This window comes from Bradyrhizobium sp. 187, from assembly GCF_023101005.1.
GTDB classification, from domain to species: Bacteria; Pseudomonadota; Alphaproteobacteria; order Rhizobiales; family Xanthobacteraceae; genus Bradyrhizobium; species Bradyrhizobium canariense_D.
The window spans coordinates 1,142,426-1,255,539 of sequence record NZ_CP064693.1; the positions used below are offsets into that span (position 1 = coordinate 1,142,426).

Here is a 113,114-nt window from a genome sequence, read left to right on the forward strand (position 1 = left end):
CCGCGATCACGGGGATCGCCCTGGCCGTCCTGATCCAGCCGGGTGAAGGCTTTGCCTACTCCCAGGAGGAGCAGCAGGCCTGCACGCCGGATGCGATGCGGCTGTGCGGCGAGTTCGTTCCGAACGTCGACGCCATCACCGCCTGCATGATCCAGAAGAAGTCGCAGCTCTCGCCGCAGTGCCGCGCGTTCTTCCGGCCTGGACCGGAGCCGGGCATGGCGGCCGCGCCCCGCGCCGGCAAGCCGACCAGCATCGCGCCCAGGAGCTCGGGCCGGACGGCGAAGAAGAGCACCAAGCCGGCCAAGAAGAAGAAAGCCAGCGAAGGCTGAACGCGGGCGCCGCGTTCCCTTTTTGAAACTCGATCATGCCCGGGCCACAGCGCGCAGTGCGTTTGATGTCCCGGGCATTTGCGTGTCCAGCCCTCGTTCGCTCGCCCCTTGAGTCAAACTGACCCAGGCATCAGCCCCACACCAGCCACCGGACTCCTTTTGTTCGCCTCGGCGTGCGGAAGCTTGCGATAAGGCAGGACGGAAACGGCTAGCGAAACGGATTGCGCGGCGAGGTTGCATTCCGCTTCGTCCTGCCAAGGCTGCTCAAAAAACGCACGATTGCTGGCGTGAAGGTGTTGCGATGCAGCTCGCACCCGTCGTCGCACGCAGTAGTGTGACTCAAAAGCCAACGCGCTTTGTTATTTCATGGCGCCAGCATAACTTATGATAAATTTTTCTTTCCCGAATCACCGCGGTGATTCATTTTCGCCGCCTGGGGTCAATCTGGAGGCAGAGGTATGAACGTTATTGTTTTTGCATCGCGTAAAGGTGGCTCAGGCAAGAGTACGCTGGCCGCACATCTCGCCGCGCAGATCAAGGCGACCAAGCCGATCCTGCTCGTCGATGCGGATCCGCAAGGCTCGCTCACGCTGTGGCACAAGCTGCGTGGCACCAACGAACCGCCGATCAAGTCCGCGGTGAACTCGGTCAGCGGCATCGTCTCCGCGGCCAAGCGCGACGGTTATGAATGGGTGTTGATCGACACGCCGCCGAACCTGTCGGCCGTCGTCGACGACGCCATCCGCAACGCCACCATGGTGGTGATTCCCGCCCGTCCCGGCGTGTTCGACGTCAACGCGGTGCAGGAAACCATCCAGATGTGCCGTGCGGCACGCAAGCCCTACGCGGTCGTGCTCAACGGTGCGCCGGCGCGCCGCGACGAGTCCGAAAGCCCGATCGTCACCATCGCCCGCGAGGCGTTGGCGAAGTTCCGTGCTCCGGTGTGGGGCGGCCAGATCACCAACCGTTCGGATCTGCTGATGGCGCTGAGCCACGGCGAGGGCGCGCGGGAATATCAGGCCGAGAGCCGTGCGGCGCAGGAAATCGCAAGGCTGTGGGCGGCGATCGAACGTTCGGTAAAGGCTATTCGCGGCACGGCGTCGGCGTCCGGCGCAATGCACAAGCAGGCGGCGTAATTTTCATAAATCATTCCCCGGACGAAAAACGCGCGGACATCCGCGCGTTTTGCGTTTTTGGGCGAGCACGATCCGGAAAAGTGTGAAGCGGTTTTCCGATAAGATCGTGCTCAAGAAAGTGGATGGAAGTTACGCCACCATCAGCATGTAGAACACGATCACCGGCGACAGAGTGAGGATCACCGACCAGATGCCGGCGGCCCACAGAATGTCCTCGGTGGTAAAGCCCTGCTGTCCAGCGTCGTAATGCGACGCCATCTCGTTATGACTATTCACAAACGCCCCCGCGATTTCTTCGCTTATGGGCATGAACGCTACACGGGATATTTTAAAATTCCGGGTCGCAGTTTCGCGCGCTTTTGAACACAGCTGCTACCACGAGTTAACCATCGCGGCGCGCTGGCATCACGCCAGCCAGACTCGAAACACCAGCACCGGCATCAGGCCGAGCATCACCGCCCAGAAGCCGAACGACGACACCACCACAATTCCCCGCAAGAAATCAGCCGACGCGAACATGTCTGCCGCCGTCGGGCGGATGCGTTGCCCCATGATCATTCCCCCATTTGAAAAGACTTTGAATGAAGACGATAGGCGCGTTTGCGTAAACGAGCCGTGGATGCGCCATGCGGCAGCAGCGAAGGCCGTTGGGGCGGGGTTAACCACGGTGCGTCTTCCCTTCTCCCGCAAGAGAGAAGGGAAGCCTGCCGGGAGAGGTGAAGCATCTAAGCCGCGACTTGCATCCGCCGTTCGATCTCGCAATCGAGCTGCACGGCGAGTTCGCTGCCGATCTCGACCATCGGCAGGCGCACTTCGGGGCTGTCGATCAGGCCCGCGCGCCACAGCCAGTATTTTGCCGGGGCGGGACTGGGCTCGGTGAACAACAGGCGCGTCAGGTCCGCGACCTCCTGCCAGCGCGCCAGCGCTGCATCGTGATTGCCGCGCTTCAGCTCGGCATGGACAGCCGCGAACGTCGCGGTCTCGAGATGGGCTGACAGCACGATGCCGCCATCGGCGCCGTCGCTGAGCGCCTCGAAATAATTCGCATCCTCGCCGGTCAGCACGCGAAAGTCCGCAGGGCGGTCGCGCAGCAGCGCGATGGATTGCTCGCGGCTCGCGCCGCAATCCTTCAGGCCGATGATGCTCGGATGCCCGGCGAGCCGCAGCAGCGTCTGGTTGGTGATGTTGACCGAGGTGCGATAGGGAATGTTGTAGAGCGCGAACGGCCAGGCGGCGTGATCGGCGAGCGCCTCGAAATGCGCCAGCAGCCCCCGCTGCGACGGCCGCACATAATACGGGCTCGCGATCAGATAACCGTCGATCGGCCAGTCCGCGGTCTCGTCGAGACGCTCCTTCAGCCGCGAGGTGTCCGCGCCTGAAAGTCCGAGGCAGATCGGAAGCTTGCTGTGGGCGGTGGTCAGCTCGTCGCGCACGATGGCGACGAGGCGTTCGAGTTCGGCTTCGCGCAGCGTCATGCCTTCACCGGAGGTCGCCCCCAGGATGAAGCCGTCGACGGCCTGCCCGCTGTAATGCCGTGTCAGCCGGCGCAGCGACCTCTCGTCGAGAGCGCCGTCGCGAAACGGCGTTATCAGCGGCAGCCAGAGCCCGTGCAATTGTTCCTGTAGTCCGGTCATGTTCCATCTCCTTCTCGGGAAAAATCCTGAGACGGGGCACATGAAAAAACCCCGTCCAGGCGGCGGGGTTTTCGAAGTTTCGGCTCGCGATGACGAAGGCTGTTAGCGCGCGCAAAAATCCGAGGTCCCCAGATGGGGGCCTTTTTTCGAGGCGACTGCCTGCGAGGAGATTGCGCACGACTTCGTGATCATTCGCAAATGATGCGGGGTAAGCATGGAACTGTCAATACACGCGGAGGGCGATGGCCGGATTTGCCAAAAAAAAGCCGGGCTCGATCGAGCCCGGCTTAAGGTATTGGCCACGTGAGGCCGACACAATCACCTTCCAAGAGGGATTACTGAACTCCCGCGCCACTGGAGGAGGGGGACAAATGCGCAACGCGAAGGCTCAGCGTAGAAACATTATGGGCTAGCCTCGCGCCATGCATCAAGCGTCCAAGCCGCATGTCAGACATGCGGAAATCAGGACGGCCAGCGCTGCGCTTTGCTCACCACGAAGTCGCGGAACACTTGCACGCGCGCGACCGTCTTCAGCTCTTCCGGATAAACAAAATACGTATCGAGCTGGATCGAATCCGATTCGCCGAACAGCTGCACGAGGCGGCTCTGTTCTTCGATCAGATAGTCCGGCAGCGCCGCGATGCCGAGGCCCTGCTGACAGGCGCGGACGAGGCCGAGAATGTTGTTGACCCTGAAATAGGCTTCGCGCGGACCCGAGCCGTTGCGCCCCGCTTCGACCAGCCAGTTGCGGTTCTGAAGATGCGGGGCGAAGTTGCCGTCAGAGAGCGTGATGATGCGGTGGGAGTCGAGCTCCTCCAGCGTGCGCGGCGTGCCGAAGCGCTTGATGTAATCAGGCGAGCAATAGGCGTGGAAGCCCATCGCGAACAGCTTGCGCTGAATGAGATCCGGCTGCGTCGGCTTGCGGGTGCGGATCGCGACGTCGGCCTCCCGCATCGACAGGTCGAGCTCCTCGTCGGTGACGATCAGCGAGATCCGGATTTCCGGATAGAGCGCGGTGAATTCGCCGAGCCTGGGGATCAGCCAGTTGATGCCGACGCCGGGCGTGGTGGTGATCTTGAGATCGCCGCTCGGCCGCTCGCGGCTGTCGGTCAGTTTCGCGCGCGCCGCCTGCAGCTGCATGAAGACGTCATGGGCGGTGCGGAACAGGAGGTCGCCCTGTTCGGTGAGGATCAGGCCGCGGGCGTGGCGGTGGAACAGCGAGACCGAGAGCTCCTGCTCCAGTGCCGAGACCTGGCGTGACACCGCCGATTGCGACAGGCCGAGCTGCTCGCCCGCGTGCGTGAAGCTGCCCGCTTCCGCCGCGGCGTGAAACACCTTCAGCTTGTCCCAGTCCATATCCGTAAATCCGTCGCGTGTTCTTGCCATGATGTCTATTCCGCTGCCGCGCGCTCGCTGGCGCGCAGGGCCAAAAATCGTTCCGCCTCGAGCGCCGCCATGCAGCCGAGGCCGGCCGCCGTGACCGCTTGACGATAGGTCTCGTCGGCGACGTCGCCGGCGGCGAACAGGCCGGGGACCGAGGTCGCGGTCGAGTTCGGGGCGACCTCGACATAGCCCGACGGTTTCAGCTTGACCTGCCCAGCCACGAGCTCGGTCGCCGGGGCATGCCCGATGGCGATGAAGACGCCGTCGGTCGGCACATCGGTCAACGCGCCGGACTTGACGTTCTTGAGTCGCACATGGGTGACCTTGTTCGGGTTCTCGGTGCCGCAGATCTCGTCGACGGCTGAGTCCCAGACCACCTTGATCTTCGGGTGCTTGAACAGACGCTCCTGCAGGATGCGTTCGGCGCGGAAGTGATCGCGACGATGCACGATGGTGACCTGCGAGGCATGGTTGGTGAGATACAGGGCTTCTTCGACCGCGGTATTGCCGCCGCCGACCACCACGACTTGCTTGTTGCGGTAGAAGAAGCCGTCACAGGTGGCACAGGCCGACACGCCGCCGCCCTGGAATTTCGCTTCGGACGGCAGCCCGAGCCAGCGCGCCTGGGCGCCGGTGGCGAGGATCACGGTGTCGGCGAGATAGACGTCACCGCTATCGCAGGTGAGGCGAAAGGGTCGCTGCGAGGTGTCGAGCTTCGTCACCAGATCGGTCTTGATCTGGGTGCCCACATGCAGCGCCTGCTTCTCCATCTGCTCCATCAGCCAGGGGCCCTGGATCACGTCGGCGAAGCCGGGATAGTTCTCGACCTCGGTGGTGATGGTGAGCTGGCCGCCTGCCTGGATGCCCTGGATCAGGATCGGCTCGAGCATCGCGCGCGCGGCGTAGATCGCCGCCGTGTAGCCTGCGGGGCCGGAGCCGATGATGACGACCTTTGCATGGACAGCGGCGGACATTTCGACAGATGCCTTTCACGGGGGACTGCAGCGCGGGCGCGGAACGTGCCGGGAGGCCTCGCGGAGGCGCTGAAATATCAGAGGTAATCTAAGCCTTCTGGTGAGCTATGCAAGAATTGCATTCCCTATCGGCGGATTTTTCCAACAGGGAACAAAAGTCGATTGCGCTGCACGCGCAATAAAATTGCGCCGGTCGTGCGGTCTGGGCTATGAGGATTGCGACAAAGCCACCGATACCGCCGCAAGACCAGGAGTTCCAATCACGTGTCGCGGAACCTAGACGAGATCGACCTGAAGATTCTCACCGAGATTCAGGCCGACGGTCGAATCACGAATGTCGAGCTGGCCAAGCGCGTCGGCATTTCGCCCCCGCCCTGCCTGCGCCGCGTGCGGGCGCTGGAGGAGGAGGGGTATATCCACGGCTATCGCGGGCTTCTGGATGCACGCAAGCTCGGCTTCGACGTCACGGTGTTTGCCGCAGTGCACCTCTCCAGCCAGGCGGAGGCCGATTTGCGCGCCTTCGAGGAGTTCGTCCGCGCCGAGCCGCTGGTGCGCGAGTGCTGGATGCTGTCGGGCGAAGTCGATTTCATCCTGAAATGCGTCGCACCCGACATGGCCACCTTCCAGGATTTCGTCACCCACCTGACCGCCGCCCCGCACGTCCGCAACGTGCGGACCTCGCTGGTGCTGCACAATTCGAAATACGAGGCGGCCGTGCCGCTCGACGTGAGAGGAAGAAGGTAGTTCGTCCTCTCCCCGCAGGCGGAGCCAGGTGGAGTAAGCCGCACCCCCTCGGCAACACTAGATATAAAAAGGCCGCGCATCGCGCGGCCTTTTCAAATCACGCGCGACGGCAAATCGTTACCGCCACTCCACCTTGGTGATCTCATAAGCCTTGGCGCCGCCGGGTGCGTTGACCTCGACGGTTGAGCCCTTCTTCTTGCCGATCAGCGCGCGCGCGAGCGGCGAGGTGATGGAGATGCGGCCCTTCTTGGCGTCGGCCTCGACCTCGCCGACGATCTGCCACACCGTCTTCTTTTCGGTGTCCTCGTCGACCAGTGTCACGGTCGCGCCGAACTTGATGGTGTCGCCGGACAGCTTCGAGATGTCGATGATGTCGGCGCGCGCCAGCTTGTCCTCGAGCTCGGCGATGCGGCCTTCATTGTGGGACTGCTCTTCCTTCGCGGCGTGGTATTCCGCGTTCTCCGAAAGGTCTCCGTGCGAGCGCGCCTCGGCGATATGCTCGATGATCCGCGGACGGTCCTCCGACTGGCGCTTCTTCAGTTCTTCCCCGAGCGCGGCAAAGCCGCCCGCTGTCATCGGTACCTTTTCCATCTCTTCTCTCGTCCTTCGGTCGCGCGCGCCCTGAAAAGTCAGCGCGCACGCAACTTGATTCGTCAGTCTGTCCGGGGGCTCAACGCGCGTGCCGCCGAACGTTCATATGGGCTTGGCACCGGAACAGAACAACCATATGGCCGGACAGTTCCTCCGGCCATAGTGGCTTCACCGCCAATCACTAACAGAAGGTTGGGCCTTCCGCTCGCGATCAGGTTTCCGAAAAGTAGCTCTGCAGGGTCCGAACCTCAAGGTCCCCGCCCAGATAGGCGCGGATGCCCTGCGCGGCCGCCACGGCCCCGGAAAGAGTGGTGTAATACGGCACTTTATGCAAGAGGGCCGCGCGCCGCAGAGAACGGCTGTCGGCGAGCGCCTGCGGGCCTTCGGTGGTGTTGAAGACGAGCTGGACGTCGCCATTGGTGATGGCATCGACGATGTGCGGCCGGCCCTCCAGCACCTTGTTCACCTTCTCGGTCGGGATCCCCTGGTCGGTCAGGAAGCGGGCCGTGCCCGACGTCGCCAGCACCTTGAAGCCGAGCGAATGCAGCTCGCGAACGGCCTCGGTGATGCGCGTCTTGTCGCTCTCGCGAACCGAAACGAACACCGTGCCCTTGCGCGGCACCCGCGTGCCGCCGCCGAGCTGGCTCTTGGCGAACGCCACCGCAAAGGAGCGGTCGATGCCCATGACCTCGCCGGTCGAGCGCATCTCGGGGCCGAGCACGGTATCGACCCCGGGGAAGCGGGCGAACGGAAACACCGATTCCTTCACGCCGACATGATCGAGGTTCGCCTTCTTCAGGTTGAAATCGGCGAGCTTCTCGCCGGCCATGATGCGCGCCGCGATCTTCGCCACCGGCGTACCGACCACCTTGGCGACAAAGGGCACCGTGCGCGAGGCCCGCGGATTGACTTCGAGCACGTAGATCTCGCCGTCCTTGATGGCGTATTGCACATTCATCAGGCCGACGACGTCGAGGCCGAGGGCCAGCTCGCGGGTCTGCCGCTCCAGCTCCTCGATCATCTTGTCGTCCAGCGAGTGCGGCGGCAGCGAGCAGGCGCTGTCGCCGGAATGGATGCCGGCTTCCTCGATGTGCTCCATGATGCCGACGATGAAGGTGTCCTTGCCGTCGCAGAGGCAGTCGACGTCGATCTCGGTCGCATCGGACAGATAGCGGTCGAACAGCAGTGGGTTCTTGCCGAGCACGGTGTTGATCTGGCCGGTCTTGTCGTTCGGGTAGCGCGCCTTGACGTCGCCCGGCACCAGCTCCGGCAGCGTGCCGAGCAGGTAATCACTGAGCTGGTTTTCCTCGCGGATGATTTGCATCGCGCGGCCGCCGAGCACGTAGGACGGGCGCACCACCAGGGGCAGCCCGAGATCGGTTGCGACCAGGCGCGCTTGCTCGACCGAATAGGCGATGCCGTTCTTGGGCTGCTTCAGCCGCAGCTTGTCGAGCACCCGCTTGAAGCGGTCGCGGTCTTCCGCAAGGTCGATGGCGTCGGGCGAGGTGCCGAGGATCGGCACTTCGGCGGCTTCCAGCGCGCGCGCGAGCTTGAGCGGGGTCTGGCCGCCGAACTGCACGATCACGCCGTGCAGCGTGCCGTTCGTGCGTTCCTTCGCGATGATCTCCAGCACGTCCTCGGCGGTGAGCGGCTCGAAATAGAGCCGGTCGGCGGTGTCGTAGTCGGTCGACACCGTCTCCGGGTTGCAGTTCACCATGATGGATTCGTAGCCGGCGTCGTGCAGCGCGAAGCAGGCGTGACAGCAGCAATAGTCGAACTCGATGCCCTGGCCGATGCGGTTCGGTCCGCCGCCGAGGATGATGACCTTCTTCTTGTCGGACGGCGAGCTCTCGTCCGCAGGCGCGCCCGCGAACGGCGCCTCATAGGTCGAGTACATGTAGGCGGTGGGCGAAGCGAACTCGGCCGCGCAGGTGTCGATGCGCTTGTAGACCGGGCGAACGCCGAGCGCGTGTCGCTTCGCCGTGACCTCGGCCTCCGTCGTCTCTGCGATCACCGCGAGCCGGGCATCGGAGAAGCCCATGGCCTTGAGCGTGCGCATGCCGAAGGCGTTGCCCGGCAGGCCGTTCTTGCGGACCTTCGCTTCCATCTCGACGATGCCGCGCATCTCGCTGAGGAACCACGGATCGATCTTGCAGGAATTGAAGATCTCCTCGTCCGACCAGCCGAGCCGCATCGCCTGCCCGACCTGGAGCAGCCGGTTCGGTGTCGGCGTGCCCAGCGCAGCGCGGATCGCATTCTTATCGTCGTCGCGACCGAGACCTTCGATCTCGATCTCGTCGAGGCCGGTGAGGCCGGTCTCGAGCCCGCGCAATGCTTTCTGAAGGCTTTCCTGGAAGGTGCGGCCGATCGCCATGACTTCGCCGACCGACTTCATCGACGTAGTCAGCGTGGTGGAGGCACCGGGGAATTTCTCGAAAGCGAAACGCGGCACCTTGGTGACGACATAGTCGATCGTCGGCTCGAACGAGGCCGGCGTGGCGCCGCCGGTGATGTCGTTGGCGATTTCGTCGAGCGTGTAGCCGACCGCAAGCTTGGCGGCGACCTTTGCGATCGGAAAGCCGGTGGCTTTCGAAGCCAGGGCGGAGGAACGCGACACGCGCGGGTTCATCTCGATGACGACCATGCGGCCGTCTTCGGGATTGACGCCGAACTGCACGTTGGAGCCGCCGGTCTCGACGCCGATCTCGCGCAGCACCGCCAGCGAGGCGTCGCGCATGATCTGGTATTCCTTGTCGGTCAGCGTCAGCGCCGGCGCCACCGTGATGGAATCGCCGGTGTGAACGCCCATCGGATCGAGGTTCTCGATCGAGCAGACGATGATGCAATTGTCGTTCTTGTCGCGCACCACCTCCATCTCGTACTCTTTCCAGCCGAGCACGGATTCTTCGATCAGCACTTCGTTGGTGGGAGACGCATCCAGGCCGCGCTCGATGATGTCGAGGAACTCTTCCTTGTTGTAGGCAATGCCACCGCCGGTGCCGCCCATGGTGAAGGAGGGGCGGATGATCGCGGGCAGGCCGATCTCGGACAGCGCCATCAGCGCCTGGCCAAGCGCATATTCCTGGTAGCGCTTGCGGCGGTCGCTTTCGCCGAGTGTCCATTGCCGCTCGAGTTCTTCGAGTGCAGCGCCCGATGCCTTGGCGCGTTCGGCCTGGTACTTGTCGCGGAACGACTTCTTCAGGGCGGAGGCGTTGGCGAGCCGCGACTTAGGCGTCTCGAGCCCGATCTTGGTCATGGCCTCGCGGAACAGCTGGCGGTCCTCGGCCTTGTCGATCGCGTCCGCGGTGGCCCCGATCATCTCGACGTCGAACTTGTCGAGCGTGCCTTGCTGGCGCAGCGACAGCGCGCAGTTCAGCGCGGTCTGTCCGCCCATGGTCGGCAGCAGCGCGAAGCCGCCGGGAATGACGTGACGTTCCTTCTCGATGATTTTCGCGACGATCTCTGGCGTGATCGGCTCGATATAGGTCGCATCAGCCAATTCCGGATCGGTCATGATGGTGGCCGGATTGGAATTGACGAGGACGATGCGATAGCCCTCTTCCTTCAGCGTCTTCACCGCCTGGGTGCCCGAATAGTCGAACTCGCAGGCCTGGCCGATCACGATGGGACCGGCGCCGATGATCAGGATGGTGGTGATGTCTGTACGTTTGGGCATCAACTCTCGCCGAAGTGGAATTTGGGCACAAAAAAAGGGCGCGCCTGCTGCGCGTCCCTTTGGCCGAGAGCGCGGTGGTCCCCCCTCGCGCGCGGGGTGGGTCTTAGACCAGTTTTCCGGGCGGCGAAACCCCGAAAAACGCCCATCAACCGGCAATTTTGACCGGTTTTGGCCGGGCCTGCCAACCGCGGGCGAGATGGACCAGAAGAGCCGCCGAAACGCTTAATCCGCCGACCCAGCCGAGATCGGCGGGGCTCCACGCCGCAAGCACGGCGCCGCCCAAGGCACCGCCGATCGCAAAGCCGAGATACATGGCCGAGGCGTTGAGCGAGAGCGCGATCATCGAGGCCTGTGGCTCGATCCGGATGATGCTGGCGACCTGGGCCGGGTAGAACGCCCATCCCGAGATGCCCCAGAGGAAGATCGCACCTAGCACCGCGTAATGCGCCTGTTCCGGCATCAGCTTCAGGACCAGCGAATGCAGGATCAGCGCGCTGGCCATGCCGGCAAGTCCGAGACCTGCTGTGGCGAGCGTGCCGAGCCGGTCGGCCAGGACGCCACCGAACATGTTCCCGATCGCGGCGGCGCCGCCGAACACCAGCAGCGCGAGGCTGATCTGCGACGCATCGAATCCAAGGCCGCGCAGCGGGACCGCGAAATAGGTGAAGACGGTGAAGCCACCGAGCGCCCATAAAATCGTGATCAGAAGCGCCGTCAGGACATTGCGGTGACGCGCCACTGCCAGCCGATCGCTGAGCGAGGCCGTGTTGCGTGGCAGGCCGCGGGGCAGACCGAGCAGGAGGCCGGCGAGCGCAACGGCACCGATCAGGGCGACCATGGCAAAGGTCGCGCGCCAGCCGAGCAGGCTGCCGACGAGATTGCCGAGGGGAACGCCGATGACGGTCGCAACCGTGAGGCCCGAGGTAACCAGCGCCACCGCGCGGCCGCGTCGCTCCGGCGCGGCGACGGCCACGGATACGGCCAGCGCGGTCGGCATGCACAGCCCGGAGCCCAGCGCCATCAGCATGCGCGAGGCCAGCAGCAGGGCGTAATTCGACGCCACCATCGCCGCGAGGTTTCCGGCGATGAAGGTCGATAGCGCCAAGGCCAGCACGGTGCGGCGGTCGATATTGTTCAGTGTCACCGCCAAGATCGGCGAGCCGACCGCATAGGTGAGGGCGTAGGCTGTGACCAACTGCCCGGCGGCGGGGACGGAAATCGCCAGGTCCGTGGCGATCGACGGCAAAAGCCCAGCAATGACAAAGCCTTCCGTGCCGATCGCAAAGGCTCCCAAGGCCAACCAGAATACGCTCATCGGAGAAATCCCTATGTTCAACGTTTATTGAACTATTGATGGGACCGGGTCAGGAGTCAATTGGTTCAAGAACTATTGAACATCCAGGTCATTTCGCTATGCTCTTCGGACGATGAGCCGCACCCCACCCCACCCCACCCGCGAGCAGATCGAACTGCCGATGGTTCTGGATTGCCTGAGCGATCCGATCAGATTGGCGATCGTGTACCAGCTCGCGCAGCAGGAACGTGTCAGCGGCGAGCTGTGCTGTGGCGATTTCAACGGGCTCAGCGGCAAGTCGAATCTTGCCTATCACTTCGCCAAGCTGCGCGAATGCGGCCTGATGCAGACCCGCGTCGCCGGCACCAACCGCTTCGTGCGCCTGCGCCGCGACGATCTGGACGCACGCTTTCCGGGCCTGCTCGATGCTGTCATCACCTCCGCGGCAAAAGATGCCGACCGGCTGCGGCTTGTGTCGGAATGTGAAGTGGTTGAGGCTGATTGAGGATTGGGCGGCCAGTCCCTCTACGCTTGCCCTTCGCTCCAGCTACGCCGGACACGCTTAGCCCCCTTCGGGCCTCGCGTGGCTGCGCCACGCGTAGCCCCGTGAGGGGCGAAGCGTGGAGACCCGGCCTGGATTTGAACCAGGATAAAGAGCGATGCATCGCCCTCGCGTAGACACTTCCGCCACCGGGCCGCGGCGATCATTACCGATCGGGGTGCGACAAGCCACCTCAGGCAGACGTTATGCTTAACGGATCCACCAAGCTCAACGGACCAGCGGCGGCCGCGCGACGAACGTCATGCGCCAGCTATTGTGGCCGATATTGCGGTGAGCACGCTGGACCGCGAAGCCGACTCCCTTGAGCGTGGCGGTGATCTCCTCCTCACTGTAGCGCTGTAACCCGATGCGCGTTCGCAGCTGACGGTAATCCGACAGTGCGGTGCTGATCAGCCCGATCAGTGCATCTTTCAAAAAGCCGTGACGCAGGCCGAAGCTGAGCAGCGCCGTAACGTCCCTGAACATGCCGACATTGGGCTGGAGGATATCGCCCAGCACGAGCTTGCCCGAGGGCTTCAGGATACGGGAGAAGTTGAGGAGCGCGGCGTCGAGCTCGTCCGGCGTCATGTATTGCGCGACCGAGTTCATCACGACGAGATCGATCGACTGCTCCTGCATCTTGCGGACGTCGTCGAGCGAGCGGACGCGGATTTTCGTGTTCGGGGCAAACCGCGCGATCAACCGGCCGCGTACGCCGGGCGCAGGCTCGGCGAGGATCAGCTTGCCGCAGGCCGCCGCGACCTGGCTCGCCGACAGCGCCTCGCCGCAGGCATAGTCGAGCACGGTCGCCTCGGGCGAAGAGATGTAGCCGATGATGTCCCGCGCGATGATCTGGAAGTGCAAGTCGCGATGCAGCTTGCTGACATAGATCGTGTGCGTCGAGTCGTAATAATCGATCCAATCGTCCATGGTCGTCGAGGGCCCCGGCCAAACGGTTCCGTTGCAGGAACCGGCGCTGCCCGCCTGCGTTAGGGGTGCGGCGGCGCGCCGTCAATGTCTGCGTCCTAACAGGAAGGTTTCCCGTGAGCAAAGCTCCACAAAAGGTCTCGCCCGACCTCGACACGCCCACCGATCTGTCGTCCCAGGCGGTCAACAAGGTTTCGGAGGCACTCAACGTGCTTCTGGCCGACGCGTTCGCGCTGTATCTGAAGACCAAGAATTTCCACTGGCACATCAGCGGCCGGCATTTCCGCGACTATCATCTGCTGCTCGACGAGCAGTCCGACCAGATCTTCGCCACCACCGACCAGCTCGCCGAGCGCGTCCGCAAGATCGGCGGCACCACGCTGAAATCGATCGGGCAGATCGCCAAGCTCCAGACCATCAAGGACAACAACGAAGACTATGTCCCGCCGCGCGAGATGCTGCGCGAGCTGATGCAGGACAACAAGCATGTCGCCGCCGCAATGCGCAAGGCGCACGAGGTCTGCGACGACGCCGGCGACGTCGCCAGCGCCAGCATCCTCGAGAACTTCATCGACGAGACCGAGCGCCGCACCTGGTTCCTGTTCGAAGCCACAAGACAGGAAGGCGCGAACGAGGCGTAGGGGCACACTGTCGTAGGGTGGCCAAAGGCGCGCTCTTCGCGCGCCGTGCCCACTATCTCTCCGCAGTTCAAACTGTTTGGTGGGCAGGCTTCGCTTTGCCCACCCTACTGCACCGTCTTTGTAGCTACCGCCACAACCGCATCAACGCCCCGTTCTTGCCCGTCACCGGATCGGCCGGCGGCCGCGCGACGTTTGGAATCGTCTTCAGCGCCTTGGCGTGGTTCTCCGGTGTTGCGCGGGTGACCTCCATCTTCGCGCCCGGCGGATAGGCGCCGATCACGCAGAAATCCGCGCTGGCCTTGTTGCGTTGGTGACCTGTGCCGGCGGGCAGGATCGCGACGTCGCCGGCCTTGATCTCCAGCTCCTGGCCGTGGTCGCCGCCGAAGCGGACGCGCGCGCTGCCACGCGCAACGCCGAGCACCTCGTGCACCGTTGCGTGATAATGCAGATAATCGAACACGCCATTGCGCCACGTGCCGCCCCAGCCGTTCGCTTCGAACAAGCGTTCGATCGTCTCTTCCGGCTGTCTGGAATCGAGCTTCACCGCGGCCTGGTAGACCAGGAAGGGGAGGATATTGTTGGGCACGAGCCCGTCATCCTCAAATACGATGGCGAGCGGCTCGGCATTGTCGCGGACGACAGACATAAGAGGCTCCTGCGTGAGCGTAGCAGTGATCAACGAAGGGAGTTAAGCGGCGTTCCTCGTTCCGCTGTCATTCCGGATTCGCGCTGCGCTGCGCCCGGAACGACAAGAGCCCGGGCGAAGGCCCGGGCTCGATGTCGTCAAAGCAGTTGCAGGAGAGCGCGCGCCCTACACGCTCTTGTTCTGCCGCATCAGATCGGCAAAGCGCTGGAACAGATAGTGCGAGTCGCGCGGACCCGGTGAGGCCTCGGGGTGGTACTGCACCGAGAACACCGGCTTGCCGTCGAGCTGGATGCCGCAATTGGAGCCGTCGAACAGCGAGATGTGGGTCTGCGTCGCGCCCGTCGGCAGGGTGCTCTCGTCGACGGCAAAGCCGTGGTTCATCGAGGTGATCTCGACCTTGCCGGTGGTCTCGTCCTTCACGGGATGATTGGCGCCGTGATGGCCCTGGTGCATCTTCTTGGTCTTGGCGCCGACGGCGAGGCCGAGCATCTGATGGCCAAGGCAAATTCCGAATGTCGGCGTGCCCGACTTGATCACGTCCTGGATCACGGGCACGGCATATTTGCCGGTCGCGGCCGGATCGCCGGGACCGTTCGACAGGAACACGCCATCCGGCTTCATCGCCAGGATATCCTCGGACGACGTCGTTGCCGGCACCACCGTTACCTTGCAGCCGACGCCGGCGAGCAGGCGCAGAATGTTGCGCTTGATGCCGTAATCGATGGCGACCACGTTGAACTCAGGCTTGTCCTGGCGGCCAAAGCCCTTGTCCCAGAGCCAGGGCGTCTCGTCCCAGGTGAAGCGCTGGCCTGAGGTGACCATTGGCACCAGGTCCATGCCCTCGAGGCCGGGCCATTCGCGCGCTTCTTCCTTCAAGCCGTGCAGGTCGAACTCGCCGTCCCTGGCGTGCGCGATTACGGCGTTGGGCATGCCCTTGTTGCGGATCAGCGCGGTCAGCGCGCGGGTGTCGATGCCGGAGAGGCCGATGATGCCGCGCGCCTTCAGCCACTGGTCGAGGTGCTTGGTGGCGCGATAGTTCGAGGGATCGGTGATCGCGGTGCGCAGGATCACGCCGCGCGCGCCGGGCGTCGCGGCCATGTTCACCGTCTCGATGTCGTCGTCGTTAGTGCCGACATTGCCGATATGCGGGAAGGTGAAGGTGATGAGCTGGCCGGCATAAGAGGGATCGGTGAGGATCTCCTCATAGCCGGTCATCGCGGTGTTGAAGCAGACCTCGCCGACGGCTTGGCCTTCGGCGCCGAGGCCAAAGCCTTCGAGCACCGTGCCGTCGGCAAGCACCAACAGCGCGGTCGGTTTGTGGTCCGGCCAAGCGTGATCGTTATCATGTTGTGTCATGAGCCCGGTTCATAGTCCCCGCGGGCGCTGCCGTCAAAGCGGAGATGCGCCGATTCACATGCGTTTTTGCATATTTGACAGGTCGGCTTGGGCCCCTAAGCTCCGCAGCATAATTTCCGGCAAATTCCGGGGCTCGGGAGGCAATAATGGACCAGACGACGCCGATTCTGCTGGTTCCGGGATTAGCCTCCTCGGCCCGGATCTATGCACCGGTGATCCCGTCGCTGTGGCAGTTCGGCCCGGTGATGGTCGCCAACCATATTCGCGATGACAGCATGGCGGCGATCGCCCGGCGGGTGCTGAGCGAGGCGCCGCCGCGCTTCGCGCTCGCCGGCCATTCCATGGGCGGCTACATCGCCCTCGAGATCATGCGCCAGGCGCCCGAGCGGGTGGCCAGGCTCGCGCTGATCAACACTCAGGCGCGGCCCGACACGGAGGAGGCGACCGCACGCCGCCGCGGCCTGATGGAGCTGGCCCGGCGCGGGGAGCTGCGTGCCGCGCGCGAGGAGATGTTTCCCGAACTGGTGCATCCGTCGCGCCGCGACGATGCAGGCATTCGCCAGCTCGTACACGAGCAGGGCGATGACGTCGGCGTCGAAGGCTATCTGCGGCAGCAGACCGCGATCATCGCGCGGGTGGATTCACGGCCGACGCTTGCGACGATCAAATGCCCGACATTGGTGCTGACGGGCGATCAGGACAACACGATTCCCAACGCATTCTCGAAGGAGATGGCGGAGGGCATTGCCGGCGCAAGGCTCGTCGTTCTGGAGAATTGCGGACACCTGCCGCAACCGGAGCAGCCTGCGGCGACGGTGCGGGCGCTGGTCGAATGGCTGGGAACCCCGGTTGTCTCCGGGCTGCGAACGGCCTAGATCAGGCGTCGGATAGTCTAGGGGATCACGATCATGCTGCGCGACGACATCAACAATGCGGTCAAGGAGGCCATGAAGGCCAAGGAAGAGCGCAAGCTGTCCACGCTGCGCATGGTCAACTCGACCATCAAGAACGCCGACATCGAGGCGCGCGGCAACGGCAAGCCGCCGCTCTCGGACGCGGACTTGCTCGGCGTGTTTCAGAAGATGATCAAGCAGCGCCAGGAATCGGTTGAGCTCTACGAGAAGGGCGGCCGTGCCGAACTCGCCGCGCAGGAGCGCGACGAGATCGCGGTGATCTCCGCGTACTTGCCGAAGCAGATGTCGGATGACGACGTCAAGAAGGTGATCTCGGACGCGATCGCCGAGACCGGCGCCGCCGGCATGAAGGACATGGGCAAGGTGATCGCCGTGTTGAAGACCAAGTACGCCGGCCAGATGGATTTCGGCAAGGCCTCTGGTTTGGTGAAGGCTGCTCTGACGGGCTAGGCGGCCGCGCCGAAGGTTTGCCAGGAGCTGACAGACTATCATCCTGGTCACGCCCGGCCTTGTGCCGGGCATCCACGTTCTTCAAAATGGAGAGAAAGAACGTGGATGGCCGGGACGAGCCCGGCCATGACGAGAACCTCCGATGAGCAGGGCCTCTCCCATGACCGCCATCAAGCCGTTCCGCATCGCCATCAGCGACGACGTCCTCACCGACCTCAAGTCGCGCCTCGCCCGCACGCGCTGGCCGGAGGCGGAGCTGGTCGATGATTGGAGCCAGGGCGCGCCGCTGGCATGGATCCAGGAAATCTGCACCTATTGGGCTGATGGCTACGACTGGCGCGCGCGCGAAGCGAAACTCAACTGCTTCGAGCAGTTCACCACCGAGATCGACGGGCTCGACATCCACTTCCTGCATGCGCGCTCGAAGGAGCCGTCGGCACTGCCGCTGATCATCACCCATGGCTGGCCCGGCTCGATCGTCGAATTCCAGAAGGTGATCGCGCCCTTGGTCGATCCTGTCGCGCATGGCGGCAATCCTGCCGATGCCTTCCACGTTGTCTGCCCGTCGCTGCCGGGCTTTGGCTTTTCCGGCAAACCCAAGACCACCGGCTGGGGCGTCGATCGTATCGCCGCGACCTGGGCCCAGCTGATGGACCGGCTCGGCTATATCAGGTACGGCGCGCAGGGCGGCGACTGGGGCTCGGCAGTGACGACCTCGCTTGGCATGCAGGACGCCGAGCATTGCGCCGGCATCCACATCACGCTCGCCTTCAACGCCGCGCCGAAAGTCGAGGGCGAACCGACGCCGGAAGAGAAGCGCGCGCTCGCCGGCCTCCAGCATTACGTCGACCTCGACTCCGGCTATTCGAAGCAGCAATCGACGCGGCCGCAGACACTCGGCTACGGCTTGACGGATTCGGCGAGCGGGCAGGCGGCCTGGATTCTGGAAAAATTCTGGGCCTGGACCGATTGCAACGGTCATCCCGAGAACATCTTCACCAAGGACGAGCTGCTCGACAACGTCATGCTCTACTGGGCGACGGAGACCGCGACCTCGTCGGCGCGGCTCTATTGGGAAAGCTTTGGCAAGCGCCGGACCACGCCGGTCGTCAAGGTGCCGACGGGCGTGGCTGTCTTTCCCAGGGAGATCATCACGCCGGTGCGGCGCTGGATGGAGCCGAACTTCCGCAACATCACGCATTGGAGCGAGATGGAGAAGGGCGGCCATTTCGCCGCATTCGAGCAGCCGGAGCTGTATGTCGGCGAGGTCAGAAAGTTCTTCCGGACGGTGCGCTGAGACGCATTCTCCGTCAGGCCCGGACTTGTCCCGGGCATCCGCGCCCTTAAACTCAGGTCAAACAAGAACGTGGATGGCCGGGACAAGTCCGGTCAGACGACGCTGCCGGGAAACGACCATGCTCACCGAAGCCAGCACCTATGACGAACTCTACGGCAATTTCCGCTGGGAGATCCCGGCGCGCTTCAACCTGGCGGAGGCCTGCTGCGATCGCCACGCCGACGGCACCGGCCGGCTGGCGCTGGTCTATCTCGATGAGAACGGCGCCATCACGCGCACATCCTTCGACGATGTCGCGGAGATGTCGCGCCGCTTCGCCAATGTGCTGAGGGCGGATGGCCTTGTCCGCGGCGACCGCGTCGCGGTGTTCCTGTCGCAGTCGCTGGAGCTGCCGATCGCGCACATGGCCGCGTTCCGTTCGGCGATGATCTCCATTCCGCTGTTCGCATTGTTCGGCGAAGACGCGCTGGAATTCCGCCTGTCGAACTCGCAAGCGAGGGCGATCGTCACCGACGAGGGTGGCTGGCAGAAGCTTTCGAAGATTCGCGACCGTCTGCCGGAGCTGAAGAAGGTCTACATCGTTGGCGAACGAACGCCGGCGGGTACGACATCGTTCTGGAATTCGGTCAAGGCTGCATCGCCCGACTTCAGGCTGGTGGACACGTCTGCTGACGATCCCGCGCTGATCATCTACACCTCGGGCACGACGGGCAATCCGAAGGGCGCGCTGCACGCCCACCGCGTCGTGCTCGGACATCTCCCCAATGTCGAGATGTGCCACAACTTCCTGCCGCGCCCCGGCGATCTGATGTGGACGCCGGCGGACTGGGCCTGGATCGGCGGCCTCATCAACGGCCTGTTCGCGTTCTGGTACCACGGCATTCCCCTGGTCGGTCACCGCGCGCGAAAGTTCGAGCCGCAAGCGGCGATGCAGATGATGGCCGATCTCGGCGTGCGTAATGTGTTCCTGCCGCCGACCGCGCTGAAGCTGATGCGGCAGGCCGGCGTGACGCATTCCGGCATCAAGCTGCGCAGCATCTTTACCGGCGGCGAGTCCCTCGGCGGCGAGCTGCTCGGCTGGGTGCGCGAGACCTTCGGCGTCGACGCGCACGAGGTGTTTGGCCAGACCGAATGCAATCTCGTGATCGGCAGCAACGCGAATCTGTTTCCGATCCGCCCCGGTTCGATGGGCAAGGCGACGCCGGGTTTCGACGTCCGCATCGTCAATGACAGAGGCGAGGAGCAGCCACGTGGCCAGCGCGGCATCATCGGGGTGCGCCAACCCTGTCCTTGCACGATGCTCGAATACTGGCGCAATCCGGAGGCAACGTCGAAGAAATATGCCGGCGAGTTCCTGCTCACCGGCGATCTCGGGGTGCAGGACGAGGACGGTTACTTCTGGTACGTCAGCCGCGAGGACGACGTCATCACCACCGCCGGCTATCGTGTCGGCCCGTCCGAAATCGAGCACACGCTGATGAAGCACCCGGCGGTGGCGATGGCGGCGGTGGTCGGCATTCCCGATCCGATCCGCACTGAATCGATCAAGGCCTGGATCGTGCTGCGCCCGGGCTTTGCCGCCAGCGACGCACTCGCGCGCGAGATCCAGGAGTTCGTCAAGGTGCAACTCGCCGCCCACGAATACCCACGGTTCGTGGAGTTCGCGGAGACACTTCCAATGACCGCCACCGGAAAGGTGCTGCGGCGCGAGCTGCGGACGAGGGGTTAGCTTCCTGCAATGGCAAAGACGTCTCAAGCCGCGGGGCTTCACCGCGCTTCACTTGCGAAGCTGAGCGAACTCGATGCGGCGCTGGAGCTCATGTATTACGGCTGGCGCGGCATGACACTCGAAGCCGACGCATATCTCGCCAAGCAAGGACTGTCGCGCCCGCACCATCGCATCCTCTACGTGGTGGCGCGCCGGCCCGATATCGCGATCGGCTCGCTGATCGAGATCCTCGGCATTTCCAAGCAGGCCCTGAACCGGCCGCTCAATTTGTTGCTTGAGCGCAAGCTCCTGACCTCAAAACGCTCGCCCGAGCAGCATCGCTCGAAGCTGCTGCGCCTGACGGCCGCGGGGCAGCGCATCGAGCAGCGCGCATCGGACCACGAGCGCAAGGTGCTGCGCGAGGCGTTCGATCGCGTCGGAGCGACAGGTGCGGCTGCGTGGATGGGCGTGATGGAGGCGATCGCCGACACCAACTGACGATTCCTGAAGTCAACATGGTTGACATGAGGAGCGGGCTTTGCCACTTTCCTGGCCAACGAGCCGTGGGAGGGCTCCGCCATGCGTCTTTCGGATATCGTGCTGCTCCTCAACGCGCTCTGGTTCGGCGGCGCCTTCATCCAGTTCAGCATTGCGCAAGCCAATACACTGAAGATTCTCCTGCCGCGGGAAGAGCGCACCAATCCGATCGCGCCGACATTGTCGGCCAGCGTGGCATTCCTTGGCGGCATCAATCTGCCGATCGGCCTTCTGTCGCTCTACCTTCTGGCAGCCCGTCCGGTCTTCTTCCAGCCGGTCGAAGCGCAGCTGGTGCTGTTCCTGTTCTTTGCCGCCTGCCATTTCAGCCAGTTCGCCTACAACCTTCCGGTCCTGCTGCGCGGAGGACGCGTCGGGGTCGCTTATTGGCCCGTGTTGAAAGGCCCGATGCTCAGGATCTTCGTCATCGACGCGGCCTTGTTCGTGGCCAATCTGGGTGCGGCGCTTCTCCTCGCGTCGCGCTCCTGACTACCGCGACGGCGTCGACAGCGCAGATCGCAGCATGGCGGCGAGGTCTCGCCGCCGGAACGGCTTGGTCAGGATGCGGGCATCGCCGATTGCGTCGGGCGCCGAGACCGGATTTTGGCTGTAGCCGGAGGTGAAGAGCACCTTGAGCCCGGGTCGCAGCTGGATTGCTTGCCGGGCAAGCTCCGGCCCGAACATGCCGCCGGGCATCACGACGTCGGTGAACAGCAGGTCGATATCCCCGGACTGGCGCAACAAGTCGAGCGCCGCCGGGCCGCTCGCGGCCGTGATGACGCGATAGCCGAGCGTCTTCAGCTCGCTTTCGACATAAGTCCGAACCATGTCGTTGTCTTCGACGACGAGAATGGTCTCGCTTCCTTCGCGCGTGACGATCCCTTCGGCGGGTGAGGCGTCCTCGTTTGGCGGTGTTGCCAGGCGGGGAAAGAACAGCCTGACGGTGCTGCCTTGTCTCGGTGCGGACTGCATCTGCACCAGCCCGCCGGACTGCCGCACAAAACCGTAGACCATGCTCAGGCCGAGCCCGGTCCCCTTGCCGACCTCCTTGGTGGTGAAGAACGGCTCGAACGCCCGGCTCGCCACCTCGGCGGTCATGCCGCTGCCGGTGTCGATCACGGCCACCATGACATAGTCGCCTGGTCGCGGTTCGCCATTGATGTCCAAGTCGGATTCACCGAGCGAGACGTTGCGCGCCTCGATGGTCAGCCTGCCGCCCAACTGCATGACATCGCGCGCGTTGAGCACGAGATTGAGCAGCGCAGTCGTGAGCTGGCCGGGATCGACGCTGATCAACCACAGGTCCGGTGCGAGCGCGAAGGTGCATTCGATGTGCTCGCCCAAGGGGCGGCGCAACAAGTGCTCCACCTCCTTAATCTTTTCGCCGATGTCGATGTCTCGCGGCCTCAGGGGCTGCTTGCGCGCGAAGGCGAGCAGGCTCCGCGTCAGGTCGGAGCCGCGTTCGGCAGCTGTCGCGATGTCGCCGGCGATCCGGTGCAACTCCTTGTTCCCCGCCAGCCTGTCGGCAAGGTGCTCCGAATTGCCGAGAATGACGGTGAGGAGATTGTTGAAGTCATGCGCCACACCGCCGGTGAGCTGACCCATGGCCTCCATCTTCTGGGATTGGCTGAGCTTCTGGTTGAGGTCCGCGATGGCCGCCCGTTGCTGCTCAAGCGATTCGGCAGTGTCGTTGAGCAGGGTCATCAATCCGCCCAGCTCGCCGCGCGGATGGGGAGGAGGAATTCGCGCGTTGAGATCGCCGAGCCCGAGTCTCTTCGCCATGTTGGCGAGCCGCCCGACCTGGCGCCCGACGCTCACGGTCGCGAGGATCCATACGCCGGCCAGCAGCAGCAGCAAGGCCACCGCGAGGATCGCCATATCCTCATAGAGCCGGCGATTCGCCGCCGCGACCAATCCGTCCTTGGACCGTCCGACCAGGATGTAGAGGCCGGCATCACGGATCGAAGGTGAGTGGGCGACGGCCCAGACCTGCGTGCGGCCGTCGCGATCGGTCACTTCCTGAAATGCCTTTTGATCGGGAGCCGTCGCGAAGCCGAGCAGGTCGGATCCCGCGATCGACGCGCCCACGGGCGCGGTCCAGCCGGCTCCCAAGGGAGCGACGAGAACGGTGCCCTTGCCGTCGATGAGCAGAATATCCTTCTCGGCGAGCAGCCGCTTGTGGTGATACTCGGCGAATTTGCGCAGGTTGAACGAGGCAAGCAGCACCAGCTTCAGCGCGCCCGCCTCCGATCGCACCGGATATGCGATCTGGAGCACCGATATTCCGGTCAGCCGGCCGAATACCGGCTCAACCACGACGTTGCGCGAGACCAGGGCCTGCTTGAAATAGGCGCGATCCCTCAGATCGAGGGTGCGGTTGGTCCGCAGCGAGTCGCAGAACAGGCTGCCGTCCGGATCGATGGTCAGGATTCCCGTGAACTGAGGGTATTCCTCGCGCACGTCCGACAGAAACGCCGAGCACGCCGCCTTGTCGCGCGTGTCGAGGTCGCGCGCGCGGGCCAGACCATAGTGAAGCTGAGCGGTGCCCTGAATCTTCCCACCCAGATCGCTCGCAATGTCGTCGGCCGAGGCCGACAGATTGGCCAGGGCGGCGTTGACTTCACTGCTCCGGTTCTGCACGAAACGCAGCCCGACGAGGCTCGCCGGCACCAGCATGGCCGCGATGACGAGTATCAGTAGTCGGGTACGCAAGCTCATCGGTCGGACGGTCCATTCGAGTCATCGCGCTCGTTCAAAGACTCAATTTGCGGCACCACCCGCCGCTCAGTCCATAGGCATCGGGTCGAAAAAGTCCCCGACGGGGAAAGATTTCGAGCCGCGGGCAGGACGGATGAGCTTCCCGAAGGACGCGCGCCGTCGGCGCGGTGGTTTTCCCGGGTCTGCGCCGGCGGCTTCGGGATACTGTCGTCCAGCCAACAACTCGCGCGTGCGCACCTGCCGCGGGGACGCTAAGATCGAGTCAATCCGCGTGCGACGGAGATCGCGCCGGCGAACGAGGAGGAAGCTGATGTCCATTTCGGGCAAGGTCGACCCGGTGGTGCGTCCCGTCGCGGCGACCGACATCGCCGAGGCGCTGGTCGAAGGCCTGCGGGATTTCCAGGCGCTGCCGCTTTACGGCCTCTGCTTCGGTACGCTCTACGCCGCCGGCGGCATCGCCATCATGCTGTGCTTCACTGCGTTCGGCATGGTCTATCTGGTCTATCCGCTGGCCGCCGGCTTCGCGCTGCTCGGGCCATTCGTGGCGATCGGGCTCTATGAAGTCAGCCGCCGTCGCGAGCGCGGCGAGCCCGTCTCGCTCGGCGCGATCTGGTCGGCTGTGCGCGCGCGCAGCGAGATCGGCTGGATGGCCTTCGTCACGCTGTTCGTGTTCGTGGTCTGGATGTATCAGGTGCGGCTTCTGATCGCGCTGCTGCTTGGCCTGCATGCCTCGTTCTCGAGCCTGCAGGAGTTCATGACGGTGGTGCTGACCACGAACGAGGGCCTGCTGTTCCTCGGCATCGGCAACGCGGTCGGCGCGGTGCTGTCGCTGATCCTGTTTTCGCTGACGGTCGTGTCGTTTCCGCTGCTGCTCGACCGCGAGGTCGATTTCGTCACGGCGATGGTGACAAGCGTGCGCGCGGTCGTGGCCAGCCCGCTGCCGATGATTGGCTGGGCCGCGGTGATCGTGATGGTCCTGATCGTCTCGGCGCTGCCGTATTTTCTGGGGCTGGTGGTGACGCTGCCCGTGCTCGGGCACGCGACCTGGCATCTTTATCGGCGGATCGTGGTGCCGGTGGCGTAGCGGGAAGCCGGACGCAACGGCAGCGAGCTATTCGCCGGTTGCCAGCCGGCGTTCGCCGGATGAGGTCAGTTCGAGTTCGCCGAGGCGCCTGATTGCATAACCGAGGTTGGTCAGGCGCTCGCCGTGCGCTTGCGGGATTTCGCCTTGCGCCTTGCCCTTGCCGATCTCGGCCAAGGACGCAAATTCATCGGCGCTGAGTGCAACGCTGCTGTCTGTCATCAGGCAACCTCGTCGGTCCATACCTTGAAATTGACAAGGGTATTCGGACCGAAGGTTTGGGTGATCGGGACGTCCGCGGCATCGCGTCCTTGTGCGATCAACACGCGACCGATCCGCGGCGTGTTGTTGCGCGGATCGAACATGTGCCAGCTTCCGCCGAGATAAGCCTCAAACCAGCCGGCGAAATCTCCCACGGCCCAGGGCTTCGGCGTGCCGATGTCGCTGAGATAACCGGTGCAGTAACGCGCCGGGATGTTCATGCAGCGGCAGAACGCGATGGCAAGATGAGCATAGTCGCGGCACACGCCCTTGCCTTCGTCGTAGGCTTCCCGCGCCGTCTTGGTCGCGCGCGCGTGCTCATAGCCGAAGGCGATGTGACGATGAACGAAATCGCAGATGGCCTGGACCCGCGCCCAGCCGGGCGGCGTGTGCTCGAACAACTTCCATGCGATATCCGACAGGCGATCGGTCTCGCAGTAGCGACTGCCGAGCAGATAGACGAGCGTGTCGGTCGGCAGCGCCTCGACGGCGTGCTGAGCCGCGTTCGGGAACACTGGATCGGGCAGGCCGCTGTCGCTCACGACGCCGTCGCCGGCAAGGCGAAAGGCGCCAGCCGGCGCCACGATGCGGCTGCACCAATTGCCGAAGAGGTCGCGATAGGGAGTGATCGGCACCGAGGGTCTGGTGGTCAGCAGGTCGGGCACGATGACATCGGAGGCGCGGGTGAAGTGCGTGCCCAGCACCATGATCATAGGCGTGGGCTGCGGGAATTCGTACAGCATCTCAAACCCGACGCGGAGCTTCATACGATTTTCCCTTGGCTAAGCTCGTAACATGGCTACGAAGCGGCCGATCACAAGGCTTTGACGGCTTATTCGGTCGCGGGCGGCAATTGGCGCCTCAAAAGTGCGGCACGGGCGAGAAAATGATAGCTAATTGCGGCGATTGCGCGCACGGTGCGGGAATGTCGAAAGATCTGTCGTTTCTGCGCCTATGCAGCGCCACGACTATTCGCGCGACGTGAAGCGCCTCATTCCCTCGCAGCGGCGGAGCCGACTCGTAGCGACGTCGTAACAGCGGTCGTCGCGCATATTGCCCACTCCAGCGGTGAGTTGGACGCGGCAGGCGCGTGCCGCGGACACCTGAAGGTTTCACCGCGATCGATCATGAGATCGAACGCCAACCGAAAGCACCCGATGCAAACTCAACCGATGCAAGCTCTCTCGCCACGGCACGTCAAGACAGAAGAAGCGCTCCGGCTCGGCGTCGAGTCGGGCTGGTACGCGATCAAGGTCAGTGGGACCTTTGTCTCGGGCCCGCACGACTCGGAAGCGGATTGCAGTCGCAAGATCGACGAAATCAATCCGCCTCCGGTGAAGAAGAAGCGATGACGACACGGAGTTCGCCCGCTACGGCGTCTTGATACCCATCGCCTTCAACGCTTCCAGCATCTGCGCCATCTTGATCTGCGGCGCCTTGCCCGTTTCCAGCAGGCTCTTCAGCCCCGACAGGATTGCGGGCCAGCCGGTGCGGCCGCCGGAAAGGATGTCGTCGCTGAGCGGGCGGTCGTGGCGTTCGCTCACGGTGAGGCGGACGGCCTCGCCGGCTTGTTCAATCTCGTAAGTGACAAGCGTCGCGCCGAGCTTTGCGACGAGGTCGGGCCAGTTGACGTTCCACGTCACCGTCAGCTTGTTCGGCGGATCGTATTCGAACACATCGCCCGAAATGTGTTCCGAGCCATCAGGCGCGCGCACGACGAATTTGCCGCCGAGTCTTGGCTCCATCTCGACCGCAAAGCCGGAAAAATATTGGCGGCTGAACTCGGCGGAGGTCAGCGCCTCCCACACCTGGTCCGGCGTCGCGGCGATGTAAATCGTGTAGACGGTGAGCGGCTTGAACCGATCGAGGTTCATCTTGCATCGAATCCCTTGTTGAGGGCTGCGTGCGGAATGGCCAGCACCTTGCCGCTTTCCAGCAGGCTCTTGAGCCCGGACAGGATCGCCGGCCACCCGTTGGAAACGGCGCCGAAATATTTGCCGCCTTCGACGAAGCCGTCATGCAGCACCGTCAAACGCACGAGCGAGCCGAACGGTTCGATGGTAAAGACCACCCGCGAGATCGGCTCACCGCGCAGCTCCTCGTATTTTTGGTGCTTGAAGCTGTAAGACAGCCGCCGCGGCGGATCGGCTTCGAGGATCTCGCCGGAATCGGTGGTCTCGCCGTCCAGCAGCAGCGCGAAAGGGGAGCCGATTTTCCAGTCGGACCTGACCTCGGCGCCGAACCAGTATTGCTTGGTGAACTCGCTCGATGTCAGCGCCTCCCACAGCCTCGTTGGCGTTGTCTCGATGTAGGTGACATAGACGAATTGCGGCTTACTCATCACGCTTCTCCAACTGGCGTTTCAACTCGCCGAGTGCGGCGAGCTTGCCGCGCTCGAATTTCTTGATCCAGCGTTCGCCGATCTGATGGATCGGAACCGGATTGAGATAGTGCAGCTTCTCGCGGCCGTGCCTGATGGTCGTGACCAGATTGGCCTCTTCCAGAATGGCAAGGTGCTTGGTCACGGCCTGGCGCGTCATCGCGAGGCCTTCACAGAGTTCGTTCAGCGTCTGGCCGTTCCTGGCGTGAAGTCTGTCGAGCAGCGACCGTCGTGACGCATCGGCGAGCGCTTTGAAGACCTCATCCATGGCGGCGATAATAGGCAACCAAATGATTGCATGTCAAGCGCAAGGTCGTGACTTCCGTTCCCGCCCTCGCCATGCATTAATGCCGCAAACCGCTCCCAGCGAGTCCTCCCCATGATGTCTCTGCAAGCCTATCTCGCCTTCCTTGCCGCCTGCATCGCGCTCGCGCTGTTGCCGGGGCCGATCGTCACCCTCGTTATCGCCAACGGGCTGCGCCACGGCACGCGCGCGGCGCTGACCAATGTGGCCGGTGCGCAGGCCGGCCTCGCCATCGTCATCGGCATCGTCGCGGTCGGACTGACCTCGCTGATGGCGACCATGGGGTATTGGTTCGACTGGGTGCGCTTTGCCGGCGCCGCCTATCTGGTCTGGCTCGGCATCAAGCTGATCTGGGCGCCGGTCGAGGGCGTCAATGTGGATGAGCCGCCGGCGCCGCCGCGCGGCGGATTCTTCCTGCAAGGTTTCCTGGTGCTGCTGTCGAACCCGAAGGTGCTGGTGTTCTTCGGCGCCTTCATCCCGCAGTTCATGGACATGAACCGCGACCACTTCCCGCAGGTCGCGCTGCTGGGAGCCACCTTCATGGTCACTGCGGTGATGACGGACGCGCTCTACGCCATCGCCGCGGGGCGGGCCCGGAAGTTCTTCTCGGCTCGCCGCACCCGCATGATGTCGCGCATCTCCGGCGGCTTCATGATCGGCGGCGGCATCTGGCTGGCGCTGACCAGGGCGAAATAACCGCCGTCGGGCTAATCGACCAGCCTTTCCGCCCGCAGTTCAACCTCGATCTCTGCAAAAATCCGCGCCAGCCGCTCGGCCCATTGTTGCTGGCCAGACTGGTCGGCGATCAGATCCTGGCGGATCTCAATGCCGGTATTGACGAGGCCGCGAGCTTCGCCGTGCACGGGGATGGTGTAGTCGGTGAGGTCGTTCACCGCATAGGGCTCGTTGTCGCCCACGACGAGATCGCTCTCGCTGCGGAGATGCCTGAGCAGCAGCTGCGGCAGCACGGTGTCGCGATTGTAGAGCGCGCCGATGTGCCAGGGACGCGCGACGCCGGCGTAAACGGGCGTGAAGCTGTGCAGCGACACCAGCACCGTCGGCCGCTTGTCGTGCACGCGGCGGTCGATCGCGGCATGGATATGCCGGTGATAGGGCTCGAAAATCTCGCGGCGGCGCGCTTTGCGCTCCTGCTCCGAAATTCCCTCGTTGCGCGGGATCGCGGTTGCTTCGGAAATCAGGGGAATCGAGCTCACGGCGGCGGGCGGGCGGTTGCAGTCGATCACCAGCCGCGAATAGCGCTGGGCGATCAGATGTGCGCCCAGCATCTCTGCCAGCCGGTCGGCGACGCCCCCAATGCCGATGTCCCAGGCGATATGCCGCGTCAGCTCGTTCTCGGCGACGCCAAGATCGCCAAGCGCAGCCGGCAGGACCCTTCCGTAGTGGTCCGAGGTGAGCAAAAAAGGCGATGTCCCTTGCGCATTCACCTCGTGCACCGGGGGGACGTCACCCTCGCTGAGGAGTTGATTGGTCGCCCCGATTGTGTCTAAAGCCATCCTGATTGCCTAATGAAACAGCAGTCACCCCGAAGAATCGGGCGGGATTGCTATAGATTGGTCCGCCCGACATCACCATGATTGCCTGACGATGCCGTTGCTGACGATTCATCACAAGACCGAATATCGCTACACCCGCCCCGTGGCGTTCGGCGAACACAGGATCATGCTGCGGCCGCGCGACGGGCATGATCTGCGCGTGCTCGACTCCAGGCTCGAGATATCGCCCGAGCCGATGTCGCTGCACTGGATCCACGACGTGTTCGGCAATTCCGTCGCGATCGCGAATTTCGACGAGCGCGCGGACGCGCTGATCTTCGACTGGCACGTCACCGTCGAGCACAATCCGGTCGAGGAGTTCGCGCTGACGCCGGACGACTCGGCCTATTTCTATCCTTTCGCGTATGACGATGAGGAGTTTCCCGACCTCGTCCACTACATCACGCCGCAATATACCGATCCCGATGGCGAGATCGCGGAATGGGCGCGCGGCTTTCTCGACGAGGACGCGCCGACGCCGACCTTCAAGATCCTGAGCGGCATGACCCACGGTATCCGCGAGCGGTTCAAGTACCGCAAGCGCCACGAGCTGGGCACGCAGCATCCGCTCGACACCTTGCAGTCCGGTAGCGGAACCTGCCGCGACTACGCTCTGTTCATGATCGAGGCGCTGCGTCATCTCGGAATCGCCGCACGATTCGTCTCCGGCTACATCTTCCTGCCGGAGGATATCGAGCAGCGCCATGTCGGCGGCGGTTCGACGCATGCCTGGGTCCAGGTCTACCTGCCCAGCGCGGGCTGGATCGAGTTCGATCCGACCAACGGCATCGTCGGCACCCGCGACCTCATCCGCGTCGCGGTCGCCCGCGATCCGCGCCAGGCAATCCCGCTGCACGGCGTCTATATCGGCCCTGCCGGCGCGTTCGACGCCATGGACGTGACCATCAGGGTGGTGTCGGACGAGCAATGCAGCGGCGAGACACTCGAGGCGGAGGTTTTGTAGATCCGCGATTTGCACGCTGCCGATTGATGGTTATAGAAGGCCATGACCTCCAATCGTCTCTTCGTCTACGGCACGCTGATGCGCGGCTTCGACCATCCGATGGCGCGGTTGCTTGCGGGCCACGCGGATTTTCTGGGTGAAGCGACCTGCCGCGGCCGGCTCGTTCTGGTGACGCATTATCCGGGGCTGCTGCTCTCCGATGTGCCGTCCGACCGCGCCCACGGCGAACTCTTTCACCTGCGCGTGCCCGACGAACTCTTGCGCGAGCTCGACATGTACGAGGCCTGCGGCGAGGGCTTTCCGGAGCCGACCGAATATCTGCGCCAGCTGGTCGACGTGACAGGTGCAGACGGGGTGACGGCACCGGCCTGGACTTACATCTACAACTGGCCCGTCACCGATCTGCCGCGCATCGAATCCGGCCGCTTTCTTGGGCTCTAGCCCGACAGCACTTCCTTCACTGCGCGCACGTCGACCTCGCGCTCGACATAACTCCACTCCTCGGTTCGCCTGAGCATCGCGACCAGCTCCTCGAACAGCGAGGCGTGCGCAGGCGCGAATTCGAACCAGGTCAGGAAGTCGAAGGGCCCGCCGAGGTCGCGGCAATGATAGAGCTGCCGCGCAATCGCAGGCAGGAAGCGCAGGCTGTTCGCGATGTGATGCGACTTGTCCTCGAAGATCCTGCGGCGCTCTTCCTGGGTCAGATCCCACCAGGCCTGCGACTTGCGGATCGGGATCAGCGCCCCACTGGTTGCTTCCAGCCGGCCGAGGCCGGCCTGCACGGCAGTGAGCTGCTGCTTCTCCGGGCGCTCGGTGTAGCGCAAGCTGCTCGCGACACCGACCAGGCGCCAAGCATTGCGCGAGGGCACCAGCGGCAACGCGATGGCCTCGCTGTCGGTGACCGACAGCGTTGGCATGAAGGCGAGGGGCTCGCCCGTCACCGGCGAAATCAAGGTGATGCGCCAACCCCCGCTCTGGCCGCCTCGGAAGGTCCTGAACATGGCCCCCATGGAAGCGTGGAACCGGGCCGGGTTCAAGCTTTCCGTCGAATCTTCGACCTGTGAATAGCCGGGAGAAGCCCTAAGTGCATCGTATTTCCCGGGGGCATCCTTATATGCCTATTCGTTGGCAAAACGCCCGACTCACCCCAGAAATCAACCTGATGCGCTTCACGCCCCAATTCCTCGACGAGCTTCGGGCCCGGCTTTCGGTCTCCGAAGTCGTGGGCAAGCGCGTCAAACTGAAGAAGGCGGGGCGAGAGTGGAAGGGGCTGTCGCCGTTCCAGCAGGAAAAGACGCCGTCCTTCTACGTCAACGACCAGAAGGGCTTTTACCACGACTTCTCCTCCGGCAAGCACGGCGACATCATCAGCTTCATGATGGAGACCGACGGCCTGCCGTTCGCGGAGGCCGTGGAGCGGCTCGCCAATATGGCGGGCCTGCCGCTGCCAGCGGTGACGCCGGATGCAGCGCGTCAGGAGCAGCGGCGCCGCTCGCTGCATGACGTCATGGATCTCGCCGCCAAGTTCTTTGCCGAGACGCTGGCCTCGCGCGTCGGCGCCAAGGCGCGCGGCTATCTCGCCGACCGCGCGATCTCGCCGGCGACGCAATTGCAGTTTCGGCTGGGCTATGCGCCACCTGATCGCTTTGCGCTGAAAGAGCATCTCGGCAAGCTCGGCGTCTCCGTCGACGACATGGTCGAAACCGGCATGCTGGTGGCCGGCAACGACATCCCGGTGCCCTATGATCGCTTCCGCGATCGCGTGATGTTTCCGATCATGGATCTGCGCGGCCGCGTCATCGCCTTCGGCGGGCGCGCGCTGGAGAAGGACGTTCCGGCCAAGTACCTGAACTCGCCGGAGACGCCGCTCTTCCACAAGGGCGACAATCTGTACAACCACCAGACCGCGCGCAAAGCCACCCATGACGGCAGCCCCCTCATCGTGGTCGAAGGCTATGTCGACGTCATCGCCATGGTCACCGCGGGCTTTGCCGGCAGCGTGGCGCCGCTCGGCACCGCGCTCACTGAAAACCAGCTCGCGCTGCTCTGGAAAATGGCGGACGAGCCGATCCTCTGCTTCGACGGCGACCGCGCCGGCCAGAAAGCCGCTTATCGTGCCGCGGATCTCGCCTTACCCTTCCTCGCGCCCGGCAAGAGTCTGCGCTTCGCCCTGCTGCCGGAAGGGCAGGACCCCGACGATCTCGTGCGCTCCGGCGGTCGTGGCGCGATCGAGGAGGTGATCGCGGCGGCGCGTCCGCTCGCCGAGATGATCTGGTCGCGCGAGCTCGAAGGCGGCAATTTCGCCACGCCCGAGCGCCGCGCCGCGCTAGAGGCGCGCATCAAGGAGCTCTCCAACGGCATCCGCGACGAGGTGGTGCGGCGCTATTACCGGCAGGATCTTGCCGAGCGGCTTCAGCGCGCCTTTGCCCCCGAAGGCGCACGCGGCGGCTTCGGCGGCGGCCGTGGCAATTTCCGCCCCGGCTCGGCCGGCCGTCAGTTCCAGCCCCGCGGTGGGGGAGGCGCGAATCGATTCGGCGGTCAAGGATTTGGAGGCCGCCGCGGCCCACCCGGGCCCATCCAGCTGCCCTCCGGACCCTACCAGGCGGCGAGCGCGCAGCTCGCGGCAAGCCCGATCATGCGCGGCCAGCGCAGCGCCATCTCCCGCCGGGAGGCCCTGATCCTGCAAATCCTGATCAATCACCCCTGGCTGCTGCACGATCATCTCGAGGAAGTCGCGGCCCTGGAGCTCGCCCATCCCGAGGTCCATAAGCTCCGGGCCGGCATCATCGCCGCCTTTGCCAACGACCATCACCATTCGCCGGACCCCGGCGAGCTCGCCGAGAAGATGCGCAGCGATCTCGAGAAGGGCGGATTTTCGCAGGCTCTTCAAAGGGTTGAGAGCGGTATCACGACCGCGGCGGTGTGGGGCGCCCGTGAGGGCGCCGCACGGGACGACGTTCTCTCCACCTGGCATCAGCTGGTCGCCTTGCATCGGCAGTACCATTCACTACTTAGAGAGCTGAAAGACGCCGAGCTGGCCTTGGGGGATGATCCCAGCGAGGCCAACATGGCGTGGCTGCGCGACGTCAAGGCTCGGATAGGCGAAGTCGACGGCACCGAGGCCCTGATCGAGGGTTTTGGCGAGCTGTCGGGCCGGTTCCAGAAGAGCGTGTGATGAAAGAATCATGCGGACGGCCGGGACCGGAACCGCTAAAAGACTCGCCAAATCCGAGGTTTGGCGGCAAAAACAGGGTTAATTGAGGCTTAACGGTCTTGTAGCACTTTGGCCACCAGGCGGCCGCAGGCAGAACAGACGCGTCAGGAATGAATCCGCGCAATTGCTGTTGGCACTACACCTGTATCCGCTGCGACAAAGAGGCTCTACGAAGCGTTAGGCAAATCCGGCGAGTGAAAGGTCGGGGGTGGCGACAAGAGGTCCGCGCCGCCCTTTCCGTGTCGAGATCTGACGAAGCGAGAGCATCGAGCAACAGGTTCAAGTGATTTTGCGCGGGCGCGGCGAACGTCTGTGTGAAACGCGTTTAGGAGCAATGGATGGCCACCAAGGCAAAGACGCTGCAGGCGAAGGACAAGGAAAAAGACGACAAGGCAGCGGACGCGCCGGAGAAGGACTCCCAGGACGCGCCCTCGCCGTTGCTCGATCTGTCCGACGCGGCCGTGAAGAAGATGATCAAGCAGGCCAAGAAGCGCGGCTTCGTGACCTTCGATCAGCTCAACGAAGTTTTGCCGTCCGACCAGACCTCTCCCGAGCAGATCGAGGACATCATGTCCATGCTCTCGGACATGGGCATCAACGTCACCGAAGCCGACGATAGCGAAGGCGAGGAGGACAAGGACGAGGGCGGCGAGGACGAGACCGACAACGAGCTCGTCGAAGTCACCCAGAAGGCCGTCACCGAGGTCAAGAAGAGCGAGCCGGGCGAGCGCACCGACGATCCCGTGCGCATGTATCTGCGCGAGATGGGCACCGTCGAGCTGCTGTCGCGCGAAGGCGAAATTGCGATTGCGAAGCGCATCGAGGCCGGCCGCGAGGCGATGATCGCAGGTCTGTGCGAAAGCCCGCTGACCTTCCAGGCCATCATCATCTGGCGCGACGAGCTCAACGAAGGAAAAATCTTTCTTCGTGACATCATCGATCTCGAAGCCACCTATGCCGGGCCCGATGCCAAGGCCGGCATGAACAATGCGATGATCGCCGGTCCGAACGGCGAGACCGGTGAAGCGACGGCCGAAGGCGGCCAGGCCACCGGCGCCGCGCCCGCGCATGTCGCGCCGCCGGCCGCACCGCCGGCGCCGACCCCGTTCCGCGCCGCGCCTGCGCCCGGCAATGTCGGCGACGCCGCGAAGGATCCGGCGGAATCCGCCGCCGAAGCCGACATGGACGAGGACGACGAGTTCGAGAACCAGATGTCGCTTGCGGCGATCGAGGCCGAGCTCAAGCCGAAGGTCGTCGAGATCTTCGACAAGATCGCCGACAGCTACAAGAAGCTGCGCAAGCTGCAAGAGCAGGACATCCAGAACCAGCTCGAGAGCACCTCGCACGGGCCCTCGCTCTCGCCGCACCAAGAGCGCAAATACCGCAAGCTCAAGGACGAGATCATCGTCGAGGTGAAGTCGCTGCGCCTGAACCAGGCGCGTATCGACAGTCTCGTCGAGCAGCTCTACGACATCAACAAGCGCCTCGTCTCGCATGAGGGCCGCCTGATGCGCCTTGCCGACAGCCATGGCGTCGCGCGCGAAGACTTCCTGCGCAACTACACCGGCTCGGAGCTCGATCCGCGCTGGCTCAACCGTGTCTCGAAGCTGTCGGCCAAGGGCTGGAAGAACTTCGTCCATCACGAGAAGGACCGCATCAAGGACCTCCGCCACGAGGTGCATCAGTTAGCTGCGCTGACCGGCTTGGAGATCATCGAGTTCCGCAAGATCGTGCACTCGGTGCAGAAGGGCGAGCGCGAAGCCCGCCAGGCCAAGAAGGAGATGGTGGAAGCCAACCTCCGTCTCGTGATCTCGATCGCCAAGAAATACACCAATCGCGGCCTGCAGTTCCTCGACCTGATCCAGGAAGGCAACATCGGCCTGATGAAGGCGGTCGACAAGTTCGAGTATCGCCGCGGCTACAAGTTCTCGACCTACGCCACGTGGTGGATCCGGCAGGCGATCACCCGCTCGATCGCCGACCAGGCGCGTACCATCCGCATCCCCGTGCACATGATCGAGACGATCAACAAGATCGTGCGCACCTCGCGCCAGATGCTCAACGAGATCGGCCGCGAGCCCACTCCTGAGGAATTGGCCGAGAAGCTCGGCATGCCGCTGGAGAAAGTCCGAAAAGTCCTCAAGATCGCCAAGGAGCCGTTGTCGCTGGAGACGCCCGTCGGTGACGAAGAGGATTCACACCTCGGCGATTTCATCGAGGACAAGAACGCGATCCTGCCGATCGACGCCGCGATCCAGTCCAACCTGCGCGAGACCACCACGCGCGTGCTGGCCTCGCTCACCCCGCGCGAAGAACGCGTGCTGCGCATGCGCTTCGGCATCGGCATGAACACCGACCACACGCTGGAAGAAGTCGGCCAGCAGTTCTCGGTGACGAGAGAGCGTATTCGACAGATCGAGGCGAAGGCGCTGCGAAAGTTGAAGCATCCGTCAAGGTCAAGGAAGCTGCGGTCGTTCCTGGATAACTAGTTCAAACGCCGCCACTTGGTGGTCTGTTGAAACAAGAACGGCGGGCGAAAGCCCGCCGTTTTCGTTCACGCCTACTTCGACAGCGTTCAGCCCAATAGAGGCTCATGCTTTTCCAATCGAATATACACCCGACCAGAGAGGCGCATCGATTCTGGAATTCCGGGTGGATGGCTCCAGCCTCGACGTCGCAAGGATCGACATCTATGCTTTGATGATGCCGGCTCACCTCACCGTCTGGTACAACACCCGTTGCCCTGTCTGCAATGCCGGCATCGACTGGCAGCGCAACAAGCTGTTGGCGCTGGTGCGCGCGGGTAGGATCGAATTCAGGGATATCAACGAGCAGCCCGAGGCGCTGGCGTGCTTTGGCGCCACGCTCGGCGACATCAGGCGCCGCCTGCATGCGACCGATGAGGCCGGCCAACTCATCGTCGGCGCGGATGTCGCGATTGCGCTGTGGAGGCTGACGCCGAGGGAGGGGTGGCTTGCGGGGTTGTTCGGAAATCGCGTGGCGCTGCCGTTCACCCGGTTCTTCTATGACCGGTTTGCCGATCTGCTGTTTGCCTGGAACAGGCGGAGCGGACGCTGGTGAGCGCCTGCCTGGATTGACCTACTTCTTCTTCGCGCCGACCCGCTCGAGGTTCTTGATCTCAAGCGCCGGGCGGCCGGATTTTTCGGCGATCTCGCGGTCCTGCTCCATGATATAGGCGCGGGCCGGCTCGTCGCCGTCGAGGCCGCCGAGCAATTCGGCGGGCACGCGCCGGTTGGAGCGTTGTGAGCCGTCTTCATAGAAGACGTTGAAAAAGGCGAATTCGCCCTTGGGATTGGTTCCGGGTTTTTTGGCCATGGCCGGCTTTTCGTCGATCAGGGGGCCATAGTCAAATGACTTTGGCAGGTTTCCGGTGGCTGGGCGCGGACCCTGCAGCGGCAGAACCAGCTGCGCGATCGATCGACGAACCCATTTACGAGGCGCCTCGATGTCGGGCGGAAGAGTCCAACGCTTCGTAAAACCCGATGCGCTCCTTAGGAGATCCTTGCCTCACCCTTGCCTCAACAAACGGCGGGCCGCGAAGCCCGCCGTTTATTTTGGTCTTCAGCGTCGCCCGGGGCTGGCGGGGCGACAACCTAGAATAGAATGTTATAACCGGCGCCATGCCATGGCAAGGCAAATCGCTGGCGCTGCGATGCCGCAGCGAGCGCATGAGATATGCAGTGGTCGCGACATCGGACTTCATTCGTCGAGCCAGGATGCGATTGGTTCTGGTGAGGATTTGCCGCTTTGACGCGAATCTGGTTCCCGGGCATGATCGCGCGCCGCTCTCCCGCCCATTCCCTGTAGGATTCATCCGAATGTCGAAATACGCCTTGGCCATCGCCTTCATCGCCTGTCTGGCCGGCGGATCGGCGCAAGCCGCGCGCTGCGGCGGCGACTTCAACAGCTTTGTCGCCAGCATGGCCTCGGAAGCGCAGGCCGCCGGCGTCTCGGCGAGCGTGACCAGCGCGGCGCTCAGCGGCGTGCAGCAGGACGGCGCGGTGCTCGCCTTCGACCGGCGCCAGCGCTACACCTTCAACAAGAGCTTCGAGCAGTATGTCTCGACCCGCGTCGGCCCCGGCCGCATCAATGGCGGCAAGGCGCTGTTGCAGCGCCATGCCGCGCTGCTCTCACGCATCGAGCAGCAGTTCGGCGTGCCCCGCTATATCCTGGTTGCGATCTGGGGGCTGGAGAGCGATTTCGGCAAGGGCGACATCGGCAAGCTGCCGGTGGTCCGCACGCTGGCGACGCTCGCGCATGACTGCCGCCGCACCGAGCTATTCCAGGGCGAGCTGCTCGCGGCGCTGAAGATCGTGCAGCGCGGTGACCTGCCGCTGCGCGACCTGATCGGCGCCTATGCCGGCGAGATCGGCCAGACCCAGTTCCTGCCGTCCTCCTACATCAAGTACGGCGTCGATTTCGACGGCGACGGCCACGTCGATCTCCGCCACAGCGTCCCCGACGTGCTCGCCTCGACCGCGAACCTGCTCCACACCAGCGGCTTCAAGATGGGCCAGCCCTACGGCGAAGGCACCGCCAATTTCGAGGCCATGCGCGAATGGAACAGGGCGGTGATCTATCGCAAGACGATCGGGTATTTTGCCGATCGGCTGGCGGGGCAGTGAGGGGAGCCAAAGAGACGGAGCACTCGCGCACATACTTGGTGTCATCGCCCGCGAAGGCGGGCGATCCAGTATTCCAGAGACCGCGCGAGAATACGGAGAGGCTGCGGCGTACTGGATTCCCCGCCTTCGCGGGGAGTGACAACGGAGAGGTCCGTGAACGCTCGCCAGGACGACGGTTTAATTCGACGGCGCCCCTCACTCCGTCCCCTTCGCCATCCTCTCCAGCTTGCGCTGCAACGGCGCCCAGTACGTTGCCGGGCGGAAGCGCTGCAGGAGATCCATGAAGCGGGCGTCGTTGCCGATCAGGATGCGCGGCTCGTTTCTCTCGATGCCCTTGATGATGCGCAGCGCGGCGTCCCGGGGCGTGGTCCTTGCCGCGTTCTCGAACCGCTCGATCGATTGCGACCGGCGTGCGTTGTCGGTGACGCCGACCCCGGTGCGCGAGTTGCGGGCGATGGCGGTGGCGACGCCGCCAGGATGCACGACCGACAGCCTGACAGGGCTGCCCGCCATGGCCAGCTCGTGCCGCACGCTCTCGGAAAAGCCGCGCACCGCGAATTTCGCCGCGGCATAGGCCGACTGTCCCGGCGGGGCGATGATGCCGAAGATCGAGGACAAATTGACGATGTGTGCCTCGCCCAGCGTCTTCAGATGCGGCAGGAAGGCGCGCGTGCCGTGCACCACGCCCCAGAAATTGATGTCGAACAGCCAGTCCATCTGCGCCTGGTCGATCTCCTCGAACGATCCCATCAGTGCAACGCCGGCATTGTTGACGACGATGCCAAGTGCGGGATGCGCGGTGGCCGCCTCACGCGCGAATTGCGCGATGTCGTCGGGCTTGCTGACATCGACGCGATGCAGGCTGAGCTTGCTTGCGGCGCCGATCTCGGCCGCGAGCGTCTTCAGCCCGGGCTCGTCGCGATCGGCGAGCGCGAGATCGCAGCCGCGCCGTGCAAGCTCGATCGCCAGTGCGCGGCCGATGCCGCTTGCCGCTCCGGTGATAGCGGCGGCGCCGCGGATTGCAGTCATGATGATTCCCCCGTCGAGCCACTTGAGCGGAACTATGATTTACATTTTTTCATATTGGAACCGAACCGCATGGCGGTTCCCACCTTAACCTACGTTACTTGATGAAGACAGGCAGCATTGGGAGCCGCCGATGGGACAAGCAAAGCCGTTTCGAGCCACCGCACTGATCGTGGAAGACGACCTCATGCAGAGGGAGATGCTCAGTCTTCTTCTCGAAGAAAGCGGCTACGACGTCATTCAATGCGAGAGCGCCGAGGCGGCCGAGCTTGTGCTGGAGAAGAGCGCCGGCGCGCTCTGCCTGATGATGACCGACGTTCAGCTTGCCGGCCGCATGAACGGCGTCGAGCTCGCGCATGTCGCCAAGGACCGCAACCCGAAGCTCGACGTCGTCGTCACCTCCGGCCGGCCCTTGATGCAGGCCTTGCCGAACGGCGCGAAGTTCTGGGCCAAGCCATGGGCGCCGCTCGACGTGCTCCGCGAGGCCGAGATCGCGCAGCTGTCCTGAGGGTCGATCCGGCAGGCCGGCTTTCGTGGTCCGCGGCGCGGTGATAAGGTCGGTCCATGACCTTGTCCTTCCTGCTCACCTCGCTGATCGTCGTCGCCTCGCCCGGCACCGGCGTGCTCTACACGCTGGCGGCCGCGCTGACCCGCGGCTCGCGCGCGAGCATCGCCGCTGCCTTCGGCTGCACCCTCGGAATCGTGCCGCACATGACGGCCGCGATGCTGGGGCTCGCCGCCGTGCTCCACACCAGCGCGCTCGCCTTCGCCGCGCTGAAATGGTGCGGTGTCGCCTATCTGCTCTACATGTCCTGGCAGGCGCTGCGCGAGACCGGGGCGCTGGCAGTCGACGGCGAGATCCGCGAGCGTTCGGTCGGTCGGGTGATCGTGACCGGCTTCCTGATCAACATCCTCAATCCGAAGCTGTCGATCTTCTTCCTGGCTTTCCTGCCGCAGTTCATCGCCGCGGACGAAGCCCATGTGCTGGCGCGAATGCTGCAATTGAGCGGCGCCTTCATGGCGATGACGTTTGCGGTGTTCGTGGTCTACGGCCTCTGTGCGGCATCGGTGCGCGAGCGCGTCATCTCCCGCCCGCGTGTCATGGCCTGGCTGCGCCGGAGTTTTGCCGCCGGCTTCGCCGCGCTCGGCGCCAAGCTGGCGTTCGCGGAGCGATAGCTTCTCCAGCCAACAAAAAAGCGGGCCTTGCGCCCGCCATCTTCCAACTCAGAACTCCCACCCGACGCCCGGGCGGAGCGTGCTCCACCCGGGCAAAGAATAAGAAGCCTCGCTACTTCTTCTTCGCTGCCTTCTTGGCCTTCTTCTTCGTCGCCTTCTTCGCCTTCTTCGCTTTCTTAGCCATAGGATCCTCTTCAGGGTTAATGGTGAAACGCGACACGAGGGATGCTCGGCGGAGGGCCAGCCTCGCAACATCCTCGATGACAAGCTCAGCAGATTCGCGCGCTTCTGCCCCGCGCTGTCACATCCGTGTCATCGCGTTATCCACAGCTCAGATGCATTTTCGGGTGATTTTAGCTCACGAATCCGCATCGCCGGCATGCCTAACGATCCGACAATGCGCCAGCCGTTCATGAATCCAAAACCAAAGTCATGCTTTCGCGGATCGCAGTGAGACTCCGTTAAGCGCGGCGGCGGCATTGTCCCCCCAAAGAAAACGGGGACGGGATCATGGACGGTCAGCTGGCAGGGACGGAGGGCGCGACGCTGCGCGCGCCGCGTGCGCCATGCTGAACGTGCCGACACTCTGGACCGTGTTCGTCGTCAACTTCCTGGCGCTCGGCCTGATCTGGGCCTACGTGATGCGCACCTATCCGAAATTCGCGGCCGCGCGGTTCTGGATGGCATCGTCCTTTATCGGCGCGACCGGCGCGATGACGGCCCTGCTGCGCCTGTTCGTCGCGTCTCCGTTGCCGCTCCTGCTTGGCGCTGCCGGCGTCATCGCGGCGAGCTGCCTTGCCGCCATGGGCATTCAACGCTTCTATCACCGGCCCGTCTCATGGCGCGTCATGATCGCAACAGCAGGCTTAAGCCTCGCCGGCGTCGTGTTCTTCGTGGTCGGCTTCGACAACATGCAGCTGCGCATGCTCTGCTACACGCTCGGTCAGGCCGTGCCGCTGGTGCTGGCGCTGCGTCTGTTGCTGTCGCCGCCGGAAGGCCGCGTCAGTCCGGGCGCCCGGCTGTCCGGCATCGTCATCCTCGCCATTATCGCGATCCTCGTCGTCCGCACGGTGGGCAATCTGCTCGGCGGCGATTTCTCGGCAAGCGCCGGCGGCCAGGCTCATGGCGTCATGGTGCTGGGTCTCCTGTTCCTGTCCATGACGCTCAATTTCGGCTTCCTGCTGATGGCGATGGACAGCTTGCGCAACGAGGTCGCCGACCTCGCGCTACTCGACGATCTCACCGGCGTCGCCAACCGGCGGCATTTGTTGCAGCGGCTGAGCGAAGAATGCGCCCGCTCGGAGCGCAGCAGCGAGCCGTTCTCGCTGCTGGTCATCGATCTCGACGGCTTCAAGACCATCAACGACACCCATGGCCATGCCGCGGGCGATGCCTGCCTCCAGCACTTCACCCTGATGGCGCAGACGCGCTTGAGGCCCGGCGACATGCTCGCCCGCACCGGCGGCGACGAATTCTGCGTCGTGCTGCCCTCGTCGACCTTGCGCGAGGCGGCTGCGATCGCCCGCCGCGTGCTCGAGGTCTGCCGCCAGGATGCCGTCACCTGCACCGGCGTCGACATTCCGATCGCGATCTCGATCGGGGTAGCGCAGTGGGACCGCGGCGTCGGCCAGTTTCCGGACCGCCTGATCGCGCATGCCGACCACGCGCTCTATGCGGCCAAGAAGAACGGCAAGAACGACTTTGCCGTCCACGATCCGGCGCCGCCGCTCATGCCTGACCCGATCGGTCCAGGCGAGGCCTTGCGCAAATTCGCGTAAGGGCGTGCTAACGTCAGGTCCGCATTGGACCCGCATGATGATCTCTCGCCTGCTCGCGGCCGTTCTCGCCGCTCTCACTCTGATCGCACCTGCCGCTGCGACCGACGCCGAGCTCGCAAAGCTCGCGCGCGCCTCCGGCACGCCCGACATTCCCGGCCTGAAGATGGTGTGGCTGGCGCCATGGGGTGACGTCGGCAACGCAAAACCGTGGCGCAACATCATCGTGCACCAGACCGAGGGACCGGCCGGCTCGGCGCGGGGCGGTGCCGAGGTGCAAGCGAAGAACCCCACGCGTCGCGGCGTCACATTGTGGGTCGAGACCGACGGCACCGTCTATTGGGCGGTCGCGGAAAACCTGGTGCCGACCCACGGAGATGGTGCCAACCGCAACGACAACAAGTACATCGACAACAAGCCGACCTATCGCCAGGTGGTGCGCGACAATTCGATCGGCGTCGAGTTCGCCGGCAACTATCCCGACGTCACGACGGGCCCGACCGCGGCGCAGGTCGCGGCGTGGAAGATCCTCGTCCAGATCCTGCGCGCGCGCTACGGCATCCCGCTCGACCGCGTCTATGCGCACAACTGGATCGACTACAAGGACGCCCGCTATTGCGAAGGCTGCTGGCTCGCGACGCTGGCGCGGGTTTGGGGGGAGTGACGAGCTACACCGGTTGCGACATCCAGCCGAACAGCCGCCGGATCAAGCCCGGCCGCCGCGGCAGTTCCGGCGGGTCATCCGCCGCCAGCACGCGTTTGAAGAAGTAGTCCAGGAACACCATGTCGTTCGGCTCGGTGACGGTGAATGTCTCGTCGCCGAAGTAGACGCTGTAGTTGAAGAAGAACGGACCCATCAGCGGGATCGTCGCGGTCGAGGCGTAGTCCTTCGAGATCACGAACTCCGACGGCTCGAGCCCGTGGTCGCGCATCGCCTGCTCGACCAGCGGCAGCTTCCGCATGAACTGGGCGGAGAAACCGCCGACGGTGGATTGCAGGATGATCGACACGGTGCGTGTCCGTTCTCTTGATGCTGTCGGCCCGATGCTTTTGGTCGGTCGACCGGCAGCGCGGGTTCAAGGCAGAGCCACAACCCCGCTGTCATCGCCCGGTTTAGCCGGGCGATCCAGTATTCCGGAGGCCTGCATTGGAGACCTCGCTCTTGCAACAAGCGCCGCGGCGTACTGGATGCCCCGCCTTCGCGTGGCATGACGGCGAGAGTTGCGTCCAAACAAAAAAGCCGGCGTTGCCGCCGGCTTTCTGTCACTTGTCGATCCGCCAAACTCTGGCGCTAAAAACCTCGCGCTTAGAGCGCGGCTTCCAGCGCGGCCTGTTCGGCCTTTGCGATCGTGCCCTTGACCGCGGACTGCACCTTCTCGAAGGCGCGGACCTCGATCTGGCGGACGCGCTCGCGCGACACGCCGAACTCGGCAGCCAGGTCTTCCAGCGTCATCGGCTCATCGGCGAGGCGGCGCGCCTCGAAGATGCGGCGTTCGCGCGGGTTGAGCACGCCCATGGCGCCGTTCAGGGCGTCACGGCGGTGATCATACTCCTCGTGCTCCGCCAGCATGGCTTCCTGGTTGGGCGAATTGTCGACCAGCCAGTCCTGCCATTCGCCGGCTTCGCCGTCGTCGCGGATCGGAGCGTTGAGCGACGCGTCGCCACCGAGGCGGCGGTTCATGTCGACCACGTCCTGAGCCGTGACGCCGAGACGCTTGGCAATGATGGCCACCTGGTCGGGGCGGAGATCGCCTTCGTCCAGTGCGGAAATCTTGCTCTTCGCCTTGCGCAGGTTGAAGAACAGCTTCTTCTGGTTCGCGGTGGTGCCCATCTTCACGAGCGACCACGAACGCAGGATGTACTCTTGAATCGAGGCCTTGATCCACCACATCGCGTAGGTTGCGAGACGGAAGCCCTTCTCGGGCTCGAACCGCTTCACCGCCTGCATCAGGCCGACATTGCCTTCTGAGACGACCTCGGAGATCGGCAGGCCGTAGCCGCGATAGCCCATGGCGATCTTGGCCACGAGACGGAGATGGCTGGTGACGAGTTGGTGCGCGGCGTCGCGATCATCGTGCTCGCGCCAACGCTTGGCGAGCATGTATTCCTGCTGGGGTTCCAGCATCGGAAACTTGCGGATTTCGCCGAGGTAACGGGAAAGGCCGGATTCGCCATTAAGGACCGGCAGGGTAGCTGTACGGGCCATAGTGCGCCCTCCAAACAGGTTCAGGCCCCCGATAGCGGCGGGCCAGGCAGACGACCGCTTGGTTAAAGCCGATCGGTGCTGCGATGTTCCGCGTTGGTCTTCAACGCAAGCGCAATATACTCCATCGGAAGGCAAAAAGGGAAGGATTGCTGACGTCACGTCCCCGTGTGGCAGCTATAACTTTTTGTAATGTAAAGCATTTCTGAAGCGGCCTGCGTCATAGCGCCGCCTTGAGGGCCCCCTGAAGGAGAAGCAAATCCTCCGGCAGAGGCGTCTCCCAGTGAAGTAATTCTCCAGTCCTCGGGTGCTCCAATACCAGCAGGTAGGCGTGCAGCGCCTGCCGCCCCAGCGCGGCGAGGGCGGCCTGCGACTCGGGGCCCAGCTGGTTCGCCTTGGTCTTGAAATGCGGGCCGTAGACGGCGTCGCCCATCAGGGGGTGGCCGATATGGGCGAGGTGGACGCGGATCTGATGGGTGCGTCCGGTCTCGAGTTCGCAGGCGAGCAGCGTCGCGATCGGCTTGCCGTCGCGTCCGGCAAAACTCTCCAGAAGCTCCCAATGCGTCACGGCCTCGCGGCCGCCCTGGCGCACCGCCATTTTCTCGCGCGCATGCGGGTGACGGTCGATCGGCGCGTCCACGGTGCCGCGATGGCGGCCCGGCAGCCCCCAGGCGAAGGCCATGTAGCCGCGCCGCATCGGCCCGGTACGGCCGTGATCGGCGAATTGCGCGGTGAGCGAGGCATGCGCGAGGTCGTTCTTGGCGACCACCATCAACCCGGTGGTGTCCTTGTCCAGCCGGTGCACGATGCCGGGCCGGCGCACCCCGCCGATGCCGGAGAGCGAGCCGCCGCAATGGGCGATCAGCGCATTGACCAGCGTACCGGTCTCGTGGCCCGCCGCGGGATGCACCACCAGCCCCTTCGGCTTGTTGAGGACGACGATGTCGTCGTCCTCGAACACGATCTCGAGGGCGATATCCTCGCCTTTCGGCTCCGGCGCGGCCGCTTCCGGCACGTCGATTGTGATCGTATCGCCGGAGGCGACGTGATAAGCGGGGTCCCGGATCGCGGCGTCCCTGAGGCTCACCGCGCCCCCCAGAATCAGGGCTTTCAGCCTCGATCGCGATAGCTCGGCAAGGTGCAGCGCCAGCACGCGGTCGAGCCGGGTCGAGCCCTCGGAGCCTTCGACGACAACCTCCAACCTTTGCGCAGAGCCAGAATTTTCCATGACGACGTCTGATACCGTTGTTCCCGAACCGAGCCCCGAGCAGGCCGCGCTGTTCGCGCGGGTGCGGCGGATGATGCTGGTCGCGGGGTTGACCACGGCGCTGGCAATCTGCGCCGTGCTGATCGCGGTGGGCTACCGCCTTTTCAAGTCCGAGGGAAGGGCGCCCGAGCCGGCAGGCGACGTCACCGCGACTCTCCCGAAGGGCGCCAAAATCGTCTCGAGCGGCGTCGCCGGCGACCGGCTCGTGATCACGCTCGACATCGGCGGCGTCACCGAGATCCGCACCTTCGATGCCCACACGTTGAAGCCGGCTGGAAAGCTGAAATTCGCCAATGAGCCGTGAGTACGGCCTCGGAACTCGCCGCCATCGTCTTCCTGGCGAAGGCCAGGACCCATAACACCGGCTGGTGTGGTTGCGGGGACTGGTGGGTCCTGGCATTCGCCAGGACGACAGCGGAGAGCGAGCATCCGAAACCCCTCGATCCCCGCTTGCCGCCGGCAAAATTCGAGGCTATGTCCTCTCCCTCAACGCTCCCTTCGTCTAGCGGTTAGGACGCGGCCCTCTCAAGGCTGAAACAGGGGTTCGATTCCCCTAGGGAGCGCCAATGAAATCAAGACTTTACGCCACTGCTGGTAAAAGTCCTGATGGCCTTCTTCAAATTTTCTTCAACGCGAATCCCGAAACCGTTGCTCTTTGACGAACGTTCCCGGGCGGCAATGAACGCCTCGAGCTAGCAGCACGAATTTTCCGTTGCCCTCACCCCTTCTCGAGTACGCAGGATGGATCAGAGCATTCCAGCTTGTAGAATGTGAGTTGACGCGGTATTGTCGTTCTTATGGATCACGTCAGATATTGAACTGATCCTAGACTGGCCGACTGAGCAGGAGAGACGTTTCGAAGTCGCTGGACGACTAGAACGTCGAGGCTTCATGTCTCTGCCGGCGGGCATCCTATGCTCCGCCCTGCAGACAACGAGTGACCGCGAAGACGTACTGAATGGTACTTCGCGGCTCGACGCGGCAGGCGATAGGCCTGCAACTCGCGGTCGACCGTTGAATCCACGAATTTCAGATTCACCGAAGACTGATGTTTCGAATGGTGCTTCGCGCCGGACGTGGCAGGCATGAGGCCTGCAGCTCGCGGTCGACCGTTAAGCCCACTCAAATTTCAGCTTCACCCGAATCGGATCTTTCCCGCTCGATCGAGCGGTGTGGAGACTATGTCGATGAGCAAGTCGGAATACACGGAACGAAATTGCGTCAGCTTGGAGCAGTTCTGTTTCCGTAACGGAATTGGACGGACTACCGCCTACAAGGAAATCAAAGAAGGTCGTCTTCGCCCGAGGAAAGTCGGAAAGCGTACCTTGATTTCAATTGAAGAAGAGGCGCGCTGGTTTGGTAATGCTCCCGCTTTTGGGGGGCTTCTCCATGACTAAGCGTAAAAAAAGTGGCCCTCCTTCCTCCCCACGCAAGCAGAGCGGCAAAGTGAACACTCCAAAGGCGACTGTCACGATCGAAAGTTTTTTGGAGGAACTTAACAACAGCGGGCGTAAGTTGAGGAAGTCCAACAAGGGACATCAAGCTCTGCTCCGCGACACCTTGGAGACGGCACAACGCATCATCGTCAAACTTTTAGATAGCGAAACGCTGCAGAAACAGTTCGTGCGCGCAGTGAAGAAGGAGAAGAAAGTTCGAAAAAAGTCGGGTCCGTTCAACTGGCCTCTTGAGGTTGTCGCCAAAGCTACGGGTGCGTCATCGCGCAAGGCCAGGAAACTCGCATCCAAGCGGTGTGGGGCCTTGGAATTCCTTCGCGAGCGCAAGGTGCCTGTGAAGGATACCGCTGCTACCCTCAAGAAGGAGGGGCTGGAAAAGCTCTATTCCGAATGGTGCAAAAAGAAAAAGCAAAGGAAACCCGGTGAAAGAGTAATGATTCCCTTTTGGATGAAGCCGGCCGATCGCGACCAGCTACTGGGCCAAAAGGAGGGCGCCAAGCTCACCGTGCTCGTAGCGCGGGTAAGTGAAAGTGATGGCGATTTCCGCGTGAAAGCTGTGATGCTTGCGGATAGCCTCGGTGACGACGTCGCGGATAGCCTCGGTGACGACGTCGCGGATAACCTCGGTGACGATGACGACGATTGGGAAGATTTGGAGGAGTGACAGCACTCTTCATTTGAGGCGGAAGACCTCCGGCGCAACCGGAGGTCTTTTTTTGGTGCGCCCAGCATGGGCGCACTCTTGCGAGTGAAAGTCCCATTGTAAGCTGATCATGGCAAGCGAACTGAAGCGCAACTGCATGAGGGCTGACCTTGCCCCAGATTTTATCCAGTCCTGAGTTCGCCCATGCCGTTGGATTTGCCCGGTTGGGCGGTGGCAGCGCCGGGAATTGGCGCGGAGCCTTCGGCACAGCGCAGCGCCAGATCCCGGCGCGGGTGGCAGGTCATCGCGAACTCGGACGGGGTTCTCCATACGTGCAATCGGGTCGCCGGATCGTGGTGGACGTGGATCTGTAAAAGCACTTTGCCGGGTCGATCACGACATCCTCATCGACCGAAACGGATCGGGGGCACCGCGGTCATCCGGTTGGTCCGGGCGTATCTGAACAGCGGGATCATGGACGATGGCGTGGTCCAGAAGCGCATGATGGGACGCCGTAGGGCGGGACGCTATCGCCACTGCTGGCCAACGTCCTGCTCGATGAAGTGGACTAGGCGCTGGAACGTAGGGGCCATTGCTTCGTGCGTCACGCCGACGGCGCGAACGTTTACGTTCGCAGCCGCCGGGCGGGTGAACGGGTGATGGCGCTGCTTCGAGCTAGTAATCGCAGGTGCTATCGCTTGGATGGAAGGCGTACTTCCGGCTGGCGCAAACATCAGAGGTCTGGCGAGAGCTCGACGAGTGGCTGCGTCATCGGTTGCGCGCTATCCAGCTCAAACACTGGAAACCCGGTACGACCGTGTACAGGGAATTGCAGGCAATGGGAGCCAAGCGGGACGTTGCGCGACAAGTGGCGGCCAGCAGCCGTCGCTGGTGGCGTAACAGCGGCATGCTTCTCAACGTCGTGTTGCCCCTAAACTGGTCGAATCGACTGGGACTGTCACGGCTCCATGACCTCAACTTCGCCAACCGCCGCTGCGGTCCCGCATGCCGGGTGGTGTGGCAGGGGTGCGACCCACAAGGTCGCCCCCTATGCCGATGCTCATGATACGTGGGCCGGCTGTGGCACTGTGCTAACGTATTTATCTCGGATGAGAGAGGGACGGTCGCCCTCGCTTTTTCATCAATGGGTATCATAGTTTGCTCGACAGAGCTGTCGTCGAACTCTTGCGACCGTTATTTGGACGGGAGTGAGTTGCAAAAAGGACTGCGGGGCTAGCCGCCAAAACGCCGCAGTTGTCGCGTCGGCGGGGAGTGGGGTCCAGAGAAAGTCGGACGAGGCCAAGTCGAATAGCACTCAGGGGTCTTCGCCAAAGATCACGTTCGCAGTAAAGCACCAGAATTGATGCTGACGACCTGGCGATCTTTGGGATCGATCTGATGCAGCCGCCGGCGGCCAGGAGAGACAACCCGGCCGGTCTCTTGAAGAGACCTACCAGAAGCCTGATCGGCGCGCGCCGTTGTCCTGCCTGTAAGATTTACAGCAGTTTGCCGCGCGCTAATTCGTGATCCGACGCGTGCTTAGCCTTGCTGCTTGAACACACCATCGCTTGCTTGAACACACCAATCAACCAACAGACGTTCTACAGCCCCCAACTGGGCACTTTGAACCGCCTACGACCAAATCTACGTGACGCGGCAACTTGTAAAGCATCTCCAGCAGCGGATTGGAGATGAACATGACTTTCTATGGCAATACCAGGATCGACTATTGGCAGTCTTTAGAGCAGTCAGCCCTGCGCTTGGCGTTTCAGGAGTCTCGCAAACGCCACACGTTGTCTCGTGGTGATCGCGAACTGCCGAAAGGCAGATTTCGGCACGATCTCCTGGCCGTAAATTCCTTCTCACGTCGGATCTGGGGACGAGCCGTCAGCAACGAACTATCGCGCTTTTTTTGTGACGGTGGGTATGGGACCACGCACAACCGGGATGTCTATTTCGTATCTCTCATGGACATCACCTGCGCCCGGTCGCCGGATGACCGACTCTCGGAAGCTGACCTGGAGCTCATCAAAAACCGGCTCAGGTATGGCCTGCGGGGGTTCTCATATTTTGGCATGGTCGAGCCAGCCTATTACGTCAATTTGCAGCACGGGGTTCGCTACAATGGGAAACGGTGCTTGTTTTGGCACTTACATGCTCTGGTGTGGGGCGTCACGCGCAAGGTGCTAAAGAAGCGCCTCCGGAAGCTCGTGAAGGCGGGCCACTATGCCGCCATAGCGGATGGTTTGGATGCCACTCATACCCGCAAGATCAAGCAGGGGCGGCTACCCAGGTACTCGGCGTATATTCTGAAGTCGCCATGCAAAACCTATCGTGTGTCAGTTCTGGATAGGCAAGATAAGCGAGGTCGGCCGATTACGAATGCGGACGGCGTTGTTCTCCAGCGGTTCAAGCAGGGCAAATCGAACCTCCGGCATTGTGATCGGATCGTCCTCTTTCACGCTATGAAGCACCTTCATTTGGACAAGCTCGCCGTGGCTGGTGGTGATGGCGCGCGATTGCTCAAGAGCGCAAAACGGCTGGCCTTGAAGATCAATGACTTGCCAGTACCGGCGAAACGGACAAATAGCTTTCGCGTCGTAGTCGAGGGACGGCGAACGAAACTGTACGGCCCGAAAGCGGCGTGGCGAAGGCTCGCGCCAACATCGCGCATGCGCCTCTAGTGTCGATAACTGAACTTGTAAATTCCCTCTGCGTATCAAAGCCACGCCACTGACGGCGTGCCGTCGCAAAGAGGAAAAAGATATGACCGGAACTAATTTTGACGCGGAAAAGAACTGCATTGCTCTCGGCGGCTTGGACGGAAGGAGCTTCGTCAAAGCTTTATCCGCCCTCAGGTCAAATTTGAGCCGACTGGAAGCGTTTTTCGCCGACCTGAGCGATGCAGTCGATGTCGGTGCGGGGCCAATGGCCTCTGTCGGGCACGAGGTCGATCGGGATGCCATCGTCATCGATCACTTGGACGAGAGCGTTGGCGATGCTGTTTCCGCGCTAATCGATCTGAGAGTGGCCATCGGAATGCCCGAACGGCTCTTCAGAATGCAGAGCAACGAGTTTAGGGAACCGGGGGCCATTGATCAAAGCGATGAGAGCCCGCCAGAACGGTGGGGCTTTTTGCGTCTTGATGGCGGCGCGCAAGGCGAGGCGCAGATGAACTTCGGGGCGCTCGATCTGGATAGTTTGTGATCGCGCCGGAAATCCCGAGCTGACAACATAGCGGCGGTGGTCTGAATTCCCGCTTCTCTCAGATGATCATCAGGAAATCGGCCAAGCTTTCAGGTGATCAATGCCGAAGGGTCGCTCAACGCGGAACGGGTTTCAAAACTTGTAAAGGTTCCCTAGAGGTCGAGGATGCATGCCGCTACCGGGACTCTCTGAGGAGAAGTGTTATGAGTGATGCTAATAGGATAGTTTCGTCCGCCGTCGTAGCCCTCTGTGATGGCAAGGAAGTCAGATGGTCCATCAAGTTTGATGAGCCACTATGCACGCTTTTCGAGTTGGAAGGCATTAAGGATGCAGAGGATCAGATGATGGTCTGCGAGGCCTTTTGCAGAATTGGCTTAGCAGAGTATCGGTTATTCAGCGATGACACTGAACAAGTCGCGGTTGAGGAGCATATCTACATCTCGACCAGAGCGATGCGTAAGCTTGTTGAGGAACGTCAGCTATAGGGAAACGTGGCTGGAATTCCCGTCGGAATGAAGCAGAGGCCGAGATGCCGGTCGCCCCAGAACGACCGGCATCTTTCTGGGACCGCGGCCGAAGCCGAGCGTGGAGTTTCTCAATCAGTCCAGTCTCCTTCGTTGCACTCTCGGCGTGGACGCCTTCGCTTCCTATTGACGCGCACAGCGAGTCGGGCGCACCCAGCTAATCCCCCGTGACGACCCACGAACTTTCGAAGTCGCTCCAGCGGTACGCCTTCGGAATAAATATATTCCATCGCGCGGACCCACCTGCTCCTTTGTTTGAAGTCGGCATCGGGCTTTACCGCGTTTATCATCACGCGGATCGGGCTCTTGCCCTTGCGCCAAGACAGGTTGAGTCCGTCGGCAACCGCATGAGCTGATTTCTTTGCTATCTTGAGGCGCTGCCAACCAACATAGATCCGGTAGATCTCCTTCAGCACGTCATAGATTTCAAAGCGGCCCACGCGCCGTCTCGGCCGTGCCGCTCCTTTCTTTGCGGGCCAGATAACTGCTGCCAGATCAGTCGACAAATTCAATCGCGAAATAGTGTGCCGCCTCAGGCGAACATTTTCGCCGAAAATGGAGGTTTTCGAGCTCAAAATTGGTGCGGCGTCTGCCGCAAAAATGATCCCTGCATCGTCACCAATGAATTCCCTCTGAGACAATGTCGCCCGCTTGCGTTTAGCCATCGCTAGTAGCGGAAACACAAACTTGTAAAGGATGCCACCGGGACCGTTGTTTCGGGCAGAGCGATGCTCTGAATCTTGGAGATTTATGATGGGTGAAAATTCTAAAATCGAATGGTGCGATCATACATTCAATCCGTGGATTGGCTGCCAGAAAGTGTCGCCGGGGTGTGATAATTGCTATGCGGAAGCAATGATGGATCACCGCTACAAAAGGGTGCAATGGGGCCCCCATGGCGAGCGCAAACGAACTTCAGAACAAAATTGGAAAAAGCCCATCCAGTGGAACACGCAAGCCCGCACGTTTCGAAAGGAAAATGGCCATCGACCTCGTGTGTTCTGCGCTTCGCTCGCCGACGTGTTTGACAATCAGGTTGATTCTTCATGGCGTAAGGACTTGTTCGCTCTAATCCGCAAGTGCGAGAAGTTAGACTGGTTGGTTCTTACAAAAAGACCAGAGAATATCGAAAGAATGCTGCCCGCCGATTGGCACGATGGCTATTCCAACGTTGGGCTCGGAACAACAGCCGAAGATCAGACACAGTTTGATTTACGGTGGAAGCGTCTAAAGAAAGTACCCGCGGTTATTCGCTTCATATCTTACGAGCCTGCTCTCGGGCCCGTGCGGTTGCCGACCAACGGGCTTTTGCCGGATTGGCTAATATCTGGGGGAGAAAGCGGTGCCGGTGCCCGTACAGTGAGGCCGCATTGGATTCGCGATGTTATTGGCGATTGCCGCCGCCTTGGTGTTGCGCCATTTCATAAGCAATGGGGATCTTATGACAATAACCCGCTTGTGGTGGAGCAAGGTATGACACCTCGTGAAGCACGAGCAATTGATGCAGAAGGAAAAGGTGGCGGGTTGGTCGATGGTCAGCTCGTTCGTGAATTCCCGAGTCGGAAATAAAGCTTGAGGGGATCCGGCGGTCGGCCTGGAAAGCGGATTGTGCCCGATGTCTGTGTCCGCGGTGGCAGTTTAGCGACAGCTCGTTGAGATCATCGACCACAACATAAGAAGCCCGCTCCTATGGTCCTTAGGAGCGGGCGTAGTCTCACCACTGGGGTCTTGCTTCAAGCCGTATCGCTCGCATCTTACGGGCACTCTGCGCAGACTGCTCTCGGCGAGCAGCTCAGCAATCAGACCCATCGCCATCGCTCATAAGGCTTAATGCTAATAATGATCTCGCGATTAGTAGTCGCTCGCAGCTCTCGGCGCGACGTTGTTCGCCACTTTTGCTTCCTTGCACGCCTTAAATTAGATCGAGAACTCAAGCCGCTTTAGAAACAAAATTGAAGAATATCAGCTCGTTTGCAGAACTTAGTGGTTGACGAGTGAAATCGCGGCTTCGATCTCTGTTCTCTCCTGGATGGCAGCAACTTGCAGAGCCTCCAATATCTGCTTGTAGAGTCTGCATCCGATGTTCGGGAGAAGCAGTGTCACTACCTTGCCGCTGCCGAAGACGTGCCCCACCGGCAGCTTCATTCCGAGCTTCGACACGGGTTCAGGCTGTCTGAAAAGCACGCGGCAATTCAGATCCATTGCCGCGGAGACGATGCTGTCCTTCAGGACGCTGAATCGAGCGCCCCGCGGATGTCCTCGGTCGTCGAGACCGAGGACATAGACTTGGTCGAACCCCTGCGGTTCCGATTTCTGGCCCATAAGAAGGTCCTTGTACGAGCGGTCATCGGAGCTCGATGCCTTTGACGAACTTCCTTGTTTTGACCGCGAAGCCAATGGTCCGCATCATGTCCTTCTCCGCGGTCGGGCTGTAGCTGAGATGCCAACCCATGAAATCGTGCGCGGGCGCATTCACCGGAAAGCCGTGATTGGCACCTTGATATTCGATCATTTGCACCGGAACAGACCGCTTCCTCTTTGTGAGTTCTTCACACCATTTTGGATTGTTCGCGTCGTCGTGGTCCCCCATAAAGATGATGATCGGGCCCGTATATATTGCGGAATGCTGCAGCGACGGGCTGCAACCTGGAGCGACGGCGAATGCTGCCGCGAAGCGGTGTGGATGATCTATTTCTTGCGTCGTCATTGACACCAACGTCGCCGTGCCGCCGTTGCTGTAACCCATGAGGTAGACTTCATTGGCCTTTGCCAGTTTCTTCTCGATCAGGTAATCTAGTGCGGAGTATGCATCGTCGGCACGTCGACGACCCCAGTGCAAATCGGCGGTGCCACACGAACGATCCACATAGCGCGTCGTGAAGCTGTCGAGCACCAGCACGCCAACGCCTGATGGGTTGAGTACGTTGGCCACGTGTGCCGCCCACTCCTTGGAAAGTGTGCCGAGGCCGTCGCAACCGTGTAAGAGAATCACGTAAGGCGTCGGGCCCTTCGTTTCCTTCGGCGAGTAGATAAAGGCGTTCAGTTCGCCGTCCTTCTGCAGTGCGTCGAACTCTTCCGGCGTGCCGTTCTTAAAATTCTTTGAGAAGCCGGAGTCATAGGGGTTGTCCTTGGCCCAGTGTTTGTTCGAATTATGAGCGTAGTCGCCTTTCCACTTGATCTTGACTTCCTCAGCGGATGAGGCGGCGGAGAGAAAAAGCAACATCAACGGGAATATGGACTTCATCGGCTTTGATCCACAAGTTGTCGGCCGCCGACGAGATGTCGGTAGCGCGCACGCAGATTGTTTGGGGCTAAATGAATACTCGGTGCGAAAATGCCTGGCTCTGTTTTGGGCCCGGCATTTATATTACATTCAACTTTCGACGGACGCGTAGATTATGAAGCCGATGATCAGGCAGACGACGCACGTTACCGCATAATAGGGACGCTGCTTCAAGCGATTCGCCCTCATGAACGGGTAAACTGGCGTAAGCAGAACGGATGTGACGCAGGTTGCCCGGGAGCCATAGCTTGCTTGCTGCAACCTGCGATCATCGAGCCAACCCAGCAGTCCCCTTAATGACAATGGGCACCTGGAACAGTAGCCCCGGCTGGCGTGGTACGGAATACCGAAAGCTATGGCGCGGGCCGCAGCCTCCTGGTTGCTGGCGCTCACCATAGCTTCGATCACGCCCAGGACGATTGGTAAGAGGGCCAGCGTCCAGACGTAACCGTTGCCGATGTGCTTCGACGAAATGTCGGGTGGCTCGGCAGCTACAAGTTCACCGAGGTCGGGGTTTCCATTCAGGCATACCCTTTCGCCAAACCCGCGTGTCGGTCTCGATCTCTTTCTTTTTCAGGAGATCCTTGATGCTCGTGGCAACAAATGAGACCCACCGTGGATCAATAGTCATGGTTGAATTGACGATCATCGATGTGGTCGCGGCGAACGTCCGGCAGCTCCGGAAAGCGGCCGGGCTTTCGCAGGAAGAGCTAGCTCACGAAGCTGATCTGGATCGGACCTACATCAGTCAGGTAGAGCGGCAGCAGCGGAACGTGACTATTACGGTCCTCGCCCGGCTCGCCGCCGCGCTTGGGGTCGGGCCTGAACGGCTGTTAGCCAAGCCGCCGGCTGGCAGGAAGCGGGACTAGTACTCGTCTGCCCTCATGATCGTGATGATCCGCTCGGTGACGGCTGGGTCTGCCGGATCGGGTGAATGGAAGTTGAGCGACTTATCAAAATAGTCGATCTTGAACATCACGGCGGTGCCGTCAAAGTCAAAGACACCAAAGTCATGCTCGTAGTGGGGATCGTTGGCGTGGTGAAAGTCGTCAAACACGGCAATCGTCTTGACTAGGCGTTCTACGGCTTCCGGGCCTAGCTCGGCGATACCAACCGTGATGAGGGCGCCGCCGCCGAGAAGGTGTTTCCGCAGCTCATCGTTGAGCACACGCGTTTTCTCCGCGTCCGTTTGCATGGACATGGTTATTTCTCCTATATGATTTGTTGATGTTTGTGCCTGGCTCGCGTCCGCTCAGCATCAGGCATGGTCAGGTTGCAAAAGCCCGGGCCGTGGTCCGGGCTTGGGAGCTGGTCGCGAAGGTTACTCGGGACCGGGGTTTAGGAGCCCCACCTGGGCGATGTGCCGAACGTAGGTGCCCTTGTCCGGATAGTCGCGAAGCTGAAGGGTCAAGACCTGGTCCTCCCGCTTGGTCACCAGACAAGGCCACCACCCAAACCCTGGGTCATCGTCCTCAACGAGCACCATTTGGCCGACATCGATGCTCTCCCACGTCCGCGGCAGTCCAGCAGCAACAACCCCACCAGGCGCCTTCGCCTTTTCGGTGGCTTGCGCTGGCGCAGGTTGGTGAACCTGGCTTGCGTCTCCAGGTGCCTCGAGCGCTGCTTTGAGCTTCCCCAGGAGATCCCGCCGTATTGGCGGCACGAATGCCTTGCCGCTTGCGTACAGCCTTCCCACAGGTAGCTTCATTCCGATCACTGCGACTGCCGGCGAGGCCGGATGCACGGACGCCAACTTCATTTGGGCCGCGGCGCTGACGACTTTCTCGTTGAATTCCGCAAACCGGGCGCCCCTTGGCTTGCCGTCCTCATCAAGGCCGAAGACAAAGAGCTTGTCTGGAGCGTTGGCCGCCTTCTTCTCTGGCTGCTTTCCCATCTTTCTCCTCCTCAAAAGCAGACGGGGCCCAATAGGGCCCCGTTCTCTGCAGTTCTAGCGATGTCGTGGCTTGGCCACGGTGGCAGGCCAGATGCCCGCCGAGGCAAACTAATCACGAAAGTCTCTCCACTATAAATTGCAAAGTCGTTGTAGACCTTGTAAAGCGAGTATAGGCGAATCGTGGTGTTGTCTCAAGCACATTCTTCGCAGAGAGCCTGCTCTATGTAGCTGTTTTAACGTCTATTTTTGCCATTTTTAACGGTATTCGGCCGCACCTTTGATGCAGGTGACAATAGCCGATCTGGCAAGCTTGCCGGTCGTCAATCCGGTTGCCGTTGCATATGTTCAGGCAGCCGGCTGAGCAAAAGCGCCAGATGGCGTTCTGCACAAATCGCGTAAACTTCTGCGGGAATGCAGGATTCAACATGCGTGTATCGATACGGTTGGCCACGGTCCTGATGATTTCAGCGCAGCCACCGGGGCCATAGCACGCAGCGCCGTAAGCGTGATCACTGCCGCAGTCCTGTAAAATGCCCGTGCGATGCAGAAAGTTATGAACCAGCGTGTCCACCGCGATCATCGCCGTACCGGTTTCAAGCCAGAGCGGTCGATGCGCGCCCGCGCCGATTAACAGCGTCGAAAGCGTCATCATGAGTATCTTGTCGGACACGCCGTAAACGTTCCGAAGAGGACCGATCAAGGCTTCTTGCCGCGCGGCCTCCAAATCGGCCGTGGTCGCACCTTTGGCGCTTTCCAGTCGATGGTCGATCCAGCCAACAAGGTCGCCGTCGGCGAGGTCGCGGACAAACAAGAAAAACGAATGTGCGGTTTGGTTCAGTCGCCCGTTCCGAAGGTGCGGCCGGGGCAGGGGGCAGGCATCGATATGGTCGGGCTCCGAGCACGTAAAGCTAGTCTTGTCGTATCGGCAGCCCTCGAAATGCCAATAGCTGCGTAGCTTGGGACAAGAGGGCGCGCTCCTCTCGCTCGCTTCAATCGTCGACCAGGACGCCGTGCCGTGCTTGTTGATGTAGTCGCGCGCAACGCGGTCCGAGATCCCCTGAAAGCTAAAAGTCGTAACGAGCCAATCAAAAATCGGGGGCGTAACAGCGAGGGCGACAGCTCGATCTAGGCCGGCCTGTTGCACCTCGTCTTTGATCTCGTCCAGGAATGACATCGACCCAGCGACCGCGCAGACAGTCCGGATCAAGTTTTCGGCCCGGTCCAGCGGATCGGAGGATTTCGTCGCGGCCGACTTCTTGCCGACAGCTAGTTTTGCCGAGCGCCTGCCCGGAACGTTGGTGGCTAGATGAGGGATACCAACCTCCGTTGAGCGTCGCTATCGCCGTCGATATATCGCTGTGTCGTCTGGATGGATCGGTGGCCGGCGAGCAGTTGGACGTCTCGCAGCGAACCGCCTGCCTTGTGAACCGAGCGGGCCGCTCGCGTAATAAAGGTTCGACGCCCGGAGTGCGATGAGCATCCCTCGAACCCGAGCTCCTCATAAGCGCGGCTGAACCAGACGACGATGCTCATAGGCGTCATCGCGCCGCCACGCTCAGATCGAATGAGGGGACCATGCCCCCGAGACAGCCGCCGCACCTCGACGAGCGCCTGTCGAAGCTCAGGATGTATCGGAATCGAGCGGCCGCTGCGCTTCTTGGCGATCTCGTCGCGAACTTCAAGCGTGCTGCCGACTTCGCCGCTTGGATCGAGCAGCATCGCCCACGTCAACTTGGCGATCTCGGCTGCGCGAAGACCTGCCTTTACCGAGAGCAAGACGATGAGACGGTTGCGAAGCGGGTGGCGAGAGCGCGCGGCGAAAAACAAGAGATCGTCGATATGATCAATCGAAAGTGTCTTGGCTTGCTTGCCAGGCATTTCACTCGAACCAGTTTCTGAGAACAAATATAGAACATTTGGCCGAGCGCGCAACAGAAACTTTGCAGCGACATGCGCCTGACGCTGCGTGCGACCAGCCAAATCCTGGACCCGGCATGCGCTGATGCCGGCTTGCTCCGAGGCTTGCTCAGCAGCCCGCTTGTTGCGTTGCCATGCGTGTGTCGAATCCAGATTTGTCCAGGTTTCCCAGCCGCATTCATAGCTAGTTGGGCGGCGTCACTGAACTCGTGGTCGAAAGGTGTCGCACGTTGGGCTGGTTTTCTTCACTGGACCATCAAGCTTCGCGAGAAAACGAACCTGTAAAGGGTCGGTAGTCGAATATCTCACGAAGGAAAAATCATGCCTCTCGAGCATCTGAAACATATGAACAAAACGCAGCGCGCTGCTGTCGTGCATGGATACAAGTCGGACCCTGCAAAGCCTGGTCGGCCGCTACTCATCATCGCCGGAGCAGGGACTGGAAAAACCGAGACATTGTCGAACCGGGTTGTTCATTTTCTGGCAAGCGGAGTGAGCCCGGACAACATCTTGTTGCTCACGTTCACCCGGAAGGCGGCGCAGGAAATGACGCGTCGCGCGATTGCCACTGCTGGGCGTGTCCTAGGCACGAATGTCGGTGAGATCCCGTATTCAGGTACATTCCACGCTGTAGGCGCAAGGCTTGTCAGAGAATTTGCGGAGCAACTGGGCTTGTCCCCCAATTTCACGATCAAGGACCGGGGCGACAGCACCGACCTGCTCGACATGGTTAGACACAAGCTCGGTTTCTCGACCTTGGACGTGAGTTTTCCAGACAAGAACCAATGTCTCGAAATCTATTCGTACAAAATCAATGCCTGCATGCCTCTGAAGGAGGTTCTGAAATCGAAGTACCCAGCGAGCAAGAAGTGGACCCGGCAGCTTCGGCAACTCTTCACCGAGTACCGGGCGGCAAAGCGCAAGCAGAACGTCTTCGATTACGACGACCTGCTGGTTTACTGGGTGAAGATACTGAAGCAGCCCGACATCGCCGCGCAGCTACGAGCTCGTTTCAGCCACGTGCTGGTGGATGAATACCAAGACACCAACCGTCTTCAAGCCAAGATCCTCTTTGGTCTCAAATCTGATGGCCGAGGCGTCACCGTTGTCGGCGACGATGCTCAAGCGATCTATTCGTTCAGAGCGGCCACAGTCGAGAACATCCTAGATTTTCCGCGGGTGCTGCCGAAGGTCCGGGTTATCAACCTCGAACAGAACTACCGTTCGACGAACCAGATCCTCAAGGCGTGCAATGCGGTCATCAACCTTTCGACGCGTGCATATGCCAAGAATCTCTGGTCCGACCGGCCGAACTTGGGCAAGCCAAGGCTCGCCGTTGTCGAGAACGACTCGGCACAAGCCACTTATATCTCCAGCCAGATTCTTCGCGCAAAGGAGGAAGGCATTCCATTTCGTGCCCAAGCGGTCTTGATGCGCTCGTCTCACCACGGCCAGAAGCTCGAAATCGAGCTGACGAAGCGCAGCATACCGTTCGAGAAGTGGGGTGGCGTCAAGTTTCTCGAAGCCGCGCACATCAAGGACGTGCTCAGCCTGTTACGTTGGCTGGAAAATCCGCGTGATGAGGTGGCCGCTATGAGAGCCTTGAAGCTGCTGCCGGGCATCGGCCCGAGCGCGGCCATGAAGGTGATAGAGCGACTAGAAAGACGGACGGGGCGGCTGGTGCTCAGAGACGTCGACCGGCCTCGCGGTTGCGGCGATCATTGGGGGCAATTTGTGCGGTTGATAAGGCGTCTGCAGAAACGGCCCTGGAAGGCCAGCCTGCCGGAGGTGGTGAAATGGTATTTGCCGCTGATGAAGCACGACAATCCCGAGCTTCGTTCGGCAGACCTTGGCCAGCTCTGCATTGTCGCCAGCAGCTATAGCTCGCGTGAGCAGTTTCTTGTGGAAGTTACTCTGGAGCCCCCAGAAGGTGCCGTCGGCCCAAACAAGCCGGGCCGGTCGGATGATGATTGTCTGGTCCTCTCGACGATTCACTCTGCCAAAGGTCAGGAATGGGACCACGTTTACCTCTTGAACGCGGTGGATGGTTGCATCCCTTCGTCGAAGGCCAAGACGCCAGCAGAGGTCGAAGAAGAGCGGCGACTCCTATATGTCGCGATGACGAGGTCAAAGAACCGCCTATCGTTGATGGTGCCGCAGCGCGTCTTTTCGTGGCGGCAGAATTCTAGAGTCGTCGATCTGTTCACGCGGCGTAGTCAGTTCATACCACGGTCGGCCGAGAAGCTGTTTGTCGTCCGTGCGGCGTCAGGCAAACCACAGACAAGACGAGCGTCGTGAGCAAAGGCTGGGACGACCGGCGCGCCAGGGCGACGGCCAGCGAACGGCAGGGGCCGTGCGCGGCAGTGCTGTCACCGACCGTTTCAGGCGATTTTCGCGAGAAAGGGGGCAGCGGCCAGAAAATGCCGCTGCCGCCCATCCCAGCCGCAACTGATAAGGAAATCAGAATTTGCTTATCAGTCACGGCGGACATCTCGAATGGTCTTGATGAGGTTCTCTGGTGCTCAGGTCCTTTTCTAATCCTCACTCACAGCGTTCGAAGTCTGCCCCCGAGTCAGACTTGTAAATGATCCTCGAAGCATCCCGCTTCCCTTCTCAAAACGAGAGGCGCATTTACAGGAGACAATCGATGAAGAAAATATTCGTAGATCCGTTCACGTTCGAAGTCGCTCGCACTCTATACAGAGGTCTCCCCGGAAGAGTTGGTGGCAACTGTGGCCAGACGGAGCAGCGCGCGCTAGTGGCGATCATCTTCGCTCTCAACGACTCTGGTTTCCTCATCTCCGAACACTCGCGTCGTGAAACGTGGTTTTGCTTCGGACCTGAAGCCAAGGACTTGGATCACTTTGGAGACGTTTCAGACGAAAGATTGGAGGGGCTAACTGCCCACACGATCGGGTTCAAGTTGAGAAGGTCGGAATTGTCACGCTCAGCTGAACTGTCTGAACGATATCGTGCTGATTTTGACGTGGGCGTCGTGAAAAATGCTTGGAGAGGGGTCGGGACGATAATCGACCGGGTATTGAAAGGGGAGCTCCGCCTAATCGGACCTGAAGTCCAGGATGGACTGATCATCCAGGACCTCATTCGGTCCACACCGAAAGAAGGACACTACTTGTGGTTCTCGCTAGATAAGGCAAGTAAAATGCCGTCTTTGGTGGACCTTGAGAGTCCAGTGCTCTTCGAGGGGCAGCCACTTCGAATTCCCTTAAAAGCTGCAGCTTCGGAGCGCGGGAGAAAATTTGTAACCTTGGGCCCCCCGATGATCGGAGCACGATAACGGCATCCGGTGCGCCGATTTGCCGGGCGTAAATCATGATGATCCATCTAGGGTCGACATCTTGTAAGAGCGAAAATGACCGCGGACGTCGTCCGCGGTCATCCAAGGCTTCACAGACAGCAGCTTAGTTGCATCCCTGCGTTAATTGATAAGGTTTTGAGAGTTTGCTTATCAGTCCCAACAGGTGGCTCGCGACAGTGTCGTTTTTCAATCTTGTAAAATAGGAGGGACGCAGGGGGGCTACTGCGTCCTGATGAAAAACGAGCGTAAGGAGTGTGCGCGATGAAGAAGCGATTAGTGAAAGTAGACCTCGACGAGGGTAGTTCTCGCATATGGAATGGGGAGTCATTCGCCGGGACTACGATTCTGTACGCCGCTAAGGATGATGGCGCGTTCGGGATGCAGTGTGATTATGAGCTCTCGACACTGATGGATGTAAATCCGGATGAAGTTAGGGCGTTCCGCGAGAGCCGCAGGCGTGGCGGTAGTAAGGTAAAGAGGCTGCCCAATGATAGGATACGAGATGAATTGGTCGTGATTTTTGGCCCCGACATGAGCGCCAAGAGTGCAGTCACGACGCTGAAGCACCTCGTCAACAAAATAGAAGGAGAGGGCCTTTTAATCGGAAGAGACGAAGCAGACGAATACGTCATTGAATCTGTCGGTGGCCCTCTATCCTCATAGAATGGCGACCTTACAAGCTACGCTCGACGGTTGGTCGAGCGTGGCTGACTGATAAAGAAATTAAGAAAAGCCTATCAGTCGAAACAGCCTGATAATGGTCGATCATTCGGTTGCTGAGAGCGACGGCCTGCGCCGGTCAGACTTGTAAATCATTCCAGCCGATCTCGCATTCCGCGACAAGGCGCTAGGAGAATGAGATGGACGAGGACAAGCCTACGACCAAGAAGCCCAAAGTAAAGCAGGTGAAAACGAAGGCGCGAAAGCGAGGCGCAGCAAAGAAAACACCGACAGTCGGAATAACGGACGAATCGATGAAGGAGTGCCTCGATATCATTCGTCAGTATCGAAAAAAATGTGGCTGCTTCCGGCAGCGCTTCTTGGACTTGAAGAATGCTAATAGAATCACGAAGGTGCGCATAGTCAGGGAGTTCGTCACAACATTTGACGAAATGGAGAGCGACGCACGCGCTGCTGCGGTAAAATTAAGAAATCGCCTTCCACCGCATAAGCCGCTTACGCAGTCCGAACTTGTTATTTATCTGGCAGGCCGAGCAGTACGCGAAGCTTAGAGCGCGACATGGGAGGGGTAGGAACTACCCCTCCATGCGGAAACGATGTGATCAGGTCGTACTAAGCGGCTTTTCCTTCCAACATGGGAGGCTCTTCAATTGCCGCGATCTCTGGCATTGCCTGCCCCATGATGCCGTGAAGATCGCCCACCATGCCGACCGTCGACTCGATCATGGCGCTGACCTGGGCCTCTCGCTTGGCCCAGGCCTTCACCATGAACTTGCGTTCCTTGTCAATATCTTCTCGCATGTCTTTGAAGCGCTCGACGATGGCTTCGATTCGCTGCTTGAACCGCGAACCGGTGAGGTATTGATAGACTTGATCAGCCTTGGACTGCTGACCAGCCTGCGTTGCGCGTGCGCTGGCGACCTCTAAGAGACCTTGGCGTAGGGTAAGGGCGACCGGCACTGCACATCGCGGATGAGCGACGTAGACCCCATCAACTAGGTCAAAGGTTTCAACGCCTTTGGGCAGAGCAGTGGAGATAATGAGTGCTACGTCGGCTTTGGCCGCGCGCTTGTTGTCGCGGAGCTTCGGCAGCCAAGCATCAGACCAATTTTTCGTATTCTTGAGCTCCCAGAGGATCACGCCCGCCGACGCGCCGATTTGCCCATTCACGGTGTGAACTATGTCGCCGCCTGTCTCGCCCTTCGCGACGGGTTCAATTAGGTCGAGCGGGAATTTGCCTCGGAGGAGGCTCTCAAGCTCTAGCTCAAAGGCTTCGCCCTGCGTCTGTTGCGAGCCTTGTTCGAGCTTGCGTTTCAGTTCCTCAACGGTGCGCCCTAGCGAGTCGATCTGCGCGTCCTTTTGCGAGACCTGCGACTTTAGCTCATCGGTCACGTTTTGGCGTGCTTTCGCGACAAGCTCGGCCTGGCTCGCTTGCACGCGCTTCTCAATCGTGACTTCCAGCTCGCGCGCCTTTTCGTCCAACTCTCGTTGCTTGCGGAGAGCTTCGACCTGAGCTAACTGAGCCTCAGCTAGCTTAATGTTGCGAGCTTCTAGAAGCTGCTCGCTTTCAGCCAGCCGTTGCTTGATCGCAATCAGATCGTCTGCGACTTGCTCCCGAGCCTTCTTGGCCTCCGCCACGACAACCTGCTTGCGCTCCGCCTCAACTCGCTGATTGACCTGCTCGTCAAGGCTTTCCCTGGCTCTGGCAAGTTCATTCTGTTGTTGCCGGAGCTCGTCGGCCTTGCGAGTGAACTCGGCTTCCCGTGCAACGAGTCTCTCCTCAAATCCGCGTCGCTGAGCCTCTAGCAGAGGGGCCGCAATCGACTCCGTCAGGGCAATCTGGTGGCTGCACTTGGGGCAGACGAAGTGAGGCTCATGGACGTGGCCGCTCATGCAACGAATCCTGTTCACTATTCGTTCCATTGTGACTGATGGCAGTCCTACGGTCAACGGCGACTCGCAGTGATCCCCAGAAATGCAAGGCTCCGGAAATGATCGAATGATGAGCGCCGCGGTCCGCCTCCGACGATGTTCAGAGACCGATGGGTGGGCATGGTTGTGCACAGTGATTTTGCAGGCAATGCTTGTAGGCTCGTCCGAGGGGTGGTTACGTCGCCGGCCTGTTCAGGGTCGGATACATCATGCTCATCGCTAACATTGGCAAGCTGCGCAATGCGGGGATATTGGCCGATCGATCGGCTAAATCGCCCAGCGTTTGCTTCAGGCGGTTCAATTTGATTTACGGGTTCAACGGTTCGGGCAAGAGCACCCTGTCGCGCTGCTTTGCCGCCATGCAGGCAAATTCGTCTGGCGGGCACTTACCTGAGGCATGCGAGTTCGAGTTTTCTACCGACAGCGGCGAGACGGTGCGAGCCGGCGCTGGAAACGCGCTGAGCGGCCGACTAGCTGTCTTCAACGAGGATTTTATTAGCCTGAATTTTCAATGGTTGGCCGGGAAAGCCCGGCCCGTGTTCTATATTGGCAAGGAGCAAGCTGAAGCAGCTGCGGATCTTAGGAAGACTGAAGCCGCCATACCTGTGGCGATTGAGCGAAAAGCGGGCGCCGAGCGGCTCGTCAGAGCTAAGGAACAACAGCTTGCAACGTTCAAGCGAGAGCACGCTCGTCTGGTTTCGCAGGAAATTAGACCGGCAAATCGGAAGTACGAAGCTCCCCAACTCACTGTGGACTACTCAAGCCTCGATCTCGGCGCTGGTGCGAAACTCGATGGCTCACGGTTGGCGAATGAGCGCGAGCTGTGCCGGCGAGAAGAAGCTATGCCAGAACTTCCCGCCCTCGACTACGACAAGGCGACGGCTATTAGCGCCTTAGAGGCGGCGATTGGTCTTCTGCGAGAGACGCCAAGTCTCACAACAATTTCCGAACTGGAAACGCACTCGGAAATGCTGCGCTGGGTCCAGGAAGGTACCGATTATCACGTACGGCACCGCCTCGATACGTGCCTGTTGTGTAGTGGTTCTCTGTCGCCAGCGCGCAAGGAGCTGCTTGCTCGCGCCTTGGACGAAGGATTCGAAAGGTTTCAAAAAGCACTCGACGTCGCGAAGGAGGCGCTGGAAGGCGAAAGGAGCCGTTACCTGCGCCTAGCCCTATCGGTATCGTCATCCAAGGACGTGGTCGCGGATCGCCGAGACGTGTACGACACCGCGTCGGTTCGAGCAAAAGAAGCACTTAGCGGAGCCGTTGCCAAGGTGTTCGAACCGGCCATCTCTGCTATCGAAATGAAATTGGCGCGGCCGACTTCCAAGCTAGATGGCTCAGTAACGGCTTGGAGTGACGCGCATCTCATCCACGAAATGTTTGCGCTGGTCGATTCTTGGTTGGGGGTGTTGAATCTTAATATAGCAAAGCACAACGAAGCCTGTGCCACCTTTGCTCAAAAGCAGGAGGATGCTCGTCTCGCCCTCCGTCGGCATCATTTGGCCGAAAAGTACCAGGAGTACAAGAGCGCTTGCGACGCGGTCGAAAATGCTGAGAGCGAGGTCAAGGCCGCCACGATCGAACTAAATCAACTCCAGAATCGCGCTCGTGATTTGAGTGGCCAAGTGAAAGAACACGGCCAAGCTGCGGCAATGATCAATCGACTTATCGAATCCTATCTCGGGCATAAGGAACTTTCGATTGTTAGCGTCGATGGAGGGTATGAGATTCACCGCCGTGCTCGGCCAATCGAAGGTAACCCCAGCGAGGGCGAAAAGACGGCCATAGCTCTATGCTACTTTCTGTCGACCCTGGAGGCGGATGGGCGCTCAGTTAAGGATCGCATTGTCGTGGTCGACGATCCGATTTCTAGTCTGGACAGCAGAGCTCTAAACTATGCGTGCTCGTTGCTGCTAAGCCGGCTTGGGGATGCCGCTCAAGTGTTTGTGCTGACTCACAATCAGAGTTGTATGAACGAATTTAAGAAGAGTTGGAGTCGACTTCATAGGCCGCGCAATGCAGCCACGCCTGCCAGCGCCACTCTTCTCTTTTTAGATGTCAAAGTTCCGAAGGAAGAAGGCTCTCGCTCTACAACAATTGTGGAGATGTCGCGACTGCTGCGTGAGTACGACTCAGAATATCACTACCTTGTAGACCATGTACTTAAATTCCATTCGAGCGAAGGGGCGGAATATGAGTACGCTTACATGATGCCGAATGTGCTCCGCAGAGTTCTCGATGTCTTCCTCGCTTTCCGTTGCCCAGGGAGCGCTGGATTTGCATCAAAAATGGAGCAGCTTCGCAAGGATCATGAGGCACTCGATAGCGAGCGAGTGGCCGCGTTGGAGCGCCTGGTCCAGTTGGAGTCGCACTCCGACAGCCTAGACGATTTGATTGGATTTTCGTCCCTGACTCTGGAAGAAAGCAGAGCGGCCGCGGCAGCGGTGGTTGGCTTGATGGAAACTGTCGATCGAAATCATTTGGCCGCGTTACGCCGGCTCTGCAGATAAGAGTTAGCTCTCGCTTCAGGAGCGGGTGGCCGAGAGACCGTCGTGGGACTCGCCGCAACTGCATCGGCAGATTACCGTGATGTAGAATTTGACGGTCTCCCAGATGAAATCGATCCGATCGAATTTCGACAGGGCGAGCGCTCTTGGCGGCCTTGATCTCGGCGGCATGGGGCTCGCAGCGGTTCATTGCGCCGATCAGGTTCGTGGACTTGATCAGCGCCATCGCGGGCCGTGTTCGCGGCGTTGAGTGCTGCCCAAGACCTTGATGGTATCCGCCGCCGCTTCGCTCATCTTGGAAGCTACGCTCACCATTTCTGATTGAAAGCCGCTGCGTTTATCTTCAAAGTGATTCCTTCGCAGCCAATCGCTTTCAGGTATTTCCTTCCATGCAGCCCTCTAAGCTCTCGATCGCCGATCTTTTCCAGCCACGAGAACAATATCTTATCCCACTGTTTCAGCGCGGCTATGTTTGGACTCTAACGCATCAGATCCAACCCCTGTGGGAGGATATCGTCGATCGGCTGGATGCGTTGAGGGAGCACCGCGACAACGCCATGAAGGTCGGAGGCGCCGACAAACTCAAGCCGTTACGCAAACACTTCTTGGGCGCAATCGTTGTCGGCGGTCCTGTCGGTGCGGACAGCGAAGTCATCGGGACTCGAGAGGTAATCGACGGTCAGCAGCGCATTACGACCTTACAGATCATGTTGTTTGCCCTTCGCGACGTTCTTAAACCTCACGATGACGAAGCGCTCAACGACGATGTTAAGACCTTGACATACAACAAGGGAAAATATCGTTCGGCCAACGATCATCTCAAGGTCTGGCCGACGAACGCTGGTCGCGACGTTATAAAAATTATCGGCAATTCCGAAGGATTGGCTGACATATGCAACCGCTTCCCGGTCAAAGATGCGGAGAAGAATAAGATCGAACGGCCGCCCATGGTGCAGGCCTATCTCTTCTTTTATGCGATGCTATTCTGCCTCATTCGCGGGAAGCGTTTCGACGATCCGATGTCATCCGGCGAGTATGGCGACGAACATACTGTCGCGCGAGCGGTAATCCGGTCAATTGAAAAGGATAATATACTCAAAATACCCTTCGCGGATGCCGAAGCGAACCTTGCTTCGGCCGAGTTACTGCGCGACGCCCTGCAAAATTGCTTTCAGATCATGCGGCTGCAACTCGATGCGGAAGATGATCCCCAAATCATCTTTGAAACACTTAATGCCCGCGGCGCGCCGTTACAGCCTAGCGACCTGATTAGAAATTTCATCTTCCTGCGCGCGTCGCGTAACGGCGAAGACGTCGATGCGCTGTATGAGGATTTTTGGCGTAACTTCGATGAAAAAGCCGATAAGGAGGGTGAGGCAAGGGGCGCTAAGTTCTGGAAGATAGAAGAGCGGCAAGGCCGCCTCAAGAATTCGAGGCTCGACCTCCTACTCTATCATTACGTCGGATTTCGTAAGCGCGATGATTTGATGGTCGGGCATGTATTCGAAGAGTTCAAGGAGTGGTGGGAGTCCGGCAAGCGTGACAGCAGCAGAGAGCTAAAGCGTCTCACCGATACCGCAAAGTACTTCGAGACTTTTATCAAGCCAGACCAGCGATCGCATCTGGGGCGTTTTTGCAGACGTGCCAATCTGCTAGATACGGCGACGCATACACCGCTGGTATTTCATCTTCTGGAACATCACCGTCCGGACGATCCTGACTTTATCGCCGCAATTTCAGATATTGAATCATTTCTCGTTCGACGTTTCATCTGCGGTCTGACGACCAAAGCCTACAACCGGATATTCCTGAACCGTTTGTTGGCTGAACTGGTCGACGAAGGGAAGGCGGACGCCGCAACGCTGCGTTCAAAGTTGCTGGCGCTCGACGGTGACAGCCAGTATTGGCCGAGAGACGACGAGTTTGCCGCGGCATGGAGCCGCCGCCAGCTATATCGTGGAAGCAGTACGCGCAAGGTACGGACCATACTCGAAGGACTTGAGTTTGCTTTGCGCACGTCGAAACAGGAATTTCTGCCGGATCTTGACGACCTATCTGTCGAACATATTTTGCCGCAGAAATGGAAGCTGCAGGACTATCCGTTTCCCGATACGACTGAGGCGCGTGAAGCGCGCTCGCGGTTGCTGCACTGCATGGGTAATCTGACACTCGTTACTCGAGGCTTCAACGCATCGCTCAGCAACGAGGCATTTCGAATCAAACGCCCGGAGATTGCCGCCAACAGCAGCTTGATGCTGAATTCCTATTTTCAGAAGGTAGCCGATGCCGATAGCTGGGACGAAAAAGCTATCATCGCACGCGCCGAATCCTTATTCCCACTCGCTCTAAAGACGTGGCCTTATCCGGCATGAGGGCCGAAGACGTCTGGGAGTGCTGCTCAGTCTGGAGCTGCTCACCGGGGAGAGCTATGAAGAAGTTAACCGTTCTCGTAGTTGTGCCACTTAGTAGCGTGCCCAGCGCATTGGAGCATTGCGGTTCCGCGCAGCGCATTAGCGCTGGATTGCCATGAAAGACGGCGGGCATCTGCTGCACCCGGGCCGAAGTAGGGACGCCCATGAGCGCGAGGATGGCGGCTTGGAGCGAATGGCTCGTCTCAGTAGCCTTGCGCTGGATACGGCGGCCGGACCTCAGCGTTGCTCTGGCGCCGACGAGACGAGTGCAACGTTATTACAGTGTCGTCAAGCACAACGAGTTTCTATGACGTAAACTGCGACAAATTTAGAGCGGGATCACGTTGAACGCTTAAGATTTATCGGAAGGCCGACGTGATCTTGCAACGAATGCTGACACGACAAGATGGCTGGGTTTCGTATGAGGAACTTGCATCATCGCTCAGCCTGTCCCATGCACTCGGTGCAATCGGGGGGCAGATGTAGCGTTGTCGCGAATTTCGAGCGTTGTGGATCGTTCGAGCTTAGACGTTCGTAGCATCCCGGATACGCGGGCCTTGAGAGCCTGTCCACAATTGCCTTGTCTAATTGCCCGTGGAAGAGAGGTGACTTGGTTCATTTCTCGCGATAATCATTCACAACTAGAAGAGGAACTGGGGTCAGAGCGGGTATGGCGAGCGTAAAGCGAACGCAGCATCTGCGAAGTGCTGTTCTGGCCGGCCGATGTGCGGCGCGGCAGAGGTGAGCCCTTACGCGTCAGACCAGTTTCAGGAGTGACTTATGGGGGCAGTTAACTTGGCGAGTGTCGGCACGCGGCCGAAAGGCGAGGATCAAGAAACCCGATCGGCTGTAATCGAGCTATTTGATGGCACGCGGCGCAGGCTGGTAGAGACAGGTACTCGCAATCGCCTTGTTCATGTCAATCGGGCCCTTTAATTGCGGTTTGTTGTCAAGCTACCATTCTTCCTCTCTCCAGTGACACGCCGGTAGCGATTGCTCCGTCGGAGCTGATCAGGTTGCGGAGACGGAGCGATCGCGGATGGCGAGACGATTGCATAGCGGGCTTGGCAATCGACGTCGTTGGCGGCTTCGTCGGGTTGGGTTGATGTCGTAGCTGGGGTCATGGTCCTTTCCGAGGTCGCGAGCGCCTCATGATGATGTCCGGATCGGGCGCCTCAACGTTTGCAGCGGAGTGCGGGCGAACCGCCACCAGCCGATTGACCGAGGTCACCACGACCACCGTCCCAGCGGGACATCGCCAGTCCGGCGGACCGGACCAGGAACTTGCGAGCAAATATCAGATTGGCTTCGGCTGGCCCCAGTCGAACGACGTGCCATCGACCCAGATGCAGTGGAGAATCACGGCGATCTTTCGGGCGATGGCGACCTTTGCCTTCTTCATGCCGATCCGCTTGGCGAGCTTCATGCCCCAGGCCTTTAGGGAAGACCACTTTTTGGTTCGATAAAGAAGGACAGTGGCGGCCTCGAACAAGTAAGTACGGAGAAGCCGGTCGCCCCATCGAGATATCTTTCCGTTGGTGTCGGTTTCGCCGGATTGGCTGCGCCTCGGCGTAAGGCCTAGGTAGGCGCCGACCGTCGAAGCCGATCGGAAGCGCGAGGGGTCATCGATCGTGTGGCGGAACGTTAGGGCCGTCACGACACCGACCCCCGGGACCGTCATCAGGCGACGCGTCGTGTCGTCCAGCTTTGCCAACCGGCGGACCTCGTTGTCGAACTTACCTTGTTGTTGACAAACGTTCTCATGGATCGAGAGCAGCGGCGATATCACGCTGAGAAGCAAATGATCGGCGCCCAAGAGTTCGCTGACCTGGTTGCGGAATTGTTGGCCGATCGCGCGAGGGAACAGCAATCCACATTCCTTGATCAAGCTGCGAACTTGGTTCTCGATGTCTCGGCGCATGGACACTAGCCGAGATCTGGCGACAAGGATCGCTCGGATCTTCTGGCTTTCCTCGCTCTTGACCTTGACTTCTCGATACCATCCAACCCGCACCAGTTCGGCAAGCCCTCGCGCATCATTCTGATCGCTCTTGTTCATTCGGACCGACAAAGCTGCGTGCGCATGCCGAGCGTCGATGCAGACCACGGGAAGCTCAACCCTGCGGAGTTCATGCCATAGCCAACTCGCCATAGCACCGGTCTCGAAGCCGATACGCTCGGCATGAGGCGCATGTTTGTTAAGCAGGTCAGTCAAGGCACCAGGATTAGACTTTGCTTTCCCTTCGAAGATTACTTGACCAGTCTCGTTGACAACGCACACAGCGGTTTCTCTCTGTGAGACGTCCAGCCCGACGTACTGCTTCATGGGAGCTCCTTCGAATCATTTAATTGCGAGGGCTCCACGATAACGGAGGTTCTCTGCCACGAGTGCCGACCGCAATTACGTCATCGTGAACACGCGCGGCAATGTACTAAACATCGTGAACGAACGTTCCGATGACGTTCATGCCTTGCTTTCCGGTGGCAAGACCATGCGCTTTTTCGCGCTCGGGAAAGACAAGGTTGAAGATAGCCGCGAGGTCGCCCTTGCTGACGTTATGCAGCAAGGGTCTGACGAAGATCGCTACACCGATTCATGGCTTGAAACGCGGCTCGGCCCTGATGCACTGCAGAAGAAGCTGCTGAAGATAGCGCGGGAAGCCCAAACTGCGGAGGAGGAATCCGGCGTTAATGTCCTGTACCTCGCGATGGGCTTTCTGACCTGGTATGAGGATAAGGCGTCGAGCTTACCCCGTGAAGCACCGCTCGTTCTCCTTCCCGTCGAACTCGTGCGTAATGCCAGGACCTCGACGTTCGACCTCCGAGTGCGGGACGAAGACGCTCTCACAAACCTGCCGCTCCAGCAGCGGTTGAGGGACGATTTCGGAATCGAGCTTCCCGAACTTGAAATCGAAGAGGACTGGAAACCCTCCGACTATTTTACTGAAGTGCAACTAGTGACTAGCTCGCGGGAGCGCTGGAAACTCGACCCTAACGCCATGCAGTTGGGATTTTTCAGTTTCAGCAAACTGCTGATGTATCGTGATCTGGCCATTGAGGCATGGCCCGACGACGCGCTGGCAAACCATGCGCTGACTCGTGGTCTACTCTACGAGGGCTTTGAGCGCGAAGAGCCTCTATTTACCTCAAATGATAATCTGGACGAGGTCCTACCGCCCGAAAAGCTTTTCCACGTGGTCGATGCGGATGCGTCGCAAGCTAAGGTGATCGAGGAGGTGCGGTCGGGACGCAATCTGGTCGTTCAGGGGCCGCCCGGAACAGGCAAATCTCAGACAATTACGAATATTATTGCGGCTGCGGCCAAGGAAGGTAAGCGAGTCCTTTTTCTTGCCGAAAAGATGGCTGCGCTCTCTGTGGTGCACGATCGCCTCGTGAAGGTCGGGCTACGTGATGTCTGCCTTGAGCTGCATTCGAGAAGTGCAAATAAGAAAGCTGTCCTTGGCGAACTGGCGCGCACCCTGTCGCAGGCTAGCGTCGTGCCAGGAGTGCCGGGGGCGCCAACTGCCTTGAGGGAAAGCCGCGACCGACTGAACAGTCTTGCAGGAGCGTTACACCGCCCGATCGGAGCTACCGGAGAGACAGCCTACAGCGTGCTTGGTCGGCAATCCCAGTTTATCGGGAAGGGCATCTCGCCTCCGAATCTGGAGGTCGAAAGCCTGAGTTTGATGTCGCGGCAACAAGAGATCGATTTGCTAACGACGATCGAAGAATATGGCGCGCTCCTCGCGGAAGAGGGACGAGCAACCCCTCATCCCTTCGAGGGCACAGGCAACCTTCACCTTCAGCCGGTGGACCTAGCTCGTCTGGCAACTACGCTGACTGAAGCTCAAGTTGCCGTGACCTCGCTTGCGACGTCATTGCGCGTGCCCCTCGACACGCTTGCTTTGCTTAGTACCACAGCCCTCGATACCGTTGCTCCGTTGGCCGATGTACTAGGGCGGCTCGAAGGACTGCCCCATAACACGGCCGACATTGCGCAGAAGGTGCTCGACGCACCGGACATTCCTCGCCTTCACCAAGCCTTGCGAGCCGGCATAGCGTGGCGGCAAGCGCTCGATCAAGCGTCAGAAGTATTCGATGAAACCGCCTTCAGCGTTTCTTCCAACCATCTACGCGCTCCGCTCGCGGCGGGTATCCGTTCATTTTTTGCCCGCTGGGGTGGCCGTTATCGAGGCGCATCTCGAGAACTTGCCGGCCTATTGCGCGGAGGCTTACCCAAAACCGCGACCGAGAGAGTTGCGCGGATCGACCAGTTGACCACCGTTACCTCGCTAAGATCGGAATGGGAAAACGACCGTGAATATTGCGGTCATATTCTCGGCGATGCCTGGCGTGGAGAGAAATCCGACTTTGGGAAATTGGTCACCATCGCCGAATGGTGTGAGAGACTTTCCAAAGCCCCAATTTCCGTGCGTTCGGACAAGTCGATCGCACTAGCTGCTAAGGTTGATGCCTTAACTGCGATGCGACGGGCATTGCGAGAGGCGGCGCAAACTGCACGCTCGGCGTTGCAAGCCGTTGTCAAACTGCTCGATCTGAATCTTGCTAGTTTCGGTGATCTCGGCCTTGAGCATACCGACCTCGGTGCCGTCGCGGCACGCTTTGGCACGATGGCTGCCGCGACTGGTCGATATGCGTCGTGGACCCAACTAGCGCGACGTCGTGAGGCGCTCGCTTCAGCGGGATTGTCCAGACTTGAGGAGCGGATGCGATCTGGGGAGATAGATGGAGCCGCCGCAGCAATCGAACTACGTTACGCCCGTGCCGAACGCCTCTGGAAGATCGCTCTAGAACAGAACCCCGATCTTCGTGGCATTGGACTGGAAAGGCGTCATGACCTGGTTGATACCTTCGCGACGCTAGAGCGTCAGCAGCTCAGGGACAATGTCACTACCATCCTAGCCGGCCATCTCGCGCAAGTGCCTCAAGGCGCCATGGGCGAGATGAAGGTTCTTCGTGGTGAGATCGGTAAAAAGCGCGGCCATATGGCACTGCGACGATTGGTCGAAAAGGCCAGCACGGCGATACAACGCATTAAGCCCGTTTTGTTGATGAGCCCAATATCTGTCGCTCAATACCTGCCGCCGGGTACGATCTCGTTTGATCTTCTGGTTATCGATGAGGCTTCGCAAGTCCGCCCAGAGGACGCGCTTGGAGCGATCGCTCGAGCTACGCAAATCGTGGTGGTGGGCGACAAGAAGCAGCTGCCGCCATCTTCCTTCTTCGATCGGGTGTTGTCGGACGAAGAGGATGACAAAGAAGGCGATGATGAATATGTCGGCCCGGACTTGCTGGACGGCGCGGCAACGATTGGCAGTATGGAGAGTATCCTCACTCTTTGCGAGGCACGCGGCCTAGCAGGTAGAATGCTGAAATGGCATTATCGATCACGCGATCCATCACTTATCGAGGTTTCGAATCGGGAGTTTTATGACAGTGCTCTCGTTCTGCCGCCGTCACCCCTACAGAAAGATCCGGCCTACGGCCTATGCTTTACCCGGGTCGATGGCGTTTACGACAAGGGTGGAAAGCGGGACAACCGCAAAGAAGGTGAGTCGATCGTTGATCGAATAGCGGAACACGCGAGAGCAAATCCGTCACACTCTCTCGGAGTAGTCACGTTTTCGTTTGCGCAGCGAAATCTCATCACCGAGCTTTTGGAGCTTCGTCGTCGCCAAGACACCACGCTAGATCAATTCCTGCGCGAAGGAGAATCGGAAGATTTGTTTGTGAAGAACATCGAGAACGTGCAGGGCGATGAGCGCGACGTCATTCTAGTCAGTGTTGGCTACGGCCCCGTTATCGCTGGCGGAAGGTTGAATAGCATGTCGTTCGGCCCGGTTAACGGCGAAGGCGGCGAACGACGTCTCAATGTGTTGTTCACCCGCGCTCGGATCCGCTGCGAGGTGTTTGCATCCTTCGATCCCGGTGACATTGATTTAAACCGCACCTCGAGAGAAGGTCCGCGAATCTTCAAGCGCTTTCTTGATTTTGCGAAGAATGGTCGCTTAGAGGTAGATTCCCCGACGGGTCTCGACGCAGATTCACCTTTCGAGGAAGATGTTGCTGACGTTATTCGGGGGTACGGCTTCCTCGCCGACGCCCAGGTCGGATCTGCTGGTTTCCGAATCGATCTAGGTATTCGTCACCCCGACAAGCCGGGCAGCTACATCCTCGCCGTCGAGTGTGATGGCGCGACTTACCATAGCGCTCTTTGGGCCAGAGAGCGGGACCGCCTACGCCAGGACGTGCTTGAACACCTCGGATGGGGCTTCCATCGGATTTGGAGTACCGACTGGTTCTATAATCGCCACTTTGAGATAGAACGACTGCGCACGGCGCTTTCGGAAGCGCGAGACAGGTCTGATCAGGGGCTGCGAGTCGAGGGAGCAAATCAGGCGCGATCGACAGAAGCAGCCGAAGTGAAAGCTGCGCCGATTTTAATTCCCGAGGTCGTTGTTCGGCAGATGCCTCCATATCAGCGGGCGGTCTTTCGCGTCAGCACTTCGAACGAGCCGCACGAGACGCCTGTTTCCGTGCTGGCGAATTTGGCTCGAAAGATCGTGGACGCCGAAGGACCGATCCATGTGGAAGAAATCGCTCGGCGCGTGGCCTCCTGCTTCAGCAAGGAAAAGGCGGGATCGCGAATATTGACTGCGACCGAAGCAGCGTTGTCGGTCGCCCGAACGGGAAGTGCCGATCTGCTTACCGATGGAATATTCTGGTACACACGAGGTCAGTCGGATGCGCCTCCGGTTCGCGACCGCTCTGCCGAAAGCGGCGCAACTCTCAAGGCTGCGTGCATCTCTATTCTGGAAATTAAAGCCGCGTTCAAGATAGCCCGTGAGGATAACGGCGGGGGTGAAGACGAGGAGCTTATCAGAACAGTGGCTCGGTTACTCGGTTTCAAACGGGTGGGAGCGGATTTGCAGGAGCGACTAGCCGAGGGTTTAACTTGAGCGGGTCATCGCATCGATGGAGGCAAGGATTAGTCGCAAGTGGCGTCGTTAGTCTGACTAATTGGGCAGACCGACAAAATGGAGTCAGTTCGCTAGCTGATAAGCTTTCGTCGCAAACGGAGTCAGGTCTTCGACTGATAAGGTTTCTAACAAAACGGAGTCAGTTGGCGGACTGATAAGGAAAACGGCGAAAGCTAATCAGTCGCCGCAAACGGCAAACTGATAAGGAAAGACGACAAACCTTATCAGTCGTGCGAGGCGGACTTGGGCCCCTCTCGCGCGACTCGCCGCGGAATGCCCGGCCGCTTCGCCGCCCCCGCCGGGATTGTCCGCTCCGGGCCAACCCGGCACAGCAGCAACTCGGACGTCGGGGGGAGTTGTTCGCCTTCAATGCGAGCCCACGGTCAACCTTTCGGCCCTTCTGGCAACTTAGGGCGATCTCTACGCCGACGCAGGCCTCGAGTTTATCGGTTTGCGCGACGACCGGCCCGACGACAAGTTCGGGATCGCCACGGGTTATGCCCACGTCTCGAAACGGGCGCAGGGCGACGGGGATTATCGGACGCTGGTGAATCCGAATTGGCCCGTGCGAAGCTTCGAAGGATTGCTGACGGCGGTCTATCAATACCAAGTCAAGGACGGCTGGACGGTGCAGCCCAACTTCCAATACATCATCCATCCGGGCGGCGGCGCAACCCTGCCGGCGGGCCCTCTCGCCGGAAAAGCCCTCAAGAACGCGTCGGTATTCGGTCTCAGAACCACTCTGAAGTTCTAAGACGATGCGAACCCGCGCTCGTCGTGGCCCCACCGCCGCTGAAGAGTTCGCAATTGCAGCAAGCCCGTTAAGCCCCAAGATACCAAGCGCCTTTACGCTTCGTTCGTCTCTCTCTCTCTCTCTCTCTCTCTCTCTCTCTCTCTCTCTCTCTCTCTCTCTCTCTCTCTCTCCAACGTTCTGTCAAGGAGCTCGAAAGGCGCGGAGACTGAGCTCGACGAAGCGTAAGGATAGTTTCCCGCGGCTTGATCCGGTGAGCACACGCTTCCTGAAATAGGAAGAAACGAACACCTGCTCATCACACTTGAGTGTTCAGCGACGCCGCGAAAGGGCTCGCGAATAGTCAAACAAGTTGATGCGTGAGACTGGGACAGGGCGGACATGCTCTGCCCGACATGCAGCCGCCGGCTTGCGCCACCAGCGGGTAAAGACGAGCCGCTCTCTCTTTGCCCTTATCGCTGGGCGCAGAGCCTCGCGGAGCAGGGCCCGAACCGTGTCTCTTCGTGGAGATGAACAAGGCAAGCAACGGCTGGTCCATCAAGACGCGATTAGTGCCTAAACCCATCCGTCAGCGTCTGCATGAAGAGAACGAGCGCGTCTTCTTCGGCATCCGACAGCCCCAAACGACCAACTTTGCTCGTGTTCATATTGGCGGTCGCCTCCGGCGCTGGCCAGCACGTCGTACCTTCACCCGGATCATGGGGCTGGCAGCGAGGCAACACATCGCGCGTGTTGTAGAAATGCACGATCTGCTTCAGGCCGGTAAAATATCCATTATGCCCGTAGGCCTTCACGAAGGCCGGATCAGGCCGCTTGTCCACGTTGCGCAGCGTCGGCACCTGTATTCGCGCCCGGTTGTCCGGCGCCAGCGTGAGCCATCGCGCGTCGACCGCCGAGGGCTGGCTGAGCAGATGCCCGTTGCTGAGAAAAGTACCGACACCACCATCGACGAAGGACGATCCCAGCGGATTGGCGACATAGCCCAACGGGTCGGGCCGATCTTCGCCATAGTAGGGAAGCCTCGGGTTGGCGGGAGTGCCGATATTGCTGGCGGTGAAATCCGTGAATAGCGGATCCTCTCCGGGCCCGCCGTCGCGGTGACAGTCATTGCATCGCGCCTTGCCGCGGAACAGATCATAGCCCTGCTGCTCCTGCGGCGTAAACTGCGCCTTGTTGGCGAGCACCGCGTCGAACTTCGAAGTGAACGACGTTACCTCGGCCGAGGCTTCATAGCCGGCGATCGACTGCGCCATCTGATCGAAGGTCGCACCGACGCGGCCGCGATCGATCGTGCTCAGATGGACCGGCAACGGATCGGCCGCGGCCGCCGGCCCAGGCCTATTGCAGACCTGCTCGATGTCACCCGGCCATGTAATCGCAAAATTCTGCGGCCCCCATACGCCCTCAAACAGGGCGCGATAGGGTCGCTGCGAGACGCGATAGACCGCGCAGGCGATATCGGGCAGTCCCATTTCCACGGGATTCGTCGGCGGCCCTTGCGCCTGCTCGGCGGCCGGATTGCCGAGCCGGCGTCCCGTCGCGCGCATGTCCCAGAAATTGCCGCCGACAAGGTCGCCCCGCGCGGGATTGTAATGCAGCACTGGCGAGAGCGGCGCGTAGGCATGCGACTGCGGCTTGCGATCGCTGTATCGCGTGCGCACCGACCCGGGATAAGCACCCGTGGTCCGATTTAACTCCGACACCGGACCGGTAAAGCCGGTTTCGGGCATGTGGCAGAAGGCGCAAGCCTCGTTGTGGTTTACCGACAATTCTTTGTCATACAGCATCAGCTTGCCGAGCAACTCGATCTGCTGGATCTGATTGTCCGGCGGCGCCGCAAGCCGTTCGATCGCTTGCGCCTCGATGCGGTCAATCTCGGCCTCGACCTTCGCAATTTCCTGCAGCACCTGAGGCGAAAGATTTGAGCTTCTCTCCTCCTCGCCCTGCGCGTCAACGCCCATAGTGATTGCGAGTGCCGCCGCCGCAATCGACAAAATCGTGCGCTGTATCTCCATCTCGGATCTTCCTCAAGCCCGCGCCGAATAGCCTGTGCGCCGACATTTTAGGAGTTTGCAACACTACGTGAAAATGACACGCATATCGCCACGGGGCTTCAGCATACCGGCCGTCAATTCATGCCGCCGCTCGAACAAAGCGCGCTGCCCTGATCTCCTCGATGAGGTCGTCGACACCTGCCACCGCAAAGCGCAACGTAGGTTGTGCAACGTTCTGCACAAGATGCGACTTCGTCGACGAGGCGCCCGTCGCTGACCTTCTCATGCACGCCTCCGATCACGATCTGGGGCCGAAGCACAGGACGCGCCGGGATCGATGCGAGCGTTTCGTTCATTTGCTGCTGCGCACGCACGCCACCGGTGAAGGCGGGCGAAGCCGTCATCGTCAGTACCGGCTTGCCCCTCAGCACCGAACGACCATAAGGCCGTGAGGCCCAGTCGAGGCCGTTCTTCAGGACGCCGGACATGCCGTGATTATACTCGGGCGAGACCATGATCACGCCTCCGTTGTCTCGATGGCCGAACGCAGGGCGTGCACCGATTCCGGCGCGTGCTCGCCATCTTCATCCTCGTTGTAGAGCGGGACCCCGTGCAAGGAGAAAATGTCGAGCCGAACCTTGGGCGCAAGCGCGTCCTGGAGACTTCGAAGCACCGCGGTGCTATTGGAAGCCCGGCGCAAGCTGCCGGAGAGGCCGAGAAGGCGGAGTTGGGTCATCGGGCGCAGTTCCAGATGGTTTGGATTTCGCGCCACGACGAACATCACCCAATCTCAGTCAGCTCAAGTAAATTCGAGTTTAATATTCGACTTATGGGCTCTCAGTTGCGTCGCGCGAAATCGACGATTTGCCCAATTTACGATTGCACAATCTTAACGGTCTTTGTGGCGCGCAGCTCTTGAGATTTCGAAAGTGCCAAATAGCTTCCAAGGGGCGGGTGGAGTCGGATTGGATTGAAATGCAATTGCGCAATAACAGCAGCCGGTATGGGGCATTGGCGCTTGCGGCACATTGGATGACGGCCTTGCTCGTGCTTGCCTCGTGGCTTCTGGAAACCTACGACGATTTGTTGCCGCGAGGTTCGCCTAGTGAAGTTGGCCTCATAGTTCACATGTGCACGGGTCTGACCGTTCTCATGATTTTGTTTCCGCGTCTGGCGTGGCGGCTAATCGACCAACAACCTATTCCTGAGCGGACGGATCTCGGGGTATGGGGTGAGCGGGCATCGACAATCGTGCATTACGCGCTCTAAGCCTTGCTTTTAGCGGTGCCCATTCTCGGAATTCTGACGCAATTTATGCGCGGGCACCCACTGCCGATCTTTGGCCTGTTCGAAATTGCTTCCCCTTTATCGGCCGATCGAAGCCTTGCCCGATCCCTGAAGGACGTCCACGGATGGCTCGCAGACGGCGTTCTGATTTTGGCAGCACTGCATGCGGCTGCTGCGATTCTACATCATTGGGTTCTTCGAGATAATACGCTGCGTCGAATGCTTCCTATTCTACGCTAAACATTATTCCTCGGCTGACAGCGGCTTTTGGCTCCAACAGGGACATTGGCCCTTTTCATGCGACGCAGTTGCTGAACGAGCTTGCACTTTTTCCCCCTCGCTAAACGAAGTTATAATAGCGGCGGTTTGTCGTCTCTTATCTGAGAAATGTTAGCATAACAACGGAGGCCGGTCCGATTTGCATTCGCACAGCGCTTCAATCGCTCGGCGTAACGTATGCTAGCGATCCGGGAATGCCAACAGGCCCGCACTGAGGTGGGCCTCTACGAAACAATCACGCATCAGATTCTATGTTTCCTAATTCCCCGGCAACGATTCGGGATCTCCAAGATCAAGGTCATTGTAGTCTTGCTTGAATGTTTATCGTTCGTTGCATTGGCACTTTCCCGGTCCTCGAATATCATCACAGCGACACCGACGCGCCCTTCGCCGGGGGCTTTAGTTGCGCCGCCCGTTCTCGGCCTTGGCCGCCGAAAGGAGGCGCAACCCCACACCGCGAACGCGCATGGCGCTAGCCGTCAAGGCCTGTCGGTTCGCGCAACGCTCGAAACCAGCGCGGCGAGACAGCCGAACAACAAGACAGCGCCCGCTGCCAACGGCGTATCAGGCATCAGCACTGCTAGCGTACCTGCAAGACTGACGACCGCCAGAATCGCGAGCGCCCCGTCGTCGACGAACAGCCCGGCCAGTTCCCGCAGCAGAATCATCATGACAAGGCCCCCGTTTTCGGCCGGCGGGCGAGCACGACGGCTGCGCTGCTGGCAGCCAGAAACATCGCCGCAAACCCGACGATCGCGAAATTGCCGCCGGGCCAAGCCACTCCGAGTCCCTCACCGGTCCAGAACACGCCGAACGCGGACAGCATAATGCCGACGGCGAATTTGAGCGTGTTTTGCGGAACCCGCGCCAGCGGCCGATGGACGGCAAGGCCGACAACCGCAACGCCGAGACACGCCGCACTAGCGCCGGCGCTCGCGGGAAGGACCATTCCGCCACCGGCACCCACTGCAATTACGATGAACACGACTTCAAGCCCTTCGAGGAGAACCGCCTTGAAGGTCGTGATGGCCGCCAGCCAATCGAGGCGCGCCTCGTTGCGGCGAGCCTGCTCGCGCAATTCTGCCGTCTCGGTCGCGAACGCCGCCGCTTCATCGTGGAACGGGATAACGCCAGTCGCGCGCAGGATGGCCTTTCGCAGCCAGCGCATGCCGAACAGCAGGAGCAGGACCCCGATCACGAACTGCAGCAGGTGCAGCGGAACATGATCCAGCAGCGGCCCGAGCGCCCCGACAATGAGCGCCAGCACCGCAAGACCGGCGAGCACGCCGAGCCCGGCCGGTCGCCAGCCGCGCACGGTCGCCACAGCCAGCACGATCGTCAGAGCTTCGACCGCCTCGACCAGCGAGGCCAGGAACGCCGCCGTCATGGCCGGCCAGATCAGTCCCCAATTGGCGATCATGCGAGCTCTCCAACTCGAACCGGCGAAGAAAGCGCGCGATCCCGTTCCTTTGACCGCGTCCAGCAATAGGCGACTGCTGTCATCAGCGATATTCCGATCACGCCAACGGCAATTTGTATCCACAACGCGTTCAGGCCCAATTCGATCGCGGCATGGGCGCAAAACGAGAGGACGATGCCGGTGCAGAAGACCAGAAGCGACTTTCGGCCACACTGGATCAGCGGCGCCAGCGCGCGCCAGTGCAGGATTGGCGAATCCAGAGGCAGGAACCGGGTGACCACAACAGCGAGCGCGATGAAGTGAAGGACACGGTAAGGCGCGAGGTTGGTCTTATCGTTGGGATCGAATGGCTGCAGCATCCAATGCGGAAGAAGACCGCCGATATCTGGAGACCGAATGGCGGTCGTCACGACAAAAGCGAATAAAAGGTAGCCGATCGCGAGCCGGAACGCCGCCCCCGTTCCGAGGATCGGCTGCAGGGCCCGGGCGCCGCCAAGGGCTGTCCATGCGCCCAGAACAAACAGCAGTTGCCAGGCGAACGGATTGAAATACCAGGAGCCCGACGGAGAGGCCGGAAGATTCCAGCCAAAATGCCTTGCGGCAACATACAGGACCAGCGAACCAGCCAATGTCCAATTCGGCTTGCGGACCAAGAGCCACAGCGCCGGCGCGAACGCGCTCAACAACAGAATATAAAGCGGAAGCACGTCGAGATTGACGGGTTTGTATCGCAACGCCAGCGCCTGGATGGATTCCCGGAACGGCATGTTCAGGAAAATAGCGACGTTGAACTGATTCAGGTCGTCTGGATCGAGAAATTCGCGGGAGGCGCACGCAATCACCGCGATATAGATGGCGACCACCATGATGTGCGCGGCATAGAGTTCGAAAGCGCGCTTTGACAGCCGCGACGCTGCGGCCAGATAGCCGCGCTCGACCATGATTCGTCCAAACGCGAGGGCTGCCGTGTAGCCCGAGATGAATACAAAGAGATCGGCGGCATCGCTGAAGCCGTAATTCCTGCTGGTGGTCCAATTCAGTACTTCATGGGGAATGTGGTCCAAAAAGATCGCCCAGTTCGCCAGGCCGCGAAACAAATCCAGCCTGACGTCGCGTGTAGCGAAGGGGATAGGTGCATGAATCCGCATGACCTGCGCCTCATTGCTTGGACGATGGTGGCGGCGATGCCGGAGCGGCGGCCTGGGATGTCGCTTGCGCCACCCGAACCGCGTCGCCCGCAGCCAGCGTCTCCGGCGGGTTGTTGATGATCCGATCGGCCGACGACAATCCGGCCACCACCTCCACGCTGTCACCGAGATCGCGACCGAGTTGCACGCTTCTGAGGACGACCTTGTCATTGCTGTCGAGGGTTGCGATCTGCGTACCCTGGTTGCCGGTGATCAGCGCGGTCGACGGAACCTTGACCAAATTCGCGTCGGTCGGAATCTCGAAATGCACATTGCAATAGCTCCCGCCGAAGAATTTTCCGGCGGCATTGTCGGCCTGCAGCTCGACCTGCATGCTGTGCGAATTTTGATTTATCGACTTGGAGACATGCGACAGCGTCGCCTCGAATCGCGCACCGGGATATTGCGGCATTTCGAACGTTGCCTTCATGCCAACGGTCAGCCCTGCCGTGAACGATTGCGGCACCTGCACGTAGATGCGAACGCGATGCAGGTCGGACACCTCGAACAGCGGCTGTCCGGAGCCGCCCGAGTTGATCAGCATCCCGAGCTCGACGTTGCGGGCGGTCACGACGCCGTCGAATGGCGCGGCCAGCGTCTTGAACGATTGCATGGCCTCAAGTTGCCTGACATTGGCCTCGTTGGCGTCGACAACGGCCTCCTTCGCCTTGGCGTCGGCGTCGGTCTGGTCCACCAGCTGTTGGGCGACGATCTGCTTTTGCAACAGGATGTTATTGCGTTTGGCGGTCAGTGATGCGATTTGATGATTGGCCTTGACGCTCGCCAGCGTCGCCTTGGCCTGACCGAGCTGCTGATCGAGATCGGGCGCATCGATGGTGGCCAGCACCTGGCCGGCCTTGACCGGCGATCCGATGTCGTGGTCCCAGCTCTTCACGTAACCGTTGACGCGCGCGAAGATCGCCGCCCGGTTGAACGGCTGGATGTTGCCCGGCAATGTCAGCGTTTGATGAGAACTGCCGGGGATCAGTCCGGCGAGCCCAACCGTGGGGATGGCATGGGTGTTGGTCCAGTCCACCACCTCCTGCTTGCTCTGCGCACGGCCGATGAAGCCATAGCTGAGCACGATGCCGGCAATCAGGACCGCGGCAGCAGCGGCGGTCAGAAGGCTCTTCCGGCCTGGCGCTTTGATGTCTTCCGAGGGCATTCTCACTTATCTCCACTCAATGCGATTGTATCGTTGCGCCGTCTGGCTCACTTGCCGCGCCGGGCTTCCGGCCGTGCACCAGGCTGAAGATCGTGGGCACCAGAAACAGCGTGGCGCAGGTGGCGAAGATCAACCCGCCGATCACGGCCCGGCCCAGCGGCTGGTTTTGTCCCGGCTCGATCGCCATCGGCAGCATGCCGATCACCATGGCGAGTGCCGTCATCAGCACCGGGCGAAACCGCGAACCGCCGGCCTCGAATGCCGCCGCGAACGCATGCGCACCGGCGGCCATCCGCTCCCGGGCAAAACTGATCACCAGAATGCTGTTGGCGGTCGCCACCCCCATGCACATGATGGCGCCCGTCAGCGCGGGAACCGAAAGCGTCGTGCCGGTGCCGAACAGCATCCAGACGATCCCGGCTAGTGCGGTCGGCAGCGCCATAACGATGACGAACGGGTCCACCCAGGATTGGAAGTTGATGACGATCAGCAAGTAGATCAGCACGATCGCCGCCGCGAGGCCGACGAAGAGCTGCTGATAGGCGCTTGTCATCGTGCTCACCTGGCCACGCAGTGCGACGCTTGCGCCCTTGGGAAGATCTTTTGCGGTGTCGTGAATGGCGGTTCGAATATCCGACGCCAGCGCGCCGAGATCGCGCCCCTGCGGCGTCGCATAGATGTCGATGACCGGCGCAACGTTGTAGTGCGATACCACCGCGTTGCTGTTGGCGCGCTGGACCTGCGCCAGGCCGCCGAGCAGCTGGGTATTGGTGGCCGCTGCCGACGTCACCGGAATGTTTTGCAGGCCGGTCATGCTGTTGATATCCCGCTGCGGGGTCTGCACCGACACCGCGTAGGACACGCCGTTGGCCGGGTTGAGCCAATAGGTCGGGGCGGACTGGGAGCTCCCCGACAGCGTCGTCAGCATCGCGGTGGCGACGTCTTTTTCGGTGAGGCCGGCGAGCGAGGTCAGCGAGCGGTCGACATTGACGTCGAGCGTCGGCTGCTGAAATGCCTGCTGGATGCGCGCATCCGCGATTCCCGGGATCGCCCTGATTTTCGTCAGTAGCGCATTGGCATATTTGCGATTGGCCGCAAGGTCGCTGCCGGCGACTTGCAGGTCGATCGGCGCCGGTACGCCGAAGTTCAGCACCTGGCTGACGATATCAGCCGGAAGGAAGGCGAAGCTCGTGCCCGGAAATTGCTGCGGCAATTTCTCGCGCATGGTCTTGATGTAGTCGTCGGTCGGCGCATGGTTGGGCTTGAGGCTGATCAGGATGTCGGCGTCGCCGACGCCGATGGTGCCGGAATTGTTGTACGCCATGTTGATGCCGGAGACCGAAAGCCCGATATTGCTGACGATGCCGCCGAGTTCGCCTGGCGGAACGATGCCGTGGATGGCCGTTCCGATCCGGTCGGCCAGGGTGGTCGTCTCCTCGATCCGCGTTCCCGTCGGCGCACGGATATGCAGCTTGATCTGGCCGCCGTCGACGGTCGGGAAGAAGTCCTGGCCGAGCGAAGGTGCGAGGCCGAACGACAGGATGCTGAAAGCCATGAATCCGGCGATCACCTTGATCCGGTTGCCCAGACAAAGCTGCAGCAGGCCGAGATAGGCCTTTCGAACGTTTTCGAACATGTGCTCAAAACCGCGCTGGAAGCGCGCGAGCGGATTGCGGCTGGCTTTCGCATGAGCCGCATCGCCCGAGCCGTGGACGTGCTGACCACGCAGGAGATAGTTTGCCAGCGTCGGCACCAGCGTGCGCGACAGCACATAGGAAGCGACCAGCGCCAGCATCACCGCTTCGGCCAGGGGCCGGAACAGATAACCGGCGACGCCGCCGAGCCCGAACATTGGCACGAAAGCGATGCAAATGCACAACAGCGAGACGGTCGCCGGCACCACGATCTGCTGCGCGCCATCGAGAATGGCGGGCTCGATCTCCTTGCCCTGCTCGAGATGCCAGTTGATGTTCTCGATGGTGACGGTGGCGTCGTCGACCAGGATGCCGACCGCGAGCGCCAGGCCGCCGAGGGTCATGACGTTGATGGTTTCGCCGAGCAGCGAAAGTCCGGTCAGCGCCGCCAGGATCGCCAGCGGGATCGAGAGGGTAATGATCAAGGTCGAGCGCCAGCTGCCCAGAAACAGCAGGATCATCGCGCCGGTCAGCGCCGCCGCGATCACGCCTTCCCGCACCACACTGGATACCGCGTCGGTGACGAACACCGATTGATCGCCCACCGCGGTCAATTTGAGGCTGCTTGGCAACGTCTGCGACACCGACGGCAGCAGGGCCTTGACGCCATTGATGATGTCGAGCGTCGAGCTGGCGCCCGACTTCATGATCGTCAGCAGAACGGCGCTGGCGCCGTTAACGTGAACGGCATTGGTCTGCGGCGGACTGCCATCATGCACATAGGCGACGTCCCGCATGTAGATGACGGTGCCGTTGACGGTCTTGACTGGAAGGTCGTTGAAAGCCTGGACCGCTTTCGGCGAGTCGTTCAAATTGACGGTATATTCGTACGAGCCGATTTTTTGCGTTCCCACCGGCGTGATGAGGTTCTGCAGCGAAAGCGCGTTGATGACGTCGTTGGCGGAAACGCCGTACTGATGCAGCGCCTGCTGGTTGAGGTCGGCCTGGACCTGGCGCACCTTGCCGCCGAAGGGAAGCGGCAGCGCCGCGCCTGGAACCGGCGCCAGCGCTGGGCGGATGAAGTTCAGTGCCGAGTCGAAAATTTGGGTTTCCGACATCTTGTCGCTTGAAAGCGCGAGCTGCAGGATCGGCACGCTCGAGGCGTTGAAGCTCAGGATCAACGGTGGCGTAATGCCGGGCGGCATCTGCTTCAGCACGGTCTGCGACATGCCGTTGACCTGCGCCAGCGCGGCATTGATGTTCACGGTCGGTTGAAAGAAGATCTTGATGATCCCGTAGTTTACGATCGACTGCGATTCGATGTGCTCGATATCGTTGACGCTGTTGGGGAGCGACCGCTCGTAGAACGTGACGATGCGGCCGGCCATGTCATCGGCAGGCAGGCCGGTGTAGCTGAACACCACGCTGATGACGGGAATGTTGATGTTCGGAAAGATGTCGGTCGGCGTCCGCAGCGCCGACGCCGTACCAAAAATCAGGATCAGCACCGCCATGACGACGAACGTATAGGGCCGCCGCAAGGCGAGCCGAACGATTCCAATCATGAGCTTCTCCCGTATAGACGATGTGCCGTCCGTGTAGCGCCCGATCCTTGGGGCGGCCTTAGCCCCGCCCACCTGCCGTTTCGCAACCTCCCGAAGCGCCATTCGCCAATCGACAATCTCAAATGTAGGGTTGAGGTTTGCATTCGGAAAATGCATTCTCTTCATCTTCACATGCGCACTTTGAATTGTGGTGATGGAGTTCCAGTCACTTGAGCAAGACAGGGCCTAGTTTAGCTGCCCTCGATCTTAATCTGCTGGTGGTGTTCGACGCCATCATGCGGGACCGCTCCGTCACGCGAGCGGGGCAACGGCTGGGGCTCAGTCAGCCTGCGATGAGTCACGCTCTGACCCGGTTGCGTCACATGCTGAAAGACGAGCTGTTTGTCCGCAGCCCAAACGGAATGGTGCCGACGCCGCGGGCCGACGAACTCGCCACGCCGATCAGAATCGCACTCGATGGCCTGCAGCAATCGCTTGAACCGGTGCAGTTCGATGCGCCGAAAGCGACGGCATCATTCCGCATTGCCGTCGACAATTATGCGGCGATCGTTCTGGTCGCACCGATTGCGGCGCATGTTGCCCGAATTGCTCCCGGGGTGAAGCTGGATTTTCGGCCAAGCGGTACGCTGGACGTTCTCGATCAGCTTGATCGAAGCGAACTGCATCTGGTGATAGGGCCATCCGCCGCGGCGGGCGAACGCTTCTCGCGGAGGCGATTGCTGCAGGATCAGTTCGTCGTGGTACATCGCAAGGGTCATCCGAGCGCAAGGGTGCAGGAACTATCGGCCGAGAAGCTGGCCGCGCTCCCCCAGCTCGAAATCTCGTCGGCTCAATTCGGCACCGATCTTGTCGAGAACGGACCTGGACGATCAAAGCCCGGCCCAAGACCTGCGATGCGTGCGCCATTTCTGTCTGCCGCGCAGATTCTGGCGATGTCGGATTTGGTGTCTGTCCTTCCGCTCAACGTCGCCAAGAACATGACAAGGTCTCACCCCCTTGTTTTCCGTCGGCTGTCGCGTCCGCCCAAGCCGATCGAAGCTGCAATGATTTGGCTGCGACGGCTCGATAACCAGCCCGCGCATGCTTGGCTGCGAGATGTCATCAGCAGCGTGACGAGCGAGCTTCGGGGTTGATAGACATTTTCCGGCGAAAACCCGGATAGCGCGCCCGAAGAATGGGTTGGCCCCGGTTTGGCGCGATGCTCGCCTGGCTCTGCCGAATGTCTGCTTTGCGCAACGCGTCGTCAGGCCGGATGTTTCCCCGAGCGCTGCGGCACGAGCACGATCAACAGAACCATGATGGCCGCCAGCGAGGCCGACGCGGTGTATCGGCTGAGAGCCAGGCCGCCATGGTCGAGCGGCTTGTCGAGGAAGTCGCCAACGGTAGCCCCAAGCGGTCGGGTGAGCACGAACGCGACCCAGAACAGGACGGTCCGCGAAATGTTGGTCCAGAAATAGGCCCCGGTTACGATAGCGAGCCCGGCGGCAAACACCAGCGCGCCGCCGGCATAACCGAGCCCGGTCGAATCGGCCATCCAGTCGCCGAGAGCGGTGCCCAAAGTCTGCGAGAACATGATCGTGAGCCAGTAGAAGGTCTCGGCCGACTTCGAGTTGATCGACGCGATCGAAACAGTTCCCATCGTTCGGTGCCAGAGCGCAAGCGAACCGATAAGCAGAACGGCCAGGAGTGAGGAGCCGCCGAGATAGCCGATGCCAAGCGAGCGGTCGACAAAATCGGCGAGCGTGGTGCCGACGGTGGTGGTCGCGACGATCACTATCCAGTAAAGCACCGGGTGAAATTGCTTCCCGCTCATCTGCGCGGTGACGCCGGCGGCGAAGATCGCCGCAAAGATCGCCGTTCCAGCCAAATAGCCGAGATTCATCGACATCGTCACGGCGTCGCCGCCGGTCTCGCCGAGCGTCGTCGCGAGTATCTTGATGATCCAAAATCCCAGGGTGACTTCTGGAACCTTACTCGCTGGCTCAGTGTCGACCGCGCTTTTGTAGTATTGATCCATGCTTCATCCACTTCCGCTGGATGCCGACGGCGGGCGCGTAGCTTCGCCGTCGGCCGTGTTGATATGTGTGAAATCTGTGACGCGGCCGAGCGTCAGGATTTCCCGACTGAACCCATGATCGACAGTAACTCAGCAACGGCTTGCTTGCATTTAGTGGCGTCGGGGGTGCTGGCGCGTAGTGCTTCGAGCGCACGGTCGATGGCCTTGTCGACGGTGTGCCAGTCGGCGGCGGCGCGCGGCTTCAAGGCGGCCTCCGCATCGTCCCATTGGGTCTCGAGATCCTTGATCCGCGTCTTGGCTTCCGCGAGGTCGCCCTTGTCGAGCAGCGCCGAGACGTCGACGACGATGGTGCGGAACGGCGTCAGGTCGCCGAGCTTCGATGACATTGCCGCTTCGGCAGGCGGCACGAACCAATTGTGCCCGTTGGCGTGCATGTTCGGCTCGCTTGTCGACAACGTCAGAAGGCCGACGGCCAGCGCCAGAATTGTCTTGTTCATGCGTGTTCTCCTGTTGGTCTTGCCCGCACGCAGTTGCGTGGGTTTCTAATGGACATTGAGATTGGAATCACCGCACCGGATCGGTCTTGCCGGTTCGCTCGCCTTCAAAGCTCACCCAGGCGACCAGTGCGACGATGACGGTGAGAAACCCAATGCTGGTGTAGATGGTGCCGAGGCCGAGGCCGCCGTATGTTCTGGACTGCGAAAGCAGGTCACCGAGCGAAGCGCCCAGCGGACGCGTGAGGACGTAGCCCAGCCAGAAGGTGAGAACCGGGTTGGCTCCGAAATGATAGGTGAGGGCAATGACCGCGAGCAGCGCGCCAAACGCGATGACGCCGAGCTGGAGGCCGAGGCCGAGCGCTTCGGTCGCCAGATCCCCGGCCGCAGTCCCTAGTGCAAATGTGAAGAGGATCGCCAACCAATAGAACAGCTCGCGCCGCCTGGTGACGATGGTGTGAATTGAAAGCGTCCGCTCGACGCCGTACCAGATCGCGAAAGTCGCGGCCAAAGTGGCTGCGAAGACGGCCGTGCTGAGATAGAGGCTGATTTCGAGCTTGTCGGTGAGCAGGTCGGTGATCTGCGTGCCGACGACGCTGACGAGAACCACCGTCAGCCAATAGATCCAGGGGATGTAACTTCGCGCGCGGAGCTGCAAGGCCAGCGCCGCGACGAGGAAACCGACCATGATCACGGTCGTCGTGCTTGCCCCAAGGCCGACATGCACGGCGAGATAATCGGCGCCGGTCTCGCCGACCGTGGTCGATAGGATCTTGATGACCCAGAAGATCGCCGTCACTTCGGGGACTTTATTGAGCAACAGCGGCAGACGGGGGTTCGCCGTGGCGGGCACGTGGTCTCTCCTCGAAGGAATGCGTGTTCGAAGTCGATCTGCACGATGACGACGCCAACTTAGGAGCGGCTTAGGAGGAAATATTGGGCGGACTGGACGCGCGTCTTGACCGAGCAATGCTATTGACGAGGCTCACTCTAAGTCTCCGCTAAGTCGGGATGGGGAGAACGATACCGGTTCCAAGCCGGAGCACTTGGCCGTGCGCGACGAGATGCACGGTATCCGAGGGTGCAATGTCCCATGAGGGAGTAACTGCGCATCAAAACAGAGGCGTCGAAATGCGGGTTTTGCTGATTGAGGACGACAAGATGGTAGGCGCGGCCGTTGAGCAGGCGCTTAGGGATGCTGCCTATGCGGTGGATTGGGTGACCGATGGCGAGACCGCCATCTACGTTGCGGAGAGTGAGGCTTACGAGGTAGCGCTGCTCGATCTAGGGCTCCCCCTGGCTGATGGCCGCGAGGTGCTGCGCCGGCTTCGCGCGCTCGGCCGCAAGCTTCCGGTCATCATTGTGACCGCGCGGGACGGCGTTGACGACCGCATCGATGGCCTCGATCTCGGCGCGGACGACTATCTGGTAAAGCCGTTCGAGATTCGCGAATTGCTGGCGCGCATGCGCGCGGTGCTTCGCCGCGAAGGCAGTGGTTCACCGGCGCTGCTCAGCAATGGCACGCTTCATTTGGATCCTGCGACGCGCGAAGCTTCGTTCCACGGCGAGGCATCGCTGCTTACCGCCCGCGAGTTCGCGCTGCTTTCGGCGCTGTTGGCGCGGCCGGGTACGATCCTGTCGCGCAGCGAGATCGAGCGGCAAATCTACGGCTGGAACGAGGAAGTCGAGAGCAATGCCATAGAATTCCTGATCCATACCATCCGTAAGAAACTGGGCGCCACAGTGATCCGCAATGTGCGCGGCGTCGGCTGGATGGTGGACCGCTCGTTATGACAAAGTCGCTGCGCGCCCGTCTTTTCGTCGGCTTGACGGCGGTTATCTTGCTGGCGGGGTGTATCGGTGGCGCGTTCACCTATCTCTGGGCGTTCGACGAGGCGATCGAGATGCAGGATTCGACCCTGATCCAGATCGGCAGCCTGTTGCAGAACGGCAGCGTCAGGAGCGACCAGTCACTCGGCGGCGTTGATGCGGACGCGGAGGTTGATGTCACAGAATTGGGGACGGCGCCGCATGGCTCGGCCGAGGAGCGGCTACTCTGGAGCCTCCAGGACGGACTGCACGTGGTGTCGCGCATCGGTCAGTCGGCGCGGGTGCTATTGCGGACTCGGCCTGACGGAAGCCGGTTTGCCGTGACACAGCTGACGGACGTCAGAGATGACATAGCGAGCAGCATGGCGATCCGCACGCTGCTCCCGATCGCCGCGCTGATTCCCTGCTTGCTGCTGGTCGCGGCGTTGGTCGTCGAGGGATCGCTGCGCCCGATGGTCCGATTGGCCGGTGATCTCGACTTAAGAAGTGCGGATGACATGATCCCGCTTCCGCTAGCGGACACGCCAAGCGAACTTCATCCGTTCATCGCATCCATCAATGGGCTATTGGAGCGAATGAAGTTGATGATGGATCAGCAGCGGCGTTTTGTCGCCGATGCTGCGCATGAACTGCGGACGCCCATCACCGCGCTTAGTTTGCAGGCAGAGATTCTCGATCCGGCCGATCTTCCCGAGCAAGCGCGCGAACGCCTCGGCGCGCTCAAGCAGGGCATACGCCGCACCAAGCATCTTCTTGAGCAACTGCTCGCGCTGGCGCGACATGAGGCCGGCCCGAACGGTGAAGCCACCGTGGTGCCGCTAGACCGCACCGTGAAGGATTTGGTCGCGGATCTGGTGCCAGAGGCGGCGCGCAAGGGAATAGATCTCGGTTTCCAGTTGATTGAACCGATCGCGACCAGGGGCGAGCCCATGATGGTCGCGACGATGATACGGAACCTGCTCGACAATGCCGTACGCTTCACGCCGCAAGGCGGACGGGTCGATATTGGGGTCTACCGCGCGGGGAACGAAGCGGTGGTGCAGATCGAAGATACCGGACCAGGTATCCCGTCCGGCGACATCGATCGGATATTCGAGCCGTTCTTCCGCGGCAGCCGACCGGCTGAAGATGGTATCGGGCTGGGCCTCTCGATCGTAAAACGCATCGTTGATCGCCTCGGGGGGATAATTGTGCTGGAGAATATTTCCGACCGCGCCCCGAAAGGTCTTCGAGCAACCGTCCGCCTCCCGGCCATGTACCGAATTGATGCCTAGCGAGGAAAGTCCCTCTCTATGTCCTAGCTAAGTCGTTCCAGTTAAGGACTTTCCCGTCGCTTTTCGGATGACGCCAAATCCAACGACGTCTTGAGACGGGAGGATCGCAATGATGATACAGACAAGCGTGGACCGAGTTCTTCGGCACGAAGCAGTGGTTGGGAATCCCGAGATCGGCTTCGAGACTTTTGTTCCCGTATTTATGATGTCGTCTATCGGGCTAACGCTTAGTCTCTTGATAGTAACTCTGTTCGCGCGTTAGCCGGCGAAGTTCTCCGCGCCCCCAAAGCGTTATCAGCGGCATAGAGATTGAACCCTCGGGGCGTACTGAGGTCGGCCTGGGTCGTTCGCGTCGGTTTTGGCATGTCCGCGACATATCTGGTTGTGCGCGCTCCGCAATTCGTCGTTAGGCCTCGTCCTGGAGTTTCTCGCCCAGGCCTTGAAGCTCCCCGACGGCGCGTCCACCGCACTGGATGCGCCTTATTTGTCGGCGGGCGCCGTGCTGGTTCAATCCGATCTCGTCGCCATTCTCGGGCGCAAACTTGCCCAGGAATTTCGTCGCGCTTACGCCATCGAGATGCGTGAACTTCCTATCGAGACGCCGAAATTGCGTAGCGTCGTGGGCTGGCACCGCCGCTTCGATGAGGTGCCGGCGCATCGCTGGCTCCGCGAGACCATTATCGCTGCGGCAGCAGCGTTGTAGGTTATGCCCCTTTGTTCGTCGCAGGAGCTGGATGGAGTTCTGCCCGGGTGCTCCTCGCGGAACGGCAATCGTTCCGCGACTTGAACACCGGGGTTGCTCTTGTTCGAAGGAGAAGGATCATGAAAACCATCTTTGCCACTGTCTGCCTGTTCGCCGTTGCGTTGGCCTCGCCCGTGCAAGCCAAGGGATGCATCAAGGGCGCCATCGTTGGTGGCGTTGCCGGCCACATGGCGGGTAGGGTGCTCCACGGCAATCCGGGCAAGCCTGGCCTGCATACTGTTCGCCTCAAGATGCCGGCAAATTCAAAAATGCCTGTGCACTCTCACCCTGACGAACGCGTTCGCGTTATCATTTCGGGGACATATTACTCGGCGCTCGGCGACAGCGTCGATGCATCGAAGCTCTTGAGCTTTCCACCCGGGACGTTTTCGCATGTGCCGCCCAAGGTTTGGCAGTTCGCCGAACGAGAGACGAAGAGCTGATCTTTGAGATTACCGGAATCGGACCAATAGGTATCGACTACTTGAATCCCGAGGATGATCCACGGAAGTAAAAATGATGTTCGGGCTCACTTCCGCTGTTGGGCCCTCACCCGACATTAGGTGGTAAATCTTGGTTAAACGCATGGGGCCGCTCCCCACCTTGATAAGGGCGGAAGGACCACCTTCTCCTCTTCGGCGAAGCGGTTTCGAGTTCAGCACCGCCTCGGCCGGCTTGATTGGGCCGCGCGGAAAGGGCTCACATGGCATCGCCCGATTCACCTACTGCATCATCCGGCACAACCAAAACGCGAGATCGGGCCGTATTCATCGCGAAGATTTCCTGGACCATGAGGCGCAGGGTACCGTGGCATTCGCACGCCGCCGCCGCCAGCCGCGACCGGTCGATCTCGATCTGACCCCGTCGCTCCGATCTGATCGCTCCGGAGTCGCGCAGATTGCGCATCAGGAGCGTCACCGTCGTTCGTCGCACACCGAGCATTTGCGACAGCGCCTCATGGGTGAGCGGGAGGACGTCGTTGTCGACGCGGTCGCGAAGATGGAGCAGCCAGCGCGCCATGCGGGCCTGGACCGGATGCAACGCGTTGCAGGCCGTGCCGAACTGAAACTGAATCAGCATCGCCCTCATGTGCATCTGGATCGCGTGCCGGATCGCGGGGCTCCGGTTGAACGCGACTTGAAATCGCGATGCGGGGATCCGCGAGGCGGCGCCCGCCGCACGAACGATGGCGGTACTGGCCGAAGGTGATGGACCTAGCACGGAAAGAACCCCTACTGCTCCCTCACGCCCGACTGCGGCGGTGGCAACCGTCTGCCCGTTCGCCATGTCGATCATCAGCGAGATGGCGCCGCTGTGAGGGAAGAACACGTGTTCGATCTGGTCGCCCGCTTGCGAGAGGACCGCGTCCTGATCGAGCCCGACCATCTCTAAGCCGGGCACCAGCAGGCCGACGCCTATGCCGGCGTGATGTGGTCGCAGGTCAGTGGGGGCCTTGCGAACGGCTTCCTCAACCGTGCCTCGGTCGCTCCGACTGTCCGGTTACGCTTCCGGTTCTGAAGGACCGCGGCGGTTACGTTGCTGCAGTGGATTGCGCTGTCGCTGGTCCGCTCCACGCGCTAGAGTTGGGCTCCTCGGCGAACCGCCGCTCCCATCTGACAACCGACATCGCGCCCGCATAAAGCAGTTCGGGATCGAAGCTCAATCGACGGCGCTTGCCTGCCAGAGCGCCCCAGCAGTAGAAACGGCTCGAATGGTGGAAGAGCAGCGGCGTCTCGGCATCGCACACAGTTCCGTTATCGCGCGAGCACTGCTGTCGGGTACCCTGCTTCCCGCCAGATTTATCTTGAACGATGAATCGCGTGGGCCTGTCGGACCGGGAGCGACACTAGGAGATTTGAGGCAGCTCGCTCAATCGTACGCGGGTAAGTGTCTGACAACGAAGGGATCGGACGAATAATACGGAGGTTTGGGGTGCTGCCACGTTGCGGCCGATGTGGTTCCGCACCAGCGATCGCGCAGCTCGATGGTTTGTCCCGGGACGTTGTGGTTCACAGATGTGGGCGAACGAGGGAGGATTGGTCAGCATTAGGCCGACATTTGCCTGGCCGGTCTTTTCGACCGCATCGCAAAAAGGAGCGGACGGCTTGCACCTGCCTCGCCGGGGGGAAAGAGGCAACGCGTAGGCCGTCCGCACTGGCAGCTAATCGAGACCGCGCCAGGGAGAAGCGCGATCAGGCTGCTTGGTCTATAACTAGATCGGGCCGAGCAGTTGCGCCATTAAGCAGAGGTATACCTGCACTAAATTGAAGTTTCGCGGGACGCAGTTGCGTTCCGCTGTTGCGCCGGAAACCGACCCGCGGCAATCGAATTGCCGAACCTGTTCAAGATGTTCTAGTCTTGCAGGCCGGGGCACCGGGCGCCCCTGCGATGACAGGGCGCCCGCTCACTTTCGCCGCAAATCCGCCCGGCTATCGTAGCGGGACGAGCGAGCTGAATGGCAAGACCTGGTCTCAGTGAACGGTGGTCAGCGCGTTCTGCGATGTCTCGCTACGCGACAGCCCCCCTGTCGGTCGCGGTCGCGATCGTTGCCGCGGAGCTGATCACACGCGTGCTGCACGCCGAGGCTATCGCGTCCTCGATGCTTTGCTCAGTTATTTTCGCTGCGTGGGTTGGCGGGTTTGGCCCGGGATTATTGGCGGTCACGCTCGCTCTCTTGGCCTTTCATTATTATCTGCTGCCGCCGACCAGTTCATTTACCTGGAAGCATTACCTTTTCGCTGTAGGCATCTCGGAGATACCGCGTCTGATCCTGTTCTCCATTACATCTCTCATGGTTGCATTCCTGATCTCGGCCCAGAGGAAGGCAACAGAAGCACTTCGGCGTTCGGCACATGACCTGCAGGTAGCCATGGGTGATCAGAAGCGGATTGAGGCCGCGCTCCTGCAGAGCGAAACGTATTTGATCGAAGCGCAGAGATTGAGCGGTACCGGGAGCTTTGGATGGAACGTCGCCAGCGGAGATATTTTCTGGTCAGAACAAACCTTTCGAATCTTCGGATACGACCGGAGTACGAAACCGACCCTGGAACTTATTGTCCAGCGCGCCCATCCGGAAGATCGCGCTGCCGTGCAAAACACTATCGATCGCGCGACCCGCGAGGGACGGGAATTTGATCATGAATATCGACTGCTGATGCCGGATGCATCGGTTAAACATGTTCACGCCTTGGCGCGCGCCGAAAGAAATGCTTCCGGGGGCATCGAGTTTGTAGGCGCGGTCACCGATGTCACGGTGGCAACGGAGACGGAACGAAAGCTGCGACGCAGCGAGGCCTATTTGGCCGAAGCCCAGCGATTGAGCCACACCGGAAGTTGGGCCTGGGATGCGCGTCGGCGAGAGTTCGTGTTTCGGTCTCCGGAAGCGCTCAGCATGCTGGGATTCGATCCGGCTGAGGAGGCTGTACCACAGCAGCCCTTGTGGGATCGCGTTCACGGGGAAGACAGGGACCGGGTCATCGAAATGGTGCGGCAGGCCCTCCGAGAGAAAACGGACTTCGAAGGCGACTATCGCATCGTTCTTCCGGGCGGTTCGACAAGATATGTGCATTCCGTGGGACATGCCGTTGTCGGTCACGACGGTGAAGTGACCGAGCTGGTTGGTACGCACATCGATGTCACGGAGCAGCACCTCGCCAATGAGGCGCTGCAAAAAGCTTTTGACGAAATCAAGAAGTCCGAGGATCGGCTTCGACTCGTGATCAACACGATCCCGACCTTGGTCTGGCGCGCCGGACCGGACGGGGTCCCCGATTTCCTCAATCAAACGGCGCTCGACTACACCGGCCTCTCACCGGATCAGGCCGAAACCGGCTGGCCTCGCGCCTTTCATCCTGAGGACAAGAAGGGCATGTTGGTGAAGTGGAGCGCAATACGGGCGTCCGGTACGCCCGGTGAGCTTATAGCCCGCCTACGGCGTTTCGACGGTGAATATCGCTGGTTCCTATTCCGGGGTGTGCCGCTACGCGATGAACACGACAATATTGTCAAGTGGTATGGATCGTCCACCGACATAGAGGACCGCAAGCGGGCGGAGGAGGAGTTACGGCGAAGCGAAGCCAAATTGGTCGAAGCACAGCGAGTGAGCCAAACCGGCAGCTTCGTCTGGAATGTCGTTACTGACGAACGCGTCGGCTCCAAGGAATTCTTCCGGATCCTTGGATATGACGAGCCGCGTTCTGTCACCTTTGAAAACGTCCTTGATCGCACTCATCCGGAGGATCGGGCTCGCGTCCAGGAGACGATCGAACGTGCAGCCCGCGGCGGAGAGGATCTCGACTACGAGCATCGGTTGCTGATGCCGGATGGCTCGGTCAAATACGTCCATGTCGTCGCCCATGCTGTCAGAGACCAGGCGGACCAGCTGGAGTTCATTGGGGCGGTGGTGGATGTTACCGCGACCAAACAGGCCGAGGAGAAGCTGCATAAAGCGCAGGCGGAGCTCGCGCATGTCATGCGCGTGACCACGTTGGGCGAACTGACAGCCTCGATCGCCCACGAGGTGAACCAACCGCTCGCTGCAATCATCGCTAACGCTGGGGCCTGTTTGCGCTGGCTCGACCGCGAAACTCCAGACCTGCCCGCTGCGCGCCGTTCGGTGGAATGGGTCATCAATGGCGGCAACCGGGCAACTGAGGTGATCCGGCGTGTCCGCACGCTCGCGAAAAAATCCGGCATCGAAAAAGTGCCGCTCGATCTCAATGACGTCGTCAAGGAGGTTATCGTGCTGGTAGAGCGTGAGTTGAGTAGCCAGCTAGTCTCATTGCGTACCGAGTTGGCGCCCGCTCTCCCTGCGATCCTTGGTGATCGGGTTCACTTGCAGCAGGTGATCATTAACCTGGTAATGAACGGCATCGAGGCGATGTTGCCGATCACGGATCGGCCGCGCGAACTGGTGATCCGGTCAGGCCAGGACGAGGCACACCGTGTATTCCTAAGTGTGACCGATTGCGGCGTCGGGATCTCCGCCGAGAATGCGAGCCGGCTGTTCGACGCCTTCTTCAGCACCAAGTCCAGCGGCTTGGGAATGGGGCTCTCGATCTGCCGTTCGATCGTGGAGGCCCACGAGGGCCGTCTATCGGCATCGCCCAATCAGGGGCCGGGAGCTACGTTTCAATTCGTCCTGCCCTCGCAACAACAGAAGGAGGCGTCGTGACTGAGCGTCCCAAAACACCGCGTGAGCCTATCAGCGCGAGAGAGCCGCTCGTCTTAATTGTCGAAGACGACGAATTGATGCGTGAAGCGCTCAGCAATCTCTTTGCATCGATCGGGCTGGAGGTTGAGGTGTTCGGTTCGGCAACCGAAATGCTGCAAAGCACGCTTCCAGATGTCGCCAGCTGCCTGGTCCTGGACATTAGGCTGCCAGGAATGAGCGGTCTAGACTTCCAAGGTGAACTGGCGAAGGCGAACGTTCATATTCCCATTATCTTCATGACCGGCCATGGCGACATTCCAATGAGCGTGAGGGCCATGAAGGGCGGGGCTGTCGATTTTCTGAGCAAGCCATTTCGCGATCAGGACATGCTGGACGCCGTGACAGTGGCGATCGAACGGGATCGCAAGCGACGCGAGGCCGACCGGATCGTCGCGAACCTGCAAACTCACTTTCAGACCTTAACCCCTCGCGAGCGCGAGATTCTTGCCTTGGTATCCTCTGGCCTCATGAACAAGCAGATAGCTGCCGAACTCGGACTTGCCGAAATTACCGTCAAGATTCACCGTGGGCACATCATGAAGAAGATGGATGCGAAATCGCTGGCCGATCTGTTACGGAAAGCCGAAACTCTTGGAGTTCGTCGCGTCAAGCCTTAGTGCTTGCCCGGCGAGGATTGGGCAAGAAACCTCGACCTTCAGGCTTCAAAAGATCGAATGCGTCTGATTGAGTTACCACGTACTCGCGCGGACAAACCTAAGTATGATTTCAGAATCCCGATTGGCGGCCCATTCTTAGATCTGGGGCGGTGCCAAGGAGTGCGTCTTGCACCCGCGCCTGGAAGGTCGTCTTGTCAATGCTTTCGACGATTTCAGTTGTTGACGACGATTCACTCGTCCGTGAAGCAATCGACAATCTACTCAGCTCAGAAGGATATCTCGTCCACACATTTGCGTCGGCCGAAGAGTTCCTGCAGTCACCTCAGTTGCACGACTGCGCATGCGTCGTCGCGGATGTGCAGATGACCGGCATGAGCGGGGTGGACCTCCTCACCCATATGCGCGCCCAAGGGCACAGTACGCCGTTTGTGTTCATTACGGCGTTCCCCGAAGACAGAGTGCGGGATCAGGCGCGGAAGGCCGGAGCCGTTGGCTTCCTGGCCAAGCCCTTTACGGCGCCCGGCTTGATCAAACATGTCGAGGCCGCCGTCGGTCGCGGGGATGCTGGCTAAGATGACAGGCGCCTGTTCGTGATCTTGATGCGGCCCGCGCCGGCTCATCACCCCGTCTTCAGCACGCTCGATGCAATTGCCAAGCAAAAACGAAGGTATGGGGCCTCGCAAACGAAGACGATAGTCGGAACAACCTCCGTAGGATCGAGTCGCTCGCGCTGTTCGGGCTAGGCTGGCGCCCGCACCTGGAATCAAGGATGCGCCGGACGGCGCGTGAGACGAGCGAAATGCGAAGGATGCACCCATGTCAACGGAGTCGTGCGAGCTCGTTTCAAGGCTTCGCAGCCACCCCCCAGGCCGAGCAGAACTGTGGAGCATTTCTGCGATCTTTCGGCGAGACGAAGTGATGCAGTTGCTTGAGGTTTTGCGATCTAACAGGCTGCGATGGACCGTATTGGTGACCGGCATCTTTGCGGCATTTACCGTTGCACTGCTCGGGTTCGTCTACTTGACGACGAAGCATGACTTGACGTTGCGATCCGACCGAACCATCGCCTCGCAGATAGGAATTCTCGTTGCCTTGCCACCCGGTCGGAGGCTAGACGCAATCAACGAGGGCCTGCGGTACGATCCAGGCCGTGTCCGGATCATCGGATTATTTGGAGCGCACGGCGACAGGATCGCAGGCAATATGCAAAGGCAGCCAGCCAATATCGAGATCGACGGCACGGCACGAAACGTGGTGGTCGACAGAACTGACAGATTTGGCGTGGGGCAGCAGGCCGTGCGGCTGATCGCGCAAACGTTACCCGATGGTAATGTTTTGCTGGTCGGACGCGATGCGGCTGAAATCGAGGAGATTGCAAGGGTCGTCGGAGGAGCGCTGGCGCTGGGCCTATTCCCCGCGGTGTTCCTTTGCATTGCAGTCGGCGTGACGCTGAGCGCGCGCGCCCGTAAGCGTCTCGTAGAGGTCAACAAGCGAGTGCAGCGCATCGTCGACGGTAATCTGCGTGAACGGCTCCCGCTTGGGAACAGCGACGATCCCTTTTCGCAACTTGCGACAATAGTCAATGGCATGCTCGATGAGATGGAGACTCTCATCGAGTCTCTCGGAGGCGTCGGTCGGGACATCGCGCACGACTTGCGTACGCCCCTTACCCGTGCGCGTTTGATGCTCGAGCGAGGTCGCAGCAACGCCATAACGCTTGAACAGTTGCAGGCAGTTGCGGACAAGACGACCGAGGCTCTCGATCAATCGCTATCGATCATTACCGCCATCCTGCGTCTTGCGGAAATCGAAATAAATCAGAGATCGGCTGGCTTCGGCCACGTCGCACTTGCAGATATCATAAGAGAAGTAGGCGATATGTATGAGCCGATAGCGGAGGATCGGGGAATTAGCCTAGTCATCCAATCGCCAGACGAACTGGACGTTCATGGTGACCGCGATCTTTTGATCGAGGCGATCGCCAATCTCGTCGACAACGCCGTGAAATTTACGCCGGCGGGCGGCCGGGTCGAGATCGGATTGGTGCGCAGTCGCGACGAAACCATAGTCCGAGTCAAGGATACCGGGGCAGGCATAAGCAAACACGAGCACGACGCTGTCTTGCGGCGCTTCTATCGGTCGGACAGGACAAGGCACATGCCGGGCCTCGGCCTCGGGCTGAACTTGGTTGCGGCCATCGTCAAGCTTCACGGATTCAGATTCACCATTCATCCAGGGGCTGGTTGCATCGTCGAGATCGCTTGCTCTCATGCTCCGATCCTAATGACAGAACACAAGCCAAGCACCTCACCTTCTTGATATAGGGAGGCCTGAACACCATCGTCATCATGCTTGAGTGTTCGCCGGCGCCAGCAATTAAACGTATGCCTGGTAAACAAACCGCACCACATAGGCGTTCTGTCCTGGGTTTGCTAGGCCAACGATCAGTTGGCGGAAGTCGCAGGCATTTGGCGGTGGCTGCTATCGAGATGGCGAGCCATGGAGGGCCAAATCGCGGCCGGATCACTACTGGCGCGCCCGCTACGTCAGCGCTAATCCGGATTATGGTGAGTGCAGCCGTCACTCCGGTTCTGAAGTGTCAAGCTCCAGAGCGTGAAGCTTTCGAGCATCCTCCCGATCTATGATCTGACATCAAAACTGGTCTCCCAGTCTCATGCTGTGATGTGCGCCTTCCAAGGAACCGGCGGTCGGGCCCCCGCGATTGGGCGGCGCCGACGGGCAAACCCAAGGCGTGTCCCTCCCGCGGCAGACGAACTTTGACGCGCTCGAAGACCAATAGCCGATAATGCGATCAGGCGATCGCCACAAGCAAGCTCTGGGATCCCGCCGATTTGACCGATCGTGAAGCCGCGATAGCTTGGTGCTATGGCCGTCCGCACGCACATAAACCAACAGCGGTGCCTCTCTCCCCAGCAGACCCGCAGGAACGGATCCTAGTTCGCGCATCCTCGATCCCCCCAGAAAATGCGGCTGGAACCGTTCGCCCTCTAAATACAAGCCAGGAGTTGATTCTATGCGCAAAGTTCTATTCGCAGGGTTCTCTGTTGTTGGCCTCCTTGCGACCGCCACCCCAAGTTTGGCAGCCCCCGCGGTTGATCGATACTGCCTGCAAGGAACGGAGTGGGGCTATCCTGGCAACTGCCAGTTCTCGTCCTATCGCCAGTGCATGGCAAGTGCGTCTGGTACAGATGCATACTGCGGTATCAATCCGCGATATTCATCTGCGAACCAGGGGCAAGGCTACTCGCCGGACTATTGAAGTCAGTCCGCGCGCCAGTGCGAGGCGCGGCTGAAATCGACCCTTCGAGGCAACTCGGAGGGTCTCGGCGCGCGCGGTAACGCCCCGGCCAACGAAAGGAAGTCGTGATGAAAAGGAAGTTCATCTTGCGTAAGATCTTGGTTGCTCTTTCAATCGCCTTTGCACTTGGCGCTTCGTTTATTCCCACCAATGCATTCGCATCGGGTAGCGCCCTTGGAGATGGTCGTATGGCCAGCGGCGCGAATGCTGATCGCAGCGTCCGCCTTCTTCCTGCTCGCGCACGCGGCTACGAGCGGCACCCGTGGCGGCGACGGGCCTACCAGTGGGACCCGTGGTATCACTCGGGCTCCTATTACGGGCCCATGGTCCCCGCGGTTTGAACTTCGCCAGGCTCGAGCGCACGCTGCCGATCCGGCCGAAGTCGGTCATTGTCGGGCTAATGTAGCCCGTCACCTAACTGCACGGCTCATGGCCAAGCTGGAACGGTCGAACGGTGAACTTTATCCCAGTGTGGCTTTTTGCTCCAGCGCGCGCAACGGTTGTACGGCGGGTGGCGGTGAAGTCCACCTCTCCCATCTGGACCGGCATCATCGAAGATAACGGGCGACAACTTATGCGCGAACGCTGTCGCGAACTCATTGTTCGTCCTCTGCTTCCGCAAATGATCGTTTTCGACTGACCCAATCAATCAGAACGGCGAGGCGGTGAAATTGAAGGGTTGCGTCACGTCGTAGGCAGCCTTGGTCACCGGCACGGCATAGTTGACGGTGAGGGCGCCAAAGGGCGAGCCCCACGTGAGACCGACACCAATTGACGAGCGCAGGACGTTACTCCTAGCGACATTGACGGTCTGCGTACCGAATGTCGTGGGTCCGGTATAGCCAAACACGCTGCCGGCATCGACAAAGGCCGAGGCCTTCAAACCATACTCATCCGGCACGCCGGGGATCCCGGTCTGCAGTTCGGCCGTAGTGGCCCAGTACATGCCACCTCCCACATTGTCCGTTGTACTGCCGGGTGTCAGGTCGCGCGGGCCAAAGCCGTCGGGCGCAAAGCCGCGCACTATGCTTGGACCGCCGAAGAAGCTGTTGAGCAGCGGCACTTGCTGTCCGCCCCAGCCGCTGATGTAACCGCCTTGGGCTCGAATCATGCCGACGAGGTCGCCACCCAGCGACTTATAGTAGCGCACGTCTTCCGTCGTGCGCAGGAACCGGACGTCACCGCCAAGGCCGGCAAGGTCTTCCCGGAGCTGCGAGTTGATGCCGGTGGTCGGGCTCTTGCTGCTGTCGAGCGTACTGAATGTCGTGGTGCTGCCAATGGCCGAGACCCAGGCAGGTCCGGCCGCGGCTGCCTGCTGGATCGGCAACGAGACCGTCGTCCCTGACGAGGGGGGCGAGAGCGTGACGTCTTGGTTCGAGATTGAATAGCGCCACTGCACGCCGGTCTGTTCGTTCAGCGGCGTCGTCAGCCCAAAATTCGCGCCATAGGTGTCGCTGCCATAGGACTGGTAGCTATTGGCAAAGCTCTGCTTGGCGAACAGCTCGGCGGCTCCCGTGGCGCGGCTGTCGAGTAAATACGGTTCGGACACGGAAGCATCGAAGCCGCGTGAATATTGGCCATAGCTCACGCTGGTCTGCACCGCCGTGCCGGTGCCCTGGAAATTGCGGTCGCCGAGCTTGATCTCGCCCAGCCATCCATCGGTTGTCGAATAACCCCCGGAAATGGAGAAGTCGCCGGTTGACTGGTCCGCAACGTCAACGTCGAGCACGACGCGATCGCTCATGGAGCCCGGCCTGGTCGTGATCTTTACGTTTTTGAAATAATTCAGGCCCTTCAGCCGTCGCTGGGCGCGATCGGCCATCGTCTGGTTGTAGGCGTCCCCTTCGGCGATGTCGAACTCGCGGCGGATCACATAGTCCTTGGTCCGCGTATTGCCATGGATGTCGATCCGCTCGATATAGCTGCGCGGCCCCTGATCGATCACGAATGACATGTCGATCCGTCCCCCCTCCGCATTGCGGTGGGTATGCGGCACCACATGCGCAAACGGAAAGCCGAGCTTAGCCAGCTCGAGCGCCAGGGCCTCCGTGCTCCTGTCGACGAGACTGTCATCGAACGTCGCGCCAGTGCGCGCGGAAACCCGAGCGCGCAGTCGTTCGGGACCGACCTCCGGAATATGGGACTGGAGGTCGATACTGCCGAAGCGATAGGCTTCACCCTCATCGATCGCAAAGGTCAGGACAAAGCCCTGGATAGTCGGGTCATATTCGGCCCGTGCATTGGCTATGCTGACGTCAGCATAGCCGCGGTTGCGGTAATAGCGCCGAAGCTGATCCTGATCGGCCGCGAGCCGATCAGGATCATAAACGTCGGCGTGGGTGAGAAAGCTCAGCACGTTGGTCGCGGACGTGCTTATAACGGCGGCAAGCTGGCGCTTGCCGAAAGCGTGATTGCCGACGAAGTTGATCTGCCGCACCGTCGTCTTTGCGCCTTCGGTGATCGTGAAAACGAGGTCGACGCTGTCCTTGCCGCGGCCGATGATTTCCGGCACCACCCCGACATCGTTACGGCCAACGCGGCGATAGGCCTCCATGATGCGACCGACATCCGCCTGCAGCGTGGCACGCTGAAGCGGTCCGCGCGCCTTGGACTGGACGACGGCCGCGAGATCCTCGTCCTTGATTTTCTTGTTGCCTTCGAAGACGACGCGGACAAGGACCCTGGCCTCGACCAGGTGCACGACCACGGCCTCGCCGGCACGATCGATCTTGACCTGGTCGAACAATTCCGTCGCGATCAGCCCCTTCAGCGCCGCATCCAGCGCCGCGGCATCGTAACGGCCGTCTGGCGCAGCCCGGAAATAGGAGCGTACCGTCTCGGCATCGATCCGCTGGTTGCCTTGAACGATGACCCTGGCTGCCGGAGGATCTGCCGCAGCGGCATTCAAAGCGGAAAGTGCCAATACGGCGGCGGCAAGCAGCGCTTGCAGGTTACGCGCGCGGCGACGCCGCCGTTGATCTCTCTCAGTAGCTCTCATCCTCACGTCGCGCCTGCCTGGTGTCTTGCGACGAGATGAATTTCCCGCAGCGGGCAAAAGAATGTCGGAGGCAAGGTCTGTTGCAGGCCGGTCGTTAACGGCGCCACAATTTCGACGCGCTGTCGAGCCGGCCTTCCCAACAATAGTCGCATAGCCGCTCCAAATGGCGTTTAGCGACGATGATCGAAGGCGCGCGCGATAGCGACCAGGAAACTTTCGCGCGCGCGATGGAGCATCAATATGCGATATGCAGCACTCATCCTTCCCTTGCTGCTTCTCGGCGGCTCCGTTCGGGCCGCCGTTGCCCCCGAGATCGATCCGCGCGCCTCACTTGGCGTGGTACAGCAGTGGATCTATGGTTATCGCGGCAAGCCGGACTATGCGCACGTGCCGGCGGCCGTACGCGTTCTCTTTCATTCCCAGACTTTCAAGGAGCCCGAGAGCGCGGGCATTTATCTCGGCTTCATCGCCGGCGCGATCGGCTCGAATCCTGCCAAGGCAGAGCAACTCGTCAACAGCTTCTTCCCCGTGCCGCCGCAAGACGAGTGGGTGATCGTGCGGGCTATCGCCTATTCTGGCCTGCCCGATTGGCGCAACCTGCTGCGGCAGATCGAACCGAAAATTCCGGAGCGGCGTATCATGATCGAGAGCTATCTCAACGGCACGCTGCCGACGCTCGCGGAGATCCCGCTGGAGGACTCGAGGCCGGGTATGCTCGACAAATTGCGCAACGCCTTCACCCAAAATCCCTTCAAGAAGGAAGAAAGGAAGCTCGATACCAAGCTGACCTTCGCCTCGAGTCAGGATCTGCTGGATACGCTGTGGGGCTATTATTTCGCCACCGGTTCGCATGTACCGATCATGCGCATCGTAAAGATGCTGCCGTGGTCGAAGAGCCGCGATACGCTCGACAAGCTGACCGTGGGCAGCATGGCCCGTTACACGCTCGCAAGCTATGCGGTGCGAGATAGTTCCCTGCGCGAATTTCTCCGCGACGAACTTCCGCGGCAGTCCGAGGCTGTGAAGGGCCCGCTAACCGAAGTAATCCAGGCCGCAGACAGGGTCGAACTCGGCGCGGTCCGTCGCGATGCGCTCGCTGCGGTCGAAGAGCTCAAGGCCAAGGGATCGGACGCGCGCCGCAATCTGGATTTGTGGGGCCAGGTCGGCGTCGGCGCGATCGCGCTCGGCTGCGTGTCGGCGGCAGCCCTCGGCCAGGTTGCCGTCGGTATACCCTGCGTGATAGGAGGTGCCACTTCGCAAGGGCTGTTGTCGTTCTGGGAAAAACAGCAGTAAGGTCGACGCGCGGGTTTACGACAGCTGTCAGAGGTCGGCCATGGCTTCGGCTGATCGCCGGCGCTGTCGTGCGGTCCCGCACCATGTGCCGATCGGAGCCGCAGATATTCGTCGTTACGACCTTGAGAATGACGCCGTGATCGATCGTCGTTTCTGCCGGATTGCGGAAGGTCGAAAAGTCGATGTTCTGGACTTCGACGCGCCGGGCTTAAGGTAAGCGACGTCGCGATTGGAGCTGGAAGGCATCTGCCAATCTCCTTAGGTCTCACGCTGTGCGTCATGTTGACGTGATAGGTTCTTTGCTGGACGGAGGCGCTCTCGGCGCGCGCAGATAGTCCTGGACGAGGTATGGACTTTGGCCGTCTTGCTGCGATTACCCAATGTCACGCCAATTCTGTCTTGCATTCGCGCCTTTTGTTGCGTCAATTATACATTGCGTCGCGCCAATGTCTCGACGCCCTGATCTTGTGATAAATTCGCGCGTCGCGGCTTTTCCCGGCTTCGTCCCACAATTGTGGACGAAACGCGCAAGACTCAATCGATCGTGACGGTCGAGTCTCAACTCGGCGTGAGCGGAGGCGACTCCACATCTTGTTCATCGTCGCGACCGGCCTACTAATAACATCTGGGGTTGGACGGTATCAAAGCGAGTCAGATCGAATAATGGCCAGCTCCGCCGAATCGACATTGAATCAATCCGCTGCACTTCCTCTCCCACGTCCGGTCGCCGAGTCTGCGCCGTGCCTGGATCGGAATCTTGAACCTCGCTCGCTTGTGAACATTTCGCCGCCTGAGATCGTCAGACGCCATTCTGCCACGTGGTCGGGCTTACACGCGGAGACGGTCCAGATCATGCGGCACGTGCCGTTTGAATACGGATTCCGGGCTCCATGGCATCTGCTCATTGCCGCTGAAGTCGCCGAGCGCGACGACGGCGAGACCTTTGTTGAAGGTCTGCCTCGGTCTACGCTTCGCAATTTCGCACGTAAGCTCACCTTTGTTCCTGCCGGGCATGACTTCCGTGGATGGCAGAAACCTCGCGCATTGACGCGTACCACCTATTTCTACATCGATCCCTGCTGGCCACTCGTCGATCCGGCGCTGCGCTTCGAGGAGATCGAATTCAAGCCGCGACTGTTCTTCTTCGATAGCGATCTCTGGCAGACCGCTCTCAAGCTGAAGTCGCTGATTGCGAACTCGGACTCGATGACCCGGCAATACGGCGAAGTGCTTGGCATCGCCTTGACGCATGAAGTCGTTCGCATCAATAGTGACGCTGCGTCCCGAGGGCCCACCCGGCGCGGCGGCCTTGCGTGCTGGCAGCAAAAGCGGGTGACCGCCTATATCGAGGAGCACGTCGCCGACGACATCCCGCTCGCGACCCTCGCCGGACTGGCGCGACTGAGCCCGTTCCATTTCTGCCGGTCGTTCAAGGAGGCCTTCGGAATGCCGCCGCGCAGATATCATGCGAACCGCCGAATCGAACGGGCCAAGCAGCTATTAACGAACCGCGAACTGTCCGTCATGGCCATCGCACTTGAGGTCGGCTTCAGCGATACGAGCACATTCACCGCTGCATTTCACAGGCTGACCGGCCAAACCCCGAGCCGTTACCGTCGCAGTGTCTGTTGAAGCGATCCCGGACGCCATGCCGACCTCGCTTCGGAACTGAGGTTGATGCAGGGCGTCCGCTCCGGCGTATCCATCGAAGCGGCTCCCGAATGACGTGCCAGTGCGCCTGCTGCCGATCTCATTCGGCGGGCGTGCCGGCGGCCGCGCGGTGGTCGTTTGTTGCCGTTCGCTCGTGGCCGAGCCGCCCGAGGCCAGTGTGCAGAAGGGCAGCAACGATGGCGCCCACGACTGGTGCCGTCAGGTACAGCCAGGCATCGTTGAAATTGCCGGTCGCGACCATCGGGCCCAGCGCCCGCGCCGGGTTGAAGGGTGCACCCGTGAGGGCACCGCCCATGAGGATGTTGAAGGTCAGGGTCATGCCGATGGCCAGCGGTGCGAGGTTGCCGGCGCGGCCCGCAACCGCCGTGCTGAGCACCACCGTGACCAGGAAGAAGGCGAGCAAGGCTTCGATCATGAAGCCGGCCTCCGGTGTGATCGTCACGGTCGCGGCACCTAAAGCGAGATTATGCGCGAGCGCCGGTACGCCGAGGCCAGTGGCGGCGCCGCCCAGAACGGTCAGCAGCATGAGCGCGCCGGTGACACCACCGATGAGCTGGCTGACGATATAGGCAAATGCCTCGCCAATCTTCATCGCGCCGGCGGCGAGCACGCCCACGGTGACGGCGGGGTTGAAATGCCCGCCCGATACCGGGCCATAGGCGAAGGCAAGAGCCATGATGGCCAAGCCGTGGGCGAAGGCAACCGCGGTGATGCTGTTAAGGCCGGCCCCGTCGCCGACCACGGCCGCGGCGCCGGCACCGATGAACACGAATGCAAAAGTTCCGACGAGCTCGGCAAGGAGTTTTGGTGCAATCCGATCGGACACTTGTTCTCTCCAGAGATGATATTCACTGTTTGGAGCGATCAGCTTCGTGCCAAGGGACGAGCGCTGGTTTCGGAGAGCCGGCGGCCCGGTAGGAGGGGCCGCCGACCTGGGAAGCGGGCGGCGCTACTCCGCGGCAACCATCTGCGGTTTGAAATCGATGCCGATCGCCTTCGCGATACCGGCGCCGTATTCGGGATCGGCCCTGTAGCAGTGGGCGATCTGCCGCTTGACGATCTCGAGTGGCACGCCTTGCATCGCTGCCTTGTAGTTCTGGAACAGCTGCTGTTTCTGCTGGACGCTCATCAGCCGGAACAGGTCGCCGGGCTGACGATAGTCGTCATTGCCGTCGCGGTGATTGTAGCGGTCAGCTGCGCCCGAGATCGGGAGCGGCGGCTCGCGGAAGCGCTCGTCCTGTAGCGGGCCGTTGAACGAGTTCGGCTCGTAATAGGCATCGGGATTCGGATTTCCGGCGAGCCTCATCGCACCATCGACGTTGTAGGTGTGCACGGGGCAGCGCGGCTTGTTGACGGGAAGCTGATCCGCATTGATGCCGATGCGATAGCGGTGCGCATCCGCGTAGGAGAAGATACGGGCCTGCAACATCTTGTCGGGCGAATGGCTGATGCCGGGCACGATATTAGCGGGCGACAGCGCGGCCTGCTCGACTTCAGCGAAATAATTCTCAGGATTGCGGTTGAGCTCGAGCACGCCGACCTCGATGAGCGGGTAATCCTTGTGCGGCCACACCTTGGTGAGGTCGAAGGGGTTGTACCAGTGCTTTCCGACATCGCTTTCCGGCATGATCTGCACGGAGAATTTCCATTTTGGGAAATCGCCTCTCTCGATCGACTCGAAGAGATCGCGCTGATGGGTCTCACGGTCCTGCGCGACCCTCTCAGCGGCTTCTGCATTGGTCCAGTTCTTGATGCCCTGCATGGTCTTGAAGTGGAACTTGACCCAGTGACGCTCGTTCTTAGCGTTGATGAACGAATAAGTGTGCGAGCCAAAACCATCGACGTTGCGATAGCTCTGCGGCAGGCCTCGGTCCGACATCAGGATGGTGACCTGATGCAGGCTCTCGGGCGACAGCGACCAGAAATCCCACATCGCGGTCGACGAGCGCATGTTGGTTCTCGGGTGCCTCTTCTGGGTATGGATGAAGTCAGGAAACTTCAGCGCGTCGCGGACGAAGAAGACCGGTGTATTGTTGCCAACCATGTCCCAGTTGCCTTCCTCGGTATAGAAGCGCAGCGCGAAGCCGCGGACATCGCGCTCGGCATCGGCGGCGCCGCGCTCGCCCGCCACCGTCGAAAAGCGGATGAAAGCTTCGGTCTTCTTGCCCTTCTGAAGCACCTTGGCGTTGGTGTATTTCGTAATGTCCTGCGTGATGGTCAGCGTGCCAAAGGCGCCCGAGCCCTTGGCGTGCTGGCTGCGCTCGGGAATGCGCTCGCGGTTCTGATGGGCAAGCTTCTCGAACAGAATGAAGTCCTGCATCAGCACCGGGCCGAACGGGCCCGCGGTGACGCTGTTCTGGTTGTCGGAGACCGGCATGCCGCTGTCGGTGGTGAGTGTAGGGCGTTTGGCCACGGATTACTCCTGTGTTGCGAGACATTATGGTCCCGGCGGCGCTGCTCATGCTTTCGCAACGTCGTCTCGCAGGATTGCGGCTGCGAGACCGGGCGTGAATGGAAATGTATGCATCCGCTTCGCAATGAGTTTGGCTCGATTGCTGCAATTGCTGCGGTTTTGCGCCAATCTCCGAAAGCGGAATTTAATCAGCTGGCGCGATCCAGGGATGGAGCGCAATCTCGAGCCGTAGTCACGCGTTTTTGTGGTCACGCGTAGTTTCGGTCCATAAACTCGTGTCAGGCCGACATGCGTTCTGGAATGTTGCTGCTAATCAGGGCCAATTTGTTGGGTTGGGCGACACCCCTCTCGCGGATTGCAAAAGGCTTCTCATAAGCGCCTCTGCGCGCCAAGCGTAAATACGCGGAGATTCGGCGCAGCAATGAGGCGAGCTTCCATTCGATGGGCAGGACACCTCGGGGCCCGCCGGTCGGGATTACCCCGACCCCATTCTGCGCTGATGCCATTGCCATCGGCCGCGCCGATTACTGCCTTCGAAATTTCCCGTTAGCTATTCGGAGCCGCGCGACCACATGAGGTCCGGGGCGAAAAGTTCGACACGCGCAAGTTCAACATTCGACTTTCGCGTACGTTTCCAGACATCCGTTCAGCCGCTGCGGGTCGCCGAACACTCAAGCGTGATGAGCATGGTGCTCGTTCCTTCCTACATCGGGAAATGAGGCGCTTGGCTTGCGTTCACGGCAGACGAAACCATTACCGCGAAAGCGGGCTAGAACTCGCGAAATCATACGACAGATGGGTCTTGCATGCCGTGCTGACTGCTCCGGCCGACCGAAGCTGTCGTCAAGCCTGACGCCGCAGACCAGGTTTGGCGTAGCGCAGGGGCACAGGATAGGAGCAGCTGATGCGGGATCACGACGTGCAACCGTCGATGCTGACGCGACGGCGCGTGCTGGGCGGGATGGGAGTCGCGAGCCTGGCGCTCCTGTCGGCGCCGGCATCAGCGCAAGAGACGGTCGATCTGGATGTGCCGGGCGGCCCAAGTATGCGGACGGTCACCACATCCTATCCGCAAAAGGGCCGAATGATCCTGCAGCGCTCGAGCCCGCCATGGCTTGAGACGCCGTTCGAAGTCTTCGACCAGGGTGTGTTCACCCCAAATAACCAGCATTATGTAAGCTGGCACTGGGCGAACTTTCCAGGCGACATCGATGTGGATAGCTTTCGTCTGAAGGTGCGCGGCCAGGTCAATCACATCCTCTCGCTTTCGCTCACGGACGTTTTACGGGGGTTTCCGAGATTCGACATCGCCGCAGTCAACCAATGCGCTGGCAATTCGCGCCTATACGCCGTCCCACGCGTCGCCGGCGCTCAATGGGCAGATGGTTCGATGAGCAACGCGATCTGGACAGGGGTGCGTCTCAAGGATGTGCTTGACCGGGCGGGTGTAAAACCTGGCGCAGTTCAGGTCCGCTTCGGCGGCCTGGACGAGCCGGCGATGGAGGGTGCACCGAAGTTTCTGAAGTCGCTCACCATCGATCACGCTCGCGACGGCGAGGTGATGATCGCTTTCACCATGAACGGCGAGCAACTTCCCCTGCTAAACGGATTTCCGCTGCGGCTCGTTGTGCCCGGCTGGTGCGGTGTTTACTGGGTCAAGATGCTGAACGACATCGAAGTTCTGGATCACCCGGACACCAATTACTGGACGGCGACGGGCTACCGCGTGCCGGACACGCCGTACAATACTGTCAAGCCCGGCGAAACTGGATTCAAGATGGTGCCGGTGACCCGCAACGCTCCCCGGTCGTTCATCACCAATATTGGTAACGG

General features: G+C 60.8%; 104 protein-coding genes, 1 tRNA gene and 1 pseudogene (2 of these 106 running past the window's edge). 57 read left to right on the forward strand and 49 right to left on the reverse strand.

All coding sequences use genetic code 11. The annotated features are described in order from the left end of the window. A protein-coding gene (locus IVB19_RS05610; protein ID WP_247296193.1) for a hypothetical protein crosses the window boundary here: on the forward strand, window positions 1–329 show its 3' portion. 46 nt of this gene lie to the left of the window's left edge; the window shows 329 of its 375 coding nt (coding positions 47–375); the start codon falls outside the window, past its left edge; the stop codon is at window positions 327–329. Between the two features lie 458 nt (window positions 330–787). After that, a complete protein-coding gene (locus IVB19_RS05615) occupies window positions 788–1,465 on the forward strand; it encodes an AAA family ATPase (protein ID WP_007596685.1) in 678 nt (225 codons plus the stop codon). A 129-nt stretch (window positions 1,466–1,594) separates the two neighbouring features. On the opposite strand, the gene IVB19_RS05620 is transcribed toward IVB19_RS05615, so the two are convergent. From IVB19_RS05620 to trxB, 5 genes are all read right to left on the reverse strand, one after another. Further along, window positions 1,595–1,774, reverse strand: coding sequence for a hypothetical protein (locus tag IVB19_RS05620; protein WP_007596684.1), 180 nt, complete (start codon window positions 1,772–1,774; stop codon window positions 1,595–1,597). A gap of 96 nt (window positions 1,775–1,870) precedes the next feature. Beyond that, window positions 1,871–2,017, reverse strand: a complete 147-nt coding sequence (locus IVB19_RS05625; protein WP_166517545.1) for a hypothetical protein — start codon at window positions 2,015–2,017, stop codon at window positions 1,871–1,873. Window positions 2,018–2,190: 173 nt separating this feature from the next. Continuing rightward, window positions 2,191–3,099: a 4-hydroxy-tetrahydrodipicolinate synthase family protein gene (locus IVB19_RS05630; protein ID WP_247296191.1), complete on the reverse strand. Its 909-nt coding sequence runs from the start codon at window positions 3,097–3,099 to the stop codon at window positions 2,191–2,193. 462 nt (window positions 3,100–3,561) lie between these two features. Further along, window positions 3,562–4,485, reverse strand: a complete 924-nt coding sequence (locus IVB19_RS05635) for a LysR family transcriptional regulator (RefSeq protein WP_007614700.1) — start codon at window positions 4,483–4,485, stop codon at window positions 3,562–3,564. A gap of 5 nt (window positions 4,486–4,490) precedes the next feature. Next, the gene (trxB, locus tag IVB19_RS05640) at window positions 4,491–5,456 is read right to left on the reverse strand and encodes a thioredoxin-disulfide reductase (protein ID WP_247296188.1); all 966 of its coding nucleotides are present in this window, start codon (window positions 5,454–5,456) and stop codon (window positions 4,491–4,493) included. 264 nt (window positions 5,457–5,720) lie between these two features. On the opposite strand from trxB, the gene IVB19_RS05645 reads away from it, so the two are divergent. Beyond that, on the forward strand, window positions 5,721–6,200 hold the full coding sequence (locus IVB19_RS05645) for an Lrp/AsnC family transcriptional regulator (protein ID WP_007596676.1): 480 nt from the start codon (window positions 5,721–5,723) through the stop codon (window positions 6,198–6,200). 117 nt (window positions 6,201–6,317) lie between these two features. Here the strand turns inward: IVB19_RS05645 and greA are convergent, their stop codons facing one another. From greA to IVB19_RS05660, 3 genes are all read right to left on the reverse strand, one after another. After that, window positions 6,318–6,791 carry a transcription elongation factor GreA gene (gene greA, locus IVB19_RS05650; protein WP_007596674.1) on the reverse strand — a complete coding sequence of 158 codons (474 nt, stop codon included), beginning with the start codon at window positions 6,789–6,791 and terminating at the stop codon, window positions 6,318–6,320. A 211-nt stretch (window positions 6,792–7,002) separates the two neighbouring features. Further along, the gene (gene carB / locus IVB19_RS05655; protein WP_085348771.1) at window positions 7,003–10,467 is read right to left on the reverse strand and encodes a carbamoyl-phosphate synthase large subunit; all 3,465 of its coding nucleotides are present in this window, start codon (window positions 10,465–10,467) and stop codon (window positions 7,003–7,005) included. Window positions 10,468–10,612: 145 nt separating this feature from the next. Then, the gene (locus IVB19_RS05660) at window positions 10,613–11,782 is read right to left on the reverse strand and encodes an MFS transporter (protein WP_247296186.1); all 1,170 of its coding nucleotides are present in this window, start codon (window positions 11,780–11,782) and stop codon (window positions 10,613–10,615) included. Between the two features lie 112 nt (window positions 11,783–11,894). Here IVB19_RS05660 and IVB19_RS05665 point away from each other — a divergent pair, with 112 nt between their 5' ends. Next, window positions 11,895–12,266: an ArsR/SmtB family transcription factor gene (locus IVB19_RS05665; protein ID WP_247296184.1), complete on the forward strand. Its 372-nt coding sequence runs from the start codon at window positions 11,895–11,897 to the stop codon at window positions 12,264–12,266. Window positions 12,267–12,530: 264 nt separating this feature from the next. On the opposite strand, the gene IVB19_RS05670 is transcribed toward IVB19_RS05665, so the two are convergent. Next, window positions 12,531–13,232, reverse strand: a complete 702-nt coding sequence (locus IVB19_RS05670) for a class I SAM-dependent methyltransferase (RefSeq protein WP_247296182.1) — start codon at window positions 13,230–13,232, stop codon at window positions 12,531–12,533. 113 nt (window positions 13,233–13,345) lie between these two features. Between IVB19_RS05670 and IVB19_RS05675 the strand changes: the two genes are divergently transcribed. After that, the gene (locus tag IVB19_RS05675) at window positions 13,346–13,870 is read left to right on the forward strand and encodes a Dps family protein (RefSeq protein ID WP_007596666.1); all 525 of its coding nucleotides are present in this window, start codon (window positions 13,346–13,348) and stop codon (window positions 13,868–13,870) included. 124 nt (window positions 13,871–13,994) lie between these two features. Here the strand turns inward: IVB19_RS05675 and IVB19_RS05680 are convergent, their stop codons facing one another. Further along, the gene (locus tag IVB19_RS05680) at window positions 13,995–14,516 is read right to left on the reverse strand and encodes a hypothetical protein (protein WP_247821063.1); all 522 of its coding nucleotides are present in this window, start codon (window positions 14,514–14,516) and stop codon (window positions 13,995–13,997) included. A gap of 165 nt (window positions 14,517–14,681) precedes the next feature. Then, window positions 14,682–15,872 (reverse strand): glutamine-hydrolyzing carbamoyl-phosphate synthase small subunit, encoded by a 1,191-nt coding sequence (gene carA / locus IVB19_RS05685; protein ID WP_026232561.1) that lies wholly within the window; start codon window positions 15,870–15,872, stop codon window positions 14,682–14,684. A 146-nt stretch (window positions 15,873–16,018) separates the two neighbouring features. Between carA and IVB19_RS05690 the strand changes: the two genes are divergently transcribed. From IVB19_RS05690 to IVB19_RS05715, 6 genes are all read left to right on the forward strand, one after another. Further along, window positions 16,019–16,747 carry an alpha/beta fold hydrolase gene (locus tag IVB19_RS05690; RefSeq protein WP_204512331.1) on the forward strand — a complete coding sequence of 243 codons (729 nt, stop codon included), beginning with the start codon at window positions 16,019–16,021 and terminating at the stop codon, window positions 16,745–16,747. A 33-nt stretch (window positions 16,748–16,780) separates the two neighbouring features. Then, window positions 16,781–17,236: a GatB/YqeY domain-containing protein gene (locus IVB19_RS05695; protein ID WP_018453597.1), complete on the forward strand. Its 456-nt coding sequence runs from the start codon at window positions 16,781–16,783 to the stop codon at window positions 17,234–17,236. Window positions 17,237–17,396: 160 nt separating this feature from the next. Further along, window positions 17,397–18,533: an epoxide hydrolase family protein gene (locus tag IVB19_RS05700; protein WP_247296249.1), complete on the forward strand. Its 1,137-nt coding sequence runs from the start codon at window positions 17,397–17,399 to the stop codon at window positions 18,531–18,533. 118 nt (window positions 18,534–18,651) lie between these two features. Beyond that, window positions 18,652–20,262 (forward strand): acyl-CoA synthetase, encoded by a 1,611-nt coding sequence (locus IVB19_RS05705; protein WP_247821064.1) that lies wholly within the window; start codon window positions 18,652–18,654, stop codon window positions 20,260–20,262. Window positions 20,263–20,271: 9 nt separating this feature from the next. After that, a complete protein-coding gene (locus IVB19_RS05710; RefSeq protein ID WP_018453600.1) occupies window positions 20,272–20,739 on the forward strand; it encodes a MarR family winged helix-turn-helix transcriptional regulator in 468 nt (155 codons plus the stop codon). An 81-nt stretch (window positions 20,740–20,820) separates the two neighbouring features. Beyond that, on the forward strand, window positions 20,821–21,264 hold the full coding sequence (locus tag IVB19_RS05715) for a hypothetical protein (RefSeq protein WP_018453601.1): 444 nt from the start codon (window positions 20,821–20,823) through the stop codon (window positions 21,262–21,264). On the opposite strand, the gene IVB19_RS05720 is transcribed toward IVB19_RS05715, so the two are convergent. Then, complete coding sequence (locus IVB19_RS05720) at window positions 21,265–23,493, reverse strand: ATP-binding protein (protein WP_247296177.1); 2,229 nt, start codon at window positions 23,491–23,493, stop codon at window positions 21,265–21,267. It abuts the gene before it with no gap. Window positions 23,494–23,803: 310 nt separating this feature from the next. On the opposite strand from IVB19_RS05720, the gene IVB19_RS05725 reads away from it, so the two are divergent. After that, window positions 23,804–24,577: a DUF2189 domain-containing protein gene (locus tag IVB19_RS05725; protein ID WP_018453603.1), complete on the forward strand. Its 774-nt coding sequence runs from the start codon at window positions 23,804–23,806 to the stop codon at window positions 24,575–24,577. 27 nt (window positions 24,578–24,604) lie between these two features. Here the strand turns inward: IVB19_RS05725 and IVB19_RS05730 are convergent, their stop codons facing one another. Both IVB19_RS05730 and IVB19_RS05735 read right to left on the reverse strand, forming a co-directional pair. Further along, on the reverse strand, window positions 24,605–24,796 hold the full coding sequence (locus IVB19_RS05730) for a hypothetical protein (protein WP_018453604.1): 192 nt from the start codon (window positions 24,794–24,796) through the stop codon (window positions 24,605–24,607). Next, on the reverse strand, window positions 24,796–25,602 hold the full coding sequence (locus IVB19_RS05735; RefSeq protein WP_018453605.1) for a transglutaminase-like domain-containing protein: 807 nt from the start codon (window positions 25,600–25,602) through the stop codon (window positions 24,796–24,798). Before IVB19_RS05735 ends, IVB19_RS05730 begins: the two co-directional genes overlap by 1 nt. Window positions 25,603–25,962: 360 nt before the next feature. On the opposite strand from IVB19_RS05735, the gene IVB19_RS05740 reads away from it, so the two are divergent. After that, entirely contained in the window at window positions 25,963–26,187 is a 225-nt protein-coding gene (locus IVB19_RS05740; protein WP_007614662.1) for a hypothetical protein, read from the forward strand. Window positions 26,188–26,205: 18 nt separating this feature from the next. Here the strand turns inward: IVB19_RS05740 and IVB19_RS05745 are convergent, their stop codons facing one another. From IVB19_RS05745 to IVB19_RS05755, 3 genes are read right to left on the reverse strand one after another with little or no spacing between them, the layout of a single operon-like run. Next, complete coding sequence (locus IVB19_RS05745) at window positions 26,206–26,709, reverse strand: SRPBCC family protein (protein ID WP_247821065.1); 504 nt, start codon at window positions 26,707–26,709, stop codon at window positions 26,206–26,208. Continuing rightward, window positions 26,706–27,176 (reverse strand): SRPBCC family protein, encoded by a 471-nt coding sequence (locus IVB19_RS05750; RefSeq protein WP_204512327.1) that lies wholly within the window; start codon window positions 27,174–27,176, stop codon window positions 26,706–26,708. The genes IVB19_RS05745 and IVB19_RS05750 overlap by 4 nt, the downstream gene beginning before the upstream one ends. Continuing rightward, window positions 27,169–27,483 carry an ArsR/SmtB family transcription factor gene (locus tag IVB19_RS05755; protein ID WP_007614659.1) on the reverse strand — a complete coding sequence of 105 codons (315 nt, stop codon included), beginning with the start codon at window positions 27,481–27,483 and terminating at the stop codon, window positions 27,169–27,171. The genes IVB19_RS05750 and IVB19_RS05755 overlap by 8 nt, the downstream gene beginning before the upstream one ends. A 111-nt stretch (window positions 27,484–27,594) precedes the next feature. Here IVB19_RS05755 and IVB19_RS05760 point away from each other — a divergent pair, with 111 nt between their 5' ends. Beyond that, window positions 27,595–28,215: a LysE family translocator gene (locus IVB19_RS05760; protein ID WP_085384410.1), complete on the forward strand. Its 621-nt coding sequence runs from the start codon at window positions 27,595–27,597 to the stop codon at window positions 28,213–28,215. A gap of 11 nt (window positions 28,216–28,226) precedes the next feature. On the opposite strand, the gene IVB19_RS05765 is transcribed toward IVB19_RS05760, so the two are convergent. Then, on the reverse strand, window positions 28,227–29,033 hold the full coding sequence (locus IVB19_RS05765; RefSeq protein ID WP_247296173.1) for an N-formylglutamate amidohydrolase: 807 nt from the start codon (window positions 29,031–29,033) through the stop codon (window positions 28,227–28,229). Between the two features lie 91 nt (window positions 29,034–29,124). On the opposite strand from IVB19_RS05765, the gene IVB19_RS05770 reads away from it, so the two are divergent. Together IVB19_RS05770 and IVB19_RS05775 are read left to right on the forward strand one after the other, a co-directional pair. Further along, a complete protein-coding gene (locus tag IVB19_RS05770) occupies window positions 29,125–30,036 on the forward strand; it encodes a transglutaminase family protein (protein ID WP_018453611.1) in 912 nt (303 codons plus the stop codon). 42 nt (window positions 30,037–30,078) lie between these two features. After that, entirely contained in the window at window positions 30,079–30,477 is a 399-nt protein-coding gene (locus IVB19_RS05775; protein WP_247296171.1) for a gamma-glutamylcyclotransferase family protein, read from the forward strand. Here IVB19_RS05775 and IVB19_RS05780 read toward each other — a convergent pair. Continuing rightward, entirely contained in the window at window positions 30,474–31,037 is a 564-nt protein-coding gene (locus IVB19_RS05780; RefSeq protein WP_247821066.1) for a chlorite dismutase family protein, read from the reverse strand. The two genes, IVB19_RS05775 and IVB19_RS05780, sit on opposite strands and share 4 nt — an antisense overlap. A gap of 161 nt (window positions 31,038–31,198) precedes the next feature. On the opposite strand from IVB19_RS05780, the gene dnaG reads away from it, so the two are divergent. The 3 genes from dnaG to IVB19_RS05795 all read left to right on the forward strand — a co-directional run bounded on the left by dnaG (window position 31,199) and on the right by IVB19_RS05795 (window position 36,331). Further along, window positions 31,199–33,211 carry a DNA primase gene (gene dnaG / locus IVB19_RS05785; RefSeq protein WP_247296168.1) on the forward strand — a complete coding sequence of 671 codons (2,013 nt, stop codon included), beginning with the start codon at window positions 31,199–31,201 and terminating at the stop codon, window positions 33,209–33,211. Between the two features lie 377 nt (window positions 33,212–33,588). Next, window positions 33,589–35,739 (forward strand): RNA polymerase sigma factor RpoD, encoded by a 2,151-nt coding sequence (rpoD, locus tag IVB19_RS05790; RefSeq protein ID WP_247296166.1) that lies wholly within the window; start codon window positions 33,589–33,591, stop codon window positions 35,737–35,739. Window positions 35,740–35,950: 211 nt separating this feature from the next. Next, window positions 35,951–36,331 (forward strand): thiol-disulfide oxidoreductase DCC family protein, encoded by a 381-nt coding sequence (locus IVB19_RS05795; protein WP_371827203.1) that lies wholly within the window; start codon window positions 35,951–35,953, stop codon window positions 36,329–36,331. 18 nt (window positions 36,332–36,349) lie between these two features. On the opposite strand, the gene IVB19_RS05800 is transcribed toward IVB19_RS05795, so the two are convergent. Beyond that, window positions 36,350–36,586, reverse strand: coding sequence for a hypothetical protein (locus IVB19_RS05800; protein ID WP_007614643.1), 237 nt, complete (start codon window positions 36,584–36,586; stop codon window positions 36,350–36,352). A gap of 503 nt (window positions 36,587–37,089) precedes the next feature. Here IVB19_RS05800 and IVB19_RS05805 point away from each other — a divergent pair. Beyond that, on the forward strand, window positions 37,090–37,896 hold the full coding sequence (locus IVB19_RS05805; protein ID WP_085360517.1) for a lytic murein transglycosylase: 807 nt from the start codon (window positions 37,090–37,092) through the stop codon (window positions 37,894–37,896). Window positions 37,897–38,091: 195 nt separating this feature from the next. On the opposite strand, the gene IVB19_RS05810 is transcribed toward IVB19_RS05805, so the two are convergent. Beyond that, window positions 38,092–38,925, reverse strand: coding sequence for an SDR family NAD(P)-dependent oxidoreductase (locus IVB19_RS05810; RefSeq protein ID WP_247361002.1), 834 nt, complete (start codon window positions 38,923–38,925; stop codon window positions 38,092–38,094). 130 nt (window positions 38,926–39,055) lie between these two features. On the opposite strand from IVB19_RS05810, the gene IVB19_RS05815 reads away from it, so the two are divergent. The 4 genes from IVB19_RS05815 to IVB19_RS05830 all read left to right on the forward strand — a co-directional run bounded on the left by IVB19_RS05815 (window position 39,056) and on the right by IVB19_RS05830 (window position 42,537). Beyond that, window positions 39,056–39,430 carry a response regulator gene (locus tag IVB19_RS05815; RefSeq protein ID WP_018453620.1) on the forward strand — a complete coding sequence of 125 codons (375 nt, stop codon included), beginning with the start codon at window positions 39,056–39,058 and terminating at the stop codon, window positions 39,428–39,430. A 56-nt stretch (window positions 39,431–39,486) separates the two neighbouring features. Then, a complete protein-coding gene (locus IVB19_RS05820) occupies window positions 39,487–40,098 on the forward strand; it encodes a LysE family translocator (RefSeq protein WP_247296161.1) in 612 nt (203 codons plus the stop codon). A 566-nt stretch (window positions 40,099–40,664) separates the two neighbouring features. Next, window positions 40,665–41,876: a GGDEF domain-containing protein gene (locus IVB19_RS05825; RefSeq protein ID WP_247296158.1), complete on the forward strand. Its 1,212-nt coding sequence runs from the start codon at window positions 40,665–40,667 to the stop codon at window positions 41,874–41,876. A gap of 34 nt (window positions 41,877–41,910) precedes the next feature. After that, the gene (locus IVB19_RS05830) at window positions 41,911–42,537 is read left to right on the forward strand and encodes a peptidoglycan recognition protein family protein (protein ID WP_247296157.1); all 627 of its coding nucleotides are present in this window, start codon (window positions 41,911–41,913) and stop codon (window positions 42,535–42,537) included. Window positions 42,538–42,541: 4 nt separating this feature from the next. Here the strand turns inward: IVB19_RS05830 and IVB19_RS05835 are convergent, their stop codons facing one another. The 3 genes from IVB19_RS05835 to IVB19_RS05845 form a co-directional block, all read right to left on the reverse strand. After that, complete coding sequence (locus tag IVB19_RS05835; RefSeq protein WP_027520274.1) at window positions 42,542–42,883, reverse strand: hypothetical protein; 342 nt, start codon at window positions 42,881–42,883, stop codon at window positions 42,542–42,544. A gap of 296 nt (window positions 42,884–43,179) precedes the next feature. Then, window positions 43,180–44,079 carry an RNA polymerase sigma factor RpoH gene (rpoH, locus tag IVB19_RS05840; RefSeq protein WP_007596598.1) on the reverse strand — a complete coding sequence of 300 codons (900 nt, stop codon included), beginning with the start codon at window positions 44,077–44,079 and terminating at the stop codon, window positions 43,180–43,182. Between the two features lie 217 nt (window positions 44,080–44,296). Beyond that, window positions 44,297–45,304 (reverse strand): RluA family pseudouridine synthase, encoded by a 1,008-nt coding sequence (locus tag IVB19_RS05845; protein ID WP_247296155.1) that lies wholly within the window; start codon window positions 45,302–45,304, stop codon window positions 44,297–44,299. Here IVB19_RS05845 and IVB19_RS05850 point away from each other — a divergent pair. From IVB19_RS05850 to IVB19_RS05890, 8 genes are all read left to right on the forward strand, one after another. Continuing rightward, window positions 45,303–45,647: a hypothetical protein gene (locus IVB19_RS05850; protein ID WP_247296153.1), complete on the forward strand. Its 345-nt coding sequence runs from the start codon at window positions 45,303–45,305 to the stop codon at window positions 45,645–45,647. The two genes, IVB19_RS05845 and IVB19_RS05850, sit on opposite strands and share 2 nt — an antisense overlap. 187 nt (window positions 45,648–45,834) lie before the next feature. Further along, window positions 45,835–45,909, forward strand: a tRNA-Glu gene (locus tag IVB19_RS05855). A 621-nt stretch (window positions 45,910–46,530) separates the two neighbouring features. Next, entirely contained in the window at window positions 46,531–46,740 is a 210-nt protein-coding gene (locus IVB19_RS05860; protein ID WP_247821067.1) for a helix-turn-helix domain-containing protein, read from the forward strand. Beyond that, a complete protein-coding gene (locus IVB19_RS05865; protein ID WP_247821068.1) occupies window positions 46,733–47,461 on the forward strand; it encodes a hypothetical protein in 729 nt (242 codons plus the stop codon). The genes IVB19_RS05860 and IVB19_RS05865 overlap by 8 nt, the downstream gene beginning before the upstream one ends. A 667-nt stretch (window positions 47,462–48,128) precedes the next feature. Continuing rightward, on the forward strand, window positions 48,129–48,506 hold the full coding sequence (locus tag IVB19_RS05875; RefSeq protein WP_247821069.1) for a group II intron maturase-specific domain-containing protein: 378 nt from the start codon (window positions 48,129–48,131) through the stop codon (window positions 48,504–48,506). A 631-nt stretch (window positions 48,507–49,137) separates the two neighbouring features. Further along, window positions 49,138–50,124 carry a hypothetical protein gene (locus IVB19_RS05880; protein ID WP_247821070.1) on the forward strand — a complete coding sequence of 329 codons (987 nt, stop codon included), beginning with the start codon at window positions 49,138–49,140 and terminating at the stop codon, window positions 50,122–50,124. 82 nt (window positions 50,125–50,206) lie between these two features. Then, the gene (locus IVB19_RS05885; RefSeq protein WP_247821071.1) at window positions 50,207–50,647 is read left to right on the forward strand and encodes a hypothetical protein; all 441 of its coding nucleotides are present in this window, start codon (window positions 50,207–50,209) and stop codon (window positions 50,645–50,647) included. Between the two features lie 203 nt (window positions 50,648–50,850). Then, window positions 50,851–51,132, forward strand: coding sequence for a hypothetical protein (locus IVB19_RS05890; protein ID WP_247821072.1), 282 nt, complete (start codon window positions 50,851–50,853; stop codon window positions 51,130–51,132). A gap of 110 nt (window positions 51,133–51,242) precedes the next feature. Here the strand turns inward: IVB19_RS05890 and IVB19_RS05895 are convergent, their stop codons facing one another. Next, entirely contained in the window at window positions 51,243–51,836 is a 594-nt protein-coding gene (locus IVB19_RS05895) for a hypothetical protein (protein WP_247821073.1), read from the reverse strand. An 88-nt stretch (window positions 51,837–51,924) separates the two neighbouring features. On the opposite strand from IVB19_RS05895, the gene IVB19_RS05900 reads away from it, so the two are divergent. After that, on the forward strand, window positions 51,925–52,740 hold the full coding sequence (locus IVB19_RS05900; RefSeq protein WP_247821074.1) for a DUF5131 family protein: 816 nt from the start codon (window positions 51,925–51,927) through the stop codon (window positions 52,738–52,740). 411 nt (window positions 52,741–53,151) lie between these two features. Here IVB19_RS05900 and IVB19_RS05905 read toward each other — a convergent pair whose 3' ends face one another. The 3 genes from IVB19_RS05905 to IVB19_RS40595 all read right to left on the reverse strand — a co-directional run bounded on the left by IVB19_RS05905 (window position 53,152) and on the right by IVB19_RS40595 (window position 55,103). Further along, complete coding sequence (locus tag IVB19_RS05905) at window positions 53,152–53,493, reverse strand: hypothetical protein (RefSeq protein WP_247821075.1); 342 nt, start codon at window positions 53,491–53,493, stop codon at window positions 53,152–53,154. A gap of 22 nt (window positions 53,494–53,515) precedes the next feature. After that, window positions 53,516–54,415, reverse strand: a complete 900-nt coding sequence (locus IVB19_RS05910) for a dienelactone hydrolase family protein (protein WP_247821076.1) — start codon at window positions 54,413–54,415, stop codon at window positions 53,516–53,518. A 538-nt stretch (window positions 54,416–54,953) separates the two neighbouring features. Beyond that, window positions 54,954–55,103, reverse strand: a complete 150-nt coding sequence (locus IVB19_RS40595) for a GYF domain-containing protein (protein WP_524536736.1) — start codon at window positions 55,101–55,103, stop codon at window positions 54,954–54,956. On the opposite strand from IVB19_RS40595, the gene relB reads away from it, so the two are divergent. After that, window positions 55,042–55,323: a type II toxin-antitoxin system RelB family anti-toxin gene (gene relB / locus IVB19_RS05915; protein ID WP_247821077.1), complete on the forward strand. Its 282-nt coding sequence runs from the start codon at window positions 55,042–55,044 to the stop codon at window positions 55,321–55,323. The genes IVB19_RS40595 and relB overlap by 62 nt on opposite strands. Here the strand turns inward: relB and IVB19_RS05920 are convergent. The 4 genes from IVB19_RS05920 to IVB19_RS05935 all read right to left on the reverse strand — a co-directional run bounded on the left by IVB19_RS05920 (window position 55,320) and on the right by IVB19_RS05935 (window position 58,226). Further along, entirely contained in the window at window positions 55,320–55,655 is a 336-nt protein-coding gene (locus IVB19_RS05920; protein WP_247821078.1) for a DUF3768 domain-containing protein, read from the reverse strand. The genes relB and IVB19_RS05920 overlap by 4 nt on opposite strands. Before the next feature lie 120 nt (window positions 55,656–55,775). After that, a complete protein-coding gene (locus tag IVB19_RS05925) occupies window positions 55,776–56,348 on the reverse strand; it encodes a hypothetical protein (protein WP_247821079.1) in 573 nt (190 codons plus the stop codon). A gap of 220 nt (window positions 56,349–56,568) precedes the next feature. After that, window positions 56,569–57,522, reverse strand: coding sequence for a hypothetical protein (locus IVB19_RS05930; RefSeq protein WP_247821080.1), 954 nt, complete (start codon window positions 57,520–57,522; stop codon window positions 56,569–56,571). A gap of 128 nt (window positions 57,523–57,650) precedes the next feature. Continuing rightward, window positions 57,651–58,226, reverse strand: a complete 576-nt coding sequence (locus tag IVB19_RS05935) for a tyrosine-type recombinase/integrase (RefSeq protein ID WP_247821081.1) — start codon at window positions 58,224–58,226, stop codon at window positions 57,651–57,653. Between the two features lie 360 nt (window positions 58,227–58,586). On the opposite strand from IVB19_RS05935, the gene IVB19_RS05940 reads away from it, so the two are divergent. From IVB19_RS05940 to IVB19_RS05955, 4 genes are all read left to right on the forward strand, one after another. Beyond that, on the forward strand, window positions 58,587–60,563 hold the full coding sequence (locus IVB19_RS05940) for an ATP-dependent helicase (RefSeq protein WP_247821082.1): 1,977 nt from the start codon (window positions 58,587–58,589) through the stop codon (window positions 60,561–60,563). Window positions 60,564–60,912: 349 nt separating this feature from the next. Further along, on the forward strand, window positions 60,913–61,563 hold the full coding sequence (locus IVB19_RS05945; protein WP_247821083.1) for a hypothetical protein: 651 nt from the start codon (window positions 60,913–60,915) through the stop codon (window positions 61,561–61,563). Between the two features lie 282 nt (window positions 61,564–61,845). Further along, window positions 61,846–62,247 carry a hypothetical protein gene (locus IVB19_RS05950; RefSeq protein WP_247821084.1) on the forward strand — a complete coding sequence of 134 codons (402 nt, stop codon included), beginning with the start codon at window positions 61,846–61,848 and terminating at the stop codon, window positions 62,245–62,247. Between the two features lie 197 nt (window positions 62,248–62,444). Continuing rightward, window positions 62,445–62,816, forward strand: coding sequence for a hypothetical protein (locus tag IVB19_RS05955; RefSeq protein ID WP_247821085.1), 372 nt, complete (start codon window positions 62,445–62,447; stop codon window positions 62,814–62,816). A gap of 61 nt (window positions 62,817–62,877) precedes the next feature. On the opposite strand, the gene IVB19_RS05960 is transcribed toward IVB19_RS05955, so the two are convergent. Then, window positions 62,878–64,158, reverse strand: coding sequence for a DUF2130 domain-containing protein (locus IVB19_RS05960; RefSeq protein ID WP_247821086.1), 1,281 nt, complete (start codon window positions 64,156–64,158; stop codon window positions 62,878–62,880). A gap of 248 nt (window positions 64,159–64,406) precedes the next feature. Between IVB19_RS05960 and IVB19_RS05965 the strand changes: the two genes are divergently transcribed. After that, a complete protein-coding gene (locus tag IVB19_RS05965) occupies window positions 64,407–66,710 on the forward strand; it encodes an AAA family ATPase (RefSeq protein ID WP_247821087.1) in 2,304 nt (767 codons plus the stop codon). A 386-nt stretch (window positions 66,711–67,096) separates the two neighbouring features. Then, a complete protein-coding gene (locus IVB19_RS05970) occupies window positions 67,097–69,079 on the forward strand; it encodes a DUF262 domain-containing protein (protein WP_247821088.1) in 1,983 nt (660 codons plus the stop codon). 1,336 nt (window positions 69,080–70,415) lie between these two features. On the opposite strand, the gene IVB19_RS05975 is transcribed toward IVB19_RS05970, so the two are convergent. Then, the gene (locus IVB19_RS05975) at window positions 70,416–71,444 is read right to left on the reverse strand and encodes an IS110 family RNA-guided transposase (protein WP_247820692.1); all 1,029 of its coding nucleotides are present in this window, start codon (window positions 71,442–71,444) and stop codon (window positions 70,416–70,418) included. A gap of 85 nt (window positions 71,445–71,529) precedes the next feature. Between IVB19_RS05975 and IVB19_RS05980 the strand changes: the two genes are divergently transcribed. Next, complete coding sequence (locus tag IVB19_RS05980) at window positions 71,530–76,098, forward strand: DUF3320 domain-containing protein (RefSeq protein ID WP_247821089.1); 4,569 nt, start codon at window positions 71,530–71,532, stop codon at window positions 76,096–76,098. Between the two features lie 451 nt (window positions 76,099–76,549). Beyond that, window positions 76,550–76,873, forward strand: a pseudogene (locus IVB19_RS05985) (carbohydrate porin); the annotation flags it as partial. Between the two features lie 545 nt (window positions 76,874–77,418). Here the strand turns inward: IVB19_RS05985 and IVB19_RS05990 are convergent. The 3 genes from IVB19_RS05990 to IVB19_RS40110 all read right to left on the reverse strand — a co-directional run bounded on the left by IVB19_RS05990 (window position 77,419) and on the right by IVB19_RS40110 (window position 79,645). Beyond that, window positions 77,419–78,885: a cytochrome-c peroxidase gene (locus IVB19_RS05990; RefSeq protein WP_247821091.1), complete on the reverse strand. Its 1,467-nt coding sequence runs from the start codon at window positions 78,883–78,885 to the stop codon at window positions 77,419–77,421. A gap of 113 nt (window positions 78,886–78,998) precedes the next feature. Beyond that, window positions 78,999–79,379, reverse strand: a complete 381-nt coding sequence (locus IVB19_RS40105) for an NADPH-dependent FMN reductase (RefSeq protein ID WP_253075555.1) — start codon at window positions 79,377–79,379, stop codon at window positions 78,999–79,001. Window positions 79,380–79,381: 2 nt separating this feature from the next. Continuing rightward, on the reverse strand, window positions 79,382–79,645 hold the full coding sequence (locus IVB19_RS40110; protein WP_253075556.1) for an NAD(P)H-dependent oxidoreductase: 264 nt from the start codon (window positions 79,643–79,645) through the stop codon (window positions 79,382–79,384). Between the two features lie 491 nt (window positions 79,646–80,136). On the opposite strand from IVB19_RS40110, the gene IVB19_RS06000 reads away from it, so the two are divergent. Beyond that, entirely contained in the window at window positions 80,137–80,391 is a 255-nt protein-coding gene (locus tag IVB19_RS06000; protein WP_346283644.1) for a cytochrome b, read from the forward strand. A gap of 518 nt (window positions 80,392–80,909) precedes the next feature. On the opposite strand, the gene IVB19_RS06005 is transcribed toward IVB19_RS06000, so the two are convergent. From IVB19_RS06005 to IVB19_RS06025, 5 genes are read right to left on the reverse strand one after another with little or no spacing between them, the layout of a single operon-like run. Beyond that, the gene (locus IVB19_RS06005; RefSeq protein ID WP_247821092.1) at window positions 80,910–81,101 is read right to left on the reverse strand and encodes a hypothetical protein; all 192 of its coding nucleotides are present in this window, start codon (window positions 81,099–81,101) and stop codon (window positions 80,910–80,912) included. Beyond that, a complete protein-coding gene (locus IVB19_RS06010; RefSeq protein ID WP_247821093.1) occupies window positions 81,098–81,850 on the reverse strand; it encodes a COG4280 domain-containing protein in 753 nt (250 codons plus the stop codon). Before IVB19_RS06010 ends, IVB19_RS06005 begins: the two co-directional genes overlap by 4 nt. After that, window positions 81,847–82,998, reverse strand: coding sequence for an OpgC domain-containing protein (locus tag IVB19_RS06015; RefSeq protein ID WP_247821094.1), 1,152 nt, complete (start codon window positions 82,996–82,998; stop codon window positions 81,847–81,849). Before IVB19_RS06015 ends, IVB19_RS06010 begins: the two co-directional genes overlap by 4 nt. Before the next feature lie 10 nt (window positions 82,999–83,008). Beyond that, a complete protein-coding gene (locus IVB19_RS06020) occupies window positions 83,009–84,202 on the reverse strand; it encodes an efflux RND transporter periplasmic adaptor subunit (protein ID WP_247821095.1) in 1,194 nt (397 codons plus the stop codon). Between the two features lie 16 nt (window positions 84,203–84,218). Further along, window positions 84,219–87,401 carry an efflux RND transporter permease subunit gene (locus tag IVB19_RS06025; protein ID WP_247821096.1) on the reverse strand — a complete coding sequence of 1,061 codons (3,183 nt, stop codon included), beginning with the start codon at window positions 87,399–87,401 and terminating at the stop codon, window positions 84,219–84,221. A gap of 257 nt (window positions 87,402–87,658) precedes the next feature. Here IVB19_RS06025 and IVB19_RS06030 point away from each other — a divergent pair, with 257 nt between their 5' ends. Then, the gene (locus IVB19_RS06030; protein ID WP_247821097.1) at window positions 87,659–88,534 is read left to right on the forward strand and encodes a LysR family transcriptional regulator; all 876 of its coding nucleotides are present in this window, start codon (window positions 87,659–87,661) and stop codon (window positions 88,532–88,534) included. A 110-nt stretch (window positions 88,535–88,644) separates the two neighbouring features. Here the strand turns inward: IVB19_RS06030 and IVB19_RS06035 are convergent, their stop codons facing one another. The 3 genes from IVB19_RS06035 to IVB19_RS06045 form a co-directional block, all read right to left on the reverse strand. Then, complete coding sequence (locus IVB19_RS06035) at window positions 88,645–89,418, reverse strand: COG4705 family protein (protein WP_247376651.1); 774 nt, start codon at window positions 89,416–89,418, stop codon at window positions 88,645–88,647. A 92-nt stretch (window positions 89,419–89,510) separates the two neighbouring features. Then, the gene (locus IVB19_RS06040; RefSeq protein WP_247821661.1) at window positions 89,511–89,852 is read right to left on the reverse strand and encodes a hypothetical protein; all 342 of its coding nucleotides are present in this window, start codon (window positions 89,850–89,852) and stop codon (window positions 89,511–89,513) included. A 130-nt stretch (window positions 89,853–89,982) separates the two neighbouring features. Continuing rightward, window positions 89,983–90,765, reverse strand: a complete 783-nt coding sequence (locus IVB19_RS06045) for a COG4705 family protein (protein ID WP_247821098.1) — start codon at window positions 90,763–90,765, stop codon at window positions 89,983–89,985. A 278-nt stretch (window positions 90,766–91,043) separates the two neighbouring features. On the opposite strand from IVB19_RS06045, the gene IVB19_RS06050 reads away from it, so the two are divergent. From IVB19_RS06050 to IVB19_RS06065, 4 genes are all read left to right on the forward strand, one after another. Continuing rightward, window positions 91,044–91,706: a response regulator transcription factor gene (locus IVB19_RS06050; protein WP_247376655.1), complete on the forward strand. Its 663-nt coding sequence runs from the start codon at window positions 91,044–91,046 to the stop codon at window positions 91,704–91,706. Further along, entirely contained in the window at window positions 91,703–93,016 is a 1,314-nt protein-coding gene (locus IVB19_RS06055; RefSeq protein WP_247376658.1) for an ATP-binding protein, read from the forward strand. The genes IVB19_RS06050 and IVB19_RS06055 overlap by 4 nt, the downstream gene beginning before the upstream one ends. Window positions 93,017–93,455: 439 nt before the next feature. Next, a complete protein-coding gene (locus tag IVB19_RS06060; RefSeq protein WP_247376660.1) occupies window positions 93,456–93,719 on the forward strand; it encodes a type 2 periplasmic-binding domain-containing protein in 264 nt (87 codons plus the stop codon). 119 nt (window positions 93,720–93,838) lie between these two features. Then, window positions 93,839–94,201 (forward strand): cupin domain-containing protein, encoded by a 363-nt coding sequence (locus tag IVB19_RS06065; protein WP_247376843.1) that lies wholly within the window; start codon window positions 93,839–93,841, stop codon window positions 94,199–94,201. A 256-nt stretch (window positions 94,202–94,457) separates the two neighbouring features. On the opposite strand, the gene IVB19_RS06070 is transcribed toward IVB19_RS06065, so the two are convergent. Then, complete coding sequence (locus IVB19_RS06070; protein ID WP_247821099.1) at window positions 94,458–95,144, reverse strand: Crp/Fnr family transcriptional regulator; 687 nt, start codon at window positions 95,142–95,144, stop codon at window positions 94,458–94,460. Between the two features lie 1,114 nt (window positions 95,145–96,258). Between IVB19_RS06070 and IVB19_RS06080 the strand changes: the two genes are divergently transcribed. The 5 genes from IVB19_RS06080 (at window position 96,259) to IVB19_RS06100 (ending at window position 102,867) form a co-directional block, all read left to right on the forward strand. Continuing rightward, complete coding sequence (locus IVB19_RS06080; RefSeq protein ID WP_247821100.1) at window positions 96,259–98,931, forward strand: PAS domain-containing protein; 2,673 nt, start codon at window positions 96,259–96,261, stop codon at window positions 98,929–98,931. Next, window positions 98,928–99,587, forward strand: a complete 660-nt coding sequence (locus IVB19_RS06085; protein ID WP_247821101.1) for a response regulator transcription factor — start codon at window positions 98,928–98,930, stop codon at window positions 99,585–99,587. The genes IVB19_RS06080 and IVB19_RS06085 overlap by 4 nt, the downstream gene beginning before the upstream one ends. 197 nt (window positions 99,588–99,784) lie before the next feature. Next, window positions 99,785–100,159, forward strand: coding sequence for a response regulator transcription factor (locus IVB19_RS06090; RefSeq protein WP_247376831.1), 375 nt, complete (start codon window positions 99,785–99,787; stop codon window positions 100,157–100,159). Window positions 100,160–100,505: 346 nt separating this feature from the next. Further along, window positions 100,506–101,906 (forward strand): sensor histidine kinase, encoded by a 1,401-nt coding sequence (locus IVB19_RS06095; RefSeq protein ID WP_247821102.1) that lies wholly within the window; start codon window positions 100,506–100,508, stop codon window positions 101,904–101,906. 715 nt (window positions 101,907–102,621) lie between these two features. Beyond that, entirely contained in the window at window positions 102,622–102,867 is a 246-nt protein-coding gene (locus IVB19_RS06100; RefSeq protein WP_247821103.1) for a DUF3551 domain-containing protein, read from the forward strand. Between the two features lie 688 nt (window positions 102,868–103,555). On the opposite strand, the gene bamA is transcribed toward IVB19_RS06100, so the two are convergent. Then, window positions 103,556–105,904: an outer membrane protein assembly factor BamA gene (gene bamA, locus IVB19_RS06105; RefSeq protein ID WP_247821104.1), complete on the reverse strand. Its 2,349-nt coding sequence runs from the start codon at window positions 105,902–105,904 to the stop codon at window positions 103,556–103,558. A gap of 240 nt (window positions 105,905–106,144) precedes the next feature. Here bamA and IVB19_RS06110 point away from each other — a divergent pair, with 240 nt between their 5' ends. The 3 genes from IVB19_RS06110 to IVB19_RS06120 all read left to right on the forward strand — a co-directional run bounded on the left by IVB19_RS06110 (window position 106,145) and on the right by IVB19_RS06120 (window position 108,829). Next, window positions 106,145–107,197, forward strand: coding sequence for a hypothetical protein (locus IVB19_RS06110; protein WP_247821105.1), 1,053 nt, complete (start codon window positions 106,145–106,147; stop codon window positions 107,195–107,197). A 40-nt stretch (window positions 107,198–107,237) separates the two neighbouring features. Then, the gene (locus tag IVB19_RS40600) at window positions 107,238–107,414 is read left to right on the forward strand and encodes a hypothetical protein (protein WP_524536738.1); all 177 of its coding nucleotides are present in this window, start codon (window positions 107,238–107,240) and stop codon (window positions 107,412–107,414) included. Window positions 107,415–108,049: 635 nt separating this feature from the next. Next, window positions 108,050–108,829, forward strand: coding sequence for a helix-turn-helix domain-containing protein (locus IVB19_RS06120; protein ID WP_247376678.1), 780 nt, complete (start codon window positions 108,050–108,052; stop codon window positions 108,827–108,829). A 118-nt stretch (window positions 108,830–108,947) separates the two neighbouring features. Here the strand turns inward: IVB19_RS06120 and IVB19_RS06125 are convergent, their stop codons facing one another. Together IVB19_RS06125 and IVB19_RS06130 are read right to left on the reverse strand one after the other, a co-directional pair. Beyond that, window positions 108,948–109,694, reverse strand: a complete 747-nt coding sequence (locus IVB19_RS06125; protein WP_247376680.1) for an MIP/aquaporin family protein — start codon at window positions 109,692–109,694, stop codon at window positions 108,948–108,950. Window positions 109,695–109,817: 123 nt separating this feature from the next. Next, a complete protein-coding gene (locus IVB19_RS06130; protein ID WP_247821106.1) occupies window positions 109,818–111,281 on the reverse strand; it encodes a catalase in 1,464 nt (487 codons plus the stop codon). Between the two features lie 904 nt (window positions 111,282–112,185). Here IVB19_RS06130 and IVB19_RS06135 point away from each other — a divergent pair. Continuing rightward, window positions 112,186–113,114, forward strand: partial view of a molybdopterin-dependent oxidoreductase gene (locus tag IVB19_RS06135; RefSeq protein WP_247821107.1) — the 5' portion only. It continues 316 nt past the right edge of the window; only the first 929 of its 1,245 coding nucleotides appear in the window; the start codon lies at window positions 112,186–112,188; its stop codon lies beyond the right edge, outside the window.

Excerpts from the sequence above, each read along its gene's own strand:
- IVB19_RS05945 (WP_247821083.1), top strand. The coding sequence starts at position 60,913 with ATGAAGAAAATATTCGTAGATCCGTTCACGTTCGAAGTCGCTCGCACT.
- IVB19_RS05900 (WP_247821074.1), top strand. The coding sequence starts at position 51,925 with ATGGGTGAAAATTCTAAAATCGAATGGTGCGATCATACATTCAATCCG.
- IVB19_RS40600 (WP_524536738.1), top strand. The coding sequence starts at position 107,238 with ATGGCTTCGGCTGATCGCCGGCGCTGTCGTGCGGTCCCGCACCATGTG.
- dnaG (WP_247296168.1), top strand. The coding sequence starts at position 31,199 with ATGCGCTTCACGCCCCAATTCCTCGACGAGCTTCGGGCCCGGCTTTCG.
- IVB19_RS05810 (WP_247361002.1), bottom strand. The coding sequence starts at position 38,925 with ATGACTGCAATCCGCGGCGCCGCCGCTATCACCGGAGCGGCAAGCGGC.
- IVB19_RS05885 (WP_247821071.1), top strand. The coding sequence starts at position 50,207 with ATGACCGGAACTAATTTTGACGCGGAAAAGAACTGCATTGCTCTCGGC.
- IVB19_RS06040 (WP_247821661.1), bottom strand. The coding sequence starts at position 89,852 with ATGCACGCCAACGGGCACAATTGGTTCGTGCCGCCTGCCGAAGCGGCA.
- IVB19_RS06095 (WP_247821102.1), top strand. The coding sequence starts at position 100,506 with ATGCAGTTGCTTGAGGTTTTGCGATCTAACAGGCTGCGATGGACCGTA.
- IVB19_RS05705 (WP_247821064.1), top strand. The coding sequence starts at position 18,652 with ATGCTCACCGAAGCCAGCACCTATGACGAACTCTACGGCAATTTCCGC.
- IVB19_RS05665 (WP_247296184.1), top strand. The coding sequence starts at position 11,895 with ATGAGCCGCACCCCACCCCACCCCACCCGCGAGCAGATCGAACTGCCG.
- IVB19_RS05920 (WP_247821078.1), bottom strand. The coding sequence starts at position 55,655 with ATGTCCATGCAAACGGACGCGGAGAAAACGCGTGTGCTCAACGATGAG.
- IVB19_RS05750 (WP_204512327.1), bottom strand. The coding sequence starts at position 27,176 with ATGAGTAAGCCGCAATTCGTCTATGTCACCTACATCGAGACAACGCCA.
- greA (WP_007596674.1), bottom strand. The coding sequence starts at position 6,791 with ATGGAAAAGGTACCGATGACAGCGGGCGGCTTTGCCGCGCTCGGGGAA.
- IVB19_RS05905 (WP_247821075.1), bottom strand. The coding sequence starts at position 53,493 with ATGGGCCAGAAATCGGAACCGCAGGGGTTCGACCAAGTCTATGTCCTC.
- IVB19_RS05765 (WP_247296173.1), bottom strand. The coding sequence starts at position 29,033 with ATGGCTTTAGACACAATCGGGGCGACCAATCAACTCCTCAGCGAGGGT.
- IVB19_RS06100 (WP_247821103.1), top strand. The coding sequence starts at position 102,622 with ATGCGCAAAGTTCTATTCGCAGGGTTCTCTGTTGTTGGCCTCCTTGCG.
- IVB19_RS05950 (WP_247821084.1), top strand. The coding sequence starts at position 61,846 with ATGAAGAAGCGATTAGTGAAAGTAGACCTCGACGAGGGTAGTTCTCGC.
- IVB19_RS05740 (WP_007614662.1), top strand. The coding sequence starts at position 25,963 with ATGAGATCGAACGCCAACCGAAAGCACCCGATGCAAACTCAACCGATG.
- IVB19_RS05805 (WP_085360517.1), top strand. The coding sequence starts at position 37,090 with ATGTCGAAATACGCCTTGGCCATCGCCTTCATCGCCTGTCTGGCCGGC.
- IVB19_RS05820 (WP_247296161.1), top strand. The coding sequence starts at position 39,487 with ATGACCTTGTCCTTCCTGCTCACCTCGCTGATCGTCGTCGCCTCGCCC.
- IVB19_RS05725 (WP_018453603.1), top strand. The coding sequence starts at position 23,804 with ATGTCCATTTCGGGCAAGGTCGACCCGGTGGTGCGTCCCGTCGCGGCG.
- IVB19_RS40110 (WP_253075556.1), bottom strand. The coding sequence starts at position 79,645 with ATGTTCGTCGTGGCGCGAAATCCAAACCATCTGGAACTGCGCCCGATG.
- IVB19_RS05940 (WP_247821082.1), top strand. The coding sequence starts at position 58,587 with ATGCCTCTCGAGCATCTGAAACATATGAACAAAACGCAGCGCGCTGCT.
- IVB19_RS05635 (WP_007614700.1), bottom strand. The coding sequence starts at position 4,485 with ATGGCAAGAACACGCGACGGATTTACGGATATGGACTGGGACAAGCTG.
- IVB19_RS05955 (WP_247821085.1), top strand. The coding sequence starts at position 62,445 with ATGGACGAGGACAAGCCTACGACCAAGAAGCCCAAAGTAAAGCAGGTG.
- relB (WP_247821077.1), top strand. The coding sequence starts at position 55,042 with ATGCTCGTGGCAACAAATGAGACCCACCGTGGATCAATAGTCATGGTT.
- IVB19_RS05690 (WP_204512331.1), top strand. The coding sequence starts at position 16,019 with ATGGACCAGACGACGCCGATTCTGCTGGTTCCGGGATTAGCCTCCTCG.
- IVB19_RS05700 (WP_247296249.1), top strand. The coding sequence starts at position 17,397 with ATGACCGCCATCAAGCCGTTCCGCATCGCCATCAGCGACGACGTCCTC.
- IVB19_RS06110 (WP_247821105.1), top strand. The coding sequence starts at position 106,145 with ATGCGATATGCAGCACTCATCCTTCCCTTGCTGCTTCTCGGCGGCTCC.
- IVB19_RS05935 (WP_247821081.1), bottom strand. The coding sequence starts at position 58,226 with ATGCCTGGCAAGCAAGCCAAGACACTTTCGATTGATCATATCGACGAT.
- IVB19_RS05670 (WP_247296182.1), bottom strand. The coding sequence starts at position 13,232 with ATGGACGATTGGATCGATTATTACGACTCGACGCACACGATCTATGTC.
- IVB19_RS05890 (WP_247821072.1), top strand. The coding sequence starts at position 50,851 with ATGAGTGATGCTAATAGGATAGTTTCGTCCGCCGTCGTAGCCCTCTGT.
- IVB19_RS06055 (WP_247376658.1), top strand. The coding sequence starts at position 91,703 with ATGACAAAGTCGCTGCGCGCCCGTCTTTTCGTCGGCTTGACGGCGGTT.
- IVB19_RS05970 (WP_247821088.1), top strand. The coding sequence starts at position 67,097 with ATGCAGCCCTCTAAGCTCTCGATCGCCGATCTTTTCCAGCCACGAGAA.
- IVB19_RS06050 (WP_247376655.1), top strand. The coding sequence starts at position 91,044 with ATGCGGGTTTTGCTGATTGAGGACGACAAGATGGTAGGCGCGGCCGTT.
- IVB19_RS06065 (WP_247376843.1), top strand. The coding sequence starts at position 93,839 with ATGAAAACCATCTTTGCCACTGTCTGCCTGTTCGCCGTTGCGTTGGCC.
- IVB19_RS05775 (WP_247296171.1), top strand. The coding sequence starts at position 30,079 with ATGACCTCCAATCGTCTCTTCGTCTACGGCACGCTGATGCGCGGCTTC.
- IVB19_RS05630 (WP_247296191.1), bottom strand. The coding sequence starts at position 3,099 with ATGACCGGACTACAGGAACAATTGCACGGGCTCTGGCTGCCGCTGATA.
- IVB19_RS05830 (WP_247296157.1), top strand. The coding sequence starts at position 41,911 with ATGATGATCTCTCGCCTGCTCGCGGCCGTTCTCGCCGCTCTCACTCTG.
- IVB19_RS05975 (WP_247820692.1), bottom strand. The coding sequence starts at position 71,444 with ATGAAGCAGTACGTCGGGCTGGACGTCTCACAGAGAGAAACCGCTGTG.
- IVB19_RS05780 (WP_247821066.1), bottom strand. The coding sequence starts at position 31,037 with ATGTTCAGGACCTTCCGAGGCGGCCAGAGCGGGGGTTGGCGCATCACC.
- IVB19_RS05895 (WP_247821073.1), bottom strand. The coding sequence starts at position 51,836 with ATGGCTAAACGCAAGCGGGCGACATTGTCTCAGAGGGAATTCATTGGT.
- IVB19_RS05680 (WP_247821063.1), bottom strand. The coding sequence starts at position 14,516 with ATGTCTGTCGTCCGCGACAATGCCGAGCCGCTCGCCATCGTATTTGAG.
- IVB19_RS05695 (WP_018453597.1), top strand. The coding sequence starts at position 16,781 with ATGCTGCGCGACGACATCAACAATGCGGTCAAGGAGGCCATGAAGGCC.
- IVB19_RS06010 (WP_247821093.1), bottom strand. The coding sequence starts at position 81,850 with ATGATCGCCAATTGGGGACTGATCTGGCCGGCCATGACGGCGGCGTTC.
- IVB19_RS05865 (WP_247821068.1), top strand. The coding sequence starts at position 46,733 with ATGACTAAGCGTAAAAAAAGTGGCCCTCCTTCCTCCCCACGCAAGCAG.
- IVB19_RS06080 (WP_247821100.1), top strand. The coding sequence starts at position 96,259 with ATGTCTCGCTACGCGACAGCCCCCCTGTCGGTCGCGGTCGCGATCGTT.
- IVB19_RS06020 (WP_247821095.1), bottom strand. The coding sequence starts at position 84,202 with ATGCCCTCGGAAGACATCAAAGCGCCAGGCCGGAAGAGCCTTCTGACC.
- IVB19_RS06035 (WP_247376651.1), bottom strand. The coding sequence starts at position 89,418 with ATGGATCAATACTACAAAAGCGCGGTCGACACTGAGCCAGCGAGTAAG.
- bamA (WP_247821104.1), bottom strand. The coding sequence starts at position 105,904 with ATGAGAGCTACTGAGAGAGATCAACGGCGGCGTCGCCGCGCGCGTAAC.
- IVB19_RS05910 (WP_247821076.1), bottom strand. The coding sequence starts at position 54,415 with ATGAAGTCCATATTCCCGTTGATGTTGCTTTTTCTCTCCGCCGCCTCA.
- rpoD (WP_247296166.1), top strand. The coding sequence starts at position 33,589 with ATGGCCACCAAGGCAAAGACGCTGCAGGCGAAGGACAAGGAAAAAGAC.
- IVB19_RS06005 (WP_247821092.1), bottom strand. The coding sequence starts at position 81,101 with ATGATGATTCTGCTGCGGGAACTGGCCGGGCTGTTCGTCGACGACGGG.
- IVB19_RS05745 (WP_247821065.1), bottom strand. The coding sequence starts at position 26,709 with ATGAACCTCGATCGGTTCAAGCCGCTCACCGTCTACACGATTTACATC.
- trxB (WP_247296188.1), bottom strand. The coding sequence starts at position 5,456 with ATGTCCGCCGCTGTCCATGCAAAGGTCGTCATCATCGGCTCCGGCCCC.
- IVB19_RS05715 (WP_018453601.1), top strand. The coding sequence starts at position 20,821 with ATGCGTCTTTCGGATATCGTGCTGCTCCTCAACGCGCTCTGGTTCGGC.
- IVB19_RS06090 (WP_247376831.1), top strand. The coding sequence starts at position 99,785 with ATGCTTTCGACGATTTCAGTTGTTGACGACGATTCACTCGTCCGTGAA.
- IVB19_RS05620 (WP_007596684.1), bottom strand. The coding sequence starts at position 1,774 with ATGCCCATAAGCGAAGAAATCGCGGGGGCGTTTGTGAATAGTCATAAC.
- IVB19_RS05660 (WP_247296186.1), bottom strand. The coding sequence starts at position 11,782 with ATGAGCGTATTCTGGTTGGCCTTGGGAGCCTTTGCGATCGGCACGGAA.
- IVB19_RS05815 (WP_018453620.1), top strand. The coding sequence starts at position 39,056 with ATGGGACAAGCAAAGCCGTTTCGAGCCACCGCACTGATCGTGGAAGAC.
- IVB19_RS05710 (WP_018453600.1), top strand. The coding sequence starts at position 20,272 with ATGGCAAAGACGTCTCAAGCCGCGGGGCTTCACCGCGCTTCACTTGCG.
- IVB19_RS05625 (WP_166517545.1), bottom strand. The coding sequence starts at position 2,017 with ATGGGGCAACGCATCCGCCCGACGGCGGCAGACATGTTCGCGTCGGCT.
- IVB19_RS05720 (WP_247296177.1), bottom strand. The coding sequence starts at position 23,493 with ATGAGCTTGCGTACCCGACTACTGATACTCGTCATCGCGGCCATGCTG.
- IVB19_RS05960 (WP_247821086.1), bottom strand. The coding sequence starts at position 64,158 with ATGAGCGGCCACGTCCATGAGCCTCACTTCGTCTGCCCCAAGTGCAGC.
- IVB19_RS06025 (WP_247821096.1), bottom strand. The coding sequence starts at position 87,401 with ATGATTGGAATCGTTCGGCTCGCCTTGCGGCGGCCCTATACGTTCGTC.
- IVB19_RS05925 (WP_247821079.1), bottom strand. The coding sequence starts at position 56,348 with ATGGGAAAGCAGCCAGAGAAGAAGGCGGCCAACGCTCCAGACAAGCTC.
- IVB19_RS05755 (WP_007614659.1), bottom strand. The coding sequence starts at position 27,483 with ATGGATGAGGTCTTCAAAGCGCTCGCCGATGCGTCACGACGGTCGCTG.
- IVB19_RS05760 (WP_085384410.1), top strand. The coding sequence starts at position 27,595 with ATGATGTCTCTGCAAGCCTATCTCGCCTTCCTTGCCGCCTGCATCGCG.
- IVB19_RS05615 (WP_007596685.1), top strand. The coding sequence starts at position 788 with ATGAACGTTATTGTTTTTGCATCGCGTAAAGGTGGCTCAGGCAAGAGT.
- IVB19_RS05880 (WP_247821070.1), top strand. The coding sequence starts at position 49,138 with ATGACTTTCTATGGCAATACCAGGATCGACTATTGGCAGTCTTTAGAG.
- rpoH (WP_007596598.1), bottom strand. The coding sequence starts at position 44,079 with ATGGCCCGTACAGCTACCCTGCCGGTCCTTAATGGCGAATCCGGCCTT.
- IVB19_RS05800 (WP_007614643.1), bottom strand. The coding sequence starts at position 36,586 with ATGGCCAAAAAACCCGGAACCAATCCCAAGGGCGAATTCGCCTTTTTC.
- IVB19_RS05735 (WP_018453605.1), bottom strand. The coding sequence starts at position 25,602 with ATGAAGCTCCGCGTCGGGTTTGAGATGCTGTACGAATTCCCGCAGCCC.
- IVB19_RS05990 (WP_247821091.1), bottom strand. The coding sequence starts at position 78,885 with ATGGAGATACAGCGCACGATTTTGTCGATTGCGGCGGCGGCACTCGCA.
- carA (WP_026232561.1), bottom strand. The coding sequence starts at position 15,872 with ATGACACAACATGATAACGATCACGCTTGGCCGGACCACAAACCGACC.
- IVB19_RS05965 (WP_247821087.1), top strand. The coding sequence starts at position 64,407 with ATGCTCATCGCTAACATTGGCAAGCTGCGCAATGCGGGGATATTGGCC.
- carB (WP_085348771.1), bottom strand. The coding sequence starts at position 10,467 with ATGCCCAAACGTACAGACATCACCACCATCCTGATCATCGGCGCCGGT.
- IVB19_RS05730 (WP_018453604.1), bottom strand. The coding sequence starts at position 24,796 with ATGACAGACAGCAGCGTTGCACTCAGCGCCGATGAATTTGCGTCCTTG.
- IVB19_RS06070 (WP_247821099.1), bottom strand. The coding sequence starts at position 95,144 with ATGGTCGGGCTCGATCAGGACGCGGTCCTCTCGCAAGCGGGCGACCAG.
- IVB19_RS05770 (WP_018453611.1), top strand. The coding sequence starts at position 29,125 with ATGCCGTTGCTGACGATTCATCACAAGACCGAATATCGCTACACCCGC.
- IVB19_RS05930 (WP_247821080.1), bottom strand. The coding sequence starts at position 57,522 with ATGTCATTCCTGGACGAGATCAAAGACGAGGTGCAACAGGCCGGCCTA.
- IVB19_RS05825 (WP_247296158.1), top strand. The coding sequence starts at position 40,665 with ATGCTGAACGTGCCGACACTCTGGACCGTGTTCGTCGTCAACTTCCTG.
- IVB19_RS05860 (WP_247821067.1), top strand. The coding sequence starts at position 46,531 with ATGAGCAAGTCGGAATACACGGAACGAAATTGCGTCAGCTTGGAGCAG.
- IVB19_RS40595 (WP_524536736.1), bottom strand. The coding sequence starts at position 55,103 with ATGATCGTCAATTCAACCATGACTATTGATCCACGGTGGGTCTCATTT.
- IVB19_RS05795 (WP_371827203.1), top strand. The coding sequence starts at position 35,951 with ATGATGCCGGCTCACCTCACCGTCTGGTACAACACCCGTTGCCCTGTC.
- IVB19_RS06120 (WP_247376678.1), top strand. The coding sequence starts at position 108,050 with ATGCGGCACGTGCCGTTTGAATACGGATTCCGGGCTCCATGGCATCTG.
- IVB19_RS40105 (WP_253075555.1), bottom strand. The coding sequence starts at position 79,379 with ATGGTCTCGCCCGAGTATAATCACGGCATGTCCGGCGTCCTGAAGAAC.
- IVB19_RS06015 (WP_247821094.1), bottom strand. The coding sequence starts at position 82,998 with ATGCGGATTCATGCACCTATCCCCTTCGCTACACGCGACGTCAGGCTG.
- IVB19_RS05845 (WP_247296155.1), bottom strand. The coding sequence starts at position 45,304 with ATGGAAAATTCTGGCTCTGCGCAAAGGTTGGAGGTTGTCGTCGAAGGC.
- IVB19_RS05850 (WP_247296153.1), top strand. The coding sequence starts at position 45,303 with ATGACGACGTCTGATACCGTTGTTCCCGAACCGAGCCCCGAGCAGGCC.